The organism is Synechocystis sp. LKSZ1 (assembly GCF_040436315.1).
Taxonomy (GTDB): domain Bacteria; phylum Cyanobacteriota; class Cyanobacteriia; order Cyanobacteriales; family Microcystaceae; genus Synechocystis.
In genome coordinates, this window is record NZ_AP031572.1 from 284,842 (window position 1) to 400,184 (window position 115,343).

A 115,343-nucleotide genomic window follows, 5' to 3' on the forward strand; every position below is an offset into this window, starting at 1 on the left:
AATTAGAGGAACACAACTATCTACCCCAAAATAATATACGTTCCTTGTTGGTCTCCTTTTGTATATCGGTTTCCATCGATCGCTGCTTTTTCCGTAAGCCTGCTCTATGTTTTCGTGCAGTTGAGATGATTGTCTATAAGTATGAACTACTTTAAATTCGCTACCTTGCCATAAAGCATCAGGACTTGGTAAAAAAAATTCGCTGAATTTATGGTCTTCTGTCCCTTCATTTGGTGGCTGAAAACAGCACGCAAGGGCATGAAGAATTGTTGACTTCCCATAGCCATTTGGACCGAGAATGCCAGTTATATTCTTGTCTTCAAATGAAATACAAAGATTTTTAACATTTTTGAGTTTTATTATTTCTAGCTTATGTAAACGTTGCTGAGAAAAATGCATGTTTTTCTGAATCTTTGCGCCTAGCTTATCGTACTTGATTTCAAACCTCTTTATTCTAGCTTAGTTAGGTTTTTGAAGATGAGTGTAGTCTAAGTGTCCTTCTCTAAGATGAATGGCGTGAAAGTCTAACTAGGGATTATACAGAAAGTTTTCGTTGAATATACCAACGAGCATGTTATGTCGATTAGTATACGTTTTTATGAATTCTACATTAACCTGAGTTCGACGGAAGTAAAATCTTGAAAGCCTTACTAAATCAAGAACTCAAAAATTCAGACCGCACAAAGTTCCGTCAACAATGGATTTTAATTGAGAATGTGAACCGATTTTCTCAGGAGTACGGTTTATTGACATAGAACTATTGAACAGCAAATGCTACAAACCTTATTTTGCAAGGGTTCAGTAACTAAATTTTGTCGAACTCAGGTTACATTAATCTAAAAAAATTTGGACTTAGGGAGCGAGCCGTCACACGTTGCTTTACCTCTCTCCTAACTCCGTGTGGGTAGAGGCGAAAGGCACTCTTCAATTTAGAGACCTCGTACAATAAGGCCGTGGGTCTAGAAGGCCAGGGCCGCCGCCAATTTCGCTAACAATTCAATAGACCTCAACACGGCCCTAATTAGCCAGGGCCTGTAGAACGTGGCATCAGATGCTTCAGGTGCGTTCCCAACGAAATTTGCGGTCTGACTCTTGGATGGGGACATCATTAATGCTGGCAAACCGACGCATCATCAAACCATTGTCCGCAAATTCCCAGTTTTCATTGCCATAGGCGCGATACCAAAAACCCGCATCATCGTGCCATTCATATTCAAATCGCACAGCAATGCGGTTATCCATAAAGCACCAAAGTTCCTTCTTCAAACGGTAATCGAGTTCCTTGGCCCATTTGCGTTGAAGGAAGGCTTTGATCGCCTCACGTCCGCTAAAAAATTCGGCTCGATTGCGCCATTCAGAATCTTCGGTGTAGGCAAGGGCCACTCGTTCTGGATCGCGGGTATTCCAAGTATCCTCCGCCGCTTGTACTTTGAGCAGGGCGGTTTCTAGGGTAAATGGCGGCAAGGGGGGTTTCGTTTCCATTCTCATAACTCCTTATTGTGAATAGAGGTGAATAAAGCTTGAGATCACGGGGTCATCGATTGCCAAGGCCCTGTGGGATTGAGAAACGGTGACAACTCTGGGTCTGACCAGCGCAGAGGGAGGCCCCCTTCCAATCGGTAGCCGATTTGCAGATGGAAGCGCAGCAAGCGTTCTGCTCCAGCATAGGTCAGAATTTCCGGCCCTTCCCAAATCACTTCAGCGGTGCCTGTCAAGTAGAGTAAATGGCCCTCGGAAAAATCGATAAACAAAAGGCCAGCATGGGGATTTAATGCTAGATTGCCAAAGGTATTGAAGTGACGATTACCAGAGAAATCAGGAATGGTTAGGGTACGATCATCCTCGATTTTGACAAAACCCAGTTTTCCGCCCCGATGGGAGACATCAACCCCGCTGGCAGAACCTGCCGATGTGGACTGATAGGCGGTGGCAATAAAAAAGGTGTCAGCGGCTGTAATGATTGCCTGTTCTATTGTCTTGAATTGTTCAACGGGGGATGGGGGTCTGATCGCGGTGGGATCAAGGTCATGGCTCTTGGGGGTACGGGTTTGAATGTACTGAGGACAATTGCCAAAGGTTTGCTGTACCTGCACCTCAAAACCATCAGGATAGACGGCACTGACGATTCCATTGACTCGATTGCGGCGACGGGTCGATAATTCAATCCCCAATAAGCCAATGTCAAGGCCCTCTGTCAGGTTAGTGGCGAAGGGGTCGCCGCATAGGGGTTGGGCCATTACTTTCAAGGTGTTATCGCTAGGGGTAGAGATAAAACCCGGATTACCGACCAGGATCGAGGCCCAAGGATTACCTGTCGCATCAACTGTACCGATAATCACGTAGGGGAGTTGGGCAAAGAATTGCCGAAACTGATCGGGGAGATAGTCCCGAATCACGCGCCGCCCCTGTTTATCCATCTGTTCCTGTAGGCCCAAGCGAGCCTGAATTGCTAACTCTCCCTGATGAAAAGGGGATGAGGCCTGAGACCAACCGGGGTTTGCCATAGTGCTTTTTCTCCATTGGAAATGAGAGCGGTCGAGCTGAAAAAACTACAGTCCTGTCATGGGAATATAACCGGGTAATTGTTTGATGCGATCAATCCAGGCAAGCACATGGGGATAGGCTTCTAGGTCGATTTTGCCATCCCGTGCAAGCGCGACATAAGGGAAGACTGCAATATCCGCGATTGTTGGACATTCAAACTCAAGCCAAGTGTAGACATGCAAGTGCTGATCCAATTGGGTGAGGATGAGCTTGGATTTTTGGGTCGCCCGCTCAATGTTAATGTTTGTTCCAGCCCCGAATAAATGGTAAAGACGCGCATTTTCAGGCCCTTGGCGCACCTCTCCCGCCGCCGTCGATAACCAGCGAATCACCCGTGCTAGCGGCAGGGCATCGGTCGGGAGCCACTGGTCTCCCCCGTACTGGCGAGCGAGATAGACCAAAATGGCTTGGGCATCCGCCAGTTGGATCTCTCCATCTACCAGCAATGGTACCTGCCCAAAGGGATTCATGGCGAGGTATTCTGGCGACTTATGCGCGCCTTTCATCAGATCGATTCTGACCCATTCGTAGTCCAAGTTGAGTAGTGACAGCATTAGCTGGACTTTGTAGCTATTACCCGAAATTTCGTGACCGTAGAGCTTAATCATGGGGATTTTCCTTGTTAGACGAGATTGTACCGTCCGTTCGGTATGGATAAAATGTACCGTTCGCTCGGTATAATGTCAAGTGTTGCATTCAAAATCATTGCCCATGCCTAAGGACACCTACATTCCCTGCCTGTTAAGCCTTTTTCGCCAGCATGGTTACGATGGTGCAACCCTATCCAAAATTTCTGAGGCAACTGGATTGGGCAAGGCAAGTCTGTACCATCATTTTCCGGGGGGCAAGGATGACATGGTTAAGACAGTGCTGGATTATCTAGAAAGCTGGCTGGATCAAAATGTATTGCAACTCATCCGCAGACCCGGTGAGCCGTTAATCCGTTTGCAACTAATGTGCGACCGCGTCAGTGAGGTTTATGAGGAAGGACAACAACCGTGCCTCTTTGCTATTTTGTTATTGGGTTCCGCCCGCGATGTATTTCATGCTCAGGTGAAAGAGATACTTTGCGACTGGATTGAAGCGATCGCCACATTACTAATGGAATCTGGGATGGATCCAGCCCTGGCCTGGCAACGGGGAGAAGATGGCGTCCTTGCTATTCAGGGTGCATTGATTTTATCGCAAGGGTTGGACAAGCCGGCCCTGTTTCAGCGTGTCATCAAACAGTTACCGCAACAACTCTGTCGGACATTTTAAGCTGACAAAATATCGCGCTTGTACGAGTCTCAAAATACTTATCTGATATAAGTATTAAGTAAAATCAACTAAAAATAGGCGTTCAGGATCGAGGCGGCAGTGCCAAGGGAAGGGAAAATTCTGTAATAATTGCCAATTTTCTTTAAATAGTTCTACTTGTAAATGATAATCTTGAAAATGCTCGGGAGGGTTATTAAGCTTGAGGTAAAGTGTCATTTTAAAGGGAGTTTCACTTTTTTGAACCAGCCAACAAGGAAAGGTATTGTGACTCGATATTTCTACATGCGCGAGGTAAGAAGGCAAAGTTTCCGGAAATTGAGCTTCAGCTTCTAAACTATAGTTTTCGTTAAAGAGAATATTCTTTCTGAGGCGGGGCTGAGATTTTAAGGATTCTACTTCAGCAAAAAGCAGGTGATGGGCGCGAATACAAATATGATTAGCAGTGGCGGGGAACGGCTCGGACAATGTTAAGGTACAATTCCAATTTAAGGCTCTGACCTGCCGAGGAGAAATAACCTCAATAGCGGAAAAATTCTTACAACCGGTTAAGCGCGCCACTTCGTATAAATTCGGGTGTTTAAAAATTTCTTGTTTGTCGCCATGTCGTAAAACTTTTCCATCTGAGATCACGAGTAAATCTTGGCAAACTCGATAAATTTCTTCTAAATTATGGGACACCATCAGCGTAATGCCTGGATAAAGAGAAAGGGTTTCCAACAAATTTTTCTCCATTTGACTACGTAGTTGTGTATCTAGGGCCGAAAAGGGTTCATCCAGTAATAAAATCTCTGGCTCAATTACCAACGCTCTAGCGATCGCTACTCGTTGTTGTTGCCCTCCAGATAGATGAGCCGGATAGCGGTTTTCTAGATCTTGGAGGTGCATTTGGGAAATTTTGATATCAACCCGCCGTTTTTGCTCAGCAGAGGGTAAATTTCGCACACCAAAAGCAATATTTTCTCTAACTGTCAAATGGGGAAAAAGGGCATAGTTCTGAAAAACAAAGCCGACTCTTCGCTGGCAAGGAGGAAGATTAATGCGGCGACGAGAATCAAACCAGACCCGGCCATTAACTGTAATTAAACCACGATCGGGGGTTTCTAAACCAGCAATACACCGAAGCGTCATGCTTTTGCCTGAACCTGATGCGCCGAGAAATCCTAGAGCTTGTTGACCACTTTCTAAGGTTACTGCTAAGCTAAAATCCGCATGTTTTTTTTCAATATCTAAAAATAAACCATCAAAGTTTGAAATAGATTCACTCCTTTTCAGATCTGATAATTTTAGATCAAAAATATTTCTTAGTAGATTTAAGCCCAGCAATGAATAATTCTTTTTTGTAGGAATAGATTGATTCTTGCTTTGCTTTTTTTCTGTCCAAAAATTAACAACAATGATCACTGATAAAGAGATAAATAATAACACCAATACCCAAATGAAAGCCGTTTGGTAATCCCCCGATTCAGTAGCAAAGAAAATTGCCAAAGGCATGGTTTGGGTTTTACCTGGGATATTGCCCGCTAGCATCAACGTTGCGCCAAATTCCCCTAATGCCCGGGCAAAAGAAAGAATAATTCCCGCTACAATACCCCGATAGGCTAAGGGAACCATAATTGTCCAGAAAATTCGCCATTCCGAACTACCCAGGGTTCTCGCCGCGAGGATAATATTATGCTCGATTTGCTCAAAAGCACCCAAAGAAGTACGGTACATTAAAGGAAAAGAAACGACGATAGCACTGATCACCGTGGCTTGCCAGGTGAAAATAAGATTAATTCCCATTGCCTGTAAAGCTTGACCAATCCAGCTATTTTTCCCGAGAAGTAATAGCAATAAAAATCCCACCACCGTTGGCGGCAAAACGAGAGGAGCAATAAAAAGCGTATCAATAATGCTTTTGGCTTTACCACGACGATCGAGCATTAAACGGGCGGCGATCAACCCTAAAAAAAAGGTGATCACAGTGGTGCAAATCGCCGTTTTTAGAGAAATTGACAGAGGGGTAAGATCGAGGGTCATTGTTAACAGATTGAGTAAGAGAAAGCAGGGAGTAGCATTAGGGAATTTTTATAATTTGAGAAGGCAGTACTGAACACTCGTTTCAAAGATTCGTTTCCCGCCACCTTCAGCAATGGTTTGTCGTAACTGTTGGGGATCGATAATATTAACGCCAGCAAGGTCGTCAATGCCCATTTCTGCGAATTCCTTTAGCCAAGGAACAGTTGGCTCCATTAAGACAACTTGGGCCTGTTGAGCAAGTTCTACAAGGCGAGGAAAGGTTTTGTTAATAATTGAAGTGGCGGTTAAAAAGACCCAGTCGGCTTGGGGAAGTAAATATTCTGCCGCTGGATCGGGAAAATCTTTATCGATAGGTTGACGTTCAATTACCTGTACATCAAAATTTTTTTCGTAGCGTGATAAGCTAGGATAACGACCAATAATAACGACTTTTTTATCGTTAATTTGGGGTAAGAAGTAATCAAAAACAGCTAGATTATGATCACTTTTAGAGAGCAAGGGTTGAGCTTGTTTTAAAAGTGGCGATTGCCCATTAATGATCAAATTAATAACAGCCATACCGACGGTAGCTTCGTAAGGGTGCCAAGATTTAAGCCAGGGTGCTAAGTCGGCGATTTTTTTCTGGGCTAGTGTTCCTGACCAGGCTAAAGTACGAGTTGGAATCCCTGGACTCATCGCTAAACCGATACCGTTGCCATCACAAAAAGTCCAGGTTAGACCGATTAAAATTTCTCTCACTAGGGTAGGAGAATTTCCATAGTCTAGCAGTAGGTCATAAATAGCATAGGGAGAAAGCATTAAAATAAGGTTCTTAGATTTAGTTTAATAAATTAAAATATGGACATAAATTAGTCTACAAAGCCATATTTTTTTAGAATATTCTTGGCTTGAGTGCTGGTTAAAAATTCCCCAAAGGCTTGGGCTGAATTCGTATTTTTACTCTCTTTTAAAATGGCAAGGAGATAAACAATGGGGGTATGAGAATTTGGGGGTGCGGTGGCAACAACTTTAACTTGATTGGAAGTTTTTGCATCCGTGAGATAGACCAAGCCTGCATCGACATTTCCAGTTTCTACGTAGGTTAAAACCTGACGAACGTCTTTGCCATAAATCAGTTTTGGTTGAACTTTATCCAAGATTTTGTAGAACTTAAAAGCTTCTTCTCCATATTGACCTGCCGGCACAGATTTAGGCTCTCCGATAGCAATTTTAGTCACACTTGGCTTAGTTAAATCGGAAAACTTCTGAATCCTATTCTCAGTTTTCGGCGTAATTAAAACGATTTGATTGCGGGTAAAAATTTTACGTGAACCTGGCAAGAGCATGTTTTTACTTTCTAGGGCATTCATCTGCTTATTAGCGGCAGAGATGAAGAGATCCACGCTGGCCCCTTGTTCAATCTGTTGTTGTAGAGAACCCGAGGAGCCGAAATTATAGGTGATTATTGTTTTCGGGTCTTTTTTCTGATATTCCGTCTTAATTTCGTTTAAAACATCTTTAAGACTAATTGCGGCTGAAACCGTTAAAGCCTGGTTTTGGGCAAGAGCCGGCTGACTTAAGTTTATTCTTTCAATCGCCAAGAGAGAAATTTGGGAAAGGCCTAGCCCTAAAAAAAGTAGCTTTAAAAACTGCTTTCTTGTCATGAGAACTTCTCCTTTTGTAGCTTGCTTTACTTAATCATTGTTTAACTATAAGGCATTATAAATTTGTCCCTGAAGAAATGCCGTATCTCTTAATACTTTTCTTCAAAATAATCCGTTTAGGAGGATTAGTTTCATGCAAGTTAGCGCCAGAAATTGTTTGAAAGGAACAGTAACATCTGTTAATATTGGTTCTGTTAATACTGAAATCACCTTAGAAATTGCCCCCGGTTTTAAGGTCGTTTCTATTATTACTAAGGCCTCTGCAGAACAGTTGGAGCTTACTGTGGGCAAAGAAGCTTATGCAGTGATTAAAGCCAGCGATGTTTTAATGGCAATCAACGACTAGATAGTAAACGAAGCTCTTCTTTGGTAGTCCCCCCTTGCTGGGGGGCACCTGGACGATCAATACAATGTTTGGGTCAAGGAGTCTTAGCAGAAATGATCCCAATCTGAATCGCCGGAAATAGTTAGTAACAAGGTTAGAAAATTATGCTATCCGTCTTGGGGGGCGGTATACAATCCCAGTTGGCAGGAGAGCTCCTTGGCCAGAAAGACTAAAAATTTGGCGGCTTCTAAATTATCGTTATGGGCAAAATAGGCGGATGCTTGCATCAATGCCTGAACGAAGCCACCATCAATTAAATCTACGGATTCATCTAGGATCGCTGGCTCCTGACCATTGGGACATTGGAGAAGGCGATCGATGAGTTCTAGGTAAAGGGTTTGACGGGAAGTGTTAGTCATCAGTTATCAGCGGTCAGGAAGGGGTGAACAGGGTTGAGTAGGGGGGGACAGGTTTCTAGATCGGGTTTCGGACTAGTCTCACCAGAGAGAGATATGGCTAAAGTTGAAGTCTTTAAGCCGATCCAGGCATCGATTATTTCAAGATCAAAACCGACTTCCCAGCGATCGCCGACTCGCAGTATTGGACGGCGAATGAGTAATGGGTCTTGGATCATTAATTGCAACGCCGTTTCTACGTCCAAGGTTTTGGGGTGTACTTGCCCCGATTTAATGGCTGGCGCTGTGGGGTTAAACCATTTTCCAATCAGGCGATCGCCAAAACAGGCTTGAAGTCGTTGCGGCGTCCATGGTTCAGTGAGCAAGTTACGGGCCTCCACCGCATGACCCGCCGCCGTCAGTAACGCTTTCTGTTTGGTGTTGTTAATACAACCTGGTTTTTCGTAGAAAATAACGGCTACCATTGGGCATTCCCTCTGTTGTTAAAAGTTTTTTGCGGTTTGGGTCATTGGTTCAAATTGAAAGCGTCCTTTGGCGTGGGAATCGCCGTAGAGTTGAAAGGTAACGGCCGTCTCAGTGCCGATGGTGGTTACCTGATGGATCGCGTCGGGATGAAAGCTAATAATTTCCTCAGGGGTCAACACATATTCGCCGATGGGTTCTATCTGTAGCGGTTCATCTTTGGCGTTAACGCGATGCCAAAAGGTGTGGTGGTCAGTCCCTTGAATTTGAAACAGAACGCCCCATGCGCCGTGGTTGTGAATGGCAGTCCCTGTCCCAGGGCGTGTTGCCACGTTCTGCACCGTTAACGGATAGCCAATTTCGTCATACAGGGTGGTGACGTGTACCCCTGTTTTGGGGTCAGGGGGATGATGCTGTGTTTTAACCCAATAGGAGTTGGTGAGTAGCTGACGCACTTTTTGGCGGATTTGCGGCAGGTAGTCCCATTCCTCTTGTTCATTAGCGGCCTGGGCCACAATGGCTAGAACCTCCGTTAAAAATTGGTGCAGGTAATAATTTTCCCGTAACAGGTCCCAAGTGCGAACCTTGGGACGCGGTTGACAGATACCCGCCGCGTTCACAAACCAGTCTCTACAGGTCATGCCATAACTCCCCCTGAGCTTAAGCGGATAACGCTGGAAATTCAGCCTTTAGACTGTCTAACCAACGGGCAATCCGTTCAGCCGTCTTGTCGCTTTCGTTCACTTCGTCTAGGGGGAGGCCCACAAAGCGACCATCCCGAATGGAACTAGATTGTTCAAAGGAATAGCCATCCGTCGGCACGGCCCCCACGACCTTCGCACCCAAGGCCTTAAATTGATCGTACAAAACGCCCAGGGCCCCCACAAAATGCTTGCCATGATCGACACAATCGCCGGGGCCAAACAAGGCGATCGTTTTACCAGAGAAATCGGGCTTATCCATCTCAATATCAAAGAGGGGTTCACGCCAATCGTTCTGGACCTCCCCGGCCCCCCAAGTTGAACAACCAATTAGCAAATAATCATATTTGAGCAGATCGTCAACGTCGTCATAGTCCTCCGCCATGCTGTACAAATCACAGAGGTCTTCACCGATTTCGGCTTGCAGTTTTTCGGCAATTTCCTCGGTAACGCCCGACGTACTGCCATAGAAAATTCCGATGGTGGCCATAATGTTCAAACTCCTATCGTAATGAACGTGTAAAATGAATAGAAGTAATGCAAATTCTCAGGGTAAAACTGTCTAAACCAGATAGGCTTCCATATGGGTTTTAATCGTGCAATCGGAACGGGGATAGGCGGCACAGAGTAAGACAAATCCTTTGGCGATTTGCTCTTCATCTAGGAACGATTGATCTTCTTGATCGATTTCCCCTTCTACTACCTTGCCAACACAGCTAGAGCAAGCACCAGAGCGACAGGAAAAGGGTAATTCCAAATCTTGTTCTTCGGCGGCATCAAGGATGTAGGTGTTCTCATCTACGGGGATGGTGAGATCAATATTGCGTTTTTTGTTAATTAAATGCACTTGGTAGATCGTCATGATTGATTTCCTCAACGAGTCTTTGGAAAGATAGGGGGGTTAAGGTTGAAAAAACCTAATGAATTTAAGAACAAGCAACTCCAGCCGGACTACAATCGCCAGCTTGAAAGGATTTACCACAGCCGCAGGTGTTGGTTGCATTTGGATTGATAAATTTAAAGCCACTTTCCAGCAAACTATCGATGTAGTCCACGACTACCCCCGCCAGCAAAGGCGAGCTTTGGGGATCAATGAAAACTTTCAGGCTACCGAATTCCACAATTTCGTCATCGGGCTTCGGTGTTTCAGATACTTTAATGTCGTACTGATAACCGTTACAGCCGCCATCTTTGACCGCTAAACGGATACCATGTTGGGGCGTATAGTTAGGAATGCCACGGACAAAGGTCCGTAGTCTGAGTTCTGCTAGTTCAGTAAGGGTAACAGTCATAAAATACTCCTTGGGTGAAATAGGTGAAATAACAACAGATAAAGGAACAATGAGGTAATCAAGCTCGCTGTTTTGATCAGACTCCATCGAGTAAGTGGGCCGAGAGAGCACCACAAACGGGACAATTTGGGTCGTGGTAAGGACGACGTTTAGCAAATTCAGCGCGGGCTAAGTCCATGGTCAAAAGTTGGCCAAGTAAAGGCTCCCCTAGGCCGGAGATTAGTTTGATTCCTTCCAAGGCCGCTAAACAGGCCAGGGTGCCCGATACGGCTCCTAGCACTCCAAAGCCCCAGCGGTCCCATTCGGGTTTTTCGGGAAAAATACAATGGAGACAGGGGGTTTTGCCCGGCACAATGGTGGTGAGATAGGCCTCCATCCCGTTCATGGCGGCTTCCACCATCGGTTTTTGCCAGCGCACACAGGCAGCATTTAATAAATCTCGCTCTAGGAAATCAAACGCGCAATCTAGGGCAATGTCGGCTTTCTGAACTAGTGGCTCGATATTATCGGCGCTGACATAGTCACAAACTGCCTCAATTTCAATATCCGGATTGATTTGGGACAGACTGTGTTGGGCCTTATAAACCCGAGGTTGTCCTACCCAGTCGTCAGTCATCAGAATTTGTCGATTCAAATCGTCGCGCTGTAAATTGCCGCCCCGAATCAAAATGATTTTGCCCACGCCCGCCACGGCTAAGTAAAGCGCCGCTGTTCCCCCTAAACCGCCAACACCCGTTACTAACGCAGTGGCATTTTTTAAGCGGCGTTGTCCCGTTTCCCCGAGGCCGGGTAGTATCATCTGGCGACGATAGCGCTCAAATTCAGTGGGAGAGAGGGAGGGAAGCATCGAAATCACGGTTTTAGAAAATAAATAAACTATTCGATCAGGGTTGGCGATCATGCCGAAAACCTTGCAGGGGGCCTAGGATTCTAAGGTAATGTCCGACAACATCACCACGTCATGGGGCTTGTCTTGAAAGACTTTGAACAACTTTTGTTCCACCCCGGAAGAAGTCGTAAATACTTCATAGGCTTGGGTCAAGGCCTGTCGGTAGGTGCTCAATTGGGTGGCCTCATCTTGGGTTTCGTCGGCTAACTGCACCAGTTCTGAAAACTTACGTAAGATATGCAGTCGATTGATGTTCACCACATGGGGGTCGTAGGGGATGGCGAAGAACTCAAAATAGTCCTCGGCATCTTTAAGCTGATTAAATTGGGCGAGGGTGGTCACTGGGCGGCCTCCAAAGTTTTTAGTTGGGCTTTTAAGTCCCGGAGTTGGCAGTAGATAGCATAAGTTTGTTCTGCTACAGCGGGGAGTTGGTCTAGAGCCACAGGCAGACCTTCGGCAATATCGTGAAGATCCATCTTCATTTGACCGGCTTTGCTGTTGAGCTTTTTAATTTGCTGTTTGAGCGAATCAATATCGACGGGGGCAGTGGAAGTGGTCATTTTTAGACAAGAAAAAGAAGAATTCAGGGTGATGGGAGAAATGGTGATTCCCATGAAGTCTACGCATTGAGATTCCTCTACACTTTGACAAGCTCAGTGGGCCAATCCCCTATCGTAAAGGGGACTTGGCACTGTCCTAAATGTCTGCAACTTCGGGAAAACGTCTAGCCAGATCAATACCTTTTAGCACTAATTGTTCTCCCTCTTCATGCAATTTTTCGAGACTAGCAAAACCAAAGCGTTGGGCATCTCGTAAGGTTTTTGACACCAACAACAGGCGGCCGGAAAAAATCAAGGCCCAGCCAAAACCTTCATGACTGAGATCAATCACCACTTGGGATAATAAGCCGGTTTCTTGCTCAATGCGGTAGGCGATGGCCCGGTAAAAGGCCAAAATACGGCCTTGGGCGATCGGATCCACCTCGCCTTCCACAGAAATTTGGCGTTTTTCGGCTTTGCTCAATACATAGGGTTTCAGCAAGAGTTCATCGGACCAGTTCCGAAACGTGCCATAGGGATCGTTCGCACGAATCTGCTGAACCATGGCTTTTAAAAAGGGAGAACTATCAATAAACAGGGCAGAGCTTAGTTCCAGTGGGGTAGCGACAGAACTCATACAGCGACTTCCTCCTCAATTTCTAGGTATATTTCGTCAAATTTGCTTTGTTCCCCTTTTTTCAAGGCTTTGCGTAACCACGGCGGTGGACTGCCGTTGAGGGTGGCTACCAGGCGGTTCAGAATGTCTTTGATGTCCGCGTTGGGTTCGGGGGATTTGATGGGGGTAATGTTCATATTGATCAGACGAGCCGCGGCGCTGGGGCCAATGTCGGCAACATAAACGATAGTGCAATCCTTCAGGGCTTTAAGCTTGGGTTGCAATTTGTCTTCGTTGCCATCTTGCTTGAGGTTGCCGCCAAACTGAACGGATTGATTCAAGGTGTAACCCGTGACATCAATGTCATAAATATCAATCTGTTTAGCGGAGCCAAAGTGGGCATTGACCGCCTCAGAATCTTGGGTAGTAAAGGCAATTTTCATGGTGTTTTCTCCTAGGGAAAAATAGCGCTAATTGGCAAGGGAATGGGGGCCAGATTTAGCCGGTACCCGCGCGCCAGTGGTGAACCAAACGATGGACTCGCTGTTGATCGGTGGTTAAAAACAGGTTGCCAATGTCGAACAGCAGATCCAACGTGCCGCGATAGCCGACGGTACAACGGTGAGTGTTGCCGAGATGCTCGAGCAGGGGAAAGCCGAGTAGATACAGCGGCAAGTTGAGACGACGGGCCAGGGGTCGGGCTTTGGAGTTTGCAATCAGCAAATCAGCCCCGGCCGCGCCATCTTCCAGATCTTCGAGATCGCCGATGTAAGCTTTTGCAATGGGGAGCGTTTTTAACAGCGGGGATTGGGTGGAAGTCACAGCCGCCTGGATTTCAACCCCTAAGGAATCAAGCCACCACGTAACGCTGTAAAGCAAATCCGGTTCCAAAGCAATTGCCACTTTTTTCTGGCCAAAATAGAAGTGGGTATCAAGCATGGCATCTAACAGACGGCGGCGCTGGCGTTCGTATTTGGTCGGGACGGGGCGATTGCTCAATTGAGACAGGGTCGTCAGGAATTGGTCAACGCCGTTCAATCCAGTTAGTTGATTAAACGTAAAGGCGGGCGTGCCAAAACGCTCGATCAACACCGTTGCCGCTTTTGTCAAACTCTGACCCAGTACTAACGTTGCTGCCGATCGCCCTACCGCCCGTAACTGGGCCACCGTTGTTCCGCCCGTGGGTGTACCGTAATATGCTTCGTCATCTAAATGACCGTCTAGGGAAGTTGAGAGATCGGGAACGACAATGGGGTTTAGCCCAAACGCTTCCACTATTTCCTTTAGTTCCTCCACATCGCCGGGGCCGAGGGCCGAACCCGCTAACACCGTCACCTGTTGGGGATCAATCTCTCCCGCTTCTGGCAGGGATTGCATCAGGCTGGTAACCGCAGCGGCAAAGCCATCTTCCAAACTGCCTTTGTAATCGGGGGTTGATGCCAACACAATCGGGGTGGTGACTTCTGGGTGGTGGGTGTGAAATTGGGTTAAGGTTCCAGCCATATCGTCATTGCGTACCTCAGTCAGGGCCGTGCTAAACAAGCCGATCAACTCTGGCTGATTTTTTTCAATCACTGTCAGCAGTCCTTGCTCAATATTGGTGTCGCCGCCCAATACGGTACTGACTTCACTCATGGCCGTGGTGGCCAGGGGAATTGACTCCTGAAAATGTCCCACCAGTAGGACTTTGGCAAAAGCCGTACAGCCTTGGGAACCGTGAAATAGGGGCATTGCGCCTTGAATGCCTAAAAAGGCGAGGGCGGCCCCCAACGGTTGGCTTTGTTTTAAGGGGTTAACGGCGACTGCTTTGCGGCGGGCAATGACCTGGGTAGGCGTTGTTGGGGCTAACGTCTCTGGCACAGCAGTCTGAGCGGCTGGGGTTTGCCAGGGGGGAACATTGCGTACCGCTTCCCAGACGGGACTGTAGAGGGTTTCGTCTAACTCCTTGGCCATCTCCAGCAGTCCCCCATAGCCAGAATAGGGGTTATGGCGTTCTTGGTTGACATGCAGGAAAGGAATACGGGCTTTAAGGGCCGTGAATTGATTCCGTCCCCCGGCGATCAGCAAATCTGCTTTGGTTTGCTCAATCACTCGCAAGATCTCTTGAGCGCCGCCTTTGTCCATCATGATGCCGTCGGTTCCCAGTAGATTTTTAATCCGCGCCTTATCCGCTTCAGTACTTTTGCGGGTACTGGTAGCAACCACTTTAATGCCTAGATCCTGTGCAGCAGAAATAATCGACCAACTTTTGACACCACCGGTATAAATGACCACCCGCTTATCCTTCAGACGCTGGCGATAGGGGGCCAACTGCTGATCGAGCTTGGCCGTTTCTTCTGCAATAAGATGTTCCACCCGCTCTTGCAGAACCGTATCCCCTAACTGTTGAGCAATATGACGCAGGCAACGATTAACATCAGCAATGCCATAGAAAGACTCTTCGATGTAGGGGATGCCATACCGAACTTCCATTTTGGTGGCTAGGTTAATTAAAGCCTTAGAACAGATTAAGACATTCAACTTGGCATGGTGGGCGTAAGTCACTTCCCGGTAGCAGGCATCTCCCGTGATTTTGGATAAAACCCGAATGCCGAGCTTTTCCAACAACGGCAGTATGCCCCAGGTTTCCCCCGCGATGTTGTACTCGCCAATTAAATTAATGTCGTAGGGGGTGGTGTAATCGGGTTCGCCAGTGCCAATGACATAGTCTAACAGGGCCTCTCCAGCTAAACGATTGCCCAGATTTTTACTGCCCGCAAACCCCGGTGCATGGACAGGAATCACCGGTAGGGCCAGTTTTTCGCCCGCCACTTTGCACACTGCATCGAGGTCATCGCCAATCAGCGCCGTGACACAGGTCGAGTAAACAAAGACCGCCGCAGGACTATACCGTTGTTGGATCGTCTGAATGGCGTTATAGAGCTTTTTTTCGCCCCCAAAAATAATGTCGTTTTCGCTTAAATCCGTCGTAAAGCCTACTTTATAGAGACTCGACCCAGAAGATAAACTCCCCCGCCCCCCCCAGGAATTGCCCGCACAGGCGATCGGGCCATGGACTAAATGGGCGGCATCGGTAATCGGAACCAGAGTAATACTAGCGCCATCAAACGCACATCCCCCTTGGGCGGCCCCCGGTTTGGCCTGTTGCTTACAGGCTTTGTTATGGCCCGCTCCATTTTTTTCGTGATTGTGTTCACAACCCGGTTGGGTCAAAAGGTCATTAAGTTTGCCGGAAGTTACGATGGTCATGGCAATAAATCGTGAAAGGATGCAAGGGGGAATCAGTCTGCGTCAACAGATGTAATGGGAAATATCTTCACCGCAAACATCGGCGAGGTACGATAAAGAACGAAATCGGAGTCCCACCAGTTCGTTATAAACCGGGTTCAGTTCGCAGAGGGCAGGAATGTGGATTTCGCGACCCATCAGAGAAAAAGTCCGTTCAAAGGGGCAACAGCAGGGAATAATGCGACAAACCTGGTGGGCAAAGAAACGATTATTAACATCAAGGCGGTCAATCCAGTCGCGTAACGGTCGCAGAATCTCTAAACCAGAGGCAGGGCCGGGGGCGGAAATAGGGTGGGAATGGAGGTGTTCGGTAAAGCTGTCCATGGGAGTGATTAGGTTTCTTGGGTCGAAGGTGACGGACGGTCTTCCGCCAGTTCGAGTTCGCGGCTAAGGCAACCGACGACATAGTTACTTTCCAGGAAATGAACAGAGTAGATATAGACCCGTTGCAGATAAGTCCCGATACTAACGATGTAACCCACATCCCCCTTTTTTGCTAAATGAAAGCCGATGTCTTTGCCGGGAAAGGTGCCGTCATTACGCAGAACTTTGCGGGTACGAACCCGTTGTCCGAGATCAAAAAGAGGAGGGCCATCCAGTTCAATTTCTTCGCTGAGTTTCATGATCGGTTAGCAGTTATTAGTAAGCAAGGCTGGGGCCAGTTGCAAATACCTTTGAGAGAGGGAAAGCCTCCGTCGCAGGGGAAGTCGGCGAAAGGCCCCTGAGCACTTGTCCTCATTAGCGAATGAGGTCGAAGGAAATATCCGTTTTGGCAGGGATAATAGTGTTGCGATCCAGTTCTTCTAAAATGGTGTTAATAATCCAGTTGAACTGGTTAATCGCCCCTTGGTAGCCCAGCGTGGGGTAACGGTGCAGATGATGGCGATCAAAAATGGGATAACCGATACGAACCAAGGGAGTTTTGGTATCCCGCCAGAGGTACTTGCCGTAGGAGTTGCCAATTAAAAGATCCACTGGCTCGGTGAACATTAAAGAACGGAGATGCCAAAGATCCTTTTTGCCCCAAATGGTGGCGCCTTGGCCGTAGGGATTGTTGGTCAATACTTCCCGCAATTCCGCTTCAAATTCGGGGTTGCTGTTGGTGACGACGATATGAAGGGGTTCAGCGCCCATTTCTAAGAGAAACTGGGTTAGGCCAAACACATGATCTGGATCGCCGTATAGAGCAATGCGCTTGCCATGAATCCAGGCTTGGGAATCCGTCAAGGCATCGACGGCTCGGCCCCGTTCTTGTTGCAGTTCTAGGGGAATTGCTTTGCCGGTAATGGCCGACAGGGCCATGAGAAATTCATCGGTTCCCTTAATGCCAAAGGGACGGAAATTATAGGTCTTTTGCCCCCACTCTTTGGCAATGTATTCCTGGGTTTTAGGGGTGGTGTATTTCTGGAAGAAGAAGGAACCTTCGGCGTTAATGGAATCGCCAGCTTCCTCCAAGGTGGTCAAGCCGTTGTACATCTTAAATTCACCCGTGTTGGGGGAATCAAAGGTATCTGAGTTGTCCGACAAAATGGTGTAATCAATGCCGAATAACCCTAAAATTCGCTTCAGTTCCCGAATATTGCCGACGTAGGGGTCAAATCCTAAGTTGAAGTTAAATTTGCCATTACTGCTTTCAGCCTTTTTGCCTTCCGTCAGCGTTTTGAGGATGCTGATTAGCATATTGTCGTAGCCCGTGATGTGGGAACCGACAAAGCTGGGGGTGTGAGCCGAGGGGACAGGTAAATCGGCGGGAATCAGTTCTTCATTCTTGGTGGTTTGAATAAACGCGCCAATATCATCGCCAATCACTTCCGCCATACAGGTGGTGCAGAGGGCAATCATTTTCGGCTTATAAAGCTCGTAGGCGTTTTGCAAGCCCTGCTTGAGGTTGTTGAGGCCCCCAAAAACCGCTGCGTCTTCGGTCATGGAGGATGAAACCGCCTGGAAGGGTTCTTTGTAATTCCGGGTTAAGTGAGTGCGGAAGTAAGCAACGCACCCTTGGGAGCCGTGGCTGTAGGGCAATGTGCCTTCAAAACCCGATGCCACAAAAAGAGAGCCTAAGGGTTGACAAGCTTTAGCGGGATTAATGGTCAGGGCTTCCCGGGCAAAGTTTTTTTCGCGGTAATCCCAGGTTTTTGTCCATTCGGCAATTTCTTGGATTTTTTCCGGGCTGTGGGCACCTTCAAACTGGCGTTTATACTCAAATAGGTCTTGGTAAGTATCGGTATGGAATAAGTCAAAATGGTCTTGAATCTTACCAGGGTCAGTGGTTTGTTCGGGGACTTGGGGATTGGTGTTGTTAGTCATGATCGGTTCCAGGGAAGAGGGCAATGAGAGAGAAAGGGAAACAAAGTGGATTTCTACAATCTGATTATTGAAATCTGACCCGTTTCCCGTAGGACTAGGAATTCCAAGGGGCGGTGATTAAATCCCACGTGGGGTTATTGATCGCCAGATCCATGTCACGGGCAAATACCTCAAAGCCTTCGTAGCCGTGGTAGGGGCCGGAGTAATCCCAGGAGTGCATCTGACGGAAGGGCAACGCCATTTTTTGGAAAACGTATTTTTCTTTAATGCCGGCGGCGATTAAATCCGGTTTGAGCTTCTTGGCTAGTTCTTCAAATTCAAAACCGCTCACGTCGTCGTAGATGATGGTGCCTTCAGCTACGTATTCAGCGGTGCGTTTGTAATCATCGCCATGGCCAAATTCGTAGCCGGTGCCAATCACTTTCATCCCTAAGTCTGTAAAAGCAGGAATAACGTGACGGGGACGCAAACCCCCCACCATCATCATCACTTCCTTGCCCTCTAGACGAGGACGGTATTTCGCGGTGATCGCCTGCATCCGGGCTTCATGTTCAGCAATCACTTTTTCCGCGTTAGCTTGAATGGTTTCATCAAACTGGGCGGCGATTTTGCGGAGGGAGTAGGCAATTTGGGTAGGGCCAAAGAAATTATATTCCAGCCAGCCAATGCCGTATTTTTCTTCCATGAAACGACAGATGTAGTTCATGGAGCGGTAACAGTGGATGAGGTTTAATTTAGCCAGCGGGGTCATCACCACTTCGTTAAAGGTGCCATCGCCGGAAAATTGGCAAATCACCCGGAGGCCAATGGCTTCTAACAAACGGCGACTGGGCCAGGCGTCGCCGCCAATGTTGTAGTCGCCAATGATGTTGACATCGTAGGGGCCGGGTTCAAAGCCGTCAGGAAGCTTGCGATACTCGTCGGCTTTGGGCATTACCCAATCTCGCACCGTATCGTTGGCGATGTGGTGACCGAGGGATTGGGAAACCCCCCGGAATCCTTCGCACCGAACGGGAATGACTGGTTTGCCGGTTTCTTTAGCTTTCTTTTTGGAAACGGCTTCGATGTCGTCCCCAATCAAACCGACGGGACATTCTGATTCAATGGTGATGCCTTGGCTGAGGGGAAATAGTACTTCTAACTCGTCAATCAGTTTGTCAAGCTTTTTGTCACCCCCAAACACGATGTCGCGTTCTTGGAAATCGGAGGTAAACTGCATGGTGCCAAAGGTGTCGATACCGGTGGTTCCGATATAGTAATTACGACGACCCGACCAAGAATAGTAACCACAACCGACGGGGCCATGACTTAGGTGAATCATGTCTTTGACTGGCCCCCAAACTACCCCTTTCGCGCCAGCATAGGCACAGCCACGGGTAGTCATCACGCCGGGAACAGATTTTTTGTTAGATTTGACACCGCAATCGCTGGCATCGGCTTCCGTCACGTTTAAGTGCTTAGCACGGATTTTTTTCGCTTTGTCGGGATAGGCGTCCAGGACTTCCTGGATAAGGGCATTTTTATCAATAACAGTGGTCATGATGACCTCTCTAATAGGGTAGAAATTGGGGTTGTCCGGAGGAGGAAGGGAACTTCAGAAATTAAAATTTCCAAGATCTGGTTTATTTTCTGACTTCCCTTCCGGTCTGCCATAAAATCGCTACGGGGAGGACTAAACTGTAACGAGGCCTTTGTCGGCAGCGATTGCCTTTTCATACTCTTCTTCACCACCAAGGAGACCGAATTCTACTAAGAGATCTTCGAGTTCATCCATAGAAATAGGGGTGGGGATGACAAGGTTTTTATTGTCTTCAATCTTGCGAGCCAGTATGCGATATTCTTCGGCTTGCTTACTGTCAGGCGCATACTCGATCACTGTCATTCGGCGGAGTTCGGCGTGCTGCACAATGTTGTCGCGGGGGACAAAGTGGATCATTTGCGTGCCGAGTTTTGCCGCTAACGCTTCGATCAGTTCAACTTCTTGATCGCAGTTACGGCTGTTGCAGATCAAACCGCCGAGGCGCACCCCACCAGAGTGGGCATATTTAAGGATCCCGCGAGCAATGTTGTTAGCGGCGTACATGGCCATCATTTCGCCGGAAACTACAATGTAGATTTCCTGGGCTTTCCCTTCCCGGATCGGCATGGCGAAACCACCGCAAACCACGTCCCCTAATACGTCGTAGGAAACAAAGTCGAGGTCTTCGTAAGCGCCTTCTTCTTCGAGGAAGTTGATAGCGGTGATAATGCCGCGACCCGCACAGCCAACGCCGGGTTCAGGCCCACCAGACTCGACGCATTTCACACCTTTGTAGCCAGTGAGCAACACTTCGTCGAGTTCCAAATCTTCGACTGCGCCCCGTTCCGCCGCTAGGTGCAGAATAGTTGTCTGGGCTTTACTGTGGAGCATCAAGCGAGTGGAATCGGCTTTGGGATCGCAGCCGACAATCATGATGCGATTACGATCTGCTAAACCCGCAATGGTATTTTGGGACGTGGTGGATTTACCGATACCGCCTTTTCCGTAAAATGCAATCTGTCGCATGGGAATGTTTCTCCGTGAAAGTTTAAGTGAATGAAGTCAATTAGGTGAACTCAAGCCGCGAATAGTCGAGGAATTAAGAAACCCGAGAATAAAGTGTCTGAAGGGCTCACTTTGGGTGAGAATCTTTCGGGGTTGACCGGAGGCGATCGTCCGCAATGGATAAAAAGATTTGTTGGGTTCATCGGAAAACATAGAGTTTGGGTATGACTTTGATGGGTTGGGAAGCGGCAAAGGTTAGGCTCGGTTTAAACAGTGACTTCTTCGACTGTGAGGGTTGGTAGTCCTCGTTGCCGCAGTTGCGCTTCAATGGCATATTTCACCGTTGCCGTACTGCTGGAACAACCATGACACGCACCTTTTAGGACAACCTGGACGTGGTCGCCGTTAATATCGAATAACTCCACATCGCCACCATCAGCGCGTAATACCGGGCGAATTTCTTGATCCAGAACTTGTTGAATCAGGCTAATCTTTTGCAGGGTGGTCATGGGCAGAGCCGCTGTCGTCATGTCCACCGTGGCTAGTTCTGCTGCTAACCGGGTCGGCACAGCAGCCTGTTGCTGTTGAATTTCTTGCAGAATGTCTTCCACCGCTGCCAAGCAAGTGCCACAACCGCCCCCTGCTTTAAGATAATTGGTGACCTGTTCCAGGGTGGTCAAGTTATTCTCGATAATGATGCGGCGAATGCGGGGTTCCGTCACCGCATAACAGGAACAAACCAGATTGCCTTCGTCTTCCTCGTGGTCTTCAACTTTAATGCCCCGGTAACGAAAAATGGCGGCTTCCAGGGCCTCTTGTCCCATCACCGAACAGTGCATTTTGGCTTCCGGCAGGCCCCCTAAATAGTTGGCAATGTCGTGGTTGCTGACCTGGAGCGCTTCATCCAGGGTTTTCCCTTTGACAATTTCCGTTAACGCCGAAGATGAGGCAATCGCACTCGTACAACCGAAGGTTTGAAATTTGGCGTCAAGAATCGCCTCAGTAGAAACTTGGATTTTGAGATGGAGCCGCAAGGCATCGCCGCAGGCAATACTCCCCACTTCGCCAAACACCACTGCCACATCCGGTTCTTGCTCGTCGGTAATCGCCCCTTGGTTAACTGGGTTATAGAACAAATCAAGCACTTTTTGAGAGTAATTCCACATAACAATTTCTCAGCTCAAGAAGGAATTTTTTAATGTCGGTCAACAGATTTCAGCAACAGAGGGCCGGCCCTAGGCCACGTTTCGACTCTGCAACCAATCGGCCCGATCGTTGTTGAAAGGAGACAAGGAGCGGAGTTTGTCCACAATGCCGGGCATTACCGTTAATACCTGGCGAATTTCATGCTCAGTGGTAAAGCGGGATAGACTGAAACGAATCGAGCCATGCAAAATGACATAGGGCAACTGCATCGCCATCAGCACATGGGAAGGCTCGAGGGAACCCGAGGTGCAGGCCGAACCGGAAGAGGCGCAAATTCCGTATTGGTTGAGCATGAAGAGAATGGCTTCCCCTTCAATGTATTTGAAACCAATATTGGTGGTGTTCGGCAAACGGGATGCACCACCGCCATTCACTTCGCAGTCGGGAATTTGGGACTGCAACTGGGTTTCTAATAAATCCCGCAACCGCCGTTCGCGCTCCACGTTGTACAAATGAGTCTGAGCTAGTTCCGCCGCTTTTCCTAGCGCCACAATCCCTGGGACATTCTGGGTTCCGGCCCGTCGTCCCCGTTCTTGATGGCCGCCGAGAAGGAACGGCCGGAAGCGGAAGCCACGACGCACATAGAGAGCGCCAATCCCTTTCGGCGCGTGGAGTTTATGACCCGAGAGGGTCAGCATATCAATGGTGCTCGTACTCAGATCAATCGGGACTTTCCCCACCGCCTGTACCGCATCCACATGGAAGGTGGCGCCATAGTCCTTGGTGATCGCCCCAATTTGTTCGACCGGGAAAATCACTCCCGTTTCGTTATTGGCATACATGGTGGTCACCAGGGCCGTGCCGCCGGTCATGGCCGCTTCCAGTTCCAGTAGATCAAGTTGACCCCGGCGATCGACGGATAAATAAGTAACGCGATAGCCCTTCTTTTCCAAATGCTTGCAAACATTGAGAATTGCGGGATGCTCCACCGCCGTCGTTACAATGTGCCGCTTATCGGGCTGGGCCGCCAATGCAGCATGAATTGCCGTATTATTGCCTTCGCTCCCGCAACTGTTAAAGATAATTTCCGTTTCTTCCGCGCCTAACAGTTCCGCTACCTGGCCTCTCGCCTTCAGAATATCAGCCCCGACCTGACCGCCAAAACTGTGCATAGAAGAGGGATTACCATACAGATCGCTCAAATAGGGCAGCATTGCCTCCAACACGTCGGGGTCAACCCGAGTCGTTGCATTGTTGTCTAAGTAAATGACCATTTCAATATCTCCAGTCAAAAATCAGTTATCGATCAACAGCGATCAGTCATCAGTAATGGGCGATCAACGAAGAATTTTGAACGCTATTCCAGCACGTATTCGTCGTAAAAATGCCGGGCCGCTGTCTCAATAACATCGAAGGCTTCGATAACTTCTAAACCAGCTTCTTGGAGGGCTTTGGCAGGACAAGGCCCCACTTTGGCGGCCAGGATAGCCTGACAATCCGCAATGGTGTCGATAATGCCTTTTAAGGCTGCCTCTTCGCCGTAGCCCCCTTGGCAATAGTCCGTAATTTTGCGAGAGCTAACAAACTGAACGCTGGCGGCATCCACTTCGTAAATCAGGAATTCCTTCGCATGACCAAAGTGCTGATTGACCATGCCGCCCCCTTTACTGGCTACGGCAACAAGGACTTTCTTGGACTGGGAACGATGAGAGTTGCCCAGGATGGCTTGTTTTTTCTCGGCAATAGCGGCTTTGGCCTGTTCAATGCCTAGATGTACCGCTTGCCGGTCTGCCAGATTGTAATCCGCCGTCATTTGCATAAATTTCGTTTTAGTAAATTCCTGGCTCCGGTCTTCGCCTAGCAGGCCGACCGCGTCGGCGCGACACTGACGGCAATGACGCATGAGTTTCATGTTGCCAGCGCATTTATCTTGAACGGCTTTTAGTTCCGAAGGTTTTGGCCCCCGCTGACCGTTTAACCCAAAGTGGGTGCCGTGCTCCGGTGCTGAAATCAGCGGCATGATGTTATGGAGGAACGCGCCCCGCTCCCGAATCGCCTGATTGACTTCCGGCATGTGCTCGTCATTAATGCCGGGAATGAGCACGGAATTGACTTTACAGAGAATGTCTGCTTCTTTGAGGGCCTGTAATCCCTCCATCTGGCGCTCATGTAGGATCTTGACCCCTTCGATGCCAGGATAGCGCTTGCGGCGATAGTGAACCCAGGGATAAATTTTTTCGCCGATTGCTGGGTCAACCATATTGATGGTGATGGTGACATGGTCAACATTGAGTTGTTTAATGCGATCCACATAATCCGGCAACATTAACCCGTTGGTGGAAAGGCAAAGCTTAATGTCTGGCGCTTTGTCGGCCACCAACTCAAACGTACGAAAAGTTTGTTCGGGATTAGCTAACGGATCGCCAGGGCCGGCAATGCCCAATACCGTCATCTGGGGAATTTTGCCTGCCACCACCAAGACTTTATGGGCCGCTTCTTCCGGTGTCAGTAATTCGCTCACTACCCCAGGGCGACTTTCATTGGCACAGTCATATTTGCGATTGCAATAATGACATTGAATGTTGCAAGCCGGTGCGACTGCTACATGCATACGGGCATAGTGATGATGGGCTTCTTCGCTGTAGCAAGGGTGTTTCTCAATCCTCGCTTTGAGGGCTTCGCTTATCCCCATCGGATCGGTATTGGTGTTACAGTTACACCCCCCTCCAGATTGAGTCACTTTAGTTTGGGTTTTAGTGAGCGTGATATCCAGATGGGTTGTTGTTGGCGTCAGAGAAGTCGGTGGCGTCATTTGATTTTTGGGGGTAAAGGATGAAAAAAGCACGATCGGACATCAAAGCTAGAATCGGAACCTCAAAAGGTTTGGGGTCGGCGATTACTGCCATGAACTTAAGCCAAAACGCCTGATCAATCTTGGTAAACCAGCTATCAAACTTAAGCACAGAGGCACAAATTGTATTTAGTAAGCTTCAACAGCGTCATCACTTCTCTTGCATAACGGTGGCTAGATCATTCACTGTGAAAAGCGAAGGAGCTTGCCAATTAACCGACTTTCACCGTTGAAACTAGATTGCTGGGCGTTGCCTAACGTTATAGCAACCCTTGTAAATAGCGATTGCGACAAGGGCCGCGGTAAAATTGATTAAGTTATTAGCAATGTACTTGTTTCCCAAACTCCTTTAAAAACAAGGTGTTAAGAAAAAATTAAGATCGGGGGACGAGACTTTTTTAACTCAGGGGCTGGTATTTTATCGCCTGGGGACTGTTATTGATGCACTCAGTCAAATTCTTTGCTAGGCAAGCGATTTCAGCTATTTCAGGGAGGGTTGTGCAACGATTTTTCTGAGTACTCAGTCCCTATCTTTTGTAATAAAAGATACTAAATCAATGGGGTATTAGTGGAGTCTGATCTCTTATTTGCATCACCAATTTCAAGATTATCACTTTTTTGTATTAATTTACACTATTCGTTGAGACGGAAGAGAGTGGGAATCTGTAGTAACCCTTAAGCCAGCTAGATCATAATGATAGAGAGCTCTCAGTAACCCAATGTCCTCTTCAAGCAAGTCAACCCGACCCGACCCTCTCAAGCCATCTATTACTCAGGCTTCCTCTGTTAATTCAAGGCTCAGAATTACACCGTTGCTGGTGGCCCTCTCCCTAGAAGTTATCCACAAGTAAAAAGATGTGGTTAGCGAAGCCTGTGTTAAGAAAATTTGAAATAAAAGGATGTTTTTTGGTATTTTATGCTACATTTTCTGTGGGGATGTTTATAAATAACACCGCTTTAAGCAAGCGGTTGAGTGCATCAATTATGTGTTTATTTTTTGTCTTTAATTGGTTGCTTAAGGCTTGATAGATAAGGAGAATGAGCTGAGTACAAAATACTTGTCCCTCCCTTGAGAAATACTGACCCCTCACGAAAAAAATACTCGTCCCCCAGCCCAACATTAAAGTTTCTCCCTGGTACCATCAGGGTTACAGCGATTGAGTGTCAGGATAATAAAAAAAATAAATCAGGATGGACGCTCAAGTTTTTAGAGCCAAAATCAGGGTTGCTATAAGCAGGAAAAGATTGTCTTCGAGTGCGATGCCCCTATCCTTTTCCCACCCTTTAATCCCTTCCCTGGCTCCTTCTCCCCAGATGTCAGACGAACCGTTCTCCCTGTGGATGGACATTAGGATTATTTTTGAACGCGATCCTGCAGCCCGAAATTGGTTGGAGGTATGCTTTTGTTACCCTGGTTTACAAGCGATCACCGCCTATCGCCTATCCCACTGGCTCCATGCTCGAGGAATTGTGTTTATTCCCCGGTTGATTGCTCATTTTGCCCGTTTTTTCACAGGGATTGAGATTCATCCAGGTGCAAAATTGGGTAAAGGGGTTTTTATTGATCACGGGATGGGGGTCGTCATCGGAGAAACCGCCATTGTGGGGGATTACGCCGTGATTTACCAAGGCGTTACCTTGGGCGGCACTGGCAAGGAAACGGGCAAACGTCATCCCACCCTTGGTAAGGGAGTTGTGGTAGGGACTGGGGCCATCATTCTCGGTAATATCACCATTGGCGACCAAGCTCGTATTGGTGCAGGGTCAGTGGTGTTGAGGGATGTACCGGCTAACTGTACAGCAGTCGGTATTCCCAGTCGTAATATCTGTCAGTGCAATACCGTGGCGACTCCTTTAGAGCATGGTCAACTCCCAGATACAAATGCGTTAGCACTACAACAGTTGTTAAAACGTATCGAAGCCCTTGAACAGCAATTACAACATTGTTTCCCGACTTGAGAGCTAGCTTCCCTGACCAATCATCTTAATCATTTTAAGCATTTTGATTGACATCCTCTCGAACGATTCCACCTTTTCTTGGCGAGACTGCTATGACTTTTGCCCATCAAATCTACATCAATGATACAACCCTCCGCGATGGTGAACAGGCGGCTGGTATCGCTTTCACAATCGCCGAAAAAGTGGCGATTGCCAAATTTCTCGATGCCATTGGAGTACAAGAATTAGAAATCGGGATTCCCGTTATGGGACAAGACGAGGCGAAAGCCATCCGGGCGATAGTGGATTTAGGCTTAAATGCTCAACTTTTGGGCTGGAATCGGGCGCTGATTAGCGATATTCAGGCCTCCCGCCACTGTGGTCTGCAACGAGTTCATCTCTCTATCCCGGTCTCCGAACCGCAAATTGCCGTTAAGTTTCAGGGCCAAACGCCTAAAATGTTGGCTCAATTGCGGGATGCTATCCACTTTGCCCGTGATCATGGCTTGGCTGTTAGTGTTGGCGGCGAAGATAGCTCCCGTGCGGATGAATCTTTTCTGTTAGAGGTTGCTCAACAGGCCCAGAACTGGGGCGCATTCCGCTTTCGCTTCTGTGACACGGTGGGCATTCTCGACCCGTTTACCACGTTTAACAAAGTCCATTCCCTCGTCTCCGCTCTAGACATTCCGGTGGAAATGCACACCCATAACGATCTGGGGTTAGCCACGGCCAATGCCTTAGCAGGGGTACGAGCCGGAGCCACTTCCATTAACACCACCGTCAATGGTCTGGGGGAAAGGGCTGGTAATGCCGCATTAGAAGAAGTGGTTATGGCCCTAAAGGAAATCTACGGTTACAAAATTGGCATTAAAACCCAATCTTTTTTGGCCCTGTCCCGGTTTATTGCCAAGACCGTTAACTGTCCAGTCTCACCCTGGAAAGCGGTTGTCGGTGGTAATGCATTTGCCCATGAGTCGGGCATCCATGCCCACGGCGTTTTGCAAGACCCCAGCACCTATGAGCCCTTCGACCCCCAGGAGGTCGGGTGGGAACGCAGTTTCGTCATTGGTAAACATTCTGGTCGTCATCTCCTCAATCAAATTCTGCAGAATCATGGGTTAACGTTAGATCCTGGTAAAGATCGTTCTGTCCTTAATGCGGTGCGGGACTATGCCACCCAACTGAAACGCAGTCTGACAGTGGATGAATTTCTACAAGTAGTGGCCTTCGAGCAAGCGGGGGTTCCCTTGGCTTAACTTCTTTGTCAACGAACTGCCCTTTGTTTATTGTTTGTCTTGACTTCCTTTGATTTTCTTTGTTCCATCAATTCCCCTTATTCGGTACTCTCACCATGAAAGTAATGTTACACACCGATCGCACTGGTCAATTAATGGTCTATGTGGCCAAAAAAGATTTGGAAGAAGTAGTCGTTCAACAAACCCAAGTTGAAGATGCTCATATCTTTACCCTTGCTAATGGTTGGGAACTATCTATCACCGGATTAACTGAACCGTTTAAGACCCCACAAACCATCCAAGCTAAACGATTAAAGTAACCAAAACCTTTTTCGGTTTATTACTCTTTTTGTATTCATACTGGAGAACTTTATATGCTGGACTCTATCTCAATGCCATTTGCGTTGTTTAACCTAGAAGGCGAAGTTCTAGAATTTGACGATTTCAATCCTAATAAACCACAGTTTATTGTTTTAGGTGTAGAAGATGAACGAGTAACGATTAAACTCCCCAAACATCTAAGCAATACCCTGGTTTCACAGCTGATTCGGGTTGGGCATCGTATTGCCTGCATTGGCAAAACCCAAATTGATCACTCTACTGGATTGATCAAAATGACAGCGCTACAACTCTGCTTACCCACATTATTAGAAGAGCATTTCCGGTAATGCTGGTTGTTTAGCAACTTACTATTGACCTGACTGTGATTGGCTAATTCTCCAAGATAATTGGGAATGTCCATAACTCAGGCAAGGACAATTTCTTGAAACTTAGCTATGAATGAGGATACCCTGGAAAATTCTGAACGGGAAAATATTCCAAAACTTAAAGCAGAAATAACCAACCTCAAATCACAAGCGGTGACCTCTGTCGATATTCCAATTGACTGTTTGATTCCCCTCCAGCTACCGGGAAAAATGCATCAACCGCGATTGTATTTTGATCCACAGAAAATAGAACTACTCAAAGAGTCTATTCGTAAACACGGGATATTAGAACCCATTTTAGTTAGACCTCATCAAAATCGACTTTACGAAATTATTAGCGGTGAACGCCGATGGCGATGTTGTCAGGCGTTACGCATGATGTTTATTCCGAGTATTGTTCGCTCCATGTCTGATACCATGGCCTTAGAAGCGTCTATTATTGCCCATCTGCTGAACGAAGAAATTTCGGCGATAGAGCAGACGGAAAGTATTTTGAGCCTTCTCTCTTTACAATTAAATCTTTCCTATGATGAGGTCAAAGCCTTACTCTATCAGATTAAAAATTCACGGACACGGGGTACAGAGTTATCCCAGATTATTAACAATCGTCAGCTAGATATTATTCATACTATTCTGGCTGAATTTGGTATGAAGTTAACCAGCTTTGTCTCTAATCGGATGCCATTGCTCAACTTAGAGCCCAGTATTATCACAGCGGTCAGAGACGGAAAACTTTCTCCCTCGAATGCAGTCTTAATTAATCGTCAACCTAAAGAATTCCAAGCCGCTCTAATTGCTCAAGCTATCGGCAAAAGTAAAAATGAATGCATTCGGTTAATAAAATCTATCGTTATTTCAGGCTCTCCGTCAACTTCTCAGTCCTTGCCAACCCAGGAAAATAAAATTTCTGAAAAAATTTTTAATCGAATCAAATTAATTCGTCAGCGTCCCCATTTACTGAAACGCCCTGATGTGATTCATCGATTAACACAAATTGATCACCTATTAAAGGATATTGAATTACTTTTTGATAGACCAGAATAAAAATTCCATACAATTTAATAGATTAATAGACCAAGATGGTTTAATTAGCCAAGGCTACCCAATTATTTCTGCAATTAATTCCCTAGATAACAGTAGGATATTGACATAGTAAGGGGAAAAGCACGAAACAATCAGGTAACCTTCGTTTCAAGGCCTCCAAAGCAATGTTAAGTGTTGCTTGCAATTGCATTCCAGACCATTAACACACCATCAAGCCAACTTTGAACGAAAACAAGGCGGCTTTCGGGATCGATCTCTAACAAATGATTAAAGTCAGCGTCATTAATCAAAGTGTGGTTCGAATACCCTTTTTGTGCTAAGAAACTCCAGAGGTAATCTAAAGCTTCTTCATCTAACTTAGCCGCGATAGGTGCAACCTTTTCAAAGTGGCGAAAATCAGCAAGAGAAAGTTTAGAACTAGAGCGAACACCTAGCTCAAAGCCTTCATTTTCCACTTTATGGTGTAGAACCGCTTTCTCTGTGCGTAAGCGATCTGCCAATTGAGCTTGATAATCATCTTGAACGGATAGATTACTTGGTTTTTCTTGAAGTAACGTATTCATTTTCTATGCCTCCTGGCATTAATTCAAGTTAAAGTAAACGGTTGGTTGATGAGAACAATCTCCCGCCGCTAATTTTAGTCATGTCGATTCACGACTAAGCTGATGGATTAAGATTGACTTGGAAATAAGTCCACTTGCTCTTTAATGGTTTGCCATACGGATAGCACTCCTTCTAGCCAAGCCTGGGCAAAAACAATGCGACTTTGAGCGTCGGATTCTAACAAATAGGCAAAGTCAGGATCGTGGAGACGGGCTTGTTGAGGATATGCCTTTAAATCCAAGAATGTCCAGAGATAATCCAAGACATCTTCATCTAAGTGTTTGGCGATCGGGTTAACTCGCTCGAAGTGACGAAAATTTTCATAAGACAGTTTAGAACTAGAGCGAATCCCTAATTCAAAGCCTTCTTGCCAAACCGTATGGAGTAGAACTTGTTTTTCCGATCGTAGGCGTTCAACTAAACCATCTTGTTCAGTGAGATGATGCTTCAACTCTTGACAATGTATCGCTTGCTCTAAAGAGCGCTGGCACACTGCTGAAACATTGAAGTGTCTTTTCACCGACTGCAATCGATTAAACAAGGTGTCCGGTATTGCGATGGTGACTCTTTGACTCATCGTCCCGCCCCGCAAACTGTTTACTCTTATACAGTAAACCAAAAAGTATGTAAGAAAATCAAAATAAACAATTTGTTACATAACATACAGTTTTTTGAAGGAAAAATACAGAGTTCTAGAACGTGCAGGTAATCGATACGTAATCGTCTCTCTCTTGGGACTTGGCAAGGTTATTCTGTTTAATTCCCTGAATATTCGGTGCGGCAGAGCTCACTGACGGACGCAAGTGCCTCAAACCCTTGCTAGAACTGGGTTTGATTAAATCGATCAGTCCACAATCCCAAAATACTAAAACCCTTGTTGTATCTGGATTACGAGCGTAGTGCCAGTCAGTGTACTTGGAGATGTGTCCGGCACTCAGGCGCTAGAGAATGCGACAAGGTTAAGAATTCTAGAATTTTCAACTCGAAGGTAATAAAATTAGTTGACTTTCAAGTACAGTGAATCGTTCAAAATATTTTGCTTCAATCACGAGCTTTAGCCAGTAAAAATTGATCATGCCATACTGTTGCTACTATTGCTCATTAATACAATAATGGGCATTTCTTTTAAAAGGAAATTGCTCGATTTATAATAAAAAATGCTTTTAAAAGTTTACAGTAAACAGTTCACATGAAAATTTAAAATTTTATTAAATTGTAAAATTCAATATATAAATCAGTAACTTAACCTGATAATGTCAGTAACTATTCCTAGTCAAACAAACGATCATGTCAAGGGTAAGTAGGGCAAATTATATGGCCCTCAATTATTATTTCAATTCTGTTTATGTCTAGCTATACCTGTATTCAGATGGCTTAAGTAAACCTTAAAATTGACAATAATCAATTGAGAAAAATAGTGACTTTTACTTTGAGTTTTTATGACTTAAGCTAGTGATTGATCTAAGCCATTCCCCAACTACTGTTTTTGTTGAGTAGGGTAAAAACTAAGTCTTTTGCATTCACTATTTAATCTACCAATGATGCCCTTGAGAGTCTCAGCTAGGTAAAAACTGTATTGAAGTTTTTTATCTCTCACAACATTATCGTTATGGTTTACGCAATTAGCAATGCTTGTAATGGCTGTGGAAACTGTTCGTATGTCTGTCCTAACGGAGCAATTCAGTTAACTGATGACCAAAAAAACTATTGGATTGATCCGACATTGTGCGATGGCTGTAAATCAGAGGTGGTTCCTATCTGTGCAGAGGTTTGTGATTTTAGTTCACTGACTTCTTTACCAGCAAAGAAAGGACGTTATAAAAGCACAAAAATTCCAACAGCACTTCCTGATCTTTTTATTAATCGAAAAACAACTCCTTTTGCTTCTTCAATGGTGATCTGGGAAACCTGCAATATTCTAGCGCAACGGCATACTTTACCCTGGCTTACTGATTCAGAAGGCTATCTATATTATCATCGAACGGTTCAACGAGGAAAAGGAGAAATGCGATTTCGGTTGACGACCAATCTCCAAGCGGCGGAGATTGTCCCGGAGCAAACTGAGGAAGCTAAAGCCGCGCTCGCCAATTTCGATATCCGTTCTACCTGCATTCACTTAATCTTTGCTGCCCATGCGGTTGCGTCTGACCGACCGTGGCAGGAACCATTTTTGCTCAATAATCAACACATCGAGCAGTATTTAGGATTAGAGAAACGGAAAGACCTCACCAAATTAGAGAAACTCACGCTAATTAAAAAATGGATATACGAAACCTGCAGTATTTTAGTGTCAATTGATTGGCCTCGTCAGGGAAAAGTTAGTGCGTTTCATCTTGATGAGCATCCCGTTTGGTCATTGCTGGAAACACAGTATTATTTTGAAGAAGATGAGCAAGGATTTAGTCATTTAGTCGGCTTAGAGTTCACCTTGCAAGCAGGGATTTGGGTAAAGTACTTTCTGAATCAAGAAGAATACCGGAATCAAAATGCATTTTATCAATATGGCATTCTTCCAAAGTCATTACTCGCTGAAATCATGAGTAATTGGCAACAACACGAAGGGGCTATTCGTTTGCTCCTATGGCTTTTATTTAAGGTGAGATTGGGAGGTGATCAAAGGCTAAAAATTAGAACATTACTCCACATTGCTTATGGCGAAGAACGAGTGCAAGAGGCAATTAAAGTGCGTGGCAATCATAAACGACTCTTGAAAACATTTGAGAGTGATCTCGAATCCATTTATTTTTATGGACTAAAACCTCTATTTGATGAAGACACATATCCCAACGAGATTCAGCCTTTATGGGCAAGAATTGCGGCCATTCCCGATAATAGCGATGCGGCAGTAGAATTTTGGGTGGAGGATGCTAATGCAGAATATAGTTTAACCAACAATGCTCCTCGTAATAAATGGCAACGGCTACTGAATAGTCGCCTGCAAGGGTTCGAATTACCACAGGATTGGCAACAAGGTGTTCATCGTCGCACTCCTAAACATTCTCGTTCGTTATTTTCTCACAGCAAGAATGCTCACCAACCAACTCAACTCTCTGGCAACCAGGTGAGAATGGCGCGTCAACAACAAAATTTGACTCAGCGAGCGTTAGCCGCACGTCTTGGTAAAAGCCAAAGTTGGATTCGGGATATTGAAAAGGAGCGCTTTAAAATCAATACTGATGATCAAGTTTTGTTGCAAAAAGTGCTAGAAATCAAATAAATAACCTTTGAGGGGAATAAGGAGACAGAAGCCAAGCCTGTTCAGGAGTTGAGAAAATAAGAGAATGGTAGCCCAAATGACAAGCGTTTGGAAATTGTGAACTGGTCGATTTACCGTTCTTTTATCCGAGAAGGTATCGTTCTCTGCTAGAAGAGCGATAATATGCCGAAAAGCATACTATACCGATCAGTGTACTTTTTTATGAACTCTGCATTGCTCCAAAAGCTTTTGGATGTAATAGTCGAGCCTCACACCTTACTTCACCCCTTTCCTGGCCCTAGGGGTAGAGGCAAAAGATGCTCTGCAATTTAGAGACCTTCTACAGTGAGTCTAGGGGGCCAGGGCCGCCTCCAGTTCAGCCAAAGATACGGGTTTTTGTTGGTTGCCGCCAATTTCACTCACAATCAAATATCCCTCAATACGACCCTGATTGGACTGGGCCAGGGCCTGCAGAATTTGGGGCATATCCGCCCGTTGCAGGGTGCCATCCGGGTTATAGAGTTCCAGGGCCGAGACGCAACCAATGGCCGGATTCCAGCCGTAACTATCCGGAAAGCGACGATTATTGGCAAAAAAGTCGGGAAGCTCGCCACTACCATGGATACGAATTAGCGACCGGCCCAGACGACCAGCCCAGTAGCTCTGCTGGATGGGAAAATAGTCCCGCCAACTTGAGGGTAGGAGGGTTTGATACTCCGTGAGGGTTTTCGGAAAGGTTCCACCTTGGCCTGGCCGAAAGGCCTGAACCCCAGACTCTAGGGGTAAAAAGACTTTAACCAAGGGAAATTGGCCATAGGCCCCGAAATAGGCTGGTTCAGAACGCGGCATCAGGCCCTCCATACGATAAATGCCCTGGGGAGTAGCGCCGCGAATAAAGTTCCAGCGCAGGCCATGCAGAGAGCGAGTCAGCAGGGGAACCGACCAGAGGGGCCGCCCCGGTTGGGAATTATCCCGTACCCATTGGCCCTGGGCATCCTTGAGAATGGCACGACAAAGAACACTGCGATCTCGACGGCAAAATAGATATAGATGGGTCTGACCCGGTGCAATTTGCCAATTCAATAAATCCGCCAAGGGGGGTTCCGCTGGCGGCTGGAGTTGGGCCGTAATGTCTTGCAGGGCCACTGCTAGGGCTACATTCTCTTGGCCTTGGAATCGGGCCTGCAGGGCCTGTTGTTTGGCTTGGGCTAGGTCAGGGTCTAAACCGCCTTGAACGAGGGCCGATAGGGCCATGACCGACCATTCAGCCGTGGGACTCGTATCCACAACCCGTAAAAATCGTTGGCCGAGGGGAGTATTGGGAGAGGGATTCGCTAGGAATAATTGTGTTGCTACCTGAAGGGCCGTTTGCACGGTTCGCGCTTGGGAGGGGGAGAGGTCTGATCGCTCCGTCAGGGCCAAGATCTGGTCTAGAGCCGTCACTACGTAAGTGTCTTGGGGTTCCAGCAAGGCCGTGGCCCAGAGGGTTTTGCGCCAATGGCCCTCCTCGGCTTCGGTGACGGGATGACGGGTGAGGTCAAAGGCCTGGGGATAGATCAGGTCGGCTTGTTTTTGGCGGTGTTGACGCTGGGCTTCCGGTTTGGCCCTGGGTTGCATCTGAACCGCGAGGTCGGCGGGGTTTAATCGAAAAGCTGGCCCTGAGGTCTGGGCCGCTGAGGGAGGCACCACGAAGACCAACAGACCCAGAGGGAAGAGATTACGAAGAAGAGTCAGTGCTGACATAACGTATGAAGCAACCATCAGCCGATCCTGCCTGCAAAAATTAAGACCTGTCAAGGGCAAGTGGGCTAGTTTGACGCACCGTCTTTTGACCCAAGGCAAAGTCTACGCCTAGGATGAAAGTCTGCTGAAAGCCTAGAGTACAAGCCTAATTATGGAAACGCCCTTAACTTCTGCCATCGAGAATTCCCCTGAATCTACTGCACCCACTACCAAAAAATGGTATCAGGCCAAGCTCTTTTCCGTTGGTATCACCCCTACCGGTTATATTGCTGTTGGCGTTGCTCCCATGGGAGTTCTGGCCATTGGTATTGTGCCGATGGGAGTGATTTCCATTGGTACGGTGGCCATGGGAACGATTGCCGCGGGTTTTGTTTCCATGGGCCTTGTAACCTTTGGAGATGTCAGCATGTCCCTCTTCGGTGGCCATAAAGGAGCCAAACCCCATACCGCTCCCCCGGCCCAGACCGTTCCCCACGAGGCCCATCCGCACCATTCCCATTAAGATCGTCCCCGATCAGGGACGGCTGTCCCGAATCCGAACGAGGGAAAAAGCTATTTTTCCAGCGATTGAAGCCCTGGGGAGTATGGCAAAATAGGACTCTAGACTATGCCTGAGAGTTACTGTTATTTATACCCCTCCCCTAGCTCGTTTAATTGAGCAATTGCAACGTCTTCCCAGCATCGGGCCAAAAACGGCCCAACGACTGGCCCTACATATCCTCAAACGGCCTGAGGCAGAAGTTCAGTTATTAGCCCAGGCTCTGATTGAAGCGAAGCAAAAAGTTGGCCTCTGCCAGACCTGTTTTCATCTTTCCGCCGAGTCGATGTGTGAAATTTGCCGCAATCCCCATCGCCAGAGTGATACCCTCTGTGTCGTAGCCGATTCGCGGGATGTGATCGCGCTAGAAAAAACGCGGGAGTATGGCGGCAAGTACCATGTTCTGGGAGGCGTGATTTCTCCCCTAGATGGCATTGGCCCAGAACAGTTGACAGTTCAGGCGTTGGTTCAGCGAGTGAATCAAGGCACGATTAAAGAAGTGATCCTGGCCCTGAGTCCTAGCGTGGAAGGGGAAACCACCACCCTCTACGTCGGCAAACTGCTCCAACCCTTTACCAAAGTGACTCGCATTGCCTTTGGTTTACCCGTAGGGGGCGATCTGGAATACGCCGATGAAGTAACCCTAGCCAGGGCCTTGGAAGGACGACGGGAATTGGGTTAAAGGCTTGGTCGAGGTCGTTGTTACGGGCATTGGTTTGCGGTCTTGCTTGGGTTCCTTGACCCAAACATGGCAAAAAGTATGCCAGGGAGAAACCGGCCTCCGGTTTCAGCAACCCTTCCCAGATTTCCCCCCCCTTCCCCTAGGCCTGATCACCGCCACACCGAGTTCTCTCTCAGATTTAGTACCAATCTTGGTTGAGGAGGCTTTGGCCGATGCCCAATTAACGGCCCTTCTCACAGATTGTGCGGTTGTTGTGGGTTCTAGCCGGGCTAATCAGGGCCAGTGGGAAAAATTAGCCTCTGCACCATCCCCGGCCCTAGCGCATTGGTTAGATTTTTTACCCCAGCAAGCGGCTGTGCTGGCCAGCCAGGCCATTGGTGGGGCCAGTTTAAGTATGGCCCCCATGACCGCCTGTGCCACGGGCCTCTGGTGTATTGCTCAGGCCTGTGATCTAATTCGCCAACAGCGCTGTCAATGGGCCCTGGCCGGTGCAATTGAGGCCCCGATTACCCCCTTAACCCTGGCGGGTTTTCAACAGATGGGGGCCTTGTCCAAAACGGGTTGTTATCCCTTTGAGCAACGACGAGAAGGCCTGGCCCTAGGGGAAGGTGGAGCCATCCTAGTTTTAGAGTCTCTGACTTCCGCCCAAGCACGGGGGGCCAAAATCTACGGCAAGGTTGGTCACTGGGGCATGACCTGTGATGCGAGTCATGTGAGTACACCAGCGGTGGATAATCAGAGTGCGCGTTTGGCCATTCAAAAATGCCTAGAGCGGAGTAGTTTAAGACCTGACGCCATCCAATTCATCCATGCCCATGGTACCGGTACTCGTCTTAATGACCAACGGGAGGCCCAGTTAATCCAGCAACTGTTTCCGCCATCGGTGGCAGTCTGTTCCACCAAAGGGGCCACGGGCCATACCCTCGGTGCGTCGGGGGCCATCGGAGCCGTGGTTTGCCTGCTGGCCCTAGCTCAACAATGCTTACCGCCCCAAGTTGGTTTACAAAATCCAGAATTTGACCTCAATTTTGTGGCCCAGGCCCGGCCGGAAAATTTAACGAATGTTCTCTGTTTGGGTTTTGGTTTTGGCGGCCAGAATGTGGCCCTGAGTTTTCAACGGCAACTATGATCGGGATTAGTTGTGCTCTTGAGTTTTAGGCCGGTGAGTCTATCCTCCCTCAATCCCCAGATTGCGCCCCTCCTTGAAAAAATTTGGGGCTACCGTAGCCTCCGCTTTCCCCAAGGGGAGGTAATTGATTGCCTACTCAAGGGCCAGGATGCCCTAGTCGTGATTCCTACGGGGGGCGGTAAATCCCTCTGTTTTCAGTTGCCGGCCCTGACCCAAACCGGCCTGACTTTGGTGGTATCACCCCTGATCGCCCTGATGGAAAATCAGGTGCAGGAATTACAGGCCCATGGCCTGCCTGCGGCCTGTTTGCACAATGAGCTACCCCGTAACCAGCGTCGTCAGACCCTCCAGCGCTTACAACAGGGCCAATTGCGCCTCCTGTATCTTTCTCCTGAAACCCTCCTCAGTCCGCCCCTGTGGGAGCTACTCTGTCAGCCCCGCCTGCAACTCCAGGGCCTGATGTTGGATGAGGCCCATTGCCTGGTTCAGTGGGGAGATTCCTTTCGTCCGGCCTACCGGCGTCTAGGTTGTTTGCGCCAGGCCCTCCAGGCCTATAATCCCTCAGCGAAGACCATGGCCATTGCAGCCTTTACGGCCACCGCCGACCCAGCGACTCAAGCCGCCATCGTGACTGGCCTGCAATTGCGCAATCCCCAGCATTTTTGCCTCGACCCCTACCGTCCCCATCTGAGCCTCAAGGTGCAGATCGTTTGGACACCCCGCTGTCGTCGAGAGCAAGTGGCCCAGTTTTTGAAACAACAGCAAGGAAGTGGGGGCCTCGTCTATGTCCGTACCCGTCGGGATGCCATGGCCCTGGCCGATCAGTTGAATACTCAAGGCCATCGTACTGCGGCCTACCATGGGGGCCTGGGGGCCAGCCAGCGACGACAGTTGGAAGCCCAGTGGTTAACCGGAGATTGCCCCTTTGTCGTTTGTACGAATGCGTTTGGTCTGGGCGTAAACAAAAAAAATTTGCGTTGGATTCTGCATTACCATCCGCCTCTGCTTTTGGCTGAATATCTCCAGGAAATTGGCCGGGCCGGACGGGACTTAAAGCCCGCCACCTGCTTAACCCTGGTCAGTGAACCAACGGGCTGGCTCGACAGTGGCGACCGTCAACGCCAAGCCTTTTTTCTGCAACAACAGGTTAAACTCCAACAGCAGGCCCAGGCCCTGCTCCCCAAAATTCCCCCGACAGGGGATTTACCCAGCCTCAAGGCCCAGTTCCCGGAGGTCGAGCTCTCCCTGGCTCTCCTGCATCGCCAGAACCGCCTAGCATGGCTTGATCCCTTTCACTACCGTCTTTTGCCTAATCAAGGCAATCCAGAGAATCTGAAGGCAAGCTTAGGCCGAGAATACCAACGGATGCAGCACTTTCTTTTAACACGAGACTGTCGTTGGCATTATCTACTCCAGGCCTTTTCCTCCAACCCCGACCCAACACTCCGCTGTGGCCATTGCGATAATTGTTTAAGAGCCGCTCACCGCTAGGAAAATGAAGCGCCCCCTTCTACAATAGGTGAGCAATTCTTTGTCATCTTCCAGTCCGCTCATCGTCAACCCGAATGCAACCAACCGATCCAAGTAAGTTTACTGAACAGGCCTGGGATGCCATCGTTAAATCCCAGGAAGTCGCCCGTCGTTTCAAAAATACCAATCTAGAAGTTGAACACTTGGTGATTGCATTACTGGAGCAGGACAAAGGCCTGGCGGGTCGCATTTTCCAAAAAGCCAATCTCGATGCCCTGGCCCTCCAACAACAACTGGAAAATTTCACTTACCGCCAGCCGAAACAATCCTACGTTGAGCAACTTTATCTGGGCCGGAGTTTAGATCTGATGCTTGACCGCGCCGAAACGGCCCGCGAAAGCTGGGAGGATAAATTTATTTCCGTCGAACACCTGCTGGTGGGCTTTGCCGAAGATGACCGCATTGGTCGCACCAGTCTACGCAAGTTTAACCTTGATCCCCAGGATCTAGAGTTGGCGATCAAGGCCATTCGGGGAACGCAGAAAGTCACAGAACAAAACCAGGAAGAGCGCTACGAGGCCCTGGAAAAATATGGTCGGGATCTAACTGAACAGGCCCGTCAAGGCAAACTCGACCCCGTCATTGGTCGGGATGAAGAAATCCGCCGCGTCATTCAAGTCCTGTCCCGCCGCTCCAAAAATAATCCCGTTTTAATTGGGGAACCGGGGGTCGGCAAAACCGCCATTGCCGAGGGCCTGGCCCAACGCATTATTAATGGAGATGTGCCGGAATCCTTGAAAAATCGGCAGTTAATCTCCTTGGATATGGGCAGTCTGATCGCCGGGGCCAAGTACCGGGGAGAATTTGAGGAACGGTTACGCTCGGTGATGAAGGAAGTGACTCATTCCGACGGCCAAATTATTTTATTTATCGATGAAGTGCATACGGTGGTCGGGGCCGGGGGCCGGGAAGGTTCTGGTTCCATGGATGCTGGTAATTTACTCAAACCGATGCTAGCCCGAGGGGAATTGCGCTGTATCGGGGCCACGACCTTGGATGAATACCGCAAACATATCGAGAAAGATCCGGCCCTGGAGCGACGCTTCCAACAGGTTTACGTTAAACAGCCGAGTGTGGAGGATACCATTTCCATCCTGCGGGGCCTGAAGGAAAAATACGAAGTCCACCACGGTGTTAAAATCACCGATTCGGCCCTGGTAGCCGCCGCCACACTCTCCCATCGCTACATCCAAGACCGCTTTTTACCCGATAAGGCTATTGATCTCGTCGATGAAGCCGCTGCCCGTTTAAAAATGGAAATCACCTCCAAGCCGGTGGAATTAGAAGTGATCGACCGTCGTTTAATGCAGTTACAAATGGAAAAATTGTCTCTGGAGGGAGAAGAAAAACGGCCCGGATTTATCGTAGTCGATAAGGCCTCCAAGGAACGCCTCGAAAAAATTCAGCAGGAAATCCTAGACCTGGAAAGTCAGCAACAGTCCCTTTCCGGTCAGTGGCTAGCGGAAAAACAAATGCTAGAGGAAATTAATGCCCTCAAAGAAGAAGAGGAACAAATTCGTCGCCAAGTGGAACAAGCCGAGCGGGATTATGATCTGAATAAAGCCGCCCAACTCAAATACGGCCGCCTGGAAGTACTTCAGCACGACATCGAAGAAAAAGAAAGCAAACTGTTAGAAATCCAGGCCTCGGAAAAAACCCTTTTACGGGAGCAAGTCACCGAAGCCGATATTGCCGAAATTGTGGCCGGCTGGACGGGCATTCCCATCAACCGCCTCTTGGAAACGGAACGCCAAAAACTCCTGCAATTGGAAAGTCATCTCCACCAAAAAGTAATTGGCCAAACAGAAGCTGTGGCCGCCGTGGCCGCTGCCATTCGTCGGGCCCGGGCCGGCATGAAAGACCCCAGTCGTCCCATTGGTTCTTTTCTGTTTATGGGGCCAACGGGAGTCGGAAAAACCGAATTGGCCCGGGCCTTGGCTGGTTTTCTCTTCGACAGTGAAGAGGCCATGGTACGGATTGATATGTCCGAATATATGGAAAAACACGCCGTTTCTCGCTTGATTGGGGCGCCTCCTGGTTATGTGGGTTACGAAGAAGGGGGCCAACTGTCAGAGGCGGTGCGTCGTCGGCCCTATTCCGTTGTCTTGTTAGATGAAGTGGAAAAGGCCCATTTGGATGTTTTTAACATTCTTCTCCAGGTACTAGACGATGGCCGCATTACCGATTCCCAGGGCCGAGTGGTGGATTTCCGCAATACGATCATTGTCATGACCAGTAATATTGGCAGTGACCATATTTTAAATTTCTCGGCGGATGATCGGGATTACGACAAAATGCAAAAACAGGTTTTACAGGCCCTGCGTCAGCATTTTCGTCCCGAATTTTTAAACCGCATTGATGACCTAATTATTTTCCATACCCTGCAACGGGCTGAACTCCGACAAATCGTGCAATTGCAAATTAAACGCATTGAAAAACTGTTGGAGGAGCAGAAAATTAAACTGGTAATCTCAGATTCTGCTTTAGACTATATTGTGGCGGCCGGCTATGATCCGGTGTACGGAGCCCGGCCCTTGAAGCGAGCCATTCAGCGGGAATTAGAAAACCCTATGGCTACCAAAATCCTAGAAAATACCTTTGGCCCTGAGGATACCATTTTGATTGATTGCGTCGGCAATCAGTTACTTTTTACTAAACAAGAAAAGGTGCAGGCGGTTGAGGATGATATTCCTCTCGTTGAAGTTGAGGTCATCGTGTCTTGAAAATCAGATGTAATTCGTACTAGGTTGACAGGGACTACATTAGAAAAGTGAAAGTCAAAGCGGTTATCAAGACGCTAGAGACAGAGGGCCAGTATTGATTCTGCTTGACGATACAACAAACTCTACCTGTCTAAGGAGAGGTACCGAAGGCGGGGAGTCCATCGATTGCCTTAATTGGGAGTCTTGGCATAGGGAATAGTGCTTATAATTCAAAAGTATTAAAAAAGAGGACATGACCCGAGCCACCAATCTTGAGAAATCAGGAATCCTGACCCTCAGTTTAAGCGTCGTGTAAACTGAAAAGAAAATGTTGACATCATGATGCAGGGAACCCTTAGTGAAATCGATCTTGGCAGTATCCTGCAATTAATTGAACTAGGACAACGCACCGGAGAACTGCTCATTGAACCCTGGGGTACTGGTACTGGCCGTTCAGAATCGGCCATCACCTCGAGAGAACGGGTTTGCTGGTTTCTGTTTTTTGTCAATGGCCGCCTTGTCTATGCCGCCGATAAGACCTACGGTCAACTCCAACGACTACGAGAATATCTGCGTCGCTATCAACTATCGGAGCAGGTTCAGGTATTGGCTGACGCCAGCCTCGCCAGTACTAACGCACCAGAGTATGCGACCCTCTGGTCTCTACTGGCCAAAAATATTCTGACCCCGCTCCAGGCCCGTCACATTATCCAGGGCATGGTGCAGGAAACCCTTTTTGACCTCCTCAATCTGCGCCAGGGCCGGTTTACCTTTGTGACGGGAACGGCCCTAGACCCCCCCCTGACGGCCTTTGCCATTTCTCCCCTGATGGGGCAAATGATGACTCAAATGCAGCAATGGAAGCAGTGCCATCCCCACATTCAATGCCCAGACCAAGTGATTTCTGCGGTGGATGAAGCCTTGCTGTTGGAAATGCTTCCCGAGAAATTAGCCCGACCCCTCATTTTTTGGGCCAATCATCATACCTCTCTCCGTCAGCTAGCCCGGTATCTGCACCGTAATTTACCGGCGGTGGCCCGGAGTCTCTACCCCTACATTGAGAAGGGCATCGTACACTTGGCTGCCCCTAGTGGCCAAGGGCTAGGAACGGCTTCCCCCCTGCCTCGGGACACAAAACTACAAAACTATCATATTATTTGTATTGATGACGATGCGACGGTGGGTCGCCAGGTAGAACAATTTCTCCAGCATGGGGCAATCCAGGTCACTGTACTGACAGACCCCCGCCAGGCCCTGGTGTCTCTCTTGGAAACCCGCCCTGACCTCATTCTCTGCGACATTACCATGCCCGTGTTGGATGGCTATGAACTCTGTGCGATGCTCCGACAGACCCGTCAGTTTCAGACAATTCCTATTATTATGCTGACGGGAAAAGATGCGTTCCTCGACCGAGTCTTAGCGAGGATGGTGGGAGCCACTGACTATCTCACCAAACCTTTTGGTAAACATGAACTACATTCTCTACTAGAAACCCACCTCCGTATCCTCTGGGATGACCTGCCCGCGGTCTCAGTCCCAACGGAAGCAAGGATCTCTTAACAGTTTCTCCTCGCTCTGGCAGGCCAATTTGATACAATGACAGCTAGTTAAGTGTACATTTACAGTTAACCCTCTATGATCGTGTCAACTCTACATTTCCAACCGCTAGGCAGAAAGGAAAGATTATGAGCGAAGTTTTGCTTGTTGAAGATAGCTCCAGTCAGCGAGAAATGATCTCTGGAATCCTGCGGGACAATGGTTGGAAGGTAACGGTTGCCTGCGATGGAGTCGAAGCCTTAGAGCATCTCCAAAAATTTAGCCCAGACTTAGTTGTATTAGATATTGTGATGCCCCGGATGAATGGCTACGAAGTCTGCCGGCGCATCAAGTCTGACCCTAAGACCAAAAATGTACCCGTCATTATGTGTTCCTCTAAGGGAGAAGAATTTGACCGCTATTGGGGAATGCGCCAGGGGGCCGATGCTTATATTGCCAAACCGTTTCAACCCGTTGAATTGGTGGGAACGATTAAACAACTGCTACGGGGATAGTCCAGATTAGCTAAGAGACAGACGTAACATTTACCGCTTCAGATTTGCCGCCAATCAGCTCTCCTCGAGTACAGGCCATCAACCAAGAGCAACGATGAAAGTACCTAAGCCGATTTAAAAACGCCTGCCGGGCTAAGCATTGATGTTATTCAAAAACAAGGAACGTTAGCAATGGTTGGGCCATCTCCCTTTTTGACAGAAGACAATCAGCCGTTAAATCCTGAGCTTCAAGCCCTCCAATCCCTGGAAGGGGAACTCCATTTGCGATTCTATTTGCCGTCCCGTGAAGAGTTTGCACTCCCGGCCATTGCGATTCGAGAAGTCATGCAACAGACCCCCGACCGCATTACCCCCATTCCCAATGCCTCTCCTTTGCTCCTGGGAACTATCAATCTGCGGGGTCAAGTCATTTGGGTTGCAGATCTCGGTCAGTTTCTCGGCAGCCCCAATGCCCTGAATACAGACCGCAGCGAGATTCCTGTGATTGCCGTGGAAGATCAAGAAACTCTTTTAGGTTTAGCCGTCGAGTCTCTAGGAGATATGGAATGGTTAGATGTTGAACATCTACAGTCCGCTACTAATGTACCGGATCACATTGCTCCCTATGTTCAGGGGGAATGGCCACTAGAAGGTGAATCTCAACGAGTTTTGCGATTACTTGACCACGTGGCGATACTCCGCTCCGCTCGCTGGGCAACCTAGGATTCAAGCCCCAGCAGGCTAATTTTCCGAACAAATGACTGACGGTTTTTCCTTCTATGCGACTTAACCCATTACTGAACTACTGATTTAGGAGACAGGCACCATGGCATCTGAGAAAGACTATGCAAAGTTATACGGTCAAGCCTATGCCGCCTACGGCCAAGGAAACTATACCGAAGCCGTCACCTATATTGATGAAATGGCCGAGGCCTTTCCTCAGGATCCCAATGTGTTACTCCTGCAAGGGCATATTTCCATTGGCCTGGAACACTACGATGTCGCACAACAAAAATACGAGCAGGTACTCCAGCTCTCGGATCGTCAAGATTTAGTGGAATGTGCCCAAGCAGCCCTGGCCCAAATTCAAGGGGTTGGGACGGCCAAGACTGGTCAAAGTTTTACCACCATGGGAACTGCTAGTGAAGCCAATGGCATTTCCTGGAAAGATTCGATTCCTGAAGATTGGGATATGGGCATTGATGACTTGGATTGGGATAGTGCCGTCTTTAGCGATGAGGACTTTGGAGAGCCGACCCTGGGAAAAACCGGGCCAGAACCATCGGCTACGCCCTTGGGTGAATCCCCTCAGGCCGTAGAAGTGGTTCCCGCCGCGAATCCCTTTACCGCAGACCCCTTTGAGTCTCAAGCTGGGGATGGAAAAATTGACTGGGACGCCGCTGCGACCATTGATTGGGATTCCGAACTATTTCGTGAAGAAGTAGCAAAAAGTGATGACGAAGATACCATGTTGCCCGATGTCGGGGCCTCGACCTTTGTGGTTCCCCCCAGTGTGGAACCGTCCCCCGCGTTGAATTTTGCTGAAAGAGGCAATGGACAAACGCCCTTTGACCTGGCCTCCCCAGGGGCGGAAGCTAGTCCTGCCTACCAGGCCTGGATGGATGATGAAACCGACGAAGACCTCGATTCTCTCCTAGAGCATGAAAATGTACCAACGGTGCAATCCTCGCCGACCATGGCAGCGGAGGCCCAGAACCTTAACTCGGCTACCCCTGGTTTTGAACCCAGTAATTTTGATGACCTGGCGGATTTTGACCTGACGGATCTGGCCCCCGAACTACCGGATTCCTCCCTGTTTACCCAGGCTGGCGCTGCTCTAACGGCCTCCTCTGAACTTCAGGCTGAGCAGGAAATAGATGCTTCCGCTACGCTAGCCGGTGCTCCCCCGCCAGGCATGGTAACCTGGCTCAAACCTGAAGAAGGAGGAACAAATGATTTTTCTGGGGCCTCCAGTCGTTTTGTGAAGCCCACGGTTGAAATAGATCCCGGTTGGCTGGGTTGGTTTACCAATGCCCCCCTCAAACGCAAGCAACTCTACCTGGCCCTAGCAACGGGGCTTGCCTCTGGCCTGGCAGTCATCGTGGTGAACGCGGCCTTGGCCATGGGTCAGGGAAAAACATCCCCCCCTGCGACGCCCCCCACCCCCGGTAAAACGGCATCGAAACCAGCCGCTAACAGTGCTCCAGCCCCTACTGTGACAGCCCCTTCCCCCTTGGTCGTAGCGGGTCTGACGGGTCTGGTGACGGCCCTAGCCACGTTTTTGGTTAGTAATCTGCTAGTTCGTCAAGTGAAGCAGACCATCGATGATCTGCAAAACCAGTTTGATGCCATCTACGAAGGCAACTTTAATGTCCGTGCTAAGGTGCGTTCCGAGGATGAATTAGGCCAATTGGCCCAACGCTTTAACTACATTTCTCAAGTGATTCTGACGGCGACTAGTGAGGCCCAGGAGCGGGCGGCGGCCACAGAAAAAGCCCGGGAAAAACTCCAGCGCCAAGTCATTCGTCTCCTGGATGATGTGGAGGGGGCCTCTCGGGGAGACCTGACCGTCCAAGCAGAAGTTACAGCGGATGAACTGGGAGCGGTGGCCGATGCCTTTAACCTGACCATCCAAAATCTGCGGGAGATCGTTCTCCAGGTGAAAAAGGCCGCCAAACAGGTTAACCGGAACTGTACGGATAGCGAATCCTTTGCCCGCAATAACTCCAGTGATGCGCTGCGAATGGCGGAAGAATTAGCCGTCACCCTCAATTCGGTACAGTTAATGACGGAATCCATTCAACGGGTTGCTGAAAATGCGCGGGAAGCAGAGGAAGTTGCCCATACCTCTTCCCTAACGGCACTGAAGGGGGGAGAAGCCGTAGAGCGAACCGTGGGCGGGATTCTGCAAATTCGAGAAACGGTGTCAGAAACGGCCCGCAAGGTTAAACGCCTAGCGGAAGCCTCCCAGGAAATTTCTAAGATTGTGGCGGTGATTTCTCAAATTGCCTCTCGTACTAATCTCTTGGCATTGAACGCCTCCATCCAGGCGGCGCGAGCAGGGGAAGCGGGGCGGGGCTTTGCCATCGTGGCAGACGAAGTCCGACAACTTGCAGACCGCTCTGCCAAGTCGCTAAAAGATATTGAACAAATCGTGTTGCAGATCCAGAGTGAGACTGGCTCGGTAATGACGGCCATGGAAGAAGGGATTCAACAGGTGATCGATGTAACCGATAAATCAGAACAATCCAAGCGAGCGCTGGAGGACATTATTGAGGTATCGAATCGGATCAATACCCTTGTTCGTTCCATCACTGCCGATACCGTGCGCCAGCAGGAAAACTCCAGTTCCGTTGCCCAAGTCATGCAGTCCATTGAGCTAACGGCCCAAGAGACCTCCCAGGAATCCCAACGGGTGGCAGGATCTCTGCAAACCCTGGTGTCCATCTCCCGCGATTTATTAACCTCTGTGGAACGCTTCCGCCTGGAACAAAGTCTGAAATAAGGTAATTTCCTGATTGCGGTATCGCTTCAACTTTTTTGTTGCTTTGACCGAGAGACACCTCCCCGAATTCTCCTCTTAACTTCTCTGGGGAAAAGTGGTGGGCCTTGGGGAAATTGCTGGCGTTAGGGTGTGAGTGGGGTCATCATGTTGTTACGGGTTAAGGGTCAACCAATTGCCAAGTCTTGGCCAAAACGACGCCGACACGGGGGACTTAAATTTTTACTCCTTTCACCCCTCTTGGCTTTGGGGCTAGGCCTGGGCTATCGCCAATGGCAAATTCAGACCACGGAACCCCAAGCGATCTTCGTCCTGGGGGGCCACGAAAGCCGAGAATGGCAAGCGGCTGAGTTGGCCCGAGAAAAGCCCCATTTACCCATCTGGATTTCCTCAGGAAGTCCAGAGCATTATACGTATCAAATTTTTAGGCGGATGGGCATTGATGGGGGCCGCTTACACCTTAATTACCAGGCCCAGGACACCGTCACAAACTTTACGACTCTCGTGGATGACCTCCAAGCCCAGGGTATTCACAGCGTTTACCTCGTGACCTCAGATAACCATATGGCTAGAGCTCGGATCGTGGGGGAAATTGTCTTCGGCAGTCGTGGCATTCTTCTCAAGCCCCTGCCGGTGGCGTCCCAAGGCGAACCAGAAAGTCCCGAAAAACTCGTCCGGGATGGCCTACGAGCCCTCTTGTGGTTAGGAACCGGCAAAACCGGTGCCCATTGGTTACGCCGCGCGGTTTCCCAGCGGCCCTGACACCGCTATCCTTCCCTTTCTTCTTTTGCTATGACCCAGCTTGCCCTCTCCTCCGTTCTAGACTTAGCCCAGGGAATACGCCAAGGGGCATTATCTCCCCTGGAAGTCACGCAATACTTTCTAGAGCGCATTGAGCGCTATGATGCCCAACTGGGAAGCTTTACCTATGTTGCGGCGGAACAGGCCTTAGCGGAAGCTCGAACCAAAACCGAACAATGGTCTAAAAATCAGGACTTGCCCCCCTTCTGGGGCGTTCCCATTAGCATCAAGGATTTAAATGCTGTTGCTGGTATGCCAACGGGCTACGGCGTTCAGGCCCTCCAGCAGCAACCGACTGCCTACGACGATGGCCTGGTGATGCGACTTAAGCAAGCGGGATTTATTATCTTGGGGAAAACCGCTACCTCCGAGTTAGGCTCCTTTCCCTACACCGAAACACCCGGTCTTGCACCGGCCCGTAACCCCTGGCATTTAGACTATACCCCCGGTGGCTCTAGTGGTGGGGCAGCAGCGGCCTTAGCGGCGGGCCTCTGTCCGATAGCCCAGGGGTCAGACGGCGGAGGATCCCTACGAGGGCCGGCCAGTGCCTGTGGCCTGGTGGGGTTAAAACCCAGTCGAGGCAGGATTTCTAACGCGCCCCTAGGGGATTTTCAGAGTGGCATTGCCAGTCAAGGGGCCTTGACCCGAACCGTGCGAGAAGCGGCAGCCCTCCTGGATGTGATGGCGGGCTATACCACTGGTGATCCGTACTGGCTGGAGTCTCCGAGTATTCCTTTTGTCCAGGCTTTGCAACAGAATGTGCCCCCCCTACGCTTGGCCTACAGTTTTGCCATGGCCCCCTTTTCGCCTCAGGACGGCGTTGGCCAGCAGGCTGTCGAAAAAGCGATGACGGTTTTTGCCCAACAGGGCCATTCCCTAAAAGCGGCTTGCTTTGAGGCCCAGGGCCTGGTGGAACCCTTTACCCGAATTTGGCAGGCCGGGGTCGGCGCCGCCGGCATTCCCTTTGAGCTTTTGAGTCCCGTCAACCGTTGGCTAGGAGAAACCCAGGGAACCGCCGGTGACTATCTCCAGGCCGTGCGTCAGATGCAGATCCTATCGCGCCAGATTGTTGCCTTTTTTGACCAGTACGATGCCCTGATTTTGCCAGTGTATCACCATCAACCGATCCGTATTGGCCAATGGGCTGACCTCTCCCCAGCAGAAACGGTACAGAAAATTATTGAATGGGTGGCCCCCTGTCCGCCGATGAATGCGAGTGGCCTACCGGCTATTACCCTGCCCGTTGGCTTTGATTCCCAGGGCCTACCCTTTGGGGTACAACTGGTAGGAAAACCCGCAGGTGAGGCTCAACTCCTAGCCCTGGCCCATCAATTGGAAACTAATCTCAGTTTTCCACGACAACTACCGCCGCAGTTTTTAGATTAGGCACGGGACTGGCCGGAGTCGAACCGGCGGCCTAGCGCTTAGGAGGCAGTAAAGTGGCTAGCAAAAGCCTTACTGCATAACGATTTGAGGTTTTATTTTATTGAAGGGGTTAATTTTGGGGTTAAAATATTGCTATTAAACTACAGTTAACTTGCCATCTGTTAGATTGCGGTTTTTTACGGTAGTGCTTACCTATCTTCCAGTCAGTTTTAATGCCAGAGATTCTATCAGTTTCAATTCGACTAATTTTCTTGGCTAGGCAACCATAGCTTGTTCCGAGAATTTTAGCAGCTTGACTTAAACCAACCCAATCGCTTGGAATATCGTCGCCGTTTACTTTGGCAAAGCTCAAGTCTGAAGACAAAGAACTTCAAGAAGTCATTCTGACATTACAATCATTTCTTCTCCCCCACATGCAAGCGATCTCATACGAGCAAGCATTCAATCTAATCTGGCTTCCATCTGGGTTGTGGCAACTCAGTAACTAGGTAAAGCGATGATAAGCTTATGAGCTACCATCTAATAGTAATAGTGATCGCACCTTATTTCGCTTAATAGGTTTTAAAATTGTGATAGGTCATCTATAGTTTGAAGTATGCCAAATCATACTCATTCAAAAAAGCTCTATGATTACCCTACCTGGAATTGCCATCCAAAGCAAAATCTATGAGAGCTCAGCCTCGGTGGTTTATCGGGGCATCAGAGATGATGGAAGAGAGATCGTTGTAAAAATGCTCAAACAAGACTACCCCTCTCCTCAAGAACTGATCCGCTACAGGCAGGAATATGATATTATCCGTTCTCTCGATCTGGAAGGAGTGATCAAGGCATATAGTCAGCAGAACTATCAACGTACGCTCGTCATTCTTTTAGAAGACTTTGGGGGAGAGTCCCTAGATTGGTGGATGCGATCGCATCCAGAGACTTTCTGCCCGATGGACTTATCTACTTTTCTACGTCTTGCCATAGAAATCACAGATATTCTGGGCAGAATCCATGCTGCCCATGTCATTCATAAGGATATTAACCCTGGAAATATTGTCCTCAACCTGGATACTGGCGTTGTCAAAATTATCGACTTTGGGATTGCAACCCAATTTAGCCGCACGAATCCGACTTTCAAGAGTCCTCATATTTTAGAAGGGACACTTGCCTACCTGTCTCCAGAGCAAACAGGGCGGATGAACCGATCGCTCGATTACCGCACTGATTTTTACTCGCTTGGTGCTACATTCTACGAATTGCTTACGGGACAAGTGCCGTTTCCCACAACAAACATCCTGGAACTCATCCATTGTCATATTGCCAAACAACCTGTACCGCCACATGAACTAAATACAACGGTTCCTAGAACGATTTCGGACATTGTGATGAAATTAATGGCGAAAAATGCAGAGGATCGCTATCAGGGTGCCTGGGGCATCAAAGCAGATTTGGAACGCTGCGCTCATGAATTAGAATCAAGCGATCGCATCGATTCCTTTCAACTTGGATTGCATGATGTTTCTAATCAGTTTCAAATTCCTCAGAAGCTGTATGGACGAGAGGCAGAGATTGCAACATTATTGGCGGTATTTGAGAGAGTAGTGGGGGGAGACTCGGAGATACGCGGAGGCGAGGAGAGTGACAATATCTCTGCGTCTTCTAAAATGATGTTGGTTTCCGGCTATGCAGGCATTGGTAAATCAGCATTAGTAAAGGAACTCTATAAGCCCATCACGGCAAAGAGTGGGTATTTTATCACTGGCAAGTTTGACCAATTTCAGCGCAACATTCCCTACAGGGCGATCACGGATGCACTGCAAAAATTGGTGCAACAATTACTGAGTGAGCCAGATGAGCAAGTAAAACAGTGGCGATCGCTTCTCCAAACTGCCTTGGGAAGCAACGGACAACTCATCGTTGATGTGATTCCCGAAGTAGAACTCATTATCGGCAAACAGTTACCAGTACAAGAGGTGGGAGCCACGGAAGCTCAAAATCGCTTCAACCGCGTCTTCCAGCAGTTCATCCGAGTATTCTGCTCAAAAGATCGTCCACTCGCGATCTTTCTCGACGACTTACAGTGGGTAGATTCGGCAACACTCAAATTAATTGAGCTAATCATGCTTGATGAGCAAATCCAATCTTTATTTCTGATTGGAGCCTATCGAGATAATGAAGTAAATCCAACGCAACCATTGATGTTAACGCTAGAGCGATTACGAAAACAAGGAGCAGTACTTCAGGAAATTGCTCTAGCACCCTTAACATTGAAACCGGTGAGTCAGTTGCTTGCTGAAACGCTATATCAAAATTCAGCCACCGTTCGTTCCTTGGCTGAGTTAGTGCTGCGTAAAACTGAAGGTAATCCTTTCTTTGTTAACGAATTTATGAGATTTATACATAGTGAGAACCTATTGAGCTTTGACGCAGAAAATCTAAGCTGGCAATGGAATATTGACCAAATTCAAGCCCAAGATATCACTGATAATGTAGTGGAACTGATGCTCCTCAAGTTAAAGAAGCTGCCAGAGGCAACGCAGCAAATGCTCTGCTTAGCCGCTTGTGTGGGGGCTGAATTTAATTTAGAGACGTTAGCGATTGTTTGCGAGCAATCTCTTAAAAGCATTTCTCTAGATTTGCTCGTAGCGGTACAAGTTGGATTAATTCAACCCCTGTCAGAATTAGACGAAAACTTGTTAGTACAAAAATATAAGTTCTTGCACGATCGCGTGCAGCAAGCTGCCTATGCCTTGATTGATGAAGCACAGAAACAAGTGGTTCACCTCCAAATTGGTCGCAATCTACTCAAAAAAACGTTGCCAGAGCGGTTGTCAGAGCGGCTGTTTGAAATTGTTGATCATCTTAATCATGGGATTGAGCTTGTTACCGATCAAGTAGAACGGGATGCAATTGCCCAGTTGAATCTATTGGCAGGTCAGAAAGCAAAAGGGGCGATTGCTTATAGTACGGCAAGAAACTATTTAGCTATGGGGAGACAATGGCTAGAAGCCGCTACTTGGTATACAAGTTATCAGTTGACCTTAGCGTTATATGTAGAGACAACAGAAATCGCGTTTCTGTGCGGCAATTTCGAGGATGTAGAAAGATGGGCAGAAATCGTCCTGCAACATGTTAGAACAGTTCTTGATGGCATAAAAGTTTATAGAGTCAAAATTCAGGCTGATATCGCGCAGAACCATCCTCTGCAAGCAGTTGATACGGGATTACAGATTTTACAACAACTGGGAATCAGTTTTCCTAAACAGTCAAGTCTCCCGGACATTTGTACTGAATTAGACATAATCACATCTCTCTTGAATAAGAAAACAATTGAGGATTTGAGCCGTTTGCCCAACATGACTGAGCCAGAAAAGTTAGCAGCAATGCAAATCCTATCAGACATCACGATCACTGCTAAATATGCTGCTCCCAACTTACTGCTACTAATCACATCTAAACAAGTCAATTTGTCAATTTTGTATGGTAATGCATCTGTGTCGCCCTTTTCCTATACCATTTTTGGATTAATTCTTTGTGGTTTGGTTGGGGACATCGAATCTGGTTATCAGTTTGGACGGCTTGCTCTCAGGTTGTTGTCTCGACCGAATACCCATTCACTCAAAGCTAGGACATTGTTCATGGCATATGAACACGTCCTGCACTGGAAAGAGCATATTAAAGAATCACTAGAGCCATTGCTAGAAATCTATCAAATTGGACTAGAAACTGGGGATTTAGAATTCGCAGCTTATTGTGCTCATTGCTATTGTTTTCAGCTCTATGTTGTTGGAAAAGAACTCGCAGAGGTTGAGTACACTATGAAAACCTACAATGCTGCGATTAGTCGAATCAAACAGAAAACAGCACTGACATGGAATCAAACGTTTCAGCAGGCAATCGCGAATTTGATGGGATATTCAGTTAATCCAATTCGTTTAATTGGTCGATTTTATAATGAAGAGGACGAATTACCAAAACATAAAGTAGCAAATGATGGAACAGCAATCTTTGATGCCTATTTTAATAAACTTTATCTGTGCTATCTCTTTTCTGAGTATGCTCAGGCAATTGAAAACTCAGATGTAGCAGAACCTTATTTCATCCCAATTATGGGCACGCCACTTGGCCCTTTATACTATTTCTATGATGCGTTAGCAAGGTTGGCTATATATCCAGGCAGCAGCACTGAAGTACAAGCAGAAATCCAAAAAAAAGTTACGGCAAGGCAAGAGAAAATGAAACGCTGGGCAGATTATGCACCAATGAATTATTTGCATAAGTATCATTTAGTTGAGGCAGAGAAAGCGCGAGTCTTGGGTCAGTTGTTTGAGGCAGAGGAGTTCTACGAACAAGCGATTCAAGGGGCAAAAGACAATGAATATCTTCAAGAAGAAGCATTAGCTTATGAATTAGCTGCCAAGTTTTATCTAGACCGGGGTAGGTCAAAGTTTGCTCAAACCTACATGAAAGAAGCTCATTACTGTTATGAACGCTGGGGAGCAACTGCGAAGGTTAAAGATCTAGAAACTCGGTACCCACAGTTCTTTCCTCTGTCGTCGGGTGTGAACGCTCCTTCAATCCGCTCCACGGCTGGAACCACCCCTAATACCTCACAGGTTGCTTTCGATTTAGCAACTGTGCTAAAGGCATCTCAGGCGATTTCAAGTGAAATCGAGCTAGATCAATTGCTTCGTTCCTTGATGGGGATCTTAATCGAGAATGCTGGTGCACAAACGGGCTGTTTAATTCTAGAAAATGCAGGAACATGGACAATCGAAGCTTCTTGCGAACTCAATGACGGTGAGCATATCTGTGCAGAACAAGTGCTGCAATCGCTTCCAATGACCGATCACTTACCCGAATCGATTATTCAGTATGCGATCCGAACACATGAAACCGTCCTCTTAAATGATGCCGCTCGTGAAGGTAATTTCATCCATGATCCCTATATTCAGCGTAATCAAATTCAATCTATCCTATGCTTGCCACTACTGAATCAAAGTAAGCTCGTTGGCGTTCTATACTTAGAAAATCAATTAACAACTGGAGCTTTTACACCGGAGCGATCGCAAGTTCTGAATCTACTCTTGACTCAGGCAGCGATCTCAATTGAAAATGCTAGGATCTATTCAAAACTTCAAAAGAGCAAAAGCCAATTGACGCAATTTCTAGAAGCAATTCCAGTTGGTGTTGCAGTTGTCGATAAATTGGGTCACCCTTATTATTTCAACCAACGAGCAACTCAGCTATTGGCTAAAGATATAGATCCTTCTCTGACGCTCGATGATCTTACAGAGGTTTATCAAGCTTATCTAGCTGGAACTAATCAAAAATATCCAACTGAGAGAATGCCAATTATCCGGGCGTTAACGGGCGAACATACTACAGTTGATGATATAGAAATTCACCGCAACAACGCCATAATTCCCATTGAGGCATGGGGAACTCCAGTATTTGATGAACAGGGTAATGTGATTTATGCGATCGCCGCCTTTCAAGACATCACAGAACGGAAACAAGCAGAACACCTCTTAGCAAATTACAACCGCACTTTGGAACAGGAGGTTGCGGAACGAACAGCGGCGTTACAGCAAAGCGAAGCAGAACTGAGCGCTCGTGAGCAAGAATTACGGCTCATTACAGACGCTCTCCCGGTTGGTATTGGTTACATTGATGCCAAGCAACGCCACCGCTTTGTCAACCGTACCTATGAGATTTGGCGCAACTGTAGCCGAGATGAAATTTTAGGCAAGTCGATTCGTGAACTGGTAGATCATACATCGTATCAAATAATAGAACCTTACATTAACCAGGCGCTAAGGGGAGAAACAACCACGTTTGAAGCAGAAATGCCTCTGCCAGCAGGCAAAAAGTACTTGAGTGTAACCTTAATTCCTGATTTCGATGCAAATGCTCAAGTCATTGGATTTTATGCTTTAAACACAGACATCAGCGATCGCAAACGTGCTGAAAAAACCTCAATTCTGGAAGAGCGCAACCGCATGGCACGAGAAATTCACGATACGCTAGCCCAAGCGTTTACTGGAATCCTACTGCATATTGGAGCAGCAACAGAGCAGGTTACAAAGAACCCAGAGAAGGCACAGGCACATATGGAAACAATCGATGAATTGGCACGCACTGGACTGGCTGAAGCTCGGCGATCGGTGACCACTCTCCGACCGAAACTGTTAGAGGAGGGAGACTTATATCGTGCCCTCAATCATCTAACTGCTCAAATGAATTCTTCTACAAATACTCATATCACCTGTGAAATCATCGGTGTCATCTATGCTTTATCACCCGATGTTGAAAATAACCTATTACGCATTGGACAAGAAGCATTAACGAATGCCATAAAATATGCTCACGCTACCACAATTCACGTTGAATTAGTCTATGAGGAGTCGCAGTGTCTTTTACAGATTAAAGATGATGGAAAGGGATTTGAAGTTGACCAAGTATACCCAACCAAGGGATTTGGTTTATTGGGGATGAGCGAACGGGTCGAACAGATTGGAGGTGAGTTAATCATCCGCAGTCAGCCTGATCGCGGTACAGAGATTATCGTAATCGTGAACCGAGAGTAAGTCATGAGCCAAACAGCAGTTATTCGGTGTCTGATTGTGGACGATCATGCCATTGTACAACAAGGATTAGAAGCGATCATCAATGAAGAAACAGATATGATTGTGATTGGTCGTGCCAAAGACGGTATTGAAGCAATCCAGTTGTTCCGCCAAGCGCAACCTGACGTAACCTTAATGGACTTACGGATGCCCCAAATGGGAGGAGTGGAAGCGATTACTGCGATTTGTGCTGAATTTAACACGGCTCGCATCATTGTATTGACGACATATGACGGAGATGAAGATATTTATCGGGGGTTACGAGCAGGTTCAAAGGGTTATCTGCTCAAAGACTGTAAGCCCAACGAACTGCGAACTGCTATTCGCACCGTTCACGATGGGCAGCAGTATATTCCACCTCATGTTGGCGCTAAGTTAGCCCAGCGAATGACCAATCCAGAGTTGACCGCTCGCGAATTAGAAGTGCTGCGGTTGGTGGCACAGGGGATGAACAATCTGGAAATCGGTACTGCCTTAAGTATTACGGAAAGTACTGTCAAATCGAATATCAACCGCATTTTAAGCAAGTTGGGAGCTAAAGATCGCACGCAAGCAACCATTATTGCCTTAAAACGAGGGATTGCCAGCCTATAAGAATGTTTTATGAACTTAAGTATGATATAAACCCAATACCTAAGTTTACCTAATAATTGATCGATTTGTTGATTCAAGTATAGCCCCTGAATTGACGACAGATTTAAGTTAGTCTCCTAAACTAAGGACATCAAAATAATTGTAGGAGTAAGAAAAATATTTCCCAGTGTTACTTGCACGGTGAATGCTCTTTCCTCTAAAGGTTAAGTATAAGGCCCGATATTTCTGACGAAGCATCGGGCGATCGAAACCATTTAAATTTCCTGATTCCTAGTCCAAAAATAGTTCTACACAGTTTCATCAACTTACCTTTGGCAGCTATAAATGAAACTCATCTCTGTCAATATCGGACTTCCTCGTGAAGTGCTCTGGAAAGGAAGACTAGTGAAAACTGGAATTTTCAAGGAGCCTATCAGCGGGCGGGTAATGGTGCGATCGCTCAATTTAGATGGTGATGGACAAGCCGATCTAACCGTTCATGGCGGATTGGAGAAAGCAGTATATGTCTATCCGTTTGAGCATTACGATTACTGGCGACGTGAATTACCTGACACAGAGTTGACTCTGGGCAACTTTGGTGAAAATTTCACTACCACTGGGATAAAAGAAGAGGAATTGAATATTGGCGATCGCTTTCAGGTCGGTACTCTCAAACTAATGGTGACGCAACCGCGACTGCCTTGCTACAAACTAGGGATTCGGTTTGGGCGAGCGGATATGGTGAAACGCTTTCTCGCCAGTCGTCGAACCGGATTTTACTTCTCCGTTTTGCAAGAGGGCGAAGTCGGAACTGGAGACACCCTAGAGTTGGTGAGCCGAGATGAGAACCATATTACGGTTGCCGACATCACTCAACTTTATACCCACGAGCAGAACAATCCAGAGTTAATTCACCGTGCTGCTCAATTAGAAGCATTACCCGCAAGTTGGCGCAACTACTTTCAACAACAGAGCCGTCGTTAGGCTTTGAAATCACAACAAGTTCATAAGGAGCAATCTCATGACCGCATTTCGTACTGTCTCGGTCGATGGTTTAGATATTTTTTACCGCGAAGCTGGTTCCCGCAGTAATCCCACGATTCTGCTATTGCATGGTTTTCCGACCTCTTCTCACATGTTCCGTAACCTGATTTCTGCACTTGCGGATCGCTTCCACCTAGTTGCACCTGACTATCCAGGATACGGTAACAGTTCGACACCAAGCGTGAATGAGTTTGACTACACGTTCGATCGCCTAGCTGAGATTGTGGAGAAATTCATCGCCGCGATCGATCTCAAGAAATACAGCCTTTACGTGATGGATTATGGTGCACCTATTGGCTACCGCATTGCCGCTAGATATCCAGAGCGTGTGCAATCTCTGATTGTTCAGAATGGCAATGCTTATGAGGAAGGTTTGCGGGAGTTTTGGGAGCCGATCAAAGCTTACTGGCAAGAGCGATCGCCTGAGAATGCGGAAAAGCTCAAATACCTTTTCACGCTAGAAGCAACGAAGTGGCAATATACCAATGGTGTTCGTAATCTGGAAGCAATCAGCCCTGATACCTGGACTATCGATCAACATTTTCTCGATCGCTCTGGAAACGAAGAGATTCAACTGGCGCTGTTTTATAGCTATGGCAGCAATCCACCACTCTATCCCCAATGGCAAGAGTATTTCCGCAAGTATCAACCACCAACCCTGATTGTGTGGGGTAAGAACGACTACATCTTCCCTGCTGATGGTGCTTATCCCTATCAGCGCGACTTGAAAGATGTCGATTTCCATTTACTCGATACAGGCCATTTTGCGCTGGAGGAAGAGGGAGAGGCGATCGCCGAGCATATTCGACAATTTATGACCACTCGTATTACAGAACGCATGAATGTGTAGAAGCAATAAGGCGAACTCTAGCTGAGTCAATCAATTACAGGGATTAGAAGATGGAGAAATTATTAAAGATGCAGGCGCTAATTGTAGATGATTTTCAAACTGCAACATTTCGTGCTGCTGAAATTCCGCGACCGGAACCTACTGCCAACCAGGTTCTCGTGCGAATCAAGGCGAGTGGTGTGAACCCGCTCGACAGCAAAATTCGCACAGGTAAAGCACCTCATGCTAAACCTGCTCTGCCTGCTGTACTGGGAACTGATCTAGCTGGAATCATTGAAGCAGTTGGACAGGATGTGACCACCTTCAAAGTCGGGGATGAGGTTTATGGACTGACGGGTGGAGTTGGTGGACTTCAAGGTTCACTGGCTGAATTTGCTGCCGTTGATCCTGATCTGTTGGCAAAAAAGCCGACTAACTTCAGTATGCGTGAAGCTGCTGCCTTACCTCTGGTATTTTTGACTGCCTGGGAAGGGTTGGTCGATCGGGCTAATGTGCGCGATGGTCAGAAGGTTCTTGTACTCGGTGGCTCCGGCGGTGTAGGGCATGTCGCTGTGCAAATTGCTAAAGCACGTGGGGCTAAAGTCTTTGCAACTGCCTCGACTGCCAAACACGACATGGTGCAACAACTCGGTGCTATGCCAATCGACTACCGCACCACCTCGATCGAGCAGATCGTGCAGACATTTACGGATGGTCGAGGCTTTGATGTGGTCTACGACACGGTTGGGGGTTCCACTTTAGATGATGCATTCAAGGCAGTCTGCAATTACGGTCACGTCGTCAGTAGCTACGGTTGGGGGCAGCATAGCTTGATGCCCCTCTCACGGAAATCTGCGACCTATTCGGGTGTGTTCGTCCTTCTGCCTCTATTGACGGGTGAGGGGCGGGTTCATCATGGTGAGATTTTGCGTCAGGCAACGCGCTTGGCAGAAGCGAATCAATTGCGTCCAGTGGTTGACCCCCGCCATTTCAGTTTAGATACTGCCTTGTCTGCCCATGAAGCTGTGGAGCAAGGCACGGCTGTCAGTAAAATCGTGGTCGATTTATAGCCAGTGCTGTCAAGTTAATCGATTGACAGTGTTATTCAACAGATTGTTTACCATTCATCAAAGGAGAATGTCATGGTTGCTCAAGTGAACTCGCCAGCAGCAGAGATTTTGGAAGTTGCCAATGATCCGCGTCTTTCCAGAGAAACGAAGGCATTTTTAAAGGTATTGAATTCAGGCGATGGTCCGCCGCTAGAGACCCTGCCGCCCCTTGAAGCGCGTCAGGTACTTGTGGATGCCCAGGCTTCGGTTAACGTCGATCTTTCAGGCATTGAAGAGTCTGAAAAGACCATTACCGCTGACGGGTATTCGATCGCGCTCAACATCGTGCGACCAGAAGGTGCTAAAGGCATATTGCCTGTGTTTATCTTTATCCATGGAGGCGGTTGGGTGCTGGGCGATTACCCAACCCACAAACGTATGGTGCGCGATCTCGTGGTGCTTTCAGGTTTTGCGGCTGTCTTTGTCAACTACACGCGCACCCCAGATGCTCAGTATCCTCAGGCTGTCAATGAGATTTATGCCGCTACCAAATGGGTTGCCGAACATGGTGAAGAGATTGGTGTCGATGGCAAAAATCTGGCTGTCGTCGGCAACAGCGTGGGCGGGAACATGACGGCTGTCACCACATTGATGGCAAAAGCGAAGGGAGGACCACAGATTAAGTTGCAAATCATGATGTGGCCAATCGTAGACGCTAATTTTGAAACAGAGTCTTATCATCAATTTGGCGAGAAACGGTTCCTAACCACACCTTTGATGAAGTGGATGTATGATCTGTATACGACTGATATGGGAAAACGCAAAGAGATCTATGCCTCTCCGCTACAGGCTACGATTGAGCAACTGAAAGGATTGCCTCCAGCGCTGATTCAGGTCGCAGAAAGCGATATCCTGCGCGATGAAGGCGAAGCCTATGGACGCAAGCTCGATGAAGCAGGTGTAAAGGTGACAACCGTGCGTTACAACGGCATGATTCATGATTTTGGGCTATTGAATGGGTTAGCCGAGGTTCCGGCAGTGCGTTCGTTGTTCGTTCATGCTGCCGCAGAATTGAAAAAATATCTGCAATAGGAAGTGATCGTTCTTTTGTCCGCCAGTTGCAATAAAAATCCTCGTTTTTGTTGGGTTTTGGCGATATCGGACTTGAGTCCGCTCTGACTTATCCAATCCTTGTTGGGTAAGTTGGAGATCGACTCCACAGTCGGTATTTAAAGATACGAGCAGGGAGATTGAGAAAGTTTAATGCATTGGCACTAGAACGATGAAAATCACAAACATCAACAGACACGGAGAAAAGCCATGAACATAAACAGAAGTGACACTGCAGTCGTCGTCATCGATCCACAAAACGATGTCTTGAGTGAAAAAGGTGTTTCCTGGGATTTAGTAGGTGACAGTGTCAAGAATAATAAGACTGTCGAGAATATTGAGCGCATCTTTAAAGCTGCAAAGCAGAAAGAATTTGAGGTTTTCATCTCTCCTCACTATTACTACCCTGCTGACTATACCTGGAAATTTGCTGGAACCCTTGAGCAGATGATGCTTGGGATTAAGGAGTTTGCACGCAGTGGGCCATTAAGCCTCGACGGTTTCTTGGGATCGGGTGCGGATTGGCTCGATCGCTACAAGCCCTTTATTGAAGATGGCAAGACGATCGTGGTCAGCCCCCACAAAGTCTATGGACCGCAGAGTAACGACCTCGTTTTGCAACTGCGTAAGCGCAACCTCAGCAAAGTTATTCTGCTCGGAATGCTGGCAAATCTCTGCGTTGAAGCTCACCTGCGCGATTTGATCGAGAAAGGATTTGAGGTATTCGTCGTCAAGGATGCAACGGCTGCCCCTCACCATCCAGAGTTAGGCGACGGCTACAAGTCGGCATTGATTAACTTTGGGTATATCGCCAACGCAGTTTTATCCACAGACGAGACTGTAGAAGCAATGAAGTAGCGTGATTCGCTTCAGTTCAAACATTCGCGATCTTTTTGCCCAAGACGTGTCGGCAGCAGAGTCAAAGATGATGGCAGCAAATGCCGCTGTGAGACAGTCCTAAAAAAATTAATCAACGGCATTAGATCGATTTTGACGCTCCATTCTAATACTTACAAACTTGAATTACCCTAGGAGATAGGATCTTGACTACTCAAAATACCAATACAACCAATAAAGTTGATGACAGCCAGCCCTTGCTGCATCAGCATGGACACGAAATTCAGCAGTATGGCACTCTACTCAATTTACCGATCGCCCTTAGCCCTAGTGCCCGTAGGGAAAGTGGTGCTTTAGTCAATCAAATTCTGGCAGATAGCATCATTCTCTATCACCTCTATAAAAAACATCACTGGTTAGTTCGCGGTCACACGTTTTACCAGCTACATCTGTTGCTCGACAAACATGCTAGTGAGCAGATTGAGTTGATTGATGCATTGGGTGAACGAGTACTAACACTTGGAGGTGTGGCGATCGCTGACCCGCGCCATGTGGCAGAAGTCACTAAAATTCAGCGTCCTCCCAATGGCGTGGAAGAAGTACCTGTGATGCTGTCGCGATTGCTAGAAGCCCACGAGTTGATTATTGGGGAATTGAGAGTAGCGATCGATAAAACCGCCGCTAATCAAGATAGCGGTACGAACGATTTGTTGGTAAGCCAAGCATTACGAATAAATGAGACGCAAGTTTGGTTTCTAGCAGAGCATTTGGTGGATACACCACTGGTACGCAGCTAGCTTCAATCATTCAGGATTTTTTATTAACAGGAGCGAATTCATGACACAATCTCTCTGGTTACTTGGCACTCGCGTGCGCATTGTTGCCGATCGCACGACAACTGGTGGTCGATACGATTTGGTTGAGGGCAATTTCTCTCCGGGCAAGCAAACCCCTCTTCAAAGCTAGTCGCGATCGACAAGCACTTCACTCTACAACTTCAAAGCACTAATTACGAGGCAGAACATAACAACGAGAAGCGCATGAGCTAATACATCACTATAGAGACACATGACGGACGTTGCTAAACCTACGTGGTACTCCCGGATGTTCTATCAGCACTAACTATCGTCATCTAGAAAACTTTTGGTGTCAATTTCGCAGCTTAATAATATAAACGAACATACAGGAGATCACAACATGAACATACTCTCCCGCAGGAGCGGTATCCATCTGCTTTTGATTGCCGCACTTTCCCTAGGATTCATCCTCGTTACGACCTTAGGAGCTATTATGAACACTGCCAACGCACAAGATAACAAGCCCACCATCATTCTCGTCCACGGCGCGTTCGCCGAGTCTTCTAGTTGGAACGGTGTCTTGACCAAGTTGATCGCAAAAGGTTACCCGGTGGTTGCAGCCGCCAATCCTCTGCGCGGAGTCAAGAGCGATGCAGACTATGTTTCCAGCATCCTTAACAGCATTGAGGGTCCGATCGTGCTGGTCGGGCATTCCTACGGAGGCGCAGTGATCACCAATGCTGTCAATGGCAACAAGAACGTGAAGGCGCTGGTCTACGTTGCTGGCTTCGCTCCTGAAGCGGGCGAGACTGCCGTCGAACTCTCTGGTCGTTACCCAGGCAGCACGCTTGGTCCCACACTTGCGCCTCCAGTCGCACTGCCCGACGGCGGTAAGGATCTCTACATCCAACAGTCTAAGTTCCACGCACAGTTTGCTGCGGATGTGTCAATCGCAGACGCAAAGCTGATGGCTGGCACCCAGCGACCAATCACGGATGTCGCATTTAACGAGGCATCTGGCGCGCCTGCATGAAAGTCTACTCCGTCCTGGTTCATCTATGGTAGCCGCGACTTGAATATTCCAGCAGCGTTACACGCTTTCATGGCAAAGCGCGCTAACTCGAAGGAAACGATCGCCGTGCCGGGTGCATCTCATGTGGTGATGATTTCCCATGCGGATGCCGTTGCCACGCTCATCGAACACGCCGCAACTACGAAATAGAGAAGCATCAACATCATAAATAAAGAGGTATTAACATCATGCTTAAACTAGATAGAAAAATCGCGCTCGTCACAGGTGGCACCAGCGGTATTGGGCTTGCTACTGCCAAGCAGTTTGTTGCTGAAGGGGCCTATGTCTTCATCACAGGTCGTCGCCAAGCTGAACTAGATGCTGCGGTGGAGGCGATCGGTAAAAACGTCACGGGTGTTCAGAGCGATGTCTCCAAGCTGGCAGACCTTGATCGCCTTTTTGCCATAATCAAGCAAGAGCAGGGACACCTCGACGTGGTCTTCGCTAATGCTGGCGGTGGAGAAATCGCTCCCCTCGGATCGATCACCGAAGAACACTTTGACAAAACGTTTAACACGAACGTTAAAGGGTTACTGTTCACTATACAGAAGGCACTGCCACTGTTGCCAGAAGGCGCTTCCATTATCCTGAACGCCTCAATCACTTCAATAAAAGGCACCCCAGCCTTCAGCGTTTACAGCGCCACCAAAGCCGCCGTGCGATCGTTTGCCCGTAATTGGACACTCGACCTCAAAGATCGCCAGATCCGAGTCAACGCTATCAGTCCTGGCGTAGTTCCGACTCCTGGTTACAATCTCTTGGGGTTGAGTGATGAGCAAGTGCAGACATTCGTAGATAGCCAAGCCAGCACCATCCCGCTGGGAAGAGTGGGTACGCCCGATGAAATTGCCAAAGCCGTGGTTTTTCTTGCGTCGGACGATAGCAGTTTTGTAAATGGCATCGAGCTATTTGTCGATGGCGGTATGGCACAAATTTGAGGCACCTCAGGAAAGCGATCGCAAATACCACTGGATACTGGGTCGCCGTCCCGACGATCGTCCTGGATTGTCCGACCTCAATCTTTGAGAAGCTGAAGCAAAAGCATTTATAGTTTCTCGCAATCACTTAAGTTTTTGTCCTGCAAGGAGTCCAGCTATGAATGAAAACAACGGTATTATCAGCCAGCCCAGCTCGTATTCAGTGGCAGAAACCATCGATCGCTTAATAGCTATCCTTCAGGCTAAAGGCATCACCATTTTTGCCCGTATCGATCAACAAGCTGAAGCCGAAAAAGTCGGGCTAAGGCTGCTGCCAACGCAGCTATTGTTATTTGGGAAACCAGAAGCTGGAACGCCGCTCATGGTGGCAGAACCAACGAGCGCCTTAGATTTACCGCTGAAAGTACTGGCATGGGAAGCGACTGATGGACAAGTGTGGCTGAGTTACAACGATCCCGATTACTTAAAACAGCGGTTCTCACTTTCTGATGAATTGGTGAAGAACATTGATGTCTTTGCACCGCTTATCCATCAAGCATTCTGCTTAAAGTAACCATTACATAAATTACTCTCAGGAATCTAACTGCTATGACTGAACGCACCTCATTCATTACCAGTATCTCCACCCAGAGTTCCACGGACATTCGTGTCCCATCACCGTTGGTCGAGATCGAACATGAAGCATCACCCAAGCTGATTGTCGATCCACCGCTTCCTGAATCGCTAGCCCAAGGTCGTGTCTTCATCCAGTACCGAACGCAGAACTTGCGCTTGTTGCCAGTATTCGGCAAAGGTGCCCTCGGAGTATCGCCGCGCATCGGTCATATCCACATTACCGTCGATGACGCGCCGTGGCACTTTATCGATGCCAGCGGCGAAACCATCGTCCTGGTTGGTCTGGAACCCGGTTCGCACAAGGTACTGATAGAACTAGCTGACCCCACGCATAAAGTAATCACCAGTGAAACAGTACATTTCACGCTGGCAGCTCCTAAGCAATAAGCAGGCGTTTGGTGACGACTCTACAAACGCTGGGTGAAGTTGCATCATTGATTGTCTTCATCTCTCGATAACTGCTAGGAAATTAGACTATGAGAAAATCACGTCTGAAATTTGCCATCTTAAAGGTATCTCGCATTGCTGTTCCTGCCTCCTTTTTTGGCATAATTCTGGGACTAGTAGGGCTGGGAAGCTGCTGGCGAGTGGCTGCCAAGATCTGGAACCTACCAGTTTTGATTGGCGAGATCATTATGCTAATTGCGGTTGCAGTTTGGCTTGTATTGCTGCTGCTTTATGTCAGCAAATGGCTGTGGGCACGCGAAGATGCGTTGGCTGAGTTCGAGCATCCTGTTTTTTGTTGCTTTATCGGATTAGTGCCTGTGTCTACGGTGCTGGTCGCATTGGCGATCACGCCCTATTCCCATACGATCGCCTTCGTGTTATTCGCCATCGGTGCGATCGGTCAATTGAGTTTTGGCGTGTATCGTTCTGGTCGCCTATGGAGGGGAGGACGCAACCCCGAAACCACAACTCCTGTGCTTTATCTACCCACAGTCGCGGGCGGCTTTGTCAGTGCGATCGTGGCAAGTGCTCTCGGCTATCGAGATTGGGGTGTTTTGTTTTTTGGAGCGGGAATGTTTTCGTGGTTGGCGTTGGAATCCATTATCATGCAGCGACTGTTTCTATTGGAAGCTTTACCTAAACCCTTGCGCCCAACTCTAGGCATTCAACTTGCGCCTCCTGTGGTTGGCTGTGTTGCTTACCTAGGCATCACTAATGGTTTGCCTGACACCTTTGCCCAGATTCTCTTCGGCTATGGATTGTTGCAGGCATTGATTCTTCTACGGTTGCTACCGTGGGTGTTCCAACAACCATTTGCCGCATCCTACTGGGCATTTACTTTCGGCATTGCCGCCCTAGCACTGTCGTCTTTGCGCTTTGTCGAACGTGGCACAACTGGGGTGATGGAAGGGTTAGCAGTGCTGCTATTCATTGGCGCAAATATTGCGATTGGCAGCACTGCCCTAGGAACATTAAGACTGTTACTGCTGGGAAAATTACTACCGCCATCGGCACTTGCAAAAGCTTCCCATAATATCGCACTTTCCCCAGACATCCCCAGATCAACGCGATCGCTCTAAGACTGCCTGACTACTAGTAGGGTTGATTGGTGCCACAGGAGTGTTACTAGGAGGCTATTGTTTTAATAAGTCTACATAATACAAAGAGGAACAGAAGATGGTAACCACTGCTGTACATATTATTCACGATCGCAATTTCCGAGGACATACCAAAATTGGCTGGCTGGACAGCTACCATACATTTTCATTTGGCAGCTTTCAAGATCCCGATCGCATGGGATTTCGATCTCTGCGGGTGATTAACGACGATCGGGTGATTCCAGGGGCTGGTTTTGCCACTCACGGACACCGCGACATGGAAATTCTCACCTACGTGTTGGAGGGAGAATTAGCGCATAAAGACAGCTTAGGAACTGGCTCTGTAATTCGTCCCGGTGATGTCCAAATCATGAGTGCGGGGATGGGTATTCAACATAGCGAATTTAATAACTTAGAATCGGAACCGGTGCATTTTCTCCAAATTTGGATGCTGCCCGATTGGCAAAACATCCCTCCTCGCTACAACCAGCGGGATTTCCCTCTAGCTGAAAAGCAGGGCAAGTTAAGGCTAGTTGGTTCCAAAGATGGACGAGATCGTTCGGTCGTAATCAATCAAGATATCGATCTCTACGTCTCGGTGCTATCAGTAGGTGATTCGATCAAGTTTGAGGTAAAGCCAAATCGGTTTGCTTGGATTCAGGTCGCACGAGGTATCGCAACGCTCAATGGGGAATCATTGAGTGAAGGTGATGGGGTGCAAATTAACAGACCAGAATCGTTGGAAATAACGACTGAAGCCAGTGCTGAAATCTTGTTGTTTGACCTGTCCTGAAACTTTGAGTTGTTACTCAGCAATTTGCTGGGTTTGGGGGATTCAGCTTTGTTCGTCCCACTGATCTAAGTCACCCTGAGTATACGATTATCCTAAATTCGATTGCTGTCAGCATCTGGAGAAATAATTATGTCTAAGAACAGTGCATTTACAAACCACCCGATCCACGAGTTGCTTGCAGAACGCTGGAGTCCCTATGCCTTCGAGGATCGTCCAGTTTCAGAAGAGGAAATCCCTCACCACTAGCACAGAGGTATTGAGACGGGAGGAAAGATTGCAGAAGATAGTAGCCACTCATGTTCCAAGGAGGTAGTAATGACTTTGAGAGTATCAACTAAGTAATGCTAGTTTCCAATCGCGCAACAAGTGAATAGTGCCATTGACTCTGAATTTGGCAAATAAAGCCATAGTAAGATCAACCATTTCCTCTGACCGAGAAACAACTTTGGTTCTACGATGAAAGCGGGCAAACCAATGACGATTGTCTGAATGATTCCTCTCTATCCCCACTGTCTCACTCTTAGTGATTACATGAAATGCATCAGGATGAAGCTCTAATAGTTCTCGGTAGGGAGTCCAATCATCTGTGCAGTAGACTGTCACTTGCCATGACAGTAGTCGTTTCAGCATTTTTTCTAAGGTTTGACTATCACGACCTCCCAACTCCCAGTCGATAAGTCTCCTACTATTACGGTCATAAGCTTTCCAGATCCATAATTTTCTCTTTTTTTGTCAATAAAATGCCAGAGTTCGTCTAATTCAATGACGACGGCGGTTCCGGGTAATGGCTTTTCGTAGTTGAGCTTGGCGAAGTCTCTAATCCAGCTTAAGACGGCTTGAGCGGAAACATTAAGATGATTGGCAATGGCATTCATCGACATCCCCCCTAAATAGAGCAAGACGGCATCGAGTTTCATCCAGAGAGGCTTACCTCGTTCGGTAGTGGGTTGGGTAAATTGATAATTACAGACTCTACACTTATAGCGTTGCTTACCATTGACAAAGCCACTTTTGATGACGTGCTGATGTTCACATTTTGGACATTGGTTCATCATTTTGTTCCTTGAGCTTTACTTTTGAACAAAATAGCATTATTTACTTGAAGCTCTCATGACTTTTACAGAAGAATTGAAAGCAACGGCTCAAGCAATGGTTGCAATGGGCAAAGGTATTCTCGCCGCCGATGAAAGTTTTGATACCGCAAATCAGAGATTTCAGAAGTTGGGCATCCCACAGACTGTGGAAATGCGTCGCGCTTACCGTGAAATGCTGTTCACCACAGCGGGGATCGAGAAGTTTATCAGTGGAGCGATTTTGTTTGATGAAACGATTCGCCAAGCCACTCAAGACGGAGTGCTATTTACAAAAGTTCTTCAGGATGCAGGCATTATTCCAGGCATCAAACTTGATGCAGGAGCAAAGCCCTTAGCCGGTTTCCGCCACGAGCGAATTACAGAGGGACTAGATAGATTGCGGGATCGTATTGATGAATACTACAGCCTCGGTGCTCGCTTTGCGAAATGGAGGGCCGTCATCGCAATCGGCAAAGATATTCCTTCTCAGTGCTGTATTGAAGCTAACGCCGATGCCTTGGCACGGTATGCCGCACTGTGTCAAGAAGGCGGTTTAGTACCCATTATTGAGCCAGAAGTTTTGATGGATGGAGATCATATAATCGCTGAAAGTTTTGAAGTGCATCAAAGAGTTCTACACGCTGTATTTAAGCGACTTTATCTGTATCGGATTCAACTCGATCAGATGATTTTGAAACCCAGCATGGTCATTGCTGGAATGGACTGCCCACAACAGTCTAGTGTTGAGCAAGTCGCACAGGCAACCGTGGAGTGCTTACGCAATCACGTTCCAGCTTCAGTCCCTGGTTGCACTTTTCTCTCTGGTGGGCAGAGCACCGAATTAGCAACCGCACACCTCAATGCCATGAACCGTTTATCCAAAAAACAACTTCCTTGGATGCTTACGTTTTCCTATGGTCGTGCTCTCCAACAGGAAGCGATGAAAACATGGATGGGTAAGGCAACCAATGTTGTAGCAGCGCAAAAAGCTTTTTCCCATCGTGCTCAATTGAATAGCGCAGCCGCTTTAGGAGAATATAACTCTACGATGGAGGTCATCACAACAGCTAGCTCTCCTATACCCTCCTAGAAGTCCCCAAGGTTTAAGAATGGGTAACCATAGTCGGAAACTTTGCTAATATCCAAGCAGGACAGACCTTAGCTCTTAAAGGTAGCTGGCGGTTGCACCCAAAATACGGCGACCAATTCCAAGTCAGCCAATACCGTGAAACCAAACCCGCCACCCTCACAGGCATCGAGAAATACTTAAGCAGTGGCTTAATCAAAGGCGTAGGACCAGTCACTGCTAAACGTATCGTGGCGCACTTCGGTTTGGAAACCCTAGACATACAGCGGATTCGCCATCTATGTGGCACAGTAGCAACAGTGGGTAAAGTAGTTTTTTCTGGTGTCAGCAGAATTCAGTAGAACCGCTATTTTCAGAAACTTTTCTACGGTCTCTCGCTCCTTGGGTCTAAAGCGTCGCACAAAAGCCTTCAATTCCCACCAGAGATGCTCGATGGGATTGAAGTCAGGCGAATAGCGCGGCAGATAAATAATCTTCGCCCCTACTTCCTCCAACATTTCTTTGACTCCTTCTACTTTGTGAACCTGGAGGTTGTCCATCACCACGGTCGCTCCCTTCCAGAGATTCGGTACTAGTTCCTCCTTGACATACTCTTGGAACAACTCTTTATTAAGAGATTGGGGTAAGAGCTTGAGCGATAAAACACCATTGAGGCTCATCGCACCAATATAATTGAGGCGCTGTCCTCTGTAGGTACAGTCAAAGTCATAGGCTCTCGTCCCGGCCAAGCTACGAGCCCTATCGCGCATTATCCCCAGTAAAATTCCCATTTCATCCAGGAATACCAAGTTTTCCGGTTCTTCTTGCCCAATGACTGACCAGTAATCTCGTCTTTCTTGCTGTACTTCCTCTAGGCTCGCTCTACGGTTTCTTTTAGTTTTTTTTACGAGTTAATTTCAGGCGCTTCAAAAAGGTACACATGGTACTTTCGCTCATATCGATACCCGTTCGCTCTAGCCAAAGCTCACAATACTCGCTCAGAGTGTAATCGGGATGTTTGCCTACCATGGCAATCGCTTGGGCTTCGGTGCCCATGAGGCGACTGGGCTTACCTCCACTAGGTGGCTTGGGCATCAGTTGCCCAGTGGTGCGTTTTAAGACGATAAGGTCATGGACGGTGGTTTTGCTGACATGAAACTGCTCAGCGACCTTTCTGATGGAAGTATTACCTTTTTCGTAGGCAAGGATAATTCTCTCTCGAAGCTCCATGGATAGAGGAGGCATGGTACTCTATGGCTCTTAATGCAGTGATAGGCTCGTCCTGCATTGTACCGTTCCGTCGGAGAATCTGCTGTAATCCAACCAATCAAATGAATTTTGAAGAAGCAATCCCGATATTTCTCTTGCTTTAGCTTCTGCCAACCTTAGCCCCTCTGGATTAGCCTTCAGTCCCAAATAGATTTTTTGTTGGTACTACTTTTGAGTAGCCTGTTCCATATCTGACAAGTTTTGTCCTGTAGGTTTAGGTGGAAGTGTGGCTTGAAGATAGAGCTGCTCTCCTTTTAAACGTACAGAAATTTTAAGCAATTTTAGTCTTGTATTAGCTTTAGACAGTAATAAATCCATCGATATTTTATTCCAGAAAAGGCGTAAACTAAGCCCGTTCGGGGCTTAAAAACGGGGCTTAAAACTGTCTTAATTATCCTACTTTTGTCTTGATTGTCACTACTTTTATATAGTTATAGCTAATTAGAATAAGGGTGGGTCGCTAGCTGACACAATACTCACGGATTATCTCGTCAATACTTCTTTCTCCATTTGCATTGATTCTCGCTCTCTTCAATGCCCCAAAGTCATGTTCAATGTCATTTAAGTCAGGAGAGTATTTCGGTAGAAACAATACCTTGTGCCCTGCTTCTTCTACTAGTTGTCTTATTTTATTCTTTCGGTGAATCGGTGCATTATCCATTATTAAGACTGATGGCATTTTTAAGGCTGGCAGCAAATGATATTTTAGCCATCCCTCAAACCTCTCTGCATTTAGACTTCCTCTGAATAACATTGGTGCTATCAAATCTTTTACCCCTTTTCTTCTTCCTGCTACTAGATTCTCTTTTTTTCCTCTTCTCCCTTGCTTTTCTCCATAGATTCTTTTCCCTCTTTTTGACCATCCATATATCGATGATACAAACTCCTCAAACCCTGCTTCATCTATAAACACCAGGCTTGCCATACCATAAATCTTCACCAATCTCCTTCGCTCTCTATAGTATTCTGCTCTTTCTCCGTGATTTCTTTCTTGATAACGAAGTTGTTTTTTTTTGAGTAATTTTCATCTTCTTAAATCTGTAGCATAGAGAAGCTGAGGTGACACCAAATTTCTGGGCTCTTTCCTTCAGTGGAGTGTCGGGGTTTTTCTTTACGTCTTCTTCCAGTTCTTTAATATCTACTTTTCTCTTACGATGCTCTACTTTGGTCGGAGCCAAGTCCTCTCTATCAAGCCATCGATAAATACTGGATTTACCGACCTGGAATATTCTTGAAGCTTTTGTTATACTACCACCAGCTTCGATAAAGTTTATGACCTTCTGTCGCAAATCAAGGCTGTAAGCCATAAGTTGTTCATTTTTGGATAAGTTTATTAGTTATGCTAGCATAATGTCATAATCACCTGCACCACTCTTAATTAAATTAACTATATTATCAAAAATAAAATAATCAGATAGCTCTCTGAAACTAAGTCACAGGGCTGAAAGCATTGATATTAAAGGAACGGGACTGGCCGGAGTCGAACCGGCGGCCTAGCGCTTAGGAGGCGCTCGCTCTATCCATCTGAGCTACAACCCCAAAACGTTCCCTATCATAGCATTTCTGTTTAGACTGGCCCTTGGATTAGAGGGGAATCAGGGTTTTCAGAAATTTACGGATTTGTAGGAGAAACACAATCTGGCGAATTTTGGGATTGAGTTGGGGAGGATAGGGGCTCTGGGCTAGGGCCTGCTGGAGTTCAGTGTATTCCGTCGCATTCAGGGGCCGACCATCGAGGGGAGAACGGCCCTCAGTAATAATTTCGGTACGCAGGACTTCTTCCGGTAGATCCGTCGGGGGGGGCAGGGCCAGGCCGGGTTTAGCCCCGAGTAAACAGAGCAGGATCCCTAGAAAATAGTGATAAGGTCGGGCCATTGGTAGACTGGTCGTAAACTTAAAACTTAACTTTACTGTAGAGCCAGTTGGCCAATAGGGCTGGGCATTTATTTTGAAACCAGCGCAGGAGCAGTTTGGTGGCCAGGGGTTTGGGCAGACCCGCTAGACTTTTCAAGAGACGATTGAGGGGCGGAAAAGGAATTTTTTTATTGATCATATTAATGGCCCCGACATCGTAGAGAGAACCCAGAATCAGGGTGACCGTTGCTTCTTCTCGCACAAATAAATCTTGGAGCAATAGCTGAATATCGTGGAGCCGTTCTTTTTTTAAACGTTCTTCGGCCAACTGCTGAGGAGCAACCGGAGAACGAGAGAGGACAGTAATTGCTTTGTTGGGGGAAGAAGCGGCCATAAAAGGGGACAAGGATAGTCAATATTCAAGGCTTGCTCAGATTGTAGAGGCCGGAGCTACCTTTTTCTCTGGTAGACAGTTTAAATTTTGCCAAAGCGCCGTTCCCGCTGTTGATAGGCCAGCAGGGCCTGATGAAAGGCTGTCCGGTCAAAATCGGGCCATAGCGTCGGGGTGACATAGATTTCTGCATAGGCCAGTTGCCACAGCAAAAAATTACTAATCCGCATTTCCCCACTGGTTCTAATTAGCAAATCAGGATGAACCAGGCCTTGGGTATAAAGGTGTTGTTCAAGAAGACTCTCGTCAATCTGCTCGGGTTGCAGTTGACCCTGTTGTACACGACGAGCAATAGCCTGGCAGGCCTGGACAATTTCCTGGCGGCCCCCATAGTTCGTCGCAATGGTGAATTGAATGCCGGTATTGTGGCAAGTATCGGCCATCGAACGACTAATTTCTGTCTGGAGAGATGGGGGCAGGGAGCTTAAATTACCCACAAAGCGAATCTGCACATTCTCCGCCATCATTTCCTGGAGTTCCCGCCGTAGAACTCGCTCAAACAGGGTCATTAGGAACTCTACTTCTTCCAAGGGCCGTCCCCAGTTTTCTGTGGAAAAAGCGTAGGCGGTGAGGGCCGGAATCCCCCAATCATCACAACAACGTAACAGGCCCTTTAGGGCATCTACCCCTCTCTGATGACCCATGATCCGGGGCAGTCCCCGCTGTTTGGCCCAACGACCATTACCATCCATAATCACTGCAACGTGCTGAGGAAGACGGTTTTGGTCTAAATCGGTGGGGAGTTTGGGCAGTACAACGGGTTTGGGAGTCATTTCTTCTCGTCTGGAGAGGTTGAGGAGGGAATGAAAAACAGGCGCTTAAGCAACCATTGGCTTCGGGAGCCTAGGGTACGACGGAGCCGTCCAAGACTGGGCGCAACGGTTTCCCTTTCCACCAGGGGGGTATATTGCAGTTCTAATAACTCCTTTAGTTTACTGCTAGTTAGGGGACGGTTGAGGTTTCCCCGTTCCGCCAGGGTAATGGAACCGGTTTCCTCGGAAACCACAATGCAAAGACAATTTTCGCTCCGCTCAGTAATCCCCATGGCCGCCCGGTGTCTTGTCCCCAACTGGCGGGAGGCACTCCGTTCCGAGAGAGGTAAAATGACCCCCGCCGCCACCACACGAGTACCGCGAATAAACACGGCTCCATCGTGGAGGAGGGTTTTGGGTTGAAAAATAGTCTGCAATAATTCCTTGGACAATTCACTATTGAGGCTGACCCCCCGATTGACAAAAATACGACTGTCCAACGTCCCCTGGGTTTCCATCACCATCAGAGCCCCAATCCGATTTTGGGATAACTCCTTTACCGCATCGATAATTTCGTCAATGACATTGTCAATCTTGGGGGCCGAACGGGGCCGCTGAAAAATTTGCATCAGTCGGCCCCGGCCCAGTAATTCCAGAAAGCGACGAAATTCCACCTGGAAAATCACCGCTAGGGCCACCGCTGACCCCAGCACTAATTTCTCGAGCACAAACTGAAGCAGTTCTAAGTGCAGGCGCTCACTCACCACCTGAGCCACCATCAGGATCAACAGGCCCCGCAACATCCAGATGGTTTGGTATTCCCCAATAATTAACGTCATTCCATAGAACACCCCAATCACCAAGCCAAGATCAAGGGCGCTATGGAGAAAATTCAGGAGGGATTGCGGGTCAGGGGGAAAGCCCGACATGGGAAAGTGCAGGAACAGGGTGGGCAAGCAATTAGCTAATTAAACGGGCCGGGAGGCAGTCTTGACGAATTAAATCGGCATAGGTTTCACGCCGTAGTATCAAATTGGCCTCTCCATCGTGGACGAGGACGGCGGCGGGACGAGGCAGACGATTGTAGTTAGAAGACATACTGTAGTTGTAGGCCCCCGTAGCCAGAACCACTAAAATATCTCCCGCTTGAGCCGTGGGGAGATTCAGGTCGGAAATCAAAATATCTCCCGATTCACAATGTTTACCAGCCAAGGTTACGGTCTCGGTGCAGGGCTCCGCCAAGCGATTAGCCAACAGGGCCCGGTAGCGGGATTGGTAGGTAATGGGACGGGGATTATCGGACATGCCTCCATCCACCGCAATGTAAGTCCGAATTTCCGGGACAATTTTACGACTGCCCACGGTGTAGGCCGTGATCCCCGCTGTCCCGACGAGGGAACGGCCGGGTTCCACAATCAGTTTGGGCAGGGCCAATTGCCGCGCTTCACAGGCCTTGACCACGGCTTGGGCGGCCGCATGGCACCATTCCTCAATACTGGGGGGATCGTCCTGCTCGGTGTAGCAAATGCCTAAGCCACCACCAATGTTTAATTCGCTCAAAGGCAGGCCCTGGTTGAGGCCCTTGGCAAACCATTCCACCAGAATGGCTCCGAGGTCTTGGTGGGGTTGTCGCTCAAAAATTTGGGAGCCAATGTGGGCATGGAGGCCAATGCAGTGGAGCTGGGGATGCTGACTAACCGTGGTGAATACTGCTTCGATCTGATTGGGGTCAAAGCCAAATTTACTGTCCAGGTGCCCAGTTCTAATATACTCATGGGTGTGGCATTCAATGCCGGGGGTGAGGCGGAGCATGATTCGGATGGGTTCGGTCAGGCCCTGGCTCCCCAGTTGGGCAAGGGTTTCCAATTCTAGCCAGTTATCCACAATAATCGTACAGCCCGCGGCAATAGCTTCTTCTAATTCCTGAACCGACTTATTGTTGCCGTGGAAGTAGATCTTGGCAGCGGCCTCGGCTGGTGTCAACCCCATCTGTTGCAGGGCCTGGAGGGTAGTATACAGTTCCCCACCGGAAACCACATCAAAACCAAGACCCTCGCTGGCCACCACCGCACAGAGGGACAGACAACTCAGGGCCTTAGAGGCATAAATGACTTGACTATCCCCTGGATAGCTTCGTTTCAACGTTTCGCGGTACTGCTGACAAGCCTGGCGCAGGGTGGCTTCATCCATAATGTAGAGGGGAGAGCCAAAGCGTTCTACTAATTTCGACACCTCACAACCACCCACCTCAAGGCGGCCCTGGGCATTAGCTTGAGCGGTTAAAGGAACAATATTTTGATTAGGAGAACTGGAACGGGGGCCAGACAAAAAAGCTTGTCCAGACAGAGAGGGAGCAAAATCCGTCGAGGGCATGGCAGGCGCAGTCAAGCGTTAAAGGGAAGACAATCATCGATACTCCACTTTAGCAGGCTTAATGCCGGGGAAAATAGGGGATTTCGAGAAATAAATATAAAATTCCCCCTGCATTTTTTCGGTAACAGGGGGAGCCGGAAAGGATAATTCCTAATGGGGAGGTTTAGAAGTAGATTGTCCCGCCCCAGCGGTCATCGAGCTTGGGGGCAATCAAGGTATAACCCGCCACATCGTAAAGGTCATCTTCCGTCAAGTTGCGCATTTCCGGATAGATATCGGGGCGGGTCACGTTGGGGTGGAGTTCCGTGTAATCATCTTCCCCATCGTAGCTGGTGGGATGTTTAAGATAGTCTACGATGGCCGCCAGGTTATCGCGGGGGGGTTCGGCTTTGGACAGGTCAGACAGGCCCAAGCTAACGTTATTGTTGGTTTTAGTTTTGCCCTGGAGGTGACACTGGGTACAGGTATCCACAAAAATTTTCTGGCCTCTGGCAAACTCCTGGGAGTTAAGAGTGGCAGTTTTGCCTGCGCCATCGAAGGGAACGGTCAGGGTGCTCTCGGTTAACTCAACCGCGTTGGCCCCTCCCACCGATAACTGAAAGAATAAACAAGTTGCAACAAGGACACTTAATAAAAGTCGTTTCACTATGGTTCTCCTAGGATACTGGAATAAATGGCCGGTAAGGTTTATCGATAATGATCCCCGATGGTGGAGCGTCTCCACTGGCCCCAGAGGTTAGCGCTTGCTGGTGGGCCCTACGGTACAAACCCAATTATCAGAGGTTTTGATAGACTCTGTCAAAGGTCTTTCTTTTGGGCAGGTTCCTTTCCTGAGAAACTCCCACGCTAGGGGCAATTTTCCCATAGGATAGAGTTCTAACGATGAGATACCCCTTACTTTTTCTGCGCTGATGTTGGCCCCTACGATGGCGATGCCTGCAAAAATCCTCGACCCCTGCCTGTTGGCGGCCATTGATATTGGCACCAATTCCGTCCATATGGTGATCGTTCGCATCGACCCGGTGCTCTCCACCTTTACGATCGTGGCTCGGGAAAAGGATACCGTCCGTCTAGGAGAACGTGTCCCCCAAACCAATCAACTCTCCCCCGCGGCCATGGAGCGGGCCATTGCGGCCCTCAAGCGCTGTAAAGATCTGGCCCTGAGTACGGCAGTCGATCATATTTTCGCCGTGGCTACCAGTGCTACCCGCGAGGCCAGCAACGGAGAAGCCTTTTTAGCCCGTATCCAAGCGGAACTCGACTTGACCGTCCACCTCATTTCTGGCCAAGAAGAGGCCCGACGCATTTACCTGGGGGTCTTGTCGGGGATGGATTTTCAGCAGACCCCCCACATTATCATCGATATTGGCGGCGGTTCTACAGAACTAATTTTGGCCGACAGTCACGAGCCACGTTTCCTCAGCAGTACCAAAATTGGGGCCGTGCGGTTAACCCGCGACTTTATCTATTCTGACCCCATTGATCCTACGGAATTTGCGACTCTCCGGGCCTACGTCCGAGGCATGTTGGAGCGGCCGGTGGATGAACTTAAAACCCATCTCCGTCCTGGAGAAACCGTCAAACTGGTGGGCACCTCCGGCACCATTGAAACCCTGGCCACCATCATTGCGCTTCAGAAACAACGAGAGGTTCCTAATCCTCTCCAGGGCTATCAAATTACGCGCAAGGAAATCCGGGACTGGGTGAAACGCCTGGCCCATCTGCCCTACGCCGACCGCTTTACCATTCCAGGCATCTCCGACCGGCGGGCGGAAATTATCCTGGCGGGTTCGGTGATCCTGTTAGAGGCCATGACCCTGCTGAACTTGGAGACCCTGACCATCTGTGAACGGGCCCTGCGGGAAGGGGTGATCGTGGATTGGATGTTGACCCATGGCCTAATTGAAGACCGCCTGCGCTTTCAGTGCGAGATCCGTCAGCGGAGTGTGCTCAAGATTGCCCACAAGTACCGAGTGGATTTGGCCTACGGTCAACGGGTGGCGGCCTTTGCCCTCAGTTTCTTTGACCAGTTGCAAGGCATTCTCCATCACTGGGGTGACGCGGAACGCCAGTGGCTCTGGGCGGCGGCCATTCTTCATAATTGCGGCATTTATATCAGCCATTCCTCCCATCACAAACATTCCTACTATCTCATCCGCCATGCAGAGCTGTTGGGCTATACGGAAATTGAACTAGAACTGATTGCCAATATTGCCCGTTACCACCGCCGTAGTAAGCCCAAGAAACGCCACGAGGCCTACATGATGCTCTCGGAAATTCACCGTTTGGCCGTGCGTCAATTGAGTGCCATCTTGCGCCTGGCCGTGGCCCTGGATCGTCGTCAGGTGGGGGCCATTCAAAGCTTTGAGTGTAAGTACGATGGTGAATACCAGGCCCTGCATCTCCATTTAGTACCCACCCAGGCCGATGATGATTGTGGGCTAGAACTCTGGAATTTGGACTACAAAAAAGTTGTCTTTGAGGAGGAATTTGGGGTCAAGGTGATTGCTACCCTGGCCATTCCCGTGGGGAGTAGTGTTTCCTAGGAGTCGGGGGAAGGTGGGAGGACGGGAATTGGGATCGCCGTCTCAGGCGCTGGCGTCGGGGATTCTGGGGCCGGAAGTGCTTCTATCGGGCTAGGGGAAGGGAGCGGCTCGACTACAGGGGTTGGCGTTGATTCTGGGGACGACAGGGGCGATGGGATCTCACTAGGAGTGGTTGCCTCGGAACTGGGAGGCGACGGTTCCGGCTTGAGTTCCCCGAGCTCTGGCTTTCTACTCGGTTCGAGACTCGGCCCAGGAAAAATGGGTTGGGATGGCACACTGGTACAGGCTTCAGCTAGGCCCAGACGACAGCGTAACTCTTCCCGAGCTAAGGACACAAAAATACCTGTTATCGATAATAGGAGTGCAACAACGGTGAGGGTGTTTTTCATTGCAAAGCGGGGACACAAAACCTGGGGCAGGACAGGAAAGCCTCAGGGCCGACGAGGAACAGGCGTCGCCTGTTTAGAAGCCTGGCTAGCCATGGTAGCAGGTTCCTGGGCCACTGGGGAGAGCAGGGCCAAGCCCAACCGGTCGGGGTCAGTTATTTGGTGATAGCTGAGTAGACGTTGGTGTAGGTCGATGTGGTACTGCAACTGCTGGGAGTTGGTTTCGAGCAGTTTAGCCGCGTAAACCTGACGCTCGAGGTGTTCTGTGGAAGAGACCAGATTACCCAGGCCATCCACCAGTTTCTTCAGATTAGACCGGAAGACAGGATCCCCCGTAAGTTGCTCAATATCGCTGGTAATTTTCTGGGTATTGCTAAAGGTAAGCCGGGCTGAGTCAAGGGTCTGTTGGATAGAAAACAAAAGCGTTGGGTCGTTAAGACTGGTAGAAATTTTGCGAAGATTATCGGTGGTAGCGGCGGTATTGGCCAAGATCGTATCGAGATTTTTAGCCAAGCGTTGACTATCGACGGCACTCAGGCCCTGGTTGACCTCCTTGAGGGTGACTTCCATTTCCTTGCCCAGGGCCTGCAATTGAGTACTGGTAGACTGGATGCTGGTCAGGGTTTTGCCCACTTCGAGGCGATTTTCCCGGACGAGTTGGTTGAGATTTCCCATCAGTTGAGAGGCCTCCTGGATAGCTTTGCCCAAGCTGGCCTGGTTTTCACTGACGACTTGATTCAGGTTTTGGGTTAACAGGGCCGCATTATCTGCTACGCCGGTAATGGCGGTTGTGGTTCGACCAACCCCTCTAATTTGTTCTCGGGCCGACTTAGAGAGTAGGCCAATTTCATCACTCATTTTGGCCACGCTAGCGGCGGCCTTGGAGGCATTGCGAATAGTGGTGTTAATACTGGCGATAAACACCGGGTCACTATAGGCCTGGCTCAATCGAGTCAAACTATTGACCAATTGAGAGCCTGTTTCTCCCGTCAATTCCTGATCATGGCAAAGAATATCGGCATTGCCTTCGCAGTCCTTGGCCAGGGGGTCTAGGGCTAGGGCCTGTTCTGATAGTTTGTGCTGGGGGGAGATATCCACCGAAGCCTCGCCGATCAGGCCATAGCGGCCAATTTGGATCAGGGAATCCTTGGGAATTTTCAGTTGATTAGAGCTAATCTCCAGCAGGGCCGTGATGCCGTTACTGCTAGGACTCAAGCCCGCGACTTTGCCCACACTAATGCCCCGAAAGCGAACCGGAGCCCCAACCTGTAAACCGCTGGCATCATCAAAATTGACCCGGAGGCGATAGCCGGGGCTGCCAAAGCCGCCCCCCCGTAACCAGACGGCAAAGCCCCCCAGTAGCACAAGGCCCAGGAGAGCAAATAGGCCAACAGAACCTTCTTGGATAGCACGGGGTCGGAGCATAGGGCGTTCTCGATGGGTCTTACTGTTTGAAGAAAATCAGGCCGGAGTTGTTTCGTCGGTGCTTAATCTTCGGCGGTGGCGCTTGACCCAGATTATCCCTAAGCAGCCGTTGTCCCTAGGAACTCAGCCATTCGGTATGGAAAAATTCCCCTCGGGGGCGGTCAGTCCGCTCATAGGTGTGGGCGCCAAAGTAATCCCGCTGGGCCTGGGTCAGGTTTTGCGGTAGGCTGGCCCGCCGATAACTATCAAAATAGTCTAGCGAAGCACTAAAGGCCGGTACTGGAATGCCTAATTCGTTAGCCAGGATGAGGACTTCCCGCCAGGCCCCTTGCCGGTCGAGAATACTCTGCTTGAATTCGGGAGCCAACAGTAGGTTCGGTAAGCTCGGATTATCCTGGAAGGCCTGCTTAATTTTATCGAGGAAACCGGCCCGAATAATACAGCCCCCCTTCCAGATCCGGGCAATCTCTGGCAGATTGACCTGGTAGCCAAACTCCGCCGAGGCCTTGGCAATCAGGGCCATTCCCTGGGCGTAGGAGCACATTTTAGAACAGTACAACGCATCCCGGACTTTGGGAATAAAGGCCTCGACATCCCCACTATAGGTATGGCTAGGGCCAGTTAAGGCCTGGGAAGCGGCGACGCGCTCATTCTTATAAGCCGACATGACGCGGGCATTAACCGCGGCATACATGGTGGGAATGGGAACCCCCAGGTCGAGGGAACTCACCACCGTCCAGCGGCCAGTCCCTTTTTGGCCAGCGGAATCGAGAATCAGGTCAATTAAGGACTGCTGGGTATCGGGGTCAATGTAGCCAAAGATATCAGCGGTAATCTCAATCAGAAACGAATTTAACTCTTCGGTTTGATTCCAGGCCTGAAAAACGGCTTGGAGCTGGTCATTGCTCAGGCCAAGACCGGATTTTAAGACATCGTAGGCCTCGGCGATCAATTGCATATCACCGTACTCAATGCCATTGTGGACCATTTTGACGTAGTGGCCTGCGCCCCCAGGGCCAACAAAGGTGACACAGGGGCCATCATCTACCTGAGCAGCAATCTTGGTCAGAATCGGTTCTAGTTCTTGGTAGGCGGCGGGGGTTCCCCCAGGCATCAAACTAGGGCCATGGAGAGCGCCTTCTTCACCGCCACTCACGCCCATGCCGACAAAACCCAGGCCCGTGGACTCTAGGTCTTTCGTGCGTCGTTCCGTGTCTTCATAGAGCGAGTTGCCGCCGTCAATGATCATATCCCCCGGCTCTAAAAGGGGTTTCAGTTGTTCAATCACCGCATCCACCGGGCCCCCGGCTTTCACCATGACGAGGATTTTGCGGGGCCGCTCGAGGGCCTGGACAAAGTCTTCTAGACTATAGGCAGCCTTGACATCTCTGCCCTGGGCGCGGGTGGCCATGAATTCTTCTGTTTTGCTGGCGGTACGATTGTAAACCGCGATGGGAAAGCCCCGACTTTCGACGTTGAGGGCCAGATTTTCCCCCATGACAGCGAGGCCAATAACACCAAAGGTTCGTTTGGTCATGATCCTAAGTTTTCCTTGATTGATAAGGGTTTACGGTGGTTGCCGTTAGTAATCCCTAGATTTTCCCGACAGGGGGTCTCCTTAGTTATAGAACCGATCTCCGATTTTGTACCCTGGCCTGGACGATCTCGCTTGTCCGGTAATCTTGAATTTTAGAGGGGCTTCTCCTGCTTCTGCCTTTTGAAGCCAGCCTGGCCAGAAGCGGCCCCCAATCGACTAAGCAGCCTGTTCTAGTCAACTCGATTAGTAGGCTTAACGGTCTTTGTTACTTTCATAATGTTGCACAACGATTTGTTATACCGCCACGACTAAGCTAATCAGTGTCAGGCTCCAACGGTGTCATCGGACGGTGGATGCCAACCGCCCCGAATCCAAAAACGACGGGCTTTAACAATTGCCCCTTCATTATGTTCCTGGTCGTTCAAATCTAATCGATCACACGTTGCACGCCCAATTGAAGTCTTGCCTCGAATTATTAGACCGTCTTTCTCCCAAATAAAATGCTCATTCCACTGATGCAGTCGTGGGTTAAACAACTGAGTAGAGACTTGAGATTCTGGATCTGTCCCTTCTGTGAAGTTGTACCGGTAGCTATTACATCGCTGACAAGCTAAAGCCAAATTTTCAAATGCATCTGCACCTCCACGTGATCGTGGTTGAATATGATCAATTTCAAACCGTGCTGCGCTAGCTTCTTCTGAAGAGTGACAGTATTCACACAGATACTTAGCTCGCTCTCGAACCTGTTGCCGAATCTCTTTTGAAATCGCCATACCTAAGCAGACTCAGCAATAATTTTTGCATTCAGCAACGTAAAAATTCGGTCGAGTTCCAAAATTCCAATCAGTTCTACTGCTTCATCGGGTGATAACTGCGACTCTCGCTGTTTCTCGTTCAGGCTCTCTAGTCGCTCTTGTAAGTCTTCGCTAAATTTGAATAAGAAAAGCCCTCGAACTGGCTGGATTTGAATGCCAGCATCAATAAAAGAGGAGGGTTGGATCATCAGTTGTGCATTCATGGCTCACCTCAGAGACAATGTTATATGGATCAGTTTTAGGTCATGTGATTACGAAAGCCGCCTCCAAAAATCAGGTAGGAAAAGATTTAGTCTTGCTAAATGCTCTTCGTATTCGACTCTATCAACTGGAGAAACCTCTATACTTTCATCTCCAGGGTGAGATATCGTATTACGATTGCGTCGATCAAACATGGTTATTAAAAATACAATTTCAGAATGGCTTGCTATAGACTCAAGCCATCCTACTACATGGCAGCGATCATAGTGGTTACGAGATATTGTAGGTTGGTGGTGACAGAAACACCACTCTTGCAAAGTATTTAACAAATGATTGTAAGCTAAACTATGGACTCCCCGCTTCTCAGCAATAATCATGCGACGAACCTGTTGCATAAGGCTGCTATTTTCCTGTAAACAATCATTCTCTATATTGATATAACGGTTTCCTGAGGGGGATCGAGGATTTATGAGACGACTAAGCAAATTAACGTACGGACTGGGTGATGCTTGAAAAAGATGAACAATCTCATTACTAAATTCCTCATTGTATTCATTAATTAACATTAAATGTTCAGCTAGATGAAGAGTAGTAAGAGATGGGAATGGACTGCTCAAAGCTTCACGAATATAAGTTAAGAGTCCATTCAAAGCAGTTGGAACACGAGATATCAAAAACACTAAAACTTTTATGCTTTTTGGTATTAATGCAGGATGCCAATCCTGAAAAACTTGTTCAAGTTGCTGTTGAGCTTGTTGACTACGGGTGTAATTGACAACAGCATTTCGAAAGCACTGCTTCAGGGCTAAATCATCATTTGTCGCAATCCTGTCTACATACCCCCTATCTCTAAATTGCTCTCTTAATTTGTTTAAAACTAAGACTGCACGATTCAAAGTTTCTTGTGGCGTTTCTCCCCCTTCTTCAGGTAATGGGCGGTAGAAACTGACCAAGCGGCTACGCTCAATTAAATCATCAACTTCCTCTTCGGAAGCAAGAATATCTAGTCTGGTTTTAAGTGGATTCAGACTAAGACCAAGATTACTAGATAAATGCTCACCGATATGGGTAGAAATATCAAGCATTCTTGTTCCAATATTCTCATTAGCTTCCTCACTAGAAAACTGTACCGTGAGGAACATATCATCAACGTAGCGGTGAAAGGTTAGAGAAGGAGCGATATCCATTTGAATATCCCGCACACAGCAGTCAAGCGGATATAGAAAAAGATGGCTTAGCAAATTAGAAACTATATTTTGCGGAGATATAGGTAAAGCTTCCGGACGCTGAATAATTAGAAATAGAATTTCTCGAATTGTTAAGCGTGTATGTTCGTCATAACGAAGACGTAACCGCGATGCAGGCAAAGCCTGATCTGCTAAAACTTGCATAAGACGGGCATGATCAATTGAACGAAAAAAATCCTGTATGTCTAGATGCAGAACAGCAACTTTATGGTTCTGTATTTGACGGCGAACCGTTCGACGTATATTTCTTGTAAATTCCTGATAATCTTCTTGGTAGTGAATTTGGCTTCTTTGTGGATTATCTAAACGGATGTTTGCTCCGTAGTAAGTCTGAATAGAGGCACGAGTCTGAATTGGATTCAATTCAGTTCTCATTGCTTGTGTTAAATCAAGAAAGTAGAACCCTAAAGCGTAATACAGTATCCAAAGGCGAGTTTCGAGAAAGTGAAATTGACGCACTCCACCATCACCTTTAGGCACAGAATAGGGAATAGCGCGAAACCAATCTGGATAATTAAAACAAAGATCATTCCGAATGAAGTCATTGTAGAACTGCTCTGCTTCAATTCCATGAAGAGCATTTTCTCGTCTAATAATTTCTAAATCTAGACTACGATGAGTACGCGAGTTAGATTGAACTTGACACGATAAAAGCTCTATAGCACCTCTAACATGATCCTCTGTTAGAAATAATCCAATCGGAACGCTAATAGCCCTCTCTCCTACCTTAAAGCATCAGTTTTCGATCAACAGTTTAACCAACTTAACCGTTCCTTGTCTGTGTTAAATGCAGATGAATTCTTAAGAAAAGTCAAGGATATAATTTAGGGCTACCCTACAATAAACTTAACAAATCCCCCCATCAGCAAACCTGCGCTGCCCTAGATTCTGCATCTGACAGATAGACTTGCGCCTGCTGCCCCGATCGAGGATTTGCAGTCTAACTAGGGATTATACGGCGAGTGACTGCCTAACACGCTAGAAGATTAGATAGGGAAAGTAACGACTTTTCAGCCGTTGGAGACAATATAGCGCGCCTCCATAGGGCAGTCAATTACGGCAAAGTATCATGACGTTTCAACGATCTGGCGATCTAAGCAGCCAGGGCCACTAGGGCCTGATCCAGTAGTTTTTCCCCTTCGGCCACGGAAGTCATCTGAAACACCTGTTCCCGGAGCTGGGCGGCCCCTGGAAAATCCTTGCAGTACCAGGCCAGATGTTTGCGGGCCTGGAAGAGACCCCGTTGGCCCTTGTAGTCCCAAAGGGCCTGGAGATGTTCCTTCGCCCACGTTAGTCGTTGGCTGGGGGTGACGGGTGGTAAGGTTTCTCCCGTTTTCAGGAAATGGTCAATTTCACCAACCAGAAAAGGATTGCCCAAGCTCCCCCGTGAACACATCACCCCATCGGCCCCCGTTTGCTCTAAACAGGCCTGGGCCGCCGCCACCGAAAAAATGTCGCCATTGGCAATGACGGGAATCGAAAGCGCCTGTTTAACGCGGCCAATCCAGGGCCATTGGGCCGAGCCTTGATATCCCTGGGCACGGGTTCTGGCATGGAGGGTCAACATCTGAGCCCCGGCATCCTGCAAGCGTTGGGCAAATTCAAGGATCTGGATGTCGTCATCACTCCAGCCCAAGCGGGTTTTAACCGTTACGGGGACGTCCACCGCCGAAACCACTGTTTTAACGATGGCCTCAGCCACTTCCGGTTGACGCAGGAGGGAGGAACCGCCCCCTTTTTTAGTGATTTTGTTAACCGGACACCCCATGTTGATGTCAATGGTCTGGGCCCCCTGGGCTACGGCTTTGCGGGCGGCCTCGGCCATAAAATCCGGCCGACAATCAAAGAGTTGAATACTAATGGGCTGTTCCTGGGGGCCAATGTCCATAATTTGGGGCAATTGGCGCAGGTGATGCAGTTCCGTGGCGCTCACCATTTCGGTATAGAGCATGGAATCGGGGGCATAACGCCGTACCAAACGACGAAATACCAAATCCGTCACCCCCGAGAGGGGCGATTGAAAAACCCGACTCTGGAGCGACAAGGTGCCGATGGTCAGGGGTTGACGGTAACGCTCAGACAGGGCCATGGCCTAGCGGAATTGGTTGCGTCGTCTTAGGCCCTCTTGAAAACCCCGGTCGTAGTCGGGGGAATTTCGGGGATTGTCGTAGCGGGCCCCATTCATACCGTCCTCGACCCCACGCCAATATTCTTGCTCGGGTGGTACGGGACGATAGCGGTCAGCTTGGGCTCGCTGGTTACTATTGACGACAGCGCCTACCCCCACGGCGGCCCCAACCCCCAGAAAAAAATCGCCCCAACTGGCTCGGGCTGGGGTGGAAAACAAGGCCAAATGGGTCACGACGAGGCCAGCGGTCAGCCCCAGGGACAGTAATGGTTGGTGGTGCAGTTTCATAGGTTTCAACAAAGATATAAATAAATCGCAGCGGAAGAAGGGATTAGGGACGCTCTTCTAGCCAGCCCTCACTGCGGATAGAAACAATCTTGGGTTGACCGCCGATCATGGCAACCCGGATCGTATCTTCACTAAAGGACAGAAATTTCTTTTTATCCTCCGTGGTCACGTCTCGGAGGGAGCGGCGTTTCACAATAGCCAATTGACCATCTTCCGTCAGGCGAATCTGGGTATTTTTTTCTAGTACCTCTCGCTTGGCCACGCGATTGTAGCTACTCTGGAGTAGGTCTTGGTGCTCGCCCAGGCCCTCTAGCGTGCGAGTGGTGGTTTGCTCATCAGTGGTGACGGTAATTTCTGAAACGATGAAGGGGGCCAAGAAGGACATGAGGGTCTTGATATCTTCTTTTTGCTCGGCCTGTTCGATTTTGGCCATCATTTGACGAATAGCTTCCTCACTCAAGGCATTGGTATTACTGGTGGCCTGAGCGATGGGATTGGCTGGGCTAGGGAGCGGTAGGGCCAGACAGACGCCGCCCCAGAGCCCGAAGGAAAGAAACAAGGGTAAAAAACGCATGAAATTCCTCACAAAGGGATGGAAAAGCCGAAAATCTAGTTAGATGAGGGTCGCTGGCCAATGGTTTGTTGGAAGGCCGGACGACTGACTAGACGTTGCACATAATCGGCCACGGCCGGGTAATCATCAAACCCGAGCTTGAGCATGATGGGAACGTAGGCCAGAATCGAACCCACCGCGACATCGGCCACCGTGAATTGGTCGCCCAGTAGAAAGGGCTGTTGGCCCAGTTGGCTATTGAGCACCGACAGCAGACGCGGCATTTCCTTTTCCCGCAAATGTTCTAGGAAGAGGCCATTGGCTAGTGTCGAATTGGCAAATAAAACCCATTGATAAACCAGCGCCTTGGTTTGAGGGTCATCGCCCAGTTGGCCCTGTTGTTCCGCGAGATAAAGCAAAATGGCCCCGGATTCCCATAGAGAAAACGTATCCTCGGTGATGGCGGGTACCTTGCCGAAGGGATTAAGGGCCAGAAAGGCTTCCTGGCGATGTTCACCAGCCTTCATATCGAGGGTCACAAATTCGTAGGGGACTCCCAGTTCCTCTAAATACCAACGAATAATCGAGGAACGACTTTGGGGAGCACCGTAGAGTTTCAGCATGGTTATCACAATCTAGCTTCAAAAGGATTTGTAAAATACGAGAAAAAAACCCTGTTGCTTGGGGCAAGGGAGTAGAGCAATGGTTACAGCGTTTGGTGGGTGAGGGGATGCTGTTTAACATTATCTTCGGGCCGCACCACTTTAGTTGCATTCAAAACCCGCTTGCGCTCTAGGGAATAGTTAAAATCGCGACTGATGGTTCCCACGGGAATATGGCCCTGGGCTTGGGGCCGACTTTGGTAGGTACGCACCGCTGCCGCGAAGCGCTCTGGAAAGTCATCACAAAATTGGGCGGTTTCAGGAAAGGCCGGCGGTTTACACCATTGTCCATCCGCCATGACCTCTTGCCCTCTCACGGCCAAGGCCCATTGAAAGGAGGTGGGAACCCCCTTGAGGATGGCCTCCAGGGCCGCCGACGGAATGGGTTCGATCACTTCTACGGGGTAAAACTGGCCCTCTTCGCGTAGGTAGCAGGTTGCTAACCCTAAAACGCAGTAGTCATCAGCACCGATAGCAGGGAAAGCAGTCGTCATAACCAAAGCCAAGCAAGAACAGCCCTATTCTACCGGGATTTTTCCCTAGGCCCAACTTGAATAGTCGAAGAAGCGCTTTCGCGCTTCCCTCAGAAGCTAGTCCGGCAAAAACTGCTCTCCAATGTTTAAGCGCTGGCCATTGGCAAAATCCCAACCCGATTGGGGCCGTTTACCAGTGGGTTGAAGCTCACGCAGCAATAATAAACCCACGCCCGTTTGAATAATGGGGCCATAGTTTTTCAAAATTGCCACCACTTCACCAACTCGGCCTTGCAAACTCGCTAGGCTGGGCCAAGCCTGGATGAGAGGCGCAAAGTCAGGGCCAAGCAGGGGCCAGTAGGCTTCTCCCAGGGGAAGCGTGGCCAAAATTTTCAGCGGTTGACCCCGGAACGTCGTCAGAGCTTGGGGATAGAAGCCCCGTACTTGGTTATGGAGGGCCAGGGCCGGTCGTTGCAAATCCAGTACAAAGTTGGCTTTTTGCAGTAGGGGCGCATAGGTGGCCTGGGCCGAGTCTTGGGGAATCGGTGTTAGCTGGCCTTGATCTAATTGTTGTAGGGTTTCGATCAAAAGATCGGCCCCGAGTTGGGCCAAACGGTCACTAATTGAGGCCAGGGAATCGAGCAATTGCAGGGGAATCACGGTCTTGAGCAACATAGCCCCGGTATCCATGCCTTCATCCATTAGCATTGTCGTCACGCCGGTTTCCGTTTCGCCATGGTACAAACTCCATTGCAGAGGGGCCGCACCGCGATAGGCCGGCAATAGGGAACCATGGACATTAATACATCCCAGGCAAGGCATGGCCAAAATTTCCGGCGATAGCAGTTGACCATAGGCCACCACCACAAAGACATCGGCCTGACTCTCGGCCAAGTGGGCTAGGGTTTCCGGGCATTTTTTCAGACGAGGGGGTTGCCAGCAAGGAAGCTGATGGGCCAGGGCCAGTTGTTTAACTGGGGAAGGACTCAGTTGATTGCCCCGACCCCGGCGTTTATCCGGTTGAGTTACGACCCCCAACACTTGAAAGCTAGAATCGCCCAGGAGTCTGGCCAGGGTAGGAACTGCAAAGTCTGGCGTGCCAAAGAAGACAATTTTCATTAGGATTTGAGCTTATCGGGAAAGGCCTGGCGGAATTTTTGCAACTTGGGAATATCATGTACCAGGACGTAGGGATGGGCTGGGTGATGGGCCACAAAGTCTTGGTGGTAATCCTCGGCGGGGTAAAAAGCCTGGAAGATATTAATTTCCGTAACAATGGGTTTCTCAAATAAACCCGAGGCCTTGAGTTGTTCGAGATAGGCCTGGGCGATGGCCCGCTGTTCAGGGGTAGTGGCAAAAATGGCAGAGCGGTACTGACGACCGACATCGGCCCCCTGACGATTAACCTGGGTGGGGTCGTGGCCCACAGCAAAGAAGATTTTTAGTAATTCCCCGTAGCTGACTTGACTAGGGTCGTAGGTAATTTGAATTGATTCGGCATGGTCAGTGCCGCCCCCACTAACCCGGGGATAGTTAGCCGTTTCGGCGGTGCCGCCAGAGTAGCCCGTGAGCACAGTTTCAACCCCTCGCACCTGCTCAAACATGGCCTCTAGGCCCCAAAAACAGCCCCCCGCAAAGACAGCAATTTCCTTTGGAGTTTCCCCAGAACGACTAAGGGGTTGATCCAGGCCAGGGTCAGGAATGACCCGAAAGCTGGGCTTGAGTAGAAAACTGAGCGCTGTCACGACTAGGCCCAGGGCCAAAAGACTCAACCAAAGCCGGGAGGAACGCAGAACTTGTAAAACAGCAGTCATAAAACTTTAAATAATGATGACGTAGTTATTACGGCATGGATAGGACTCATGGATTAGAGAGCGGCGTATTGCTCCAGGGCCTGGCGGGGATTGCCTTGGCGCAGGGCCCGAATTTTCTCATAGTACTCTTTCTCTTGGGGGCTGGGATTTTTAGGGGGTTCAATCACCAGGCGTACTAATTGGTCACTGCGGCCCTCTTTAGGGAGAGGCCAGCCCTTACCCCGCAGCCGCAGGGATTGACCCGAACGGACTCCGGCGGGCACTTTGACCGTTACTAGGCCATCGGGCGTCGGCACATCAATGGCGGCCCCCAGTACGGCTTCGTCAGGCGTAATCGGCACTTCGCAGAGGAGATTGTCTCCTTCAAACTGAAAAAAGGGATGGGCTTCTAGATCCACCTTGAGGTAAAGATCCCCCCGTTGGCCACCGTAAGGACTGGTTTGACCCTTGCCCTTTACCCGGACTCGCATGCCCCCTTTGGCCCCCGCCGGAATGCGCACATCAATCACTTCATTGCCCAAGTTAAGTCGTTTTTGTACGCCTCGGAAGGCCTCGGCAAAGGTTAATTTCAGACTGGCTTCTCGGTCAGCGGCCGGTGCTTGGGCCCCAAAGCCGCCGAAATCCCCAAAGCCCCCAGGACTGGTGCGATAATTGTAGTTGGCGCCTTGCCCAGGGGTTTGGAATCGCCCCAATAATTCATTAATAAATTCATCGAAATTGCCGTACTGGCTAAAGTCAAAGCCGCCAAAGTCCACACTCGGCCCGGCTCCGCCATAGCTTGCCCCGGCTTGGCCGGCCTGTTGCCAATAGCGGCCAAACTGGTCATATTTTTGGCGCTTTTCGGGATCAGACAGAACTTCGTAGGCCTCGCTGATCTGCTTAAATTTTTCTTCGGCGGCCTTGTCCCCTGGATTACGGTCGGGATGGTATTTCAGGGCCAATTTGCGAAAGACTTTTTTGATCTCATCCTCTTTAGCGGTTTTACTGATCCCTAAAATTTCGTAATAGTCTCTAAAATCCGTAGAAGCCATGGAAAAATCTCCTCGTGCCGCACGCGCCATCATGCCGCTAGTCTAAACTTAAGCTTAACAAACCTCGGTTCTAAGCCAGGTACGGTTCTCACTCTTCCTTTCCGGTTCATGACATCTGCGTTTGCTTGGTACGTTATTTTTGCTGTTACTCTCCAGTGGCTCCTGCGACTCTTTGGGGCCTTTTGGATTTTTGGAGGGTTCTTGGTGTTCCAGGAAGCCCGCCAGGCAATCTTTATCGACGACGCTCTAGAGGCCCTAACCCAAGAACCAGAAGACCGACTGGTGAGTCGTTTTCTTCTGCTGGGGTCGATCTTGACTATTCTGAGTGGTGCCTGTTTAGTCTTGGCTAGTCGTTGGGTCTTTCTGCCCCTTAGTTTATTAATTCTTTCCCAGATGGTGTACTTTGCCCTGCAACGCCAACGCTATCAACGGGCCCAGACCGCTGAAGAGCGAGAAGCGGCCCTGGTCAGCCCAGAAACGGTTAATGCCTTCAAAGTTTGCTGGGTCGTGGCCCTGGCCTCTGGTTTGGGATGGGTCATGGGAGCTCTCCGCTAAAATAGGACAATCAGTATTCAGACTCTATTGGCCCCAGTAGAAACATTCTGCTCTAAGCAGTGGTCTGAATTGATCGTTAATCTTTCTTTACCCAGGCAAGTACTATGGAACCGGAAAAATTAGAGCTGGAAAAACTTCCCGACGCAAACCTCCCGGCCACTCCCGGTACTCCAGAGGCGGTCAATGTGATCGAAAAGATTAGCGGTATTTTTTCGCCCTACTTCATCGTCCTTGTGGGCCTATTTCTCTACGAAGATAATGTTCTCGTGGGCCTGGCGCTAATTGTAGTAGGCATTTTTTCGCTATTGAAATTATCGTGGCAAGACCTACGTCCTATTATTGACAAGATTAAAGGCTTTTTCCAGGCCAGTCCCTAGGGTTGCTTGAAAAGGAAGGGCCCTAGGCTCTGATAACCAAACTGATTGCCCTGGGCTTGGTATAGACGCGCGGCCTGTTGGAAATCCTGTTGGGCCGCCTTCGACTTACCTAATTTTTGCCAGAGCAGGCCCCGTTCGTGGTAAGCCTCGGCATAGTGGGGCGCTAGACGAATCACCTGGCTATAGTCGGCAATGGCAGCCTGGGTTTGGCCCATGCGGCCGTAGGCAATGCCCCGATTGAAATAGGCCTCAACGTAGCGGGGATGACGCTTAATCAACTGGGAAAAAACGGCAATGGCCCCGGCATAGTCCCCCTTCATACCTCGATTCATGCCCTGGATTAACATTTCTTCTAAGCGCTCAGCACGGCTTTGACTGATCAGGGGAAAAGGCCTTAGATAATTGTCGGTCAGCAGGGGAACCATTGGCATCCCCACAATTCCCCCACTGAACAAGCTGGCTAGTAAGGTGATCTCCATAGAAGTATGCCAACTCCTTGTGTCAACTCGTCAAGCTATCGGCGGGATTAGGGAGCGTAAAACCGACCAGCAGGCCATAAACCCCCCAGATGGCCATAGCCCGCAGGTAATGGCTGGCCCGGAAAGTTCCTACGGCAGTAATCGCTTCCGGGGTGCGGAATTGCAGCCCATTCTCATAAATCTGCTTAACCACCGTTTCTGTTAGGTGCAGGGCCTCGTCCTTCATGCCCATCTGAACCAAAAAGGCCGCCAGGCCAAAATTAATACCTGTCCAGACCTCTAGGGGATGGGTGGCATCGGGATTTTCCGGGCGACCATCGGGCAGTAAACCATTAGCCGCGCCAAATTTGCCATCGGCGAAATGCAGGAAACAGGTGTCATAGACCTTGCGCAGGGCCTGTTCCACGTACTGGTTTTCTACCACATTAGGCAGGCCCAATAAACGGGCATAGAACTGGCCACAGAGCTGATCCGCCATCACCACTTGGGAACCACTTTCGCTATCGAGGCGGTAGTACTCTCCATTCCAAAGGGTAGGGTGATAAAGTTGGCGTGCCTGGGCTAACCAGGTTTGATAGGTACCGATGGCAGTTTGAATAGCGGCAGGTTCTAGGGGGGTTTCCTGGGAAGGATGCTCTAGTAACCGTTGGCCAATCGCAATGGCGGCCTCGAGGGCCGCAATCCAGAGGCCCCCACAGTAGGCGCTAATCCCCTTTAACTGCCAATCATCGAAGGTCTGGTCGGGGGCACCGGAGTTTTCGGGAATGCCATCACCATCCAGATCAAAAGTTTTTAAATAGGCCAGGGTGGCGACGATACTCGGCCAACAATCCGCCAGAAATTGATAGTCCGGCTCCCCAGTTAAGACAAAATCCCGATACACTTGCAGAACAAAATCACTACCCAGATCCTTCCAGAGATTACAGTCTTGATAGCTGGTGTAATTGCTCTTTTCCCAGGGGTGCTCGTTGGGGGCCCCCAGGTCGTGGGGCGTAGCATCCTTGGCCTTGCGAATGGCCGCGGCCCGGTTATAACCAATGATGCGAGGGGTTTGATCTGCCTGGGGAATGGCCCTGGCAAAGTCAATCATCACCGCTTTGTCTAAACGGGGCCAATTGATCATCAGGCCAAAGGAACCGTAGAGCCGCACATCCAGGCTTTCGTACCAGCGATAATCCATGCACTCGCAGACCCCAAACTGGCCCACAGGGGCCGTTTCTGTGGCCGCGGTCCAGAGGGTGCCGCCTTGGGTGAGGAGGTACAACTCGTTAAACAGGGCCATTTTGAACCAATCTGGCAATTCAGGATTCTGGAGGATGGGACTCTGCCACTGTTGGATTTGGCCCCGCCAGGTGTCGCCGTGCTTAAGGGCCGTGCGGATCATCGACCACACATTTTGACCATTGCGGCCATAGAAATCGGTGTAGCGGCGGTAGTAGCGAACCCCCTGGGCGAATTCAGTAATGGGCAGATCCCAGGCCAAAATCACTGGAACTTTACGGGTACGCCCTGGTCTAACCGTAAAGCGTAGGGCCATGGCCCCCGCAATCTGCTCACCGGGTTCCGCGGGGGTTTCGTCTTGGAAATCCGGGAGGGAACCGTTCCCCGCAAAAAAGTCCCAAATTTCGGAGCCGTCACCACTCGGGTTCCAGCGGCTGTGGTAAAAAACCTCTTGACTGGCATTGGTCACGCTAGCAATACAAAACTGGCCCTCGCCCTCCTGCACTTCATCCCGTAGTTGAATGCGATTAAAGAGACACCCGACCCGATAATTATCTTCGATCCATTGGTTAAAGTTTCCTGTACTGTCGCCCCAACGGGGTTGATACTCATAGACCGGACTGCCGTCATCCCGTACCTGCACCGTCGGTGTTTTGATGGCATTGGTGAACCAGCCCACGGTATTTTGCCACGTCACCAATAAGCTGAGGGTAATCGGTTTATCTGTCGGATTATGAAACGTCCAGTCAAAGAGGGCGACGGGATAACTACTTTCTTGGTAGTTGTGAGCCCAGACGGGGGAAAACTGCTCACAAATGATCTCACTCCGAAAAACCCCCTGATATTCGTACCAACTGCGGGGATAGAGGGCCGCATAGGTGCCTTTTTCGGTGGGATACCACTGCCACCGGGATAAACTGCCATCCGCCGGGGCCTCGGTTGCCAGGGCATAGGCTTGGGCCGCTTCTCCTTCCGGCTGTTCAAACAGACTAAACTGACAGGCGGGTAAGCTCTTGAAAATATGATTGCCCCCGTCCAAGTGCCACAGGTTAAAATCTCCTTTGGAGGAACGCCCAATGCAACCAGCCCCGAATCCCCCTAGGGGCATGCCATGCCAAGGCCCATCATCTAAATTGCTGGCGTAGCGTACGGTGTAGGGATGTTCCCAACCTTTCCCCAACGGACGCTTCCAGGCACAGGACGGAATTTCAGGACGGGAAATCAGCAGGGACATCGGGAGACGACAATAAACATCTCAAAAATTATAGTCGAGATAGCCGAGGTCAGTGGAAGGCTCAGAAAACTTTTCCAAAAGGCACTGTAGATTTTAAGATATAAATTCGGGAAGAAATAGGTAGCTTGAAGACAGATATTTTTTAAATACTTATATAGGTAATTCGCTCGTCGTGAAGACTCAGTTGCCTCACTGCGTAAACTAACAGCGCTTTGGATAGACTTGGATAGAAAGAGAGATATTAGATAGATCTGGGGTTTTCTAAAGCTGCTGAATATACTGATTTCAGTGACGAATCTTTAGAGGAATTAAGATTGCATGAATAATCATGGATATGGATTGTATCAAATTCCATCAGAGGGTGGTAATTTTCTTGATACAGCTTGGGTCAAAGGGCCAACCGATAATTCATTCACCCACTTGGCGTACACAGTAGAGACAACTCACAGAAAAAATAATGTGTTAGCTAGAAGAAGCATTAATTTTAATGAGTTAATGCCCAATAGCTATATGAAAGATAATTTCCCTAAACTCTTGGAAAGACTAAAAGAGCAAAAAACTTACCAAGTTGGTGAAAATGTCATCACAGACGAGGGAATAAAAACCGAGGATCAAATTAGTACAATTCTAAGGCTTGGAGCCCTAGAACTTTTGGCAAATATCCATTCCGGTCGTATTACAGCCAGTGACAAAGATCCGTTTCCTCATCAACTTGCTCTTCAGCAATATGTCAAAAACAACGAATCGAGAGTCAAACGAATTTTGATAGCAGATGAAGTTGGCTTAGGAAAAACCATTGAGGTTGGATTGATTTTAAGAGACAGGATGATCTCACAGTCTAACGACTTCCGTTGTTTGTATCTGACACCAGGAGGCTTAAAAGAAGATGTAAAAGAAAAACTTTCCAGTGTTATCAAAAGCCCTGAAGGCAATGAGATCATCAAAGTTATTGACTCCTTTAAAGATTACGGACGAAATATTTCAACCAACGGAATTTGTATAGCTAGTATTGATGCGGCTAAGCGATACTTAAAGTCCAAAGATAAAGCAAAGTTACAAGCCAGAGTAAGACCCAATATTCTAATTATTGATGAGTGCCATCACTGTAGCAGTAGCTCTGACTTAAGAGGAAAGGAGCCCAAAGATATTGCATGTAAGAAATCAACACAAGCTTACAAAGCGGCGCTTCAAATCATTACAGGGGAGTATTGGACTGACTCAGAGCCTCCTGAATTAGTCATTTTAATGAGTGCAACACCATTTCGCTCTGAATCTCAATTCACAAATTTGTTGCGTTTACTCGCCCATCAAACGGTTGTTGACGATGCTTTCAGCAAGGAGATGGACAAAGAAGAACTCCTAAAAGTGATCAAACAAGAGGATTCACCTGTCACTATTATTTGGAGGCAACAAGATGAAATCCATAGTTGGACAAGCAATAAGCTATTCCCAAAATTAACCATTCGCAGACCCCACTCTGATGAAAACGTCCCACCTCTTGCCAAAGTTGATGAAGATTATTTGCATAGCCTCAGAAAAATAAAAATAGCTATTCGGGATATTTATGCAAAACACAGCGAGAATTTTGGAGGATTTTCAACTGCTCATTTAGAAACCGTCTTAACTAGTAGTTCTTTGGCGGGAGCTTGTTGGATATTTCGCTGGTGTGTTCGTCACCATCCAGGTTGGCAAAATGATACTGTGTATCGTGCTGATACGTCTGAAGAAACGGAAAAACTCAGGGAGCTAATTAGAGAAATTTCTAAAAAGATGGCATCTTTTGATGAAAACAGAGAATTGGAATATGCAAAAGAAGTGAAATTTCCTTCAGATAGCAATTTCACTTTTGAATCATCACATTTAAAGGGCACAATCCCTAAAATTCGTGAGTTTCATCGAGAGCTTCGTAATCAAGACGAAGAAGATCCTTTTATTGCAGATGCTTACGAAATTGTAGAGCTAGCAGACTTGGCACTTAATCTTTTACGTTCCAACGGAATTGTTGAGAATGCCAAAATTGATTGGCTAAAACAGATGCTTAAGGAATATCCTGACTCTCGCTTTTTAGTTTTTACCGAATCTTTGCAAACGACGGCAGTGATCACGGCGACATTTCAAAAAGAAAGCCTGGCTCTTGTCGGCAGTATGAGTCAATCCGAAAGACAAGAAGCCGTAAGGAAGTTTTATGATACAAGAAAAAAATATCGCATTCTGGTGGCTACTTCTGCCGCAGATGAAGGATTAGACTTTCAAATTGCCAACAAGGTTGTTCATTGGGATTTAAGCCCTGATCCTTCTGTTTTAATGCAAAGAAATGGTCGAGTTGCACGTCTAGGTCAAATCTCTGATGTTACGGCGTATTATTTGATTTTAGAAGGAACGTTAGCTCACACAAGAGATAGCACTTTACTTACACGATTAAAAAGTGCAGGAATAACTGATCCTAAACTCATAGAAAAAATCTATGGGAGAGTTTTACCAGAGCTTGAAAAAATCGAACTGGAAGAAATTGAAGAAGGCACAATTGATGAGATCATCAGGAAAGCAAAAGAAATTAATGACTTTATGGAGCACCAATTTCGTGAACTACGAGAAGAACAGCTAAATGCCGAGTTTGTTGTTGGACGAGATGAACTCATGAAGCGTCTTAAAAATTGGATGAGGTTAGATTATTCAAAATATGATCTCTACAAACATCAAATTCAATTTGAAACAAGAGAATGGCAACGTCCTATCTTTACAGAGAACGGCACAAGCTCAGAAAATTATCAATCAGAAATCTTAAGTATTGCTTCTACACGAGGGGTTGAAGAAAGATATATTGTTGATAAACAGAAGTCAAAGTCTCCTAAAAAGTTCATTTTTGACCAGGAGTTTGGTTTGTTTGGTCAAGAAAAAAATATTGATGGTTTAGCAGGATTACTCCCCTGGGACGTTCCATCGCAAGACTTAGAACTAAGACGCTATCAATCCAATCGTTCTAAGGATTACCTTGGAAGTCTTTGTGAGACACTTGCTCGTCAAAGGAATGCAGATTTTGCAGTTATAGCCCGAAGCAGTCTCTGCGAGAAATTCAGTTATCTTTCCGATGCTAAATTTTTACTATTTTCAACTCATCCTTTGAGAGAGCTTGAGAGCCTTGATTGTAGCAATGTCGCCAAATATCTTACTTATTATGCATTTGCAGATGACTTTAATCAACCAATTAATTTTCCTGGTGCATCAGCAACTCAAGTTCATGAAATGATTTCCTTTCTTGAGTGTGAAGCTATCAAAGGTCTCCGAAGCCCATTGACCAACGAAATTTACACTTTAAAAAGTGCCTCAACTCAAATCACAAAATGGGTTGTCGATAACTTTTCCATCCCTAGCTTTGATAATGACTCATATTTTGTTCCTATCCCTGTCTCTCTAATTGCAATTTACGATGATATTTATTTGCAATAGAAGATCAATCACCGGCTAAAATTAAAGGCGTAGTGTTTTAGGCTACGTCTTTTTTATTTCTAAATAAAATACTCAGAACCTTACTCATTAAAGTAACCTTCAATAATTTAAAAAGTCTAAAATGCTTCTATTCACAATCAATCTTCAGGATGTATCCTATGGTTGCTTTAGACGTAAACCATTTTTGCCTATCTTTTTTAGGATTTTGCTCTGCATTTGACAAAATATCTCTAATTCTTTGAGCAATAACATGCAACTGATCTATGTTGCAACTTGCAGGATAATCTTTCTCAAGTACTTGGCTTAATTCTTTGTAAGTACACACTTGTCCTCTACCATACTTAATATTTTTGTCTGCCATATATTTTAAAATTATTGTTAAGCGAGAGGAAAGGTGCTCTTCAGTCCGTCTTCCCGCATCAACTCTATACAAAGTCTCTTCTCTGACGTTGAATACCCAAGGACATTTTTCAACTACTGGAGATGGTGAAATAGGTCGAGTTTTAGCAGGATCTTCAAACCGCAGGCAATAGCCCTGTATTACTACCATGTCATCATGCAGTAACAAATAATCATTCTCAGGGCTTAATCTAAATCTTTCATTGTTTCTGACTAAATATGTTCCATTACTACTGGTATCTTGGATATTCCATCCCAGTCGATCTTTTTTTAAAAAACAGTGCGTCCTCGAAATAAATGGATCAGTGTGGTAATCTTCTAATGCAATATCCGGTAATCCAATATCTGGCTTGACATCAGCAATATATCGACCAATTACATACTGATCACCTGGCATTGTTTTACTCAGCTCAAATGTCCATTCATTTTCATTATCAGTTCTACTTATAATTAGCTTCGCAGAATAGTCACTCATTTAATAACTCCTTAGTGTTTATTAAGATAATTAAAAATCAGCTAAAATTTCTTTTTTCTGATAAAATTCCCCAGAGACTGAGCTCTTGCTCGAACTCTTTCCGCAAGCTGTTTTGCAATTCTTCTTTCTCCTTCAGAAGATTGTATTTCTCTCTCCATTGAATTTTGTAAAAGATCCTCATTGCTAGATTCAGCATTAGGTCTAGCCAAACTATAAATCTCTTGCTTAAAAATTTGTGGACTTACCTCTATTGGCGATGAAGATGATTGAGAAACTCCTGAAAGGGTTTGGAGAGCCAATCGATATGTTTCCAATGATTCTTTAGTTCTTCCCAGACAACAATAGGCATCTGCTTTATTTTGCCATGCGTCGATGCAATTAGGCTTAATATAAAGAATAATATCACACAAATTAATGATGGCATGATAATCATCATGCTGCTTTAAATATTCAATCTTTTCATGTATTTTTTGTCGAAAAACTTCAATAGCCGCTTCACTTCTATTATTTTCTTTTGTAACCTCAAAATATTCCGAGACTTGTAATGCTGTCCAGCGTTCTACTCTGGATTTGATGAGGCATCCTTGAATAATGGCTTGATACAGGATGTTTATATTTGTGGGTAGGATAGGAGCATTATGCTGGATCTTATAAAACCGTTGCATATCGTTATCCGCTGGGAAAGGATGTTCTTTTGTGAACAACCGTGTGATTAAGATCCCTAGAGACCACATGTCCCACGCAGGGGAAATAATTCCATCTACCGCTTCAGGAGGCATAAACAGGAATGTGCCATTCATTTGCATTGTCTGAGTACTAGTCTTGGTATTTAGTCGCCTGGAAATCCCAAAATCTGCAACCTTCCAGACTTCACCAACTTTTAAAACATTGCCTGGCTTGATATCACGATGAACAATGCCCTGACTATGAATAAAAATCAAAGCTTGTAATGCAGAGCTAATGATAGCTTCTCGTACTGGCAAGTCAATGCATTGGTTAGCGAAGCCATCAAGATATTGTTCCAAAGAATAATCTGCTAATTCCATTACCAGCCCTAGGACAGGACTTTCGTCAATTACGACCCGAAAAAATTCATGACAATCAATGAGGTGTGGGTGTTTTAGCGTTGTTGCAATTTCAAGTTCCCTAATTTGCTCATCTTCTTTATCTGTATCTAGCCCAATTAATTTAATCGCAACTTGTTGAAGGGGGGGCTCCCCCACCAAGGTTTCGGCCCGAAAGACGACGCTGTCTCCGCCATAGCCAAGCAGTTCCTTGAGCAAATACTTATCGTTGATGCAACGCCCCGTCAAACCAATCAACACGGCTAAAAACATACTCTTACCCACGGATCGCACCAAAAACTCAGACGGCTATCGGCTCTTACCGCTTAGCGATACTTGATTATCATAATACTAAGGAAAAATACGAAGTATAGCCCTAACTAATACGAAAATTAACTAACGATAGGTAGATACTACGTGACGAACATCGCCCCACAACGCTCAATACTTATTGACCATTTATTCATGGTTGACAAGATTTTAGCACCAGGTTGGTCAAATTACTTTAACGTATAAATATTTTTCTGGGAAAGATTTTATGTTTGTTTGAGTCGGACGAGATTTCCCCGCTTTACTAGTCCAGATTGATTCCGCAACGTATCCCCAGGAAAGCAACTCTCCAAATTAGTTGCTAATTGCTGGAACATAGGGTTATAATTACAAAGGCGACGCGGGATAGAGCAGTCTGGTAGCTCGTCGGGCTCATAACCCGAAGGTCGGTGGTTCAAATCCGCCTCCCGCCATTTAACTCTTGATAAACCTTCAATGTTCTTGGACTACCGAGGACATTTTTTTCAAGACGAGTTTCCAGAAAAAGTCCTAAACTAAGGCTAGAGAGTTGACGAGGGAGTTGCGGATTTCTAAATTTTTAGGAATCTGAGGAAAGTCCGGGCTTCCGAAAGACCACACTTGCTGGGTAACGCCCAGTGCGCGCGAGCGTGAGGATAGTGCCACAGAAAGATACCGCCTGATTCAGGTAAGGGTGCAAAGGTGTGGTAAGAGCACACCAGCAGTATCGTGAGGTACTGGCTCGGTAAACCCCGGTGGGAAGCAAGGTCGGAGGGAGTTGGTTGGTCTTTTTCCATTCCCGCTTTTGGTGGAACCGCTTGAGGGGTTTGGTAACAAACTTCCCAGATAGATAACTCCCCAGGGGAGATCTGAGTATCGCCCCTAGAACAGAACCCGGCTTATGTTCAACTCTCTTTTTTTTGCCTATTTTTCTTAAGTACTTGTGTTTCGCTGACTGCTATGACCTTAGACCTCCGTCGTCACAAGCAATTACAGATGTTAATTCGCAAACTGGGACTGCTCGAAAATACCTTAGTAGATTGGCCTTTGTTAGATCTGGCCCTGACTCATCCCAGTGTTTCTGTCCAGCGCAATTACCAACAACTGGAATTTACGGGGGATGCCGTCATTCGTTTAGCGGCCGCTGAAGTCTTAATGGAAAACTACCCCCAGGCCCCGGTGGGAGAACTGGCCTCCCTGCGCTCCATGATGGTTAGTGATCGCACCCTGGCCCAGTGGGCCGATCTTTATGGTCTGGAACGCTATCTTTGGATTAGTTCGAGCGCCTTGGGCGATAAGGCCGGTCGGATATCTCGCTTGGCGGATGCCTTTGAAGCCGTGCTGGGAGCCTTGTACTTGAGCACCCACGATATGCGCTTAGTACGGCCCTGGCTGGATGAACACCTGCGGGCCAAGGCCGCCGAGATTCGTCAAGATCCGGCCCGTCAGAATTATAAAGATGCGCTCCAGGAATGGACTCAGGCCAAACATAAGTGTTTACCGGAATATCGAGTCCGGGAAACCTTGCCGCCCGTGGTGGAGCAGGAGCGCTTTGAAGCCGAAGTCTGGCTCAAGGAAGACTGCCTAGGCAAAGGAACTGGCCCTTCTAAAAAAATGGCCGAACAAACGGCGGCTCGCAATGCTTTTTTTAGTTTTGTTCAGCCCCAATCGACCACCCAAATGCAATGACCGCTACTTCGTCAGGGACAGTCCATCTCTTAAAATCAGCGTTGTTACCTAACTTAACAATTCCCTAGCCTTCTGCCATGTCTAGTAGTGACCGTAAACGACGCATTCTTGACCACGTAGCCAAAAGTAGTAGTGGATCTCAATTTTTAACCCCCAAGGTTACCCCGAAAACCGCCGTTGACCTGCCCCGCGTAGAACCGATGCCATCACCAGAACCTGTGGCCCCCGCCCCCGTGGTGATGTCCTCGCCGGCCCTGGCGGATAAGCCCAGTCAGGAAGAACGCAAACGCAAAATCATGAACCACGTTAGCCAAAGTAGTGGCGATTTTGGTAGTTTCTCCCTCAGTGAACCGGCCCAGAAAAAGCAAATTCTAGAGCACATTCGTAAAAGTATTGGCTAACCCCTGTCCAGGCCCCTCTCCAGGGGGCCAATCGGCTTAGGATGATGGGGAAAACGACCAAAAAGTAACCATTTCTATCAAGACCAACGCTAGGGCAAAGCCCAAGAGAATCAAATACATCCAGGGTTGGGCCAGGGGTTTGATATCTGTGGTATCAATGCCGGTTTTTTCTTGAACCAGTCGTGTTAACTGGGCAAAGCCCGCGATCCGCATCGGCAATAGATAGGCCCGGTCTCGCTGATGGGTCACAAAATAATACACTAAACCGCCCTGGCCCGTTGTCCTAGAGTTGAGTTCAGCAATCTCTGACCAGGGTAGTGACCAACCGGGGCGCAGCCATTGGGGAACCCAGCGGGGATAGCCTACTTGAATACCAACGTCATCAAGCATCACTTGTTCGCTCAAAGCGCCTCCTAGGGCCAAGAAGCCCAGGGCTAATCCAAGCCATAACCAAACCGTTGAGTCCATGGCCTGGGTTTGTTGGGCCAATAGCGGCAGGGGAAACGTCAGGGCCAGGTAGAGGGTCAAGAGGGTGAATTTAATGAGGGGAGATAGCCGAAAGATAGTCATAAAAATATTCAGCGCTTTCTTGTGTTTATACCAAATCTCTAAAGTCTGACGACACCACTGACTCCCCCCGCCAAAGGCGTACTGTGCGACCCGCCCTTTGGCAAGGGCGGGGCCATAGGCTCTAAAGGAGTGTGGCCTGGTCTTCTCCCAAAACACTTTCTGCCGGGCTGGCCCTCGACCGACATATTCGTTCACCGTGAGCAATCCCACCCGCAAGAAATTTGCTAGCCTGAGAGGTTAACGCGCCCCTGGCTAACCCTTGCTGTTTTCTATGATTGCCGACTCCGTGACTGTTCAGGCTTCCCATGTTCCCTCCCTTGCGACAACCATTCGTCCCCTAGCGGCTAGTTCTCTCCATGGCCTGGCCTTCGATGGCTCACGGTTGCTGGCGGTAGATACCAAGAGTGGTTATTTGTTAGCGATTGATCCCAGAACTCAAAATACTCACATCCTCAATCAAAACCATTGGCAGGAATTCGTGGGGGCCACGGGCCTGGCCCTAGCGGGGGATGAACTGTGGTTCACCTCGGGCCAGAGTGTTTATACTTGCTCTCTCGCCCAAGGAGATTTTCAACCCGAACGATTCGCTTGGCTGAGTGACCCCGTCAGTGGCGTGGCCGTTGCGGGTAATACGGTCTATATTACCTGCCAAAAAAGTGGTGATATTCTCGTGTACAGCCGGGATACTCGCCATCTCATTACTCGCTTCTATGCCCCAGGAATTGGCACAGAAAATATTACGCTTCGGGATGAAGAAATTTGGTTGACCGACACCCTGGAGCAGACGGTCTATTGCCTCGACCGGGCCACGGGGGAGGTGAAATTTAGCATCCTAACGCCCTTTGAGTCACCGACGGGCCTGGCTTTTTATGATGACCCGCAGACAGGAGAAAGCTGGCTTTATGTGGCCTACGTGCAACAGGAACCCTACATCCGCGATAATCCCAACGCTGACCCTAATCACGAACTCCAGTATCGGCCCCGTTCCTTTATTCATCCCCTCTACTTCCGCTACTACCCCGACCAGCACTATACCCTCTCCAACGGGTTCTTAGTGGAGATGACCTATGCGGAGGAGTTGGCCCCTCTAGACCCCTTAGATTTGAAGCAGGTGGAATGGCGCATTGCCTTGCCGGCCGAAACGCCGCGCCAGAAAATTCGCAGTATTGAACCGGCGGGCATTCCCTTCAGCGAAATTGTGGAAGAAAAGGGCCAAAAAATTGCAATTTTTTGTTTTGACCAGTTGACCCTAGAGAGCCGGGCCATCTTTGGCTGGAAAGTGGTGATGGAGATGTGGGGCATTAAGTATCGCATTCAACCCAAGGATTGTGAGAATCCCCCACCGTTACCAGAGGATTTCCCGGAACGCTACCTGGTGGATAACGACAACCTGACCATGGACAGCGATATTATTCAGCGGGCGGCCCAGGCGGCCATTGGCCGGGAAACCAATCTTCTGCGCCAGATGTATAGTATCCGTAACTACGTTTACGACCATCTGTCCTATGGTATTAAGCCCCATATTGACACTCCCGATCTGGCCCTGCGCCGGGGAGTGGGTTCCTGTGGGGAATACGTCGGGGTGCTATTGGCCCTGGCTCGTCTGAATGGTATTGCCTGTCGTACTGCCGGCCGCTACAAGTGTCCACCCCAGCCCTTTAGTCGCAATATTCCCCTGGAACCCGACTTTAACCATGTCTGGTTCGAGTTTTATCTTCCCGGTTTCGGCTGGCTACCAATGGAATCCAATCCCGATGATCTCTTTGACGGTGGCCCCTATCCGACGCGCTTTTTTATGGCCCTGGCCTGGTACCACGCAGAAATGGCCAAGGATGTACCCTTTGAACGGCTGTTAAGTGAGGGACTGGTGGTGGATAAGCAACGGGTTTCCATTGGTGAATTGGCCATTAACCACGTGCAATTTACGGTGTTACAAGAACTGATTCCTCCCGCCTCGGTGGCGGCATAACCAGTTGCCTAAGTGGCCAGGGCCTATCCCATTTTTTAAGGCCTACGGTAGAGGTGAACATTCCAAAGAATTCGTTAAGCTACTTGACAATTCTTAAATTTCCCCTGGCCTGCTGAGGAACTGCCATGACTCAACCCCAACTGATCGAAGCACCTGAGCCTTCAGAGGAACGATCCCCAGGAACTCTCGCAACTGCCCTGCCATCAGCTAAGCTGACTCGTCACTGGCTTAAGGGCCTACTACTGATTCTCTTATTAGGAGGTGGCGGTGCCGGTTACTGGTGGTTTAGTCAGTCCCAGGCTCGGCCGGGGGCCGGGCCGATGATAGCTGGCCCGCGGGCAGTACCCGTGAAATGGCAAGTCCTCGAACCTAAACCCGTGGAGCAAGCAACGGTTTTGGTCGGCACCCTAGAGGCCAATCGGGCCTCGAATATTACCTCTGAGGTAGATGGGCGCATCAGCCAAATTTTGGTGCAAGAAGGAGAAGCTGTCACCGCAGGGCAGGAGATTATACATCTAGACAGTGAGACTCTTCAGGCAGAATTAACCCAGGCACGGGCGGCCCTAGCGCGGAATCAGGCCGCCTTGGCAGAGCTTAAAGCAGGTACCCGCCGAGAAGACATTGCCGAAGCTCAGGCTACGCTCCAGCAGTCCCAGGCTCGTTTGGCCAATGCCAAGGGCGGTAGTAGTCCTGAGGCCATTGCCCAGGCCCAGGCCCAACTGAATGCCGCTAAAGCCACAGCAGAATTGGCCAGTAGTCGTGTCCAGCGCTATAAAAACCTGCGGGATGAAGGGGTGATTCCCCTCGATACCTACGACCAACAGGTCAAGGAACAACGCCAGACCTTGGCAGAAGTACAATCGGCCCAGCGTCGTCTCTCGGAACTGAAAAAGGAACGTGGGTCGGAGCTAGAGCAATTAACAGCCGAGGTAGAGCAGCAACGCCAGAATTTAACCCGACTGAAAAATGGCCCCCGGCCCGAAGATATTGCCCAGGCCCAGGCCCAAGTAGCCGAATCCTTAGCACGGATTAGATCTGTTGAAGTACAACTGGCCAAGCTCAAGATTACGGCGCCCTTTGCCGGTACTATCGGCTACATTCCCGCTAAGGTTGGTAACTACGTCCAGGCCGGAGACCGTCTCACCACCATTACTGAAAATCAAGATATTGATCTGAATCTATCCGTTCCCCTCGGCCAGGCGGGGCAATTACATCGGGGCCTACCGGTAGAAATCCTTGATAGTCAAAATCAACCTTTGGCCAAGGGCCGCATTAGCTTTATTTCGCCCAATGTGAACAACGAGGCCCAGACCGTTCTGGCTCGGGCTAGCTTTAGCAATGCCAAGCGTCAGCTGCTCAACCAGCAATTAGTACAAGCTAAGATTGTCTGGAATCAAGGCCAAGGTTTACTAGTGCCCGCGACAGCTATTGCTCGGGTGGGAGGAGAAACCTTTATTTACTTAGCCCAATCCGTGCCCGATAAAAAAACAGGGAAACCCCAACTGGTGGCGGTACAAAAAGCAGTCCAATTGGGCGCGCTCCAGGGTAACGACTACCAAGTAGTGGAGGGCGTTCAGGCTGGGGCAAAAGTCATTACCTCTGGTCTGCTCAACCTCCAGGACGGTGTTCCTATTATGGAAGCCGGTAAACCATTACCCCCTGCCGGGCCAGGGAAGGGTTAAGTCTTATGTTCGTTGATTTTTTTATTAAGCGCCCGGTTTTTTCAAGCGTTTGTGCTCTGCTGATTCTACTGGTGGGCCTGATCAGCTTGGTAAATTTGCCCGTTGCCCAATTCCCCGAAGTAGCCCCAACGGAGATCCAAGTCACCTCCAACTACCGTGGGGCTAGTGCGGAAGTGGTGGAAAAGGCCGTGACCGACATTTTGGAACGACAAATTAACGGAGCACAAGGCCTGCGCTATATTTCCTCTACCAGTAGCAACGACGGTACGAGCAGTATTAGCGTCATTTTCGACCGGGAGCGAGATAAAGACATTGCCGCGGTGGATGTCCAAAACCGCGTTTCTCTAGCAGAGCCCCAACTCCCCGATGCAGTGAAACGGACGGGGATTAATGTCAATAAACAATCTACCAGTCTGCTGTTAGGGATTGGCCTGTTTAGCCCCAATGGCAAGTACGACAATGTTTTCCTAAGTAACTACGCCGACCGCTATCTAGTAGACCCGATCAAGCGAATTAAAGGGGTGGGGGGGGTTCGTATTTTTGGGGAACGCCTCTACGCCATGCGCCTCTGGATTGACCCCCTGCGCCTAGCCAGCCAGGGCCTAACCGTGGCCGACATTAGCCAGGCCCTGGAAGAACAAAATATTCAAGTGGGGGCCGGTAAAATTGGGTCAGAACCGGTTCCCAAGGGCCAGGAGTATCAGATTGATCTACGGGCTACTAGCCAACTCACCAGCGTAGAAGAATTTGAAAATCTGATCCTCAAAACTGGTGAGAATGGACTAATCGTGCGCCTTAAGGATGTGGGACGAGCGGAATTGGGGGCTCAAAATTACGATAGTTTTCTGCGTTATAAAGGTAAAGAGGCCGTCGGTCTGGGCATTTATCAGCTGATTGATAGTAATGCTTTAGAAGTGGCTGGCTTGGTGAAACAGGAAATGGTGCGCTTATCGGCTAATTTTCCGCCGGATATGACCTACCAAGTGGCCTTTGACACCACCGATTTTGTGAAGGAATCTCTGAATGAAGTAGTTCATAACCTGGTTGTGGCCGTCATTCTCGTGGTGCTAATTATTCTGCTGTTCTTGCAGGACTGGCGAACGACTCTAATTCCGGCCCTAACTATTCCCCTATCCCTGATTGGCACCTTTGCCTTTGTTAAAGTTTTCAATTTCTCCATCAATAGCTTGACCCTCTTTGGCCTGACTCTAGCCACAGGGATGGTAGTGGATGATGCCATCATTGTGGTGGAGCAGATCAGCCGTGTGATTCAAAGCCAGGGCCAAGAAGCCAAAGCCGCAGCCAGCCAGGCGATGAAAGAATTATCCAGTGCGGTTATTGCTACTTCATTAGTACTAATGGCGGTGTTTGTCCCCGTGGCTTTTTTTCCAGGAACGACGGGGGCTCTCTACCAACAATTTGCCCTGACCATTGCTTTTTCGATCACGATTTCCACCTTCTTGGCCCTGACCCTGACCCCCTCCCTTTGTGGACTACTCCTGCGGCAAGGGCAACATGCACCCCCTTGGATTAGTTGGCTGTTTGATGGGTTTAATCATTTCCTCGATAAGCTAACCCAGGCCTACCGCCAAATCCTCTACGGTCTAGTTAAGCTCAAACTCATTATCCTTGGCCTCTTTGCCGCGTTATTGGTCTTCACGGTCTGGCTCTATATGGTAGTCCCCACCGCCTTTTTACCCGACGAAGATCAAGGGTATTTTATTACTATTATTCAAGGGCCCCAAGGTGTCTCTCTCCAGTACACCAGTGATGTCATCGCCAAAGTGGAAAAGGAACTCCTGCAGTTACCAGAAACAGCGGCCACCTTTGCTGTGGGAGGCTTTAGTTTTAGCGGTAATAGCGCCAACCAGGGTATTATTTTTACTCGTCTTACCCCTTGGGCAGAACGCAAGGCCCCAAATCAATCAGTACAGGCTCTGATCGGCCAGATGTTTGGCAAATTTTCCCAAATTCCCGAGGCCCTTATCTTGCCCGTTAATCCCCCGGCCATTCGCGGCCTGGGCAGTTTTGGTGGTTTTAATTTTCAACTCCAGGATCTCCGGGTGAATGGCGACCTGGGTTCCCTGGTACAGACCATGGGCCAACTGCTGGGGGCTGCCAATCAAAACCCCAATCTCCAGCGGGTGTTTAGTACCTTCCAAGCCAACAGTCCCCAGCTGTTGATCGAAGTCAATCGTAATAAAGCTAAAACCCTCGGCGTCGGCGTGGACGATATTTTCCGAACCTTGGAAACGGCCCTCGGCTCAGCCTACGTCAATGATTTTATTCTGCAAGACCGCACCTATCGAGTTTATCTGCAAGCTGACCAACAATTCCGTGATAATCCTGAAGATATCGGGAAACTTTACGTTCGCAGTCAAAAAAACCAAATGATTCCCCTGACCAATTTGGTCCAAATTACCCCCACCGTGGGGGCCCAAACCATTAACCACTACAATCTCTTCCGGGCTATTGCCATCAACGGCTCTTCTGCACCAGGCGTAAGCTCCGGCAAAGCCGTCGAAACCATGGAGACGATCAGTAAACAAATTCTGCCACCGGGCTTTGGCTACGAATGGTCGGGTACCTCTCTTGAGGAAATCGAATCCCAGGGCCAAGCGCCGATTATTTTTGGTCTGGGGTTACTCTTTGTTTTTTTAGTACTGGCAGCTCAGTACGAGAATTACGTCGATCCAGTCATTATTATGTTGGCGGTTCCCCTGGCCATCATGGGGGCCTTGGTGGCCCAAACCCTGCGGGGGTTTCCCAACGATATTTATTGCCAGATCGGTTTGGTCATGCTGATTGGCCTAGCCAGCAAAAACTCGATCCTGATCGTGGAATTTGCCAACCAACTACGAGCTGAGGGTTTGCCGATTGTCAAAGCAGCGGTGGAAGCTGCCCAGACACGCCTGCGACCCATTCTAATGACGGCCCTTTCCACCCTCCTAGGGATTTTTCCGCTAATGATTGCAACGGGGGCCGGGGCCGGCAGTCGTCAGACCCTAGGGACAGCGGTCTTTGGGGGGATGTTAATCGCTACTTTTCTGAGCTTATTTCTGGTGCCCATTCTTTACATTGGCATCAAAGGGGCTATGGCCAAACTTCTACCGCCGAAGGTCGAAGCCTCCTAGGCCAGGGCCAAGGACTGGGGGACAGTAACCACTGCTTCCCCGGTGAGACTAAAGGCCCGCACTTCCGTGATGCTCACCGGTACAATCTGGCCCCGGAATTGCTCAATATTACCGGGGAAAAAGGTGAGACGGTTGCCCCGGGTTCGTCCCATCACCTGCCGGGGGTCTTTGCTATTTTGTTCCTCCACCAGCACGTCTTCCACTCGTCCCAGGTAGCGCTGGGAACGTTCCGCCGCCGTGAGGGCCACCAGATGATTTAAGCGTTGCAGTCGGTCGGCCTTGACCTCCTCCGAGAGTTGATTGTCCCAGAGGGCCGCCGGAGTGCCTGGCCGGGGAGAATAGGCCGCCGTATTCAACAGATCAAAACCAATTTCCTCCACCACGCGCAGGGTATTTTCAAACTGGGCCTCCGTTTCTCCCGGAAAGCCGACGATCACATCGGCACTGATGGCGGCATCAGGCATGTAGGCACGAATCTTATCGATAATTTGGCGGTAGCGCTCAATGGTATAGCCCCGCTTCATGGCTTTAAGGATGTCGTTATCCCCCGACTGGAAGGGAATATGGAAATGCTCACAGACCTTGGGCAATTCCTGACAGGCCTTAATTAATCGCTCGGTGAAGTAACGGGGGTGGCTGGTAGCAAAGCGAATCCGTTCAATACCATCAATATCGTGAACAAAGTAGAGCAGATCCGTGAGGGTGTGTAAATGGCGGCCCGTTTCCGTCACCCCCGGCAGATCCCGACCGTAGGCATCAATATTTTGGCCTAGCAAGGTCACTTCTTTATACCCTTGTTGGGCCAGGGCTTCCATCTCGGCTCGGATGGCCCCCGGTGGGCGGGATTGCTCGACGCCCCGCACATTGGGCACCACGCAGTAGCTACAGCGTTCGTTACAGCCATAGATCACATTTACCCAGGCCGTGACGGCACTATCCCGACGAGGCTTGGTAATATCCTCCATGATGTGGACAGCCTCCGTGGCCACCACCTGATTGCCGGCAAAGACTTGTTCCAACAAATCCCCCAGGCGGTTAGCGTGCTGGGGCCCCATGACCAGATCCAATTCCGGTACACGGCGGAGCAACTGTTCTCCCTCCTGCTGGGCCACACAACCCGCCACAATGAGGGTCAAGTCTGGTTTCTCCTGTTTCCGTTTAGCTTGGCGGCCGAGGTAGGAATAGACTTTTTGTTCGGCATTATCACGAATCGTGCAGGTGTTGTAGAGAATTAAATCCGCTTGGTTGGGGTCTTCCGACCAGGCCATGCCCAGGCCTTCTAAAATTCCGGCCATCCGCTCCGAGTCAGCTTTATTCATCTGACAGCCAAAGGTGGTGATGTGGTAGCGGCGGGGAACAGGGGTCATGGCTAACCGTTAAATGTCTTAATAAAGTCCAGTCTAGTATTGTAGCAAGGAATTTCCAGGGAGCTTGGCCCCCATCTGCGTTAGATTAAGTGTAAAGTTTTGTTACGAGCTTCTCTCCTATGACCACCTCTACAACGCCCTCGATCTACGATTTCACCGTCAATACCTTGGCGGGACAACCCATTGCCCTCAGTACTTTTAAAGGTAAAGTTCTACTGATTGTTAATACCGCTAGTCAGTGTGGCTTCACCCCCCAATACGCTGGTCTGCAAGCCCTCTACGAAAAATGTGCTGCCCAAGGCCTCGAAATTCTAGGATTTCCCTGCAATCAGTTTGGTCAACAAGAACCGGGTTCCGCCCAAGACATCCAAACCTTCTGCACCAGTCGCTACGGTGTCAGCTTTCCTCTCTTTGAAAAAATTGAGGTCAATGGCCCCAGCGCCCATCCCCTCTATCAGTTCTTGACCCGTTCTAAACCGGGCCTGGGTATTCCAGGCTTGATGGCCTCGGAAGCAATCAAATGGAACTTCACTAAGTTTTTAGTAAACCGCCAAGGTCAGGTGGTGCAACGTTACGCCTCCATGGCTAAGCCAGAAGAGCTCGAAAAAGATATTCAGGCCCTGCTCTAGGCTAATAACGAGGGGCTGGGATCGGGGGGAATCCGGGCTGTCTGAAAAAAATCCCCCCAAACCTTGACAACATCCCGGTAGCTGTAGTTAAAATTATTAAGGTTCGTCGATGGGGCGTAGCCAAGCGGTAAGGCAGCGGGTTTTGGTCCCGCCATTCCTAGGTTCGAATCCTAGCGCCCCAGTTAATCACAGTCAATCCTTTTCGGATTCGGAGTGATGTTCCCAAGCTTCCCTATAGCGTTCCAATAGGGTCTGTAGTTTGCCCCTTTCAATATAGGGCCAGCCGCCGCTTTCTTCCACATCTCGCAAAAAAGCATAGAGGTCATGGCGGGTGTTGGGGAGCGAAGGCTCAAATAACTCAGTACGAATTTGTCTATGCAGTTGTTCTAGAGTTCTCAAAAGGGCCAGAAGACGGTCACTATCGGGATGGTAGGATTGCGCTAGAGCTTCGACGAGGTTGACCAGGGATTGTAACTCTTGTTCAGTATTGTGCGTACTTGCCATGGAAGACCCTTGAAAACAGTGGTATGGAATTAGCCCTCCATCAAAGAAGAGCGCAGGACACCAGAATTCTCCCACAGAGGACGCAGGAAGGTAACGAAAGTTTGCTAGAGTAGATCCCGATAACAACAGCCGCATTTGTCCTTTTAAATTATAGTTTGCAATATTGCGTAAGACTTATCGGGACAAGGCTCTATTTAATTTAATCTGAGATTGACCAAGCGAGGTTAACCATGAGGTTTCGTGTATCCATCGTTGCCTTTCTATCGATATGTCTAGGGATTCTTACTTTTTTAAGTGCGGGATCGGCCTTAGCCGTCGATAAAAGCCAACTCACCTATGATGATATTTTGAATACGGGATTAGCTAACTCCTGCCCTGAGATCTCCTCCTTTAGCCGAGGAACGATCCCGGTGGAGCCCAATAGCTCCTACGTCGTCTCCGACTTTTGCATGGAGCCGACTCAGTTTTTTGTCAAAGAAGAACCTTTAAACAAACGTCAGGAAGCTGAATTTGTCGAAGGAAAACTCCTCACTCGCTATACGACTAGCCTAGAACAAATCCGGGGTTCTATTGCGGTTGGTGCCGATGGTGTTCTGACCTTTAAAGAAAAAGATGGTATTGATTTTCAACCCATCACAGTACTCTTACCCGGTGGCGAAGAAGTCCCCTTCTTTTTCACCATCAAGAGTTTTGTCGGTAAAACAGAACCCGGCTTCACCTCCATTAATAGCTCTACGGATTTTGTAGGTTCCGTCAAGGTGCCTTCCTATCGTGGTGCTGGCTTCCTCGATCCCAAGGCTCGGGGGGTTTATACCGGTTATGATAATGCTGTTGCCTTACCTGCTTCTGCCGATAGTAAGGAGTTGCAACGCACCAATGTTAAACAAACTCCCATTGGCAAAGGCACCCTTTCCCTACAAGTAACCCAAGTCGATGGCGCAACGGGGGAAATCGGGGGCATTTTTGAAAGCATTCAACCCTCTGATACCGACCTTGGGGCCAAGGATCCTGTGGACGTTAAGATTCGTGGTATTTTCTACGCTCGGGTTGGAGCCAAAGTCTAGGCTTGTTGGTTACTCTGTAACTGGGTAATTTTTGGGGCAATCGCCCCTTTTTTATTGAGTTTTATATTTGTTTTAGAAAGGCATCGGAATAGGCCCGCTATAATTTGTTTAGACGCCTGTGACAGTATTACGGATATTGACAAATAGGCGGGGAATCACTGAGTGCAAATACGGAAATGCCAGAATGTCTTTTTGGGTATTCTAGATGAATTTTCCCTTGTGCTGAGGTGAATCATTGCGTAGAGTAAAGGATGCTGGTTTGTACCCCTGAATCCCCTGAATATTACGACCTTGTCCGCTCACTGCGACTTTTAATAGTTCTTCCTGCCTTTAACCCTTAAGCACTATTATGTCCCCTTCCATCAAAGAATCCCTCAAGTTAGAAACCCTGAATTTGCTCAAGCAGTATCGGGTTTCAGCTAGCACAGGCCTCCGCAATCAAATCATGGAACTCAATCTAGGATTGGTGCGAAAGGAAGCTTACCACTGGGTCGGACAATGTGGTGAAAATTATGAAGACCTGGTGCAGGTGGGCTGTATGGGGTTGATTCGGGCCATTGAACGATTTGATGTGGAAAAGGGCCACGCTTTTAGCTCCTTTGCCATCCCCTACATCCGGGGAGAAATTCAACATTTCCTGCGAGATAAGGGCCATTGTGTTCGTATTCCCCGACGCTGGTTAGAGTTAGGACAACAGGCCATGGTGGAACAACAAAAATTCCGAACCCTATTCCAACGGCCGGCAACGGATGGAGAAATAGCTCAAATTCTGGAAATTTCCCTGGCGGAATGGCAGGAAATCAAGCTGGCTTTTCAAAACCGGGAACCCCTGAGTCTGGATGTTAAGGTAAGTTCCGAGGAAGATTGTCAACTCAACCTGGGAGACTGTTTGTCGGATCATGAATTTCGCAGTTTCCAACTGAGCCAAGAAGACCAAATTCGCCTCCAGCAGGCCCTGGCCCAACTGGAAGAGCGCACCCGGCGGATCCTCGAATTTGTCTTTCTGCACGACCTCACCCAACGGGAAACGGCAGAGGAGCTGGGCATTAGCGTGATTACGGTGTCTCGTCGCCTGAAAAAAGGCCTACAGGTGTTAAAAAAATCCTTACTGACGGAAATTTTTTGAGCTCTATCGCGACTTAGAGTCTTGCTTTAGTAAAAAGTCGAATTCAGTGCAGTCTGTGCTAAGGCCCAGATATTCACTAAATCTGAACCCCGATTGAGGCTGTCTTGAAGACTGGGTAAGGCCCGCAGAACGCCCTAAACCGATAGACTAAGATTACTTGGACTTAATAGGCGTTAGGGCGCAGAAAATCCGATGTTTGGACTCGGCTGGACGGAAGTGGTATTGATTCTTCTTGCGGTGTTATTGATCTTTGGACCCAAAAAATTGCCGGAAATTGGCGCAGCCCTCGGCAAGACGCTGCGGGGATTTAAGGAAGAAATTC

The 115,343-nt window shown here is 48.4% G+C and carries 107 protein-coding genes, 3 tRNA genes, 1 other RNA gene and 2 pseudogenes (2 of these 113 only partly in view); 50 read left to right on the forward strand and 63 right to left on the reverse strand.

Going from position 1 to position 115,343, the window contains the following annotated elements:
- The 4 genes from ABXS88_RS01370 to ABXS88_RS01385 all read right to left on the reverse strand — a co-directional run.
- On the reverse strand, window positions 1-399 hold the start of the coding sequence (locus tag ABXS88_RS01370; protein WP_353673413.1) for an AAA family ATPase. 1,110 nt of this gene lie to the left of the window's left edge; the window shows 399 of its 1,509 coding nt (coding positions 1-399); it begins with the start codon at window positions 397-399; its stop codon lies off the left edge, out of view.
- A 657-nt stretch (window positions 400-1,056) separates the two neighbouring features.
- Window positions 1,057-1,482 carry a nuclear transport factor 2 family protein gene (locus tag ABXS88_RS01375; protein WP_353673414.1) on the reverse strand — a complete coding sequence of 142 codons (426 nt, stop codon included), beginning with the start codon at window positions 1,480-1,482 and terminating at the stop codon, window positions 1,057-1,059.
- Window positions 1,483-1,526: 44 nt separating this feature from the next.
- Window positions 1,527-2,504, reverse strand: coding sequence for a pyridoxamine 5'-phosphate oxidase family protein (locus tag ABXS88_RS01380; RefSeq protein ID WP_353673415.1), 978 nt, complete (start codon window positions 2,502-2,504; stop codon window positions 1,527-1,529).
- A gap of 45 nt (window positions 2,505-2,549) precedes the next feature.
- Window positions 2,550-3,152, reverse strand: a complete 603-nt coding sequence (locus ABXS88_RS01385; protein ID WP_353673416.1) for a glutathione S-transferase — start codon at window positions 3,150-3,152, stop codon at window positions 2,550-2,552.
- A 103-nt stretch (window positions 3,153-3,255) separates the two neighbouring features.
- Here ABXS88_RS01385 and ABXS88_RS01390 point away from each other — a divergent pair, with 103 nt between their 5' ends.
- Window positions 3,256-3,804 (forward strand): TetR/AcrR family transcriptional regulator, encoded by a 549-nt coding sequence (locus ABXS88_RS01390; RefSeq protein ID WP_353673417.1) that lies wholly within the window; start codon window positions 3,256-3,258, stop codon window positions 3,802-3,804.
- 54 nt (window positions 3,805-3,858) lie between these two features.
- On the opposite strand, the gene modB is transcribed toward ABXS88_RS01390, so the two are convergent.
- The 3 genes from modB to modA are packed head-to-tail and all read right to left on the reverse strand — an operon-like array spanning window position 3,859 to window position 7,466.
- Window positions 3,859-5,823, reverse strand: a complete 1,965-nt coding sequence (gene modB, locus ABXS88_RS01395; protein ID WP_353673418.1) for a molybdate ABC transporter permease subunit — start codon at window positions 5,821-5,823, stop codon at window positions 3,859-3,861.
- 48 nt (window positions 5,824-5,871) lie between these two features.
- Window positions 5,872-6,621 (reverse strand): DUF364 domain-containing protein, encoded by a 750-nt coding sequence (locus ABXS88_RS01400; protein WP_353673419.1) that lies wholly within the window; start codon window positions 6,619-6,621, stop codon window positions 5,872-5,874.
- Window positions 6,622-6,671: 50 nt separating this feature from the next.
- Entirely contained in the window at window positions 6,672-7,466 is a 795-nt protein-coding gene (gene modA / locus ABXS88_RS01405; protein WP_353673420.1) for a molybdate ABC transporter substrate-binding protein, read from the reverse strand.
- 133 nt (window positions 7,467-7,599) lie between these two features.
- Here modA and ABXS88_RS01410 point away from each other — a divergent pair, with 133 nt between their 5' ends.
- Window positions 7,600-7,812 (forward strand): molybdopterin-binding protein, encoded by a 213-nt coding sequence (locus ABXS88_RS01410; RefSeq protein ID WP_353673421.1) that lies wholly within the window; start codon window positions 7,600-7,602, stop codon window positions 7,810-7,812.
- Window positions 7,813-7,958: 146 nt separating this feature from the next.
- Here the strand turns inward: ABXS88_RS01410 and ABXS88_RS01415 are convergent, their stop codons facing one another.
- The 20 genes from ABXS88_RS01415 to nifB form a co-directional block, all read right to left on the reverse strand.
- The gene (locus ABXS88_RS01415) at window positions 7,959-8,210 is read right to left on the reverse strand and encodes a hypothetical protein (RefSeq protein ID WP_353673422.1); all 252 of its coding nucleotides are present in this window, start codon (window positions 8,208-8,210) and stop codon (window positions 7,959-7,961) included.
- Entirely contained in the window at window positions 8,210-8,671 is a 462-nt protein-coding gene (locus tag ABXS88_RS01420) for an ArsC/Spx/MgsR family protein (RefSeq protein WP_353673423.1), read from the reverse strand. The genes ABXS88_RS01415 and ABXS88_RS01420 overlap by 1 nt, the downstream gene beginning before the upstream one ends.
- Window positions 8,672-8,689: 18 nt before the next feature.
- On the reverse strand, window positions 8,690-9,310 hold the full coding sequence (locus ABXS88_RS01425) for a cupin (protein ID WP_353673424.1): 621 nt from the start codon (window positions 9,308-9,310) through the stop codon (window positions 8,690-8,692).
- 19 nt (window positions 9,311-9,329) lie between these two features.
- Window positions 9,330-9,860, reverse strand: coding sequence for a flavodoxin (locus tag ABXS88_RS01430; protein WP_353673425.1), 531 nt, complete (start codon window positions 9,858-9,860; stop codon window positions 9,330-9,332).
- Window positions 9,861-9,932: 72 nt separating this feature from the next.
- A complete protein-coding gene (locus ABXS88_RS01435) occupies window positions 9,933-10,232 on the reverse strand; it encodes a 2Fe-2S iron-sulfur cluster-binding protein (RefSeq protein WP_353673426.1) in 300 nt (99 codons plus the stop codon).
- Between the two features lie 64 nt (window positions 10,233-10,296).
- Window positions 10,297-10,662 (reverse strand): iron-sulfur cluster assembly accessory protein, encoded by a 366-nt coding sequence (locus ABXS88_RS01440; RefSeq protein ID WP_353673427.1) that lies wholly within the window; start codon window positions 10,660-10,662, stop codon window positions 10,297-10,299.
- A gap of 76 nt (window positions 10,663-10,738) precedes the next feature.
- Window positions 10,739-11,509 (reverse strand): HesA/MoeB/ThiF family protein, encoded by a 771-nt coding sequence (locus ABXS88_RS01445; protein WP_353674853.1) that lies wholly within the window; start codon window positions 11,507-11,509, stop codon window positions 10,739-10,741.
- Window positions 11,510-11,584: 75 nt separating this feature from the next.
- A complete protein-coding gene (gene nifW, locus ABXS88_RS01450; protein WP_353673428.1) occupies window positions 11,585-11,893 on the reverse strand; it encodes a nitrogenase-stabilizing/protective protein NifW in 309 nt (102 codons plus the stop codon).
- Window positions 11,890-12,111 carry a CCE_0567 family metalloprotein gene (locus tag ABXS88_RS01455; protein ID WP_353673429.1) on the reverse strand — a complete coding sequence of 74 codons (222 nt, stop codon included), beginning with the start codon at window positions 12,109-12,111 and terminating at the stop codon, window positions 11,890-11,892. Before ABXS88_RS01455 ends, nifW begins: the two co-directional genes overlap by 4 nt.
- 136 nt (window positions 12,112-12,247) lie before the next feature.
- Window positions 12,248-12,727 carry a NifX-associated nitrogen fixation protein gene (locus tag ABXS88_RS01460; protein ID WP_353673430.1) on the reverse strand — a complete coding sequence of 160 codons (480 nt, stop codon included), beginning with the start codon at window positions 12,725-12,727 and terminating at the stop codon, window positions 12,248-12,250.
- Window positions 12,724-13,149, reverse strand: a complete 426-nt coding sequence (nifX, locus tag ABXS88_RS01465; protein WP_353673431.1) for a nitrogen fixation protein NifX — start codon at window positions 13,147-13,149, stop codon at window positions 12,724-12,726. The genes ABXS88_RS01460 and nifX overlap by 4 nt, the downstream gene beginning before the upstream one ends.
- Before the next feature lie 55 nt (window positions 13,150-13,204).
- Complete coding sequence (locus ABXS88_RS01470) at window positions 13,205-15,955, reverse strand: bifunctional nitrogenase iron-molybdenum cofactor biosynthesis protein NifEN (protein ID WP_353673432.1); 2,751 nt, start codon at window positions 15,953-15,955, stop codon at window positions 13,205-13,207.
- Window positions 15,956-15,997: 42 nt separating this feature from the next.
- Entirely contained in the window at window positions 15,998-16,318 is a 321-nt protein-coding gene (locus ABXS88_RS01475) for a Mo-dependent nitrogenase C-terminal domain-containing protein (RefSeq protein ID WP_353673433.1), read from the reverse strand.
- A gap of 8 nt (window positions 16,319-16,326) precedes the next feature.
- Window positions 16,327-16,617: a nitrogen fixation protein NifZ gene (locus ABXS88_RS01480; RefSeq protein ID WP_353673434.1), complete on the reverse strand. Its 291-nt coding sequence runs from the start codon at window positions 16,615-16,617 to the stop codon at window positions 16,327-16,329.
- A 115-nt stretch (window positions 16,618-16,732) separates the two neighbouring features.
- Window positions 16,733-18,301, reverse strand: coding sequence for a nitrogenase molybdenum-iron protein subunit beta (gene nifK, locus ABXS88_RS01485; RefSeq protein WP_353673435.1), 1,569 nt, complete (start codon window positions 18,299-18,301; stop codon window positions 16,733-16,735).
- 94 nt (window positions 18,302-18,395) lie between these two features.
- The gene (gene nifD / locus ABXS88_RS01490) at window positions 18,396-19,841 is read right to left on the reverse strand and encodes a nitrogenase molybdenum-iron protein alpha chain (RefSeq protein ID WP_353673436.1); all 1,446 of its coding nucleotides are present in this window, start codon (window positions 19,839-19,841) and stop codon (window positions 18,396-18,398) included.
- A gap of 132 nt (window positions 19,842-19,973) precedes the next feature.
- Entirely contained in the window at window positions 19,974-20,846 is an 873-nt protein-coding gene (gene nifH, locus ABXS88_RS01495; protein ID WP_353673437.1) for a nitrogenase iron protein, read from the reverse strand.
- Between the two features lie 245 nt (window positions 20,847-21,091).
- The gene (gene nifU, locus ABXS88_RS01500) at window positions 21,092-21,991 is read right to left on the reverse strand and encodes a Fe-S cluster assembly protein NifU (RefSeq protein ID WP_353673438.1); all 900 of its coding nucleotides are present in this window, start codon (window positions 21,989-21,991) and stop codon (window positions 21,092-21,094) included.
- Between the two features lie 69 nt (window positions 21,992-22,060).
- Entirely contained in the window at window positions 22,061-23,245 is a 1,185-nt protein-coding gene (nifS, locus tag ABXS88_RS01505; RefSeq protein ID WP_353673439.1) for a cysteine desulfurase NifS, read from the reverse strand.
- Window positions 23,246-23,328: 83 nt separating this feature from the next.
- Entirely contained in the window at window positions 23,329-24,816 is a 1,488-nt protein-coding gene (nifB, locus tag ABXS88_RS01510; protein ID WP_353673440.1) for a nitrogenase cofactor biosynthesis protein NifB, read from the reverse strand.
- A gap of 1,320 nt (window positions 24,817-26,136) precedes the next feature.
- Between nifB and cysE the strand changes: the two genes are divergently transcribed.
- From cysE to ABXS88_RS01535, 5 genes are all read left to right on the forward strand, one after another.
- On the forward strand, window positions 26,137-26,781 hold the full coding sequence (cysE, locus tag ABXS88_RS01515; protein WP_353674854.1) for a serine O-acetyltransferase: 645 nt from the start codon (window positions 26,137-26,139) through the stop codon (window positions 26,779-26,781).
- Between the two features lie 92 nt (window positions 26,782-26,873).
- On the forward strand, window positions 26,874-28,016 hold the full coding sequence (nifV, locus tag ABXS88_RS01520; RefSeq protein ID WP_353673441.1) for a homocitrate synthase: 1,143 nt from the start codon (window positions 26,874-26,876) through the stop codon (window positions 28,014-28,016).
- A gap of 95 nt (window positions 28,017-28,111) precedes the next feature.
- Entirely contained in the window at window positions 28,112-28,315 is a 204-nt protein-coding gene (gene nifT, locus ABXS88_RS01525; RefSeq protein ID WP_353673442.1) for a putative nitrogen fixation protein NifT, read from the forward strand.
- A gap of 54 nt (window positions 28,316-28,369) precedes the next feature.
- Entirely contained in the window at window positions 28,370-28,663 is a 294-nt protein-coding gene (locus tag ABXS88_RS01530; protein WP_353673443.1) for a hypothetical protein, read from the forward strand.
- Window positions 28,664-28,771: 108 nt separating this feature from the next.
- The gene (locus tag ABXS88_RS01535; protein WP_353673444.1) at window positions 28,772-29,746 is read left to right on the forward strand and encodes a ParB/RepB/Spo0J family partition protein; all 975 of its coding nucleotides are present in this window, start codon (window positions 28,772-28,774) and stop codon (window positions 29,744-29,746) included.
- A 167-nt stretch (window positions 29,747-29,913) separates the two neighbouring features.
- On the opposite strand, the gene ABXS88_RS01540 is transcribed toward ABXS88_RS01535, so the two are convergent.
- Together ABXS88_RS01540 and ABXS88_RS01545 are read right to left on the reverse strand one after the other, a co-directional pair.
- Window positions 29,914-30,309, reverse strand: coding sequence for a hypothetical protein (locus ABXS88_RS01540; protein WP_353673445.1), 396 nt, complete (start codon window positions 30,307-30,309; stop codon window positions 29,914-29,916).
- A 107-nt stretch (window positions 30,310-30,416) separates the two neighbouring features.
- A complete protein-coding gene (locus ABXS88_RS01545) occupies window positions 30,417-30,890 on the reverse strand; it encodes a hypothetical protein (protein WP_353673446.1) in 474 nt (157 codons plus the stop codon).
- A gap of 1,068 nt (window positions 30,891-31,958) precedes the next feature.
- Here ABXS88_RS01545 and ABXS88_RS01550 point away from each other — a divergent pair.
- Window positions 31,959-33,566 carry a helix-turn-helix domain-containing protein gene (locus tag ABXS88_RS01550; RefSeq protein WP_353673447.1) on the forward strand — a complete coding sequence of 536 codons (1,608 nt, stop codon included), beginning with the start codon at window positions 31,959-31,961 and terminating at the stop codon, window positions 33,564-33,566.
- A 330-nt stretch (window positions 33,567-33,896) separates the two neighbouring features.
- Here ABXS88_RS01550 and ABXS88_RS01555 read toward each other — a convergent pair whose 3' ends face one another.
- A complete protein-coding gene (locus ABXS88_RS01555; RefSeq protein WP_353673448.1) occupies window positions 33,897-35,288 on the reverse strand; it encodes a hypothetical protein in 1,392 nt (463 codons plus the stop codon).
- Between the two features lie 151 nt (window positions 35,289-35,439).
- Here ABXS88_RS01555 and ABXS88_RS01560 point away from each other — a divergent pair, with 151 nt between their 5' ends.
- The 25 genes from ABXS88_RS01560 to ABXS88_RS01680 all read left to right on the forward strand — a co-directional run bounded on the left by ABXS88_RS01560 (window position 35,440) and on the right by ABXS88_RS01680 (window position 67,403).
- Complete coding sequence (locus ABXS88_RS01560; protein ID WP_353673449.1) at window positions 35,440-35,790, forward strand: hypothetical protein; 351 nt, start codon at window positions 35,440-35,442, stop codon at window positions 35,788-35,790.
- Between the two features lie 109 nt (window positions 35,791-35,899).
- On the forward strand, window positions 35,900-36,508 hold the full coding sequence (gene recR / locus ABXS88_RS01565) for a recombination mediator RecR (RefSeq protein ID WP_353674855.1): 609 nt from the start codon (window positions 35,900-35,902) through the stop codon (window positions 36,506-36,508).
- A 4-nt stretch (window positions 36,509-36,512) separates the two neighbouring features.
- Complete coding sequence (locus ABXS88_RS01570) at window positions 36,513-37,637, forward strand: beta-ketoacyl-ACP synthase (RefSeq protein ID WP_353673450.1); 1,125 nt, start codon at window positions 36,513-36,515, stop codon at window positions 37,635-37,637.
- 33 nt (window positions 37,638-37,670) lie between these two features.
- Entirely contained in the window at window positions 37,671-39,128 is a 1,458-nt protein-coding gene (locus ABXS88_RS01575; RefSeq protein ID WP_353673451.1) for a RecQ family ATP-dependent DNA helicase, read from the forward strand.
- A gap of 74 nt (window positions 39,129-39,202) precedes the next feature.
- The gene (clpB, locus tag ABXS88_RS01580; RefSeq protein WP_353673452.1) at window positions 39,203-41,890 is read left to right on the forward strand and encodes an ATP-dependent chaperone ClpB; all 2,688 of its coding nucleotides are present in this window, start codon (window positions 39,203-39,205) and stop codon (window positions 41,888-41,890) included.
- Window positions 41,891-42,208: 318 nt separating this feature from the next.
- Window positions 42,209-43,429: a response regulator gene (locus ABXS88_RS01585; RefSeq protein WP_353673453.1), complete on the forward strand. Its 1,221-nt coding sequence runs from the start codon at window positions 42,209-42,211 to the stop codon at window positions 43,427-43,429.
- 125 nt (window positions 43,430-43,554) lie between these two features.
- A complete protein-coding gene (locus ABXS88_RS01590; protein ID WP_353673454.1) occupies window positions 43,555-43,920 on the forward strand; it encodes a response regulator in 366 nt (121 codons plus the stop codon).
- Window positions 43,921-44,091: 171 nt separating this feature from the next.
- The gene (locus tag ABXS88_RS01595; RefSeq protein WP_353673455.1) at window positions 44,092-44,622 is read left to right on the forward strand and encodes a chemotaxis protein CheW; all 531 of its coding nucleotides are present in this window, start codon (window positions 44,092-44,094) and stop codon (window positions 44,620-44,622) included.
- Window positions 44,623-44,725: 103 nt separating this feature from the next.
- Window positions 44,726-47,404, forward strand: a complete 2,679-nt coding sequence (locus ABXS88_RS01600; protein WP_353673456.1) for a methyl-accepting chemotaxis protein — start codon at window positions 44,726-44,728, stop codon at window positions 47,402-47,404.
- 144 nt (window positions 47,405-47,548) lie between these two features.
- Window positions 47,549-48,163, forward strand: a complete 615-nt coding sequence (locus ABXS88_RS01605; protein WP_353673457.1) for a YdcF family protein — start codon at window positions 47,549-47,551, stop codon at window positions 48,161-48,163.
- Between the two features lie 30 nt (window positions 48,164-48,193).
- Window positions 48,194-49,588 (forward strand): amidase, encoded by a 1,395-nt coding sequence (locus tag ABXS88_RS01610; RefSeq protein WP_353673458.1) that lies wholly within the window; start codon window positions 48,194-48,196, stop codon window positions 49,586-49,588.
- A gap of 626 nt (window positions 49,589-50,214) precedes the next feature.
- Window positions 50,215-56,163 (forward strand): AAA family ATPase, encoded by a 5,949-nt coding sequence (locus ABXS88_RS01615; protein ID WP_353673459.1) that lies wholly within the window; start codon window positions 50,215-50,217, stop codon window positions 56,161-56,163.
- 3 nt (window positions 56,164-56,166) lie between these two features.
- Window positions 56,167-56,796: a response regulator transcription factor gene (locus ABXS88_RS01620; RefSeq protein WP_353673460.1), complete on the forward strand. Its 630-nt coding sequence runs from the start codon at window positions 56,167-56,169 to the stop codon at window positions 56,794-56,796.
- Window positions 56,797-57,120: 324 nt separating this feature from the next.
- The gene (locus ABXS88_RS01625) at window positions 57,121-57,759 is read left to right on the forward strand and encodes an MOSC domain-containing protein (protein WP_353673461.1); all 639 of its coding nucleotides are present in this window, start codon (window positions 57,121-57,123) and stop codon (window positions 57,757-57,759) included.
- Window positions 57,760-57,796: 37 nt separating this feature from the next.
- Window positions 57,797-58,669: an alpha/beta hydrolase gene (locus tag ABXS88_RS01630; RefSeq protein ID WP_353673462.1), complete on the forward strand. Its 873-nt coding sequence runs from the start codon at window positions 57,797-57,799 to the stop codon at window positions 58,667-58,669.
- 50 nt (window positions 58,670-58,719) lie between these two features.
- On the forward strand, window positions 58,720-59,718 hold the full coding sequence (locus ABXS88_RS01635; RefSeq protein WP_353673463.1) for a zinc-dependent alcohol dehydrogenase family protein: 999 nt from the start codon (window positions 58,720-58,722) through the stop codon (window positions 59,716-59,718).
- A gap of 72 nt (window positions 59,719-59,790) precedes the next feature.
- On the forward strand, window positions 59,791-60,789 hold the full coding sequence (locus ABXS88_RS01640; protein ID WP_353673464.1) for an alpha/beta hydrolase: 999 nt from the start codon (window positions 59,791-59,793) through the stop codon (window positions 60,787-60,789).
- 228 nt (window positions 60,790-61,017) lie between these two features.
- Window positions 61,018-61,665, forward strand: coding sequence for a cysteine hydrolase (locus ABXS88_RS01645; RefSeq protein WP_353673465.1), 648 nt, complete (start codon window positions 61,018-61,020; stop codon window positions 61,663-61,665).
- 185 nt (window positions 61,666-61,850) lie between these two features.
- Window positions 61,851-62,441 (forward strand): DNA starvation/stationary phase protection protein, encoded by a 591-nt coding sequence (locus ABXS88_RS01650; RefSeq protein ID WP_353673466.1) that lies wholly within the window; start codon window positions 61,851-61,853, stop codon window positions 62,439-62,441.
- 400 nt (window positions 62,442-62,841) lie between these two features.
- Window positions 62,842-63,474, forward strand: a complete 633-nt coding sequence (locus ABXS88_RS01655; RefSeq protein ID WP_353673467.1) for an alpha/beta hydrolase — start codon at window positions 62,842-62,844, stop codon at window positions 63,472-63,474.
- A 227-nt stretch (window positions 63,475-63,701) separates the two neighbouring features.
- Window positions 63,702-64,451 carry an SDR family oxidoreductase gene (locus ABXS88_RS01660; RefSeq protein ID WP_353673468.1) on the forward strand — a complete coding sequence of 250 codons (750 nt, stop codon included), beginning with the start codon at window positions 63,702-63,704 and terminating at the stop codon, window positions 64,449-64,451.
- Window positions 64,452-64,608: 157 nt separating this feature from the next.
- Window positions 64,609-65,004: a DUF302 domain-containing protein gene (locus tag ABXS88_RS01665; protein ID WP_353673469.1), complete on the forward strand. Its 396-nt coding sequence runs from the start codon at window positions 64,609-64,611 to the stop codon at window positions 65,002-65,004.
- Window positions 65,005-65,039: 35 nt separating this feature from the next.
- Window positions 65,040-65,453 (forward strand): DUF6130 family protein, encoded by a 414-nt coding sequence (locus ABXS88_RS01670; protein WP_353673470.1) that lies wholly within the window; start codon window positions 65,040-65,042, stop codon window positions 65,451-65,453.
- 89 nt (window positions 65,454-65,542) lie between these two features.
- Window positions 65,543-66,592 (forward strand): dicarboxylate transporter/tellurite-resistance protein TehA, encoded by a 1,050-nt coding sequence (tehA, locus tag ABXS88_RS01675; protein ID WP_353673471.1) that lies wholly within the window; start codon window positions 65,543-65,545, stop codon window positions 66,590-66,592.
- 97 nt (window positions 66,593-66,689) lie between these two features.
- Window positions 66,690-67,403, forward strand: a complete 714-nt coding sequence (locus ABXS88_RS01680; RefSeq protein WP_353673472.1) for a pirin family protein — start codon at window positions 66,690-66,692, stop codon at window positions 67,401-67,403.
- 330 nt (window positions 67,404-67,733) lie between these two features.
- Here ABXS88_RS01680 and ABXS88_RS01685 read toward each other — a convergent pair.
- A protein-coding gene (locus ABXS88_RS01685; RefSeq protein ID WP_353674856.1) for an IS1 family transposase occupies window positions 67,734-68,455 on the reverse strand; the annotation gives its coding sequence in 2 pieces (ribosomal slippage) (window positions 67,734-68,134 and window positions 68,134-68,455; 723 coding nt in all).
- 58 nt (window positions 68,456-68,513) lie between these two features.
- Here ABXS88_RS01685 and ABXS88_RS01690 point away from each other — a divergent pair.
- Entirely contained in the window at window positions 68,514-69,566 is a 1,053-nt protein-coding gene (locus ABXS88_RS01690; protein WP_353673473.1) for a class I fructose-bisphosphate aldolase, read from the forward strand.
- A 275-nt stretch (window positions 69,567-69,841) separates the two neighbouring features.
- Here ABXS88_RS01690 and ABXS88_RS01695 read toward each other — a convergent pair.
- From ABXS88_RS01695 to psbV, 11 genes and pseudogenes are all read right to left on the reverse strand, one after another.
- Window positions 69,842-70,426: pseudogene (locus tag ABXS88_RS01695) on the reverse strand (IS630 family transposase); the annotation flags it as partial.
- Window positions 70,427-70,436: 10 nt separating this feature from the next.
- Window positions 70,437-70,787 (reverse strand): transposase, encoded by a 351-nt coding sequence (locus tag ABXS88_RS01700; RefSeq protein ID WP_353673310.1) that lies wholly within the window; start codon window positions 70,785-70,787, stop codon window positions 70,437-70,439.
- A gap of 189 nt (window positions 70,788-70,976) precedes the next feature.
- Window positions 70,977-71,129: a hypothetical protein gene (locus tag ABXS88_RS01705; protein WP_353673474.1), complete on the reverse strand. Its 153-nt coding sequence runs from the start codon at window positions 71,127-71,129 to the stop codon at window positions 70,977-70,979.
- 142 nt (window positions 71,130-71,271) lie between these two features.
- A pseudogene (locus ABXS88_RS01710) lies at window positions 71,272-72,118 on the reverse strand (IS630 family transposase).
- A gap of 158 nt (window positions 72,119-72,276) precedes the next feature.
- Window positions 72,277-72,350 (reverse strand) — tRNA-Arg (locus ABXS88_RS01715).
- 45 nt (window positions 72,351-72,395) lie between these two features.
- Window positions 72,396-72,686, reverse strand: coding sequence for a hypothetical protein (locus ABXS88_RS01720; protein ID WP_353673475.1), 291 nt, complete (start codon window positions 72,684-72,686; stop codon window positions 72,396-72,398).
- Window positions 72,687-72,705: 19 nt separating this feature from the next.
- Window positions 72,706-73,059, reverse strand: a complete 354-nt coding sequence (locus ABXS88_RS01725) for a YdcH family protein (RefSeq protein WP_353673476.1) — start codon at window positions 73,057-73,059, stop codon at window positions 72,706-72,708.
- 80 nt (window positions 73,060-73,139) lie between these two features.
- Window positions 73,140-73,889 carry a polyprenyl diphosphate synthase gene (uppS, locus tag ABXS88_RS01730; RefSeq protein WP_353673477.1) on the reverse strand — a complete coding sequence of 250 codons (750 nt, stop codon included), beginning with the start codon at window positions 73,887-73,889 and terminating at the stop codon, window positions 73,140-73,142.
- Window positions 73,886-74,797 (reverse strand): diadenylate cyclase CdaA, encoded by a 912-nt coding sequence (gene cdaA / locus ABXS88_RS01735; protein WP_353673478.1) that lies wholly within the window; start codon window positions 74,795-74,797, stop codon window positions 73,886-73,888. Before cdaA ends, uppS begins: the two co-directional genes overlap by 4 nt.
- A gap of 31 nt (window positions 74,798-74,828) precedes the next feature.
- Entirely contained in the window at window positions 74,829-76,241 is a 1,413-nt protein-coding gene (gene lysA / locus ABXS88_RS01740) for a diaminopimelate decarboxylase (protein WP_353674857.1), read from the reverse strand.
- 163 nt (window positions 76,242-76,404) lie between these two features.
- Entirely contained in the window at window positions 76,405-76,887 is a 483-nt protein-coding gene (psbV, locus tag ABXS88_RS01745; protein ID WP_353673479.1) for a photosystem II cytochrome c-550, read from the reverse strand.
- Window positions 76,888-77,155: 268 nt separating this feature from the next.
- Here psbV and ABXS88_RS01750 point away from each other — a divergent pair, with 268 nt between their 5' ends.
- Entirely contained in the window at window positions 77,156-78,787 is a 1,632-nt protein-coding gene (locus ABXS88_RS01750; protein WP_353674858.1) for a Ppx/GppA phosphatase family protein, read from the forward strand.
- Here ABXS88_RS01750 and ABXS88_RS01755 read toward each other — a convergent pair.
- The 14 genes from ABXS88_RS01755 to ABXS88_RS01820 all read right to left on the reverse strand — a co-directional run bounded on the left by ABXS88_RS01755 (window position 78,784) and on the right by ABXS88_RS01820 (window position 91,347).
- Window positions 78,784-79,176: a hypothetical protein gene (locus ABXS88_RS01755; protein ID WP_353673480.1), complete on the reverse strand. Its 393-nt coding sequence runs from the start codon at window positions 79,174-79,176 to the stop codon at window positions 78,784-78,786. The two genes, ABXS88_RS01750 and ABXS88_RS01755, sit on opposite strands and share 4 nt — an antisense overlap.
- A gap of 42 nt (window positions 79,177-79,218) precedes the next feature.
- The gene (locus ABXS88_RS01760) at window positions 79,219-80,598 is read right to left on the reverse strand and encodes an MlaD family protein (protein WP_353673481.1); all 1,380 of its coding nucleotides are present in this window, start codon (window positions 80,596-80,598) and stop codon (window positions 79,219-79,221) included.
- A gap of 115 nt (window positions 80,599-80,713) precedes the next feature.
- Window positions 80,714-82,135: a decarboxylating NADP(+)-dependent phosphogluconate dehydrogenase gene (gene gnd / locus ABXS88_RS01765; protein WP_353673482.1), complete on the reverse strand. Its 1,422-nt coding sequence runs from the start codon at window positions 82,133-82,135 to the stop codon at window positions 80,714-80,716.
- A 323-nt stretch (window positions 82,136-82,458) separates the two neighbouring features.
- Window positions 82,459-82,908: an HNH endonuclease signature motif containing protein gene (locus ABXS88_RS01770; RefSeq protein ID WP_353673483.1), complete on the reverse strand. Its 450-nt coding sequence runs from the start codon at window positions 82,906-82,908 to the stop codon at window positions 82,459-82,461.
- A gap of 2 nt (window positions 82,909-82,910) precedes the next feature.
- On the reverse strand, window positions 82,911-83,153 hold the full coding sequence (locus ABXS88_RS01775; RefSeq protein ID WP_353673484.1) for a hypothetical protein: 243 nt from the start codon (window positions 83,151-83,153) through the stop codon (window positions 82,911-82,913).
- A gap of 48 nt (window positions 83,154-83,201) precedes the next feature.
- Window positions 83,202-84,878, reverse strand: a complete 1,677-nt coding sequence (locus ABXS88_RS01780; RefSeq protein WP_353673485.1) for a hypothetical protein — start codon at window positions 84,876-84,878, stop codon at window positions 83,202-83,204.
- 613 nt (window positions 84,879-85,491) lie between these two features.
- A complete protein-coding gene (dusB, locus tag ABXS88_RS01785; protein WP_353673486.1) occupies window positions 85,492-86,487 on the reverse strand; it encodes a tRNA dihydrouridine synthase DusB in 996 nt (331 codons plus the stop codon).
- A gap of 3 nt (window positions 86,488-86,490) precedes the next feature.
- Window positions 86,491-86,814, reverse strand: coding sequence for a hypothetical protein (locus ABXS88_RS01790; protein ID WP_353673487.1), 324 nt, complete (start codon window positions 86,812-86,814; stop codon window positions 86,491-86,493).
- Between the two features lie 43 nt (window positions 86,815-86,857).
- Window positions 86,858-87,388: a hypothetical protein gene (locus tag ABXS88_RS01795; RefSeq protein WP_353673488.1), complete on the reverse strand. Its 531-nt coding sequence runs from the start codon at window positions 87,386-87,388 to the stop codon at window positions 86,858-86,860.
- A gap of 35 nt (window positions 87,389-87,423) precedes the next feature.
- Complete coding sequence (locus tag ABXS88_RS01800; RefSeq protein WP_353673489.1) at window positions 87,424-87,990, reverse strand: glutathione S-transferase family protein; 567 nt, start codon at window positions 87,988-87,990, stop codon at window positions 87,424-87,426.
- Between the two features lie 83 nt (window positions 87,991-88,073).
- Window positions 88,074-88,523 carry a hypothetical protein gene (locus ABXS88_RS01805; RefSeq protein WP_353673490.1) on the reverse strand — a complete coding sequence of 150 codons (450 nt, stop codon included), beginning with the start codon at window positions 88,521-88,523 and terminating at the stop codon, window positions 88,074-88,076.
- A 96-nt stretch (window positions 88,524-88,619) separates the two neighbouring features.
- Window positions 88,620-89,621: a methionyl-tRNA formyltransferase gene (gene fmt / locus ABXS88_RS01810; RefSeq protein WP_353673491.1), complete on the reverse strand. Its 1,002-nt coding sequence runs from the start codon at window positions 89,619-89,621 to the stop codon at window positions 88,620-88,622.
- Window positions 89,621-90,259: a peptide-methionine (S)-S-oxide reductase MsrA gene (gene msrA / locus ABXS88_RS01815; RefSeq protein ID WP_353674859.1), complete on the reverse strand. Its 639-nt coding sequence runs from the start codon at window positions 90,257-90,259 to the stop codon at window positions 89,621-89,623. The genes fmt and msrA overlap by 1 nt, the downstream gene beginning before the upstream one ends.
- Before the next feature lie 110 nt (window positions 90,260-90,369).
- Window positions 90,370-91,347 carry a DnaJ C-terminal domain-containing protein gene (locus ABXS88_RS01820; RefSeq protein ID WP_353673492.1) on the reverse strand — a complete coding sequence of 326 codons (978 nt, stop codon included), beginning with the start codon at window positions 91,345-91,347 and terminating at the stop codon, window positions 90,370-90,372.
- A gap of 108 nt (window positions 91,348-91,455) precedes the next feature.
- Between ABXS88_RS01820 and ABXS88_RS01825 the strand changes: the two genes are divergently transcribed.
- Together ABXS88_RS01825 and ABXS88_RS01830 are read left to right on the forward strand one after the other, a co-directional pair.
- Window positions 91,456-91,902: a hypothetical protein gene (locus ABXS88_RS01825; RefSeq protein ID WP_353673493.1), complete on the forward strand. Its 447-nt coding sequence runs from the start codon at window positions 91,456-91,458 to the stop codon at window positions 91,900-91,902.
- 104 nt (window positions 91,903-92,006) lie between these two features.
- Window positions 92,007-92,279 (forward strand): hypothetical protein, encoded by a 273-nt coding sequence (locus ABXS88_RS01830; RefSeq protein WP_353673494.1) that lies wholly within the window; start codon window positions 92,007-92,009, stop codon window positions 92,277-92,279.
- Here ABXS88_RS01830 and ABXS88_RS01835 read toward each other — a convergent pair.
- Together ABXS88_RS01835 and ABXS88_RS01840 are read right to left on the reverse strand one after the other, a co-directional pair.
- On the reverse strand, window positions 92,276-92,758 hold the full coding sequence (locus ABXS88_RS01835; RefSeq protein ID WP_353673495.1) for a tetratricopeptide repeat protein: 483 nt from the start codon (window positions 92,756-92,758) through the stop codon (window positions 92,276-92,278). The genes ABXS88_RS01830 and ABXS88_RS01835 overlap by 4 nt on opposite strands.
- 22 nt (window positions 92,759-92,780) lie before the next feature.
- Window positions 92,781-95,213: a GH116 family glycosyl hydrolase gene (locus tag ABXS88_RS01840; protein ID WP_353673496.1), complete on the reverse strand. Its 2,433-nt coding sequence runs from the start codon at window positions 95,211-95,213 to the stop codon at window positions 92,781-92,783.
- Window positions 95,214-95,531: 318 nt separating this feature from the next.
- On the opposite strand from ABXS88_RS01840, the gene ABXS88_RS01845 reads away from it, so the two are divergent.
- Window positions 95,532-98,660, forward strand: a complete 3,129-nt coding sequence (locus tag ABXS88_RS01845; RefSeq protein WP_353673497.1) for a DEAD/DEAH box helicase — start codon at window positions 95,532-95,534, stop codon at window positions 98,658-98,660.
- 127 nt (window positions 98,661-98,787) lie between these two features.
- Here the strand turns inward: ABXS88_RS01845 and ABXS88_RS01850 are convergent, their stop codons facing one another.
- Window positions 98,788-99,534 carry an FHA domain-containing protein gene (locus tag ABXS88_RS01850; RefSeq protein WP_353673498.1) on the reverse strand — a complete coding sequence of 249 codons (747 nt, stop codon included), beginning with the start codon at window positions 99,532-99,534 and terminating at the stop codon, window positions 98,788-98,790.
- Between the two features lie 41 nt (window positions 99,535-99,575).
- Window positions 99,576-100,871: a protein kinase gene (locus ABXS88_RS01855; protein WP_353673499.1), complete on the reverse strand. Its 1,296-nt coding sequence runs from the start codon at window positions 100,869-100,871 to the stop codon at window positions 99,576-99,578.
- 396 nt (window positions 100,872-101,267) lie between these two features.
- Here ABXS88_RS01855 and ABXS88_RS01860 point away from each other — a divergent pair.
- The 4 genes from ABXS88_RS01860 (at window position 101,268) to ABXS88_RS01875 (ending at window position 102,976) form a co-directional block, all read left to right on the forward strand.
- A tRNA-Met gene (locus ABXS88_RS01860) sits at window positions 101,268-101,341 on the forward strand.
- Window positions 101,342-101,432: 91 nt separating this feature from the next.
- Window positions 101,433-101,803, forward strand: an RNA gene (gene rnpB, locus ABXS88_RS01865) — RNase P RNA component class A.
- A 43-nt stretch (window positions 101,804-101,846) separates the two neighbouring features.
- The gene (gene rnc, locus ABXS88_RS01870; RefSeq protein WP_353673500.1) at window positions 101,847-102,575 is read left to right on the forward strand and encodes a ribonuclease III; all 729 of its coding nucleotides are present in this window, start codon (window positions 101,847-101,849) and stop codon (window positions 102,573-102,575) included.
- A 77-nt stretch (window positions 102,576-102,652) separates the two neighbouring features.
- A complete protein-coding gene (locus ABXS88_RS01875; RefSeq protein ID WP_353673501.1) occupies window positions 102,653-102,976 on the forward strand; it encodes a hypothetical protein in 324 nt (107 codons plus the stop codon).
- A 36-nt stretch (window positions 102,977-103,012) separates the two neighbouring features.
- Here the strand turns inward: ABXS88_RS01875 and ABXS88_RS01880 are convergent, their stop codons facing one another.
- Window positions 103,013-103,546 (reverse strand): hypothetical protein, encoded by a 534-nt coding sequence (locus tag ABXS88_RS01880; RefSeq protein WP_353673502.1) that lies wholly within the window; start codon window positions 103,544-103,546, stop codon window positions 103,013-103,015.
- Window positions 103,547-103,805: 259 nt separating this feature from the next.
- Between ABXS88_RS01880 and ABXS88_RS01885 the strand changes: the two genes are divergently transcribed.
- The 3 genes from ABXS88_RS01885 (at window position 103,806) to ABXS88_RS01895 (ending at window position 110,331) form a co-directional block, all read left to right on the forward strand.
- The gene (locus tag ABXS88_RS01885; protein ID WP_353673503.1) at window positions 103,806-105,515 is read left to right on the forward strand and encodes a transglutaminase family protein; all 1,710 of its coding nucleotides are present in this window, start codon (window positions 103,806-103,808) and stop codon (window positions 105,513-105,515) included.
- A gap of 125 nt (window positions 105,516-105,640) precedes the next feature.
- A complete protein-coding gene (locus tag ABXS88_RS01890; protein ID WP_353673504.1) occupies window positions 105,641-107,197 on the forward strand; it encodes an efflux RND transporter periplasmic adaptor subunit in 1,557 nt (518 codons plus the stop codon).
- A 5-nt stretch (window positions 107,198-107,202) separates the two neighbouring features.
- A complete protein-coding gene (locus ABXS88_RS01895) occupies window positions 107,203-110,331 on the forward strand; it encodes an efflux RND transporter permease subunit (protein ID WP_353673505.1) in 3,129 nt (1,042 codons plus the stop codon).
- On the opposite strand, the gene miaB is transcribed toward ABXS88_RS01895, so the two are convergent.
- Window positions 110,328-111,698: a tRNA (N6-isopentenyl adenosine(37)-C2)-methylthiotransferase MiaB gene (miaB, locus tag ABXS88_RS01900; protein ID WP_353673506.1), complete on the reverse strand. Its 1,371-nt coding sequence runs from the start codon at window positions 111,696-111,698 to the stop codon at window positions 110,328-110,330. The two genes, ABXS88_RS01895 and miaB, sit on opposite strands and share 4 nt — an antisense overlap.
- Window positions 111,699-111,817: 119 nt before the next feature.
- Here miaB and ABXS88_RS01905 point away from each other — a divergent pair, with 119 nt between their 5' ends.
- Both ABXS88_RS01905 and ABXS88_RS01910 read left to right on the forward strand, forming a co-directional pair.
- Entirely contained in the window at window positions 111,818-112,327 is a 510-nt protein-coding gene (locus tag ABXS88_RS01905; RefSeq protein ID WP_353673507.1) for a glutathione peroxidase, read from the forward strand.
- A gap of 110 nt (window positions 112,328-112,437) precedes the next feature.
- Window positions 112,438-112,509: transfer RNA gene (locus ABXS88_RS01910), tRNA-Gln, on the forward strand.
- Between the two features lie 10 nt (window positions 112,510-112,519).
- Here the strand turns inward: ABXS88_RS01910 and ABXS88_RS01915 are convergent.
- On the reverse strand, window positions 112,520-112,831 hold the full coding sequence (locus tag ABXS88_RS01915; RefSeq protein ID WP_353673508.1) for a hypothetical protein: 312 nt from the start codon (window positions 112,829-112,831) through the stop codon (window positions 112,520-112,522).
- A 230-nt stretch (window positions 112,832-113,061) separates the two neighbouring features.
- On the opposite strand from ABXS88_RS01915, the gene ABXS88_RS01920 reads away from it, so the two are divergent.
- The 3 genes from ABXS88_RS01920 to tatA all read left to right on the forward strand — a co-directional run.
- A complete protein-coding gene (locus ABXS88_RS01920; RefSeq protein WP_353673509.1) occupies window positions 113,062-113,895 on the forward strand; it encodes a photosystem II manganese-stabilizing polypeptide in 834 nt (277 codons plus the stop codon).
- A 349-nt stretch (window positions 113,896-114,244) separates the two neighbouring features.
- On the forward strand, window positions 114,245-115,021 hold the full coding sequence (locus ABXS88_RS01925) for an RNA polymerase sigma factor SigF (RefSeq protein ID WP_353673510.1): 777 nt from the start codon (window positions 114,245-114,247) through the stop codon (window positions 115,019-115,021).
- A gap of 192 nt (window positions 115,022-115,213) precedes the next feature.
- On the forward strand, window positions 115,214-115,343 hold the 5' portion of the coding sequence (gene tatA / locus ABXS88_RS01930) for a twin-arginine translocase TatA/TatE family subunit (protein WP_353673511.1). It continues 38 nt past the right edge of the window; 130 of the gene's 168 nt are visible here — the first part of the coding sequence; it begins with the start codon at window positions 115,214-115,216; the stop codon falls past the right edge of the window.

What these genes read in the sequence shown, in the direction of transcription:
- ABXS88_RS01375 (WP_353673414.1), bottom strand. Translation starts at nt 1,482, where the DNA reads ATGGAAACGAAACCCCCCTTGCCGCCATTTACCCTAGAAACCGCCCTG.
- ABXS88_RS01380 (WP_353673415.1), bottom strand. Translation starts at nt 2,504, where the DNA reads ATGGCAAACCCCGGTTGGTCTCAGGCCTCATCCCCTTTTCATCAGGGA.
- ABXS88_RS01385 (WP_353673416.1), bottom strand. Translation starts at nt 3,152, where the DNA reads ATGATTAAGCTCTACGGTCACGAAATTTCGGGTAATAGCTACAAAGTC.
- ABXS88_RS01390 (WP_353673417.1), top strand. Translation starts at nt 3,256, where the DNA reads ATGCCTAAGGACACCTACATTCCCTGCCTGTTAAGCCTTTTTCGCCAG.
- modB (WP_353673418.1), bottom strand. Translation starts at nt 5,823, where the DNA reads ATGACCCTCGATCTTACCCCTCTGTCAATTTCTCTAAAAACGGCGATT.
- ABXS88_RS01400 (WP_353673419.1), bottom strand. Translation starts at nt 6,621, where the DNA reads ATGCTTTCTCCCTATGCTATTTATGACCTACTGCTAGACTATGGAAAT.
- modA (WP_353673420.1), bottom strand. Translation starts at nt 7,466, where the DNA reads ATGACAAGAAAGCAGTTTTTAAAGCTACTTTTTTTAGGGCTAGGCCTT.
- ABXS88_RS01410 (WP_353673421.1), top strand. Translation starts at nt 7,600, where the DNA reads ATGCAAGTTAGCGCCAGAAATTGTTTGAAAGGAACAGTAACATCTGTT.
- ABXS88_RS01415 (WP_353673422.1), bottom strand. Translation starts at nt 8,210, where the DNA reads ATGACTAACACTTCCCGTCAAACCCTTTACCTAGAACTCATCGATCGC.
- ABXS88_RS01420 (WP_353673423.1), bottom strand. Translation starts at nt 8,671, where the DNA reads ATGGTAGCCGTTATTTTCTACGAAAAACCAGGTTGTATTAACAACACC.
- ABXS88_RS01425 (WP_353673424.1), bottom strand. Translation starts at nt 9,310, where the DNA reads ATGACCTGTAGAGACTGGTTTGTGAACGCGGCGGGTATCTGTCAACCG.
- ABXS88_RS01430 (WP_353673425.1), bottom strand. Translation starts at nt 9,860, where the DNA reads ATGGCCACCATCGGAATTTTCTATGGCAGTACGTCGGGCGTTACCGAG.
- ABXS88_RS01435 (WP_353673426.1), bottom strand. Translation starts at nt 10,232, where the DNA reads ATGACGATCTACCAAGTGCATTTAATTAACAAAAAACGCAATATTGAT.
- ABXS88_RS01440 (WP_353673427.1), bottom strand. Translation starts at nt 10,662, where the DNA reads ATGACTGTTACCCTTACTGAACTAGCAGAACTCAGACTACGGACCTTT.
- ABXS88_RS01445 (WP_353674853.1), bottom strand. Translation starts at nt 11,509, where the DNA reads ATGCTTCCCTCCCTCTCTCCCACTGAATTTGAGCGCTATCGTCGCCAG.
- ABXS88_RS01455 (WP_353673429.1), bottom strand. Translation starts at nt 12,111, where the DNA reads ATGACCACTTCCACTGCCCCCGTCGATATTGATTCGCTCAAACAGCAA.
- ABXS88_RS01460 (WP_353673430.1), bottom strand. Translation starts at nt 12,727, where the DNA reads ATGAGTTCTGTCGCTACCCCACTGGAACTAAGCTCTGCCCTGTTTATT.
- nifX (WP_353673431.1), bottom strand. Translation starts at nt 13,149, where the DNA reads ATGAAAATTGCCTTTACTACCCAAGATTCTGAGGCGGTCAATGCCCAC.
- ABXS88_RS01470 (WP_353673432.1), bottom strand. Translation starts at nt 15,955, where the DNA reads ATGACCATCGTAACTTCCGGCAAACTTAATGACCTTTTGACCCAACCG.
- ABXS88_RS01475 (WP_353673433.1), bottom strand. Translation starts at nt 16,318, where the DNA reads ATGGACAGCTTTACCGAACACCTCCATTCCCACCCTATTTCCGCCCCC.
- ABXS88_RS01480 (WP_353673434.1), bottom strand. Translation starts at nt 16,617, where the DNA reads ATGAAACTCAGCGAAGAAATTGAACTGGATGGCCCTCCTCTTTTTGAT.
- nifK (WP_353673435.1), bottom strand. Translation starts at nt 18,301, where the DNA reads ATGACTAACAACACCAATCCCCAAGTCCCCGAACAAACCACTGACCCT.
- nifD (WP_353673436.1), bottom strand. Translation starts at nt 19,841, where the DNA reads ATGACCACTGTTATTGATAAAAATGCCCTTATCCAGGAAGTCCTGGAC.
- nifH (WP_353673437.1), bottom strand. Translation starts at nt 20,846, where the DNA reads ATGCGACAGATTGCATTTTACGGAAAAGGCGGTATCGGTAAATCCACC.
- nifU (WP_353673438.1), bottom strand. Translation starts at nt 21,991, where the DNA reads ATGTGGAATTACTCTCAAAAAGTGCTTGATTTGTTCTATAACCCAGTT.
- nifS (WP_353673439.1), bottom strand. Translation starts at nt 23,245, where the DNA reads ATGGTCATTTACTTAGACAACAATGCAACGACTCGGGTTGACCCCGAC.
- cysE (WP_353674854.1), top strand. Translation starts at nt 26,137, where the DNA reads ATGTCAGACGAACCGTTCTCCCTGTGGATGGACATTAGGATTATTTTT.
- nifV (WP_353673441.1), top strand. Translation starts at nt 26,874, where the DNA reads ATGACTTTTGCCCATCAAATCTACATCAATGATACAACCCTCCGCGAT.
- nifT (WP_353673442.1), top strand. Translation starts at nt 28,112, where the DNA reads ATGAAAGTAATGTTACACACCGATCGCACTGGTCAATTAATGGTCTAT.
- ABXS88_RS01530 (WP_353673443.1), top strand. Translation starts at nt 28,370, where the DNA reads ATGCTGGACTCTATCTCAATGCCATTTGCGTTGTTTAACCTAGAAGGC.
- ABXS88_RS01535 (WP_353673444.1), top strand. Translation starts at nt 28,772, where the DNA reads ATGAATGAGGATACCCTGGAAAATTCTGAACGGGAAAATATTCCAAAA.
- ABXS88_RS01540 (WP_353673445.1), bottom strand. Translation starts at nt 30,309, where the DNA reads ATGAATACGTTACTTCAAGAAAAACCAAGTAATCTATCCGTTCAAGAT.
- ABXS88_RS01550 (WP_353673447.1), top strand. Translation starts at nt 31,959, where the DNA reads ATGGTTTACGCAATTAGCAATGCTTGTAATGGCTGTGGAAACTGTTCG.
- ABXS88_RS01555 (WP_353673448.1), bottom strand. Translation starts at nt 35,288, where the DNA reads ATGTCAGCACTGACTCTTCTTCGTAATCTCTTCCCTCTGGGTCTGTTG.
- ABXS88_RS01560 (WP_353673449.1), top strand. Translation starts at nt 35,440, where the DNA reads ATGGAAACGCCCTTAACTTCTGCCATCGAGAATTCCCCTGAATCTACT.
- clpB (WP_353673452.1), top strand. Translation starts at nt 39,203, where the DNA reads ATGCAACCAACCGATCCAAGTAAGTTTACTGAACAGGCCTGGGATGCC.
- ABXS88_RS01585 (WP_353673453.1), top strand. Translation starts at nt 42,209, where the DNA reads ATGATGCAGGGAACCCTTAGTGAAATCGATCTTGGCAGTATCCTGCAA.
- ABXS88_RS01590 (WP_353673454.1), top strand. Translation starts at nt 43,555, where the DNA reads ATGAGCGAAGTTTTGCTTGTTGAAGATAGCTCCAGTCAGCGAGAAATG.
- ABXS88_RS01595 (WP_353673455.1), top strand. Translation starts at nt 44,092, where the DNA reads ATGGTTGGGCCATCTCCCTTTTTGACAGAAGACAATCAGCCGTTAAAT.
- ABXS88_RS01600 (WP_353673456.1), top strand. Translation starts at nt 44,726, where the DNA reads ATGGCATCTGAGAAAGACTATGCAAAGTTATACGGTCAAGCCTATGCC.
- ABXS88_RS01605 (WP_353673457.1), top strand. Translation starts at nt 47,549, where the DNA reads ATGTTGTTACGGGTTAAGGGTCAACCAATTGCCAAGTCTTGGCCAAAA.
- ABXS88_RS01610 (WP_353673458.1), top strand. Translation starts at nt 48,194, where the DNA reads ATGACCCAGCTTGCCCTCTCCTCCGTTCTAGACTTAGCCCAGGGAATA.
- ABXS88_RS01615 (WP_353673459.1), top strand. Translation starts at nt 50,215, where the DNA reads ATGATTACCCTACCTGGAATTGCCATCCAAAGCAAAATCTATGAGAGC.
- ABXS88_RS01620 (WP_353673460.1), top strand. Translation starts at nt 56,167, where the DNA reads ATGAGCCAAACAGCAGTTATTCGGTGTCTGATTGTGGACGATCATGCC.
- ABXS88_RS01625 (WP_353673461.1), top strand. Translation starts at nt 57,121, where the DNA reads ATGAAACTCATCTCTGTCAATATCGGACTTCCTCGTGAAGTGCTCTGG.
- ABXS88_RS01630 (WP_353673462.1), top strand. Translation starts at nt 57,797, where the DNA reads ATGACCGCATTTCGTACTGTCTCGGTCGATGGTTTAGATATTTTTTAC.
- ABXS88_RS01635 (WP_353673463.1), top strand. Translation starts at nt 58,720, where the DNA reads ATGGAGAAATTATTAAAGATGCAGGCGCTAATTGTAGATGATTTTCAA.
- ABXS88_RS01640 (WP_353673464.1), top strand. Translation starts at nt 59,791, where the DNA reads ATGGTTGCTCAAGTGAACTCGCCAGCAGCAGAGATTTTGGAAGTTGCC.
- ABXS88_RS01645 (WP_353673465.1), top strand. Translation starts at nt 61,018, where the DNA reads ATGAACATAAACAGAAGTGACACTGCAGTCGTCGTCATCGATCCACAA.
- ABXS88_RS01655 (WP_353673467.1), top strand. Translation starts at nt 62,842, where the DNA reads ATGAACATACTCTCCCGCAGGAGCGGTATCCATCTGCTTTTGATTGCC.
- ABXS88_RS01660 (WP_353673468.1), top strand. Translation starts at nt 63,702, where the DNA reads ATGCTTAAACTAGATAGAAAAATCGCGCTCGTCACAGGTGGCACCAGC.
- ABXS88_RS01665 (WP_353673469.1), top strand. Translation starts at nt 64,609, where the DNA reads ATGAATGAAAACAACGGTATTATCAGCCAGCCCAGCTCGTATTCAGTG.
- ABXS88_RS01670 (WP_353673470.1), top strand. Translation starts at nt 65,040, where the DNA reads ATGACTGAACGCACCTCATTCATTACCAGTATCTCCACCCAGAGTTCC.
- tehA (WP_353673471.1), top strand. Translation starts at nt 65,543, where the DNA reads ATGAGAAAATCACGTCTGAAATTTGCCATCTTAAAGGTATCTCGCATT.
- ABXS88_RS01680 (WP_353673472.1), top strand. Translation starts at nt 66,690, where the DNA reads ATGGTAACCACTGCTGTACATATTATTCACGATCGCAATTTCCGAGGA.
- ABXS88_RS01690 (WP_353673473.1), top strand. Translation starts at nt 68,514, where the DNA reads ATGACTTTTACAGAAGAATTGAAAGCAACGGCTCAAGCAATGGTTGCA.
- ABXS88_RS01700 (WP_353673310.1), bottom strand. Translation starts at nt 70,787, where the DNA reads ATGCCTCCTCTATCCATGGAGCTTCGAGAGAGAATTATCCTTGCCTAC.
- ABXS88_RS01705 (WP_353673474.1), bottom strand. Translation starts at nt 71,129, where the DNA reads ATGGATTTATTACTGTCTAAAGCTAATACAAGACTAAAATTGCTTAAA.
- ABXS88_RS01720 (WP_353673475.1), bottom strand. Translation starts at nt 72,686, where the DNA reads ATGGCCCGACCTTATCACTATTTTCTAGGGATCCTGCTCTGTTTACTC.
- ABXS88_RS01725 (WP_353673476.1), bottom strand. Translation starts at nt 73,059, where the DNA reads ATGGCCGCTTCTTCCCCCAACAAAGCAATTACTGTCCTCTCTCGTTCT.
- uppS (WP_353673477.1), bottom strand. Translation starts at nt 73,889, where the DNA reads ATGACTCCCAAACCCGTTGTACTGCCCAAACTCCCCACCGATTTAGAC.
- cdaA (WP_353673478.1), bottom strand. Translation starts at nt 74,797, where the DNA reads ATGTCGGGCTTTCCCCCTGACCCGCAATCCCTCCTGAATTTTCTCCAT.
- lysA (WP_353674857.1), bottom strand. Translation starts at nt 76,241, where the DNA reads ATGCCCTCGACGGATTTTGCTCCCTCTCTGTCTGGACAAGCTTTTTTG.
- ABXS88_RS01755 (WP_353673480.1), bottom strand. Translation starts at nt 79,176, where the DNA reads ATGAAAAACACCCTCACCGTTGTTGCACTCCTATTATCGATAACAGGT.
- ABXS88_RS01760 (WP_353673481.1), bottom strand. Translation starts at nt 80,598, where the DNA reads ATGCTCCGACCCCGTGCTATCCAAGAAGGTTCTGTTGGCCTATTTGCT.
- gnd (WP_353673482.1), bottom strand. Translation starts at nt 82,135, where the DNA reads ATGACCAAACGAACCTTTGGTGTTATTGGCCTCGCTGTCATGGGGGAA.
- ABXS88_RS01770 (WP_353673483.1), bottom strand. Translation starts at nt 82,908, where the DNA reads ATGGCGATTTCAAAAGAGATTCGGCAACAGGTTCGAGAGCGAGCTAAG.
- ABXS88_RS01775 (WP_353673484.1), bottom strand. Translation starts at nt 83,153, where the DNA reads ATGAATGCACAACTGATGATCCAACCCTCCTCTTTTATTGATGCTGGC.
- dusB (WP_353673486.1), bottom strand. Translation starts at nt 86,487, where the DNA reads ATGGCCCTGTCTGAGCGTTACCGTCAACCCCTGACCATCGGCACCTTG.
- ABXS88_RS01790 (WP_353673487.1), bottom strand. Translation starts at nt 86,814, where the DNA reads ATGAAACTGCACCACCAACCATTACTGTCCCTGGGGCTGACCGCTGGC.
- ABXS88_RS01795 (WP_353673488.1), bottom strand. Translation starts at nt 87,388, where the DNA reads ATGCGTTTTTTACCCTTGTTTCTTTCCTTCGGGCTCTGGGGCGGCGTC.
- ABXS88_RS01800 (WP_353673489.1), bottom strand. Translation starts at nt 87,990, where the DNA reads ATGCTGAAACTCTACGGTGCTCCCCAAAGTCGTTCCTCGATTATTCGT.
- ABXS88_RS01805 (WP_353673490.1), bottom strand. Translation starts at nt 88,523, where the DNA reads ATGACGACTGCTTTCCCTGCTATCGGTGCTGATGACTACTGCGTTTTA.
- fmt (WP_353673491.1), bottom strand. Translation starts at nt 89,621, where the DNA reads ATGAAAATTGTCTTCTTTGGCACGCCAGACTTTGCAGTTCCTACCCTG.
- ABXS88_RS01820 (WP_353673492.1), bottom strand. Translation starts at nt 91,347, where the DNA reads ATGGCTTCTACGGATTTTAGAGACTATTACGAAATTTTAGGGATCAGT.
- ABXS88_RS01825 (WP_353673493.1), top strand. Translation starts at nt 91,456, where the DNA reads ATGACATCTGCGTTTGCTTGGTACGTTATTTTTGCTGTTACTCTCCAG.
- ABXS88_RS01830 (WP_353673494.1), top strand. Translation starts at nt 92,007, where the DNA reads ATGGAACCGGAAAAATTAGAGCTGGAAAAACTTCCCGACGCAAACCTC.
- ABXS88_RS01835 (WP_353673495.1), bottom strand. Translation starts at nt 92,758, where the DNA reads ATGGAGATCACCTTACTAGCCAGCTTGTTCAGTGGGGGAATTGTGGGG.
- ABXS88_RS01840 (WP_353673496.1), bottom strand. Translation starts at nt 95,213, where the DNA reads ATGTCCCTGCTGATTTCCCGTCCTGAAATTCCGTCCTGTGCCTGGAAG.
- ABXS88_RS01845 (WP_353673497.1), top strand. Translation starts at nt 95,532, where the DNA reads ATGAATAATCATGGATATGGATTGTATCAAATTCCATCAGAGGGTGGT.
- ABXS88_RS01850 (WP_353673498.1), bottom strand. Translation starts at nt 99,534, where the DNA reads ATGAGTGACTATTCTGCGAAGCTAATTATAAGTAGAACTGATAATGAA.
- ABXS88_RS01855 (WP_353673499.1), bottom strand. Translation starts at nt 100,871, where the DNA reads ATGTTTTTAGCCGTGTTGATTGGTTTGACGGGGCGTTGCATCAACGAT.
- rnc (WP_353673500.1), top strand. Translation starts at nt 101,847, where the DNA reads ATGACCTTAGACCTCCGTCGTCACAAGCAATTACAGATGTTAATTCGC.
- ABXS88_RS01875 (WP_353673501.1), top strand. Translation starts at nt 102,653, where the DNA reads ATGTCTAGTAGTGACCGTAAACGACGCATTCTTGACCACGTAGCCAAA.
- ABXS88_RS01880 (WP_353673502.1), bottom strand. Translation starts at nt 103,546, where the DNA reads ATGACTATCTTTCGGCTATCTCCCCTCATTAAATTCACCCTCTTGACC.
- ABXS88_RS01890 (WP_353673504.1), top strand. Translation starts at nt 105,641, where the DNA reads ATGACTCAACCCCAACTGATCGAAGCACCTGAGCCTTCAGAGGAACGA.
- ABXS88_RS01895 (WP_353673505.1), top strand. Translation starts at nt 107,203, where the DNA reads ATGTTCGTTGATTTTTTTATTAAGCGCCCGGTTTTTTCAAGCGTTTGT.
- miaB (WP_353673506.1), bottom strand. Translation starts at nt 111,698, where the DNA reads ATGACCCCTGTTCCCCGCCGCTACCACATCACCACCTTTGGCTGTCAG.
- ABXS88_RS01905 (WP_353673507.1), top strand. Translation starts at nt 111,818, where the DNA reads ATGACCACCTCTACAACGCCCTCGATCTACGATTTCACCGTCAATACC.
- ABXS88_RS01915 (WP_353673508.1), bottom strand. Translation starts at nt 112,831, where the DNA reads ATGGCAAGTACGCACAATACTGAACAAGAGTTACAATCCCTGGTCAAC.
- ABXS88_RS01920 (WP_353673509.1), top strand. Translation starts at nt 113,062, where the DNA reads ATGAGGTTTCGTGTATCCATCGTTGCCTTTCTATCGATATGTCTAGGG.
- ABXS88_RS01925 (WP_353673510.1), top strand. Translation starts at nt 114,245, where the DNA reads ATGTCCCCTTCCATCAAAGAATCCCTCAAGTTAGAAACCCTGAATTTG.